The 115343-nt window shown below is 38.9% G+C and carries 94 protein-coding genes and 3 pseudogenes (2 of these 97 only partly in view); 80 read left to right on the forward strand and 17 right to left on the reverse strand.

The window, feature by feature from the left end; genetic code table 11:
- Nucleotides 1–1121, forward strand: the 3' portion of a protein-coding gene (locus ABOA58_RS10825) for an Ig-like domain-containing protein (protein WP_350302285.1). It extends 862 nt beyond the left edge of the window; the window shows 1121 of its 1983 coding nt (coding positions 863–1983); the start codon falls outside the window, past its left edge; its stop codon occupies nt 1119–1121.
- Nucleotides 1122–1474: 353 nt separating this feature from the next.
- Nucleotides 1475–2359 (forward strand): hypothetical protein, encoded by an 885-nt coding sequence (locus ABOA58_RS10830; RefSeq protein WP_350302286.1) that lies wholly within the window; start codon nt 1475–1477, stop codon nt 2357–2359.
- 101 nt (nt 2360–2460) lie between these two features.
- On the opposite strand, the gene ABOA58_RS10835 is transcribed toward ABOA58_RS10830, so the two are convergent.
- On the reverse strand, nt 2461–2664 hold the full coding sequence (locus ABOA58_RS10835) for a hypothetical protein (protein WP_350302287.1): 204 nt from the start codon (nt 2662–2664) through the stop codon (nt 2461–2463).
- Nucleotides 2665–3160: 496 nt separating this feature from the next.
- Between ABOA58_RS10835 and ABOA58_RS10840 the strand changes: the two genes are divergently transcribed.
- The 4 genes from ABOA58_RS10840 (at nt 3161) to ABOA58_RS10855 (ending at nt 7337) form a co-directional block, all read left to right on the forward strand.
- The gene (locus tag ABOA58_RS10840; RefSeq protein ID WP_350302288.1) at nt 3161–4606 is read left to right on the forward strand and encodes an alkaline phosphatase PhoX; all 1446 of its coding nucleotides are present in this window, start codon (nt 3161–3163) and stop codon (nt 4604–4606) included.
- Nucleotides 4607–4664: 58 nt separating this feature from the next.
- On the forward strand, nt 4665–4892 hold the full coding sequence (gene tatA / locus ABOA58_RS10845) for a twin-arginine translocase TatA/TatE family subunit (RefSeq protein ID WP_350302289.1): 228 nt from the start codon (nt 4665–4667) through the stop codon (nt 4890–4892).
- 47 nt (nt 4893–4939) lie between these two features.
- Nucleotides 4940–5953, forward strand: a complete 1014-nt coding sequence (locus tag ABOA58_RS10850) for a bifunctional metallophosphatase/5'-nucleotidase (RefSeq protein ID WP_350302290.1) — start codon at nt 4940–4942, stop codon at nt 5951–5953.
- 1156 nt (nt 5954–7109) lie between these two features.
- Nucleotides 7110–7337, forward strand: coding sequence for a hypothetical protein (locus ABOA58_RS10855; protein WP_350302291.1), 228 nt, complete (start codon nt 7110–7112; stop codon nt 7335–7337).
- 124 nt (nt 7338–7461) lie between these two features.
- Here ABOA58_RS10855 and ABOA58_RS10860 read toward each other — a convergent pair whose 3' ends face one another.
- Complete coding sequence (locus tag ABOA58_RS10860) at nt 7462–8220, reverse strand: GTP cyclohydrolase II (RefSeq protein ID WP_350302292.1); 759 nt, start codon at nt 8218–8220, stop codon at nt 7462–7464.
- A gap of 706 nt (nt 8221–8926) precedes the next feature.
- Between ABOA58_RS10860 and ABOA58_RS10865 the strand changes: the two genes are divergently transcribed.
- From ABOA58_RS10865 to ABOA58_RS10975, 23 genes are all read left to right on the forward strand, one after another.
- The gene (locus tag ABOA58_RS10865) at nt 8927–10996 is read left to right on the forward strand and encodes a bifunctional aldolase/short-chain dehydrogenase (protein ID WP_350302293.1); all 2070 of its coding nucleotides are present in this window, start codon (nt 8927–8929) and stop codon (nt 10994–10996) included.
- A 190-nt stretch (nt 10997–11186) separates the two neighbouring features.
- Nucleotides 11187–12440 carry an L-rhamnose isomerase gene (gene rhaA, locus ABOA58_RS10870; protein WP_350302294.1) on the forward strand — a complete coding sequence of 418 codons (1254 nt, stop codon included), beginning with the start codon at nt 11187–11189 and terminating at the stop codon, nt 12438–12440.
- 937 nt (nt 12441–13377) lie between these two features.
- The gene (locus ABOA58_RS10875; protein ID WP_350302295.1) at nt 13378–14415 is read left to right on the forward strand and encodes an autoinducer 2 ABC transporter substrate-binding protein; all 1038 of its coding nucleotides are present in this window, start codon (nt 13378–13380) and stop codon (nt 14413–14415) included.
- Nucleotides 14405–16276 carry a cache domain-containing sensor histidine kinase gene (locus tag ABOA58_RS10880; protein ID WP_350302296.1) on the forward strand — a complete coding sequence of 624 codons (1872 nt, stop codon included), beginning with the start codon at nt 14405–14407 and terminating at the stop codon, nt 16274–16276. The genes ABOA58_RS10875 and ABOA58_RS10880 overlap by 11 nt, the downstream gene beginning before the upstream one ends.
- Complete coding sequence (locus ABOA58_RS10885) at nt 16242–17855, forward strand: response regulator (RefSeq protein WP_350302297.1); 1614 nt, start codon at nt 16242–16244, stop codon at nt 17853–17855. Before ABOA58_RS10880 ends, ABOA58_RS10885 begins: the two co-directional genes overlap by 35 nt.
- A gap of 191 nt (nt 17856–18046) precedes the next feature.
- Entirely contained in the window at nt 18047–18736 is a 690-nt protein-coding gene (gene rpe, locus ABOA58_RS10890; RefSeq protein WP_137017953.1) for a ribulose-phosphate 3-epimerase, read from the forward strand.
- On the forward strand, nt 18733–19704 hold the full coding sequence (rbsK, locus tag ABOA58_RS10895) for a ribokinase (RefSeq protein WP_350302298.1): 972 nt from the start codon (nt 18733–18735) through the stop codon (nt 19702–19704). The genes rpe and rbsK overlap by 4 nt, the downstream gene beginning before the upstream one ends.
- A 23-nt stretch (nt 19705–19727) precedes the next feature.
- Entirely contained in the window at nt 19728–21275 is a 1548-nt protein-coding gene (locus ABOA58_RS10900; protein WP_350302299.1) for a sugar ABC transporter ATP-binding protein, read from the forward strand.
- Nucleotides 21272–22255 carry an ABC transporter permease gene (locus tag ABOA58_RS10905; protein WP_350302300.1) on the forward strand — a complete coding sequence of 328 codons (984 nt, stop codon included), beginning with the start codon at nt 21272–21274 and terminating at the stop codon, nt 22253–22255. The genes ABOA58_RS10900 and ABOA58_RS10905 overlap by 4 nt, the downstream gene beginning before the upstream one ends.
- A gap of 15 nt (nt 22256–22270) precedes the next feature.
- Nucleotides 22271–23245, forward strand: a complete 975-nt coding sequence (locus ABOA58_RS10910; RefSeq protein ID WP_137017949.1) for an ABC transporter permease — start codon at nt 22271–22273, stop codon at nt 23243–23245.
- Between the two features lie 68 nt (nt 23246–23313).
- Nucleotides 23314–24351 (forward strand): autoinducer 2 ABC transporter substrate-binding protein, encoded by a 1038-nt coding sequence (locus ABOA58_RS10915; RefSeq protein ID WP_048677830.1) that lies wholly within the window; start codon nt 23314–23316, stop codon nt 24349–24351.
- A 94-nt stretch (nt 24352–24445) separates the two neighbouring features.
- Entirely contained in the window at nt 24446–26113 is a 1668-nt protein-coding gene (locus tag ABOA58_RS10920; protein WP_350302301.1) for a ribulokinase, read from the forward strand.
- On the forward strand, nt 26110–27570 hold the full coding sequence (rhaB, locus tag ABOA58_RS10925) for a rhamnulokinase (RefSeq protein ID WP_350302302.1): 1461 nt from the start codon (nt 26110–26112) through the stop codon (nt 27568–27570). The genes ABOA58_RS10920 and rhaB overlap by 4 nt, the downstream gene beginning before the upstream one ends.
- A 15-nt stretch (nt 27571–27585) precedes the next feature.
- The gene (locus ABOA58_RS10930; RefSeq protein ID WP_350302303.1) at nt 27586–28881 is read left to right on the forward strand and encodes a class II aldolase/adducin family protein; all 1296 of its coding nucleotides are present in this window, start codon (nt 27586–27588) and stop codon (nt 28879–28881) included.
- Nucleotides 28882–29000: 119 nt separating this feature from the next.
- Nucleotides 29001–29762 (forward strand): DeoR/GlpR family DNA-binding transcription regulator, encoded by a 762-nt coding sequence (locus ABOA58_RS10935; protein ID WP_350302304.1) that lies wholly within the window; start codon nt 29001–29003, stop codon nt 29760–29762.
- Nucleotides 29763–30181: 419 nt separating this feature from the next.
- Nucleotides 30182–31081, forward strand: a complete 900-nt coding sequence (locus tag ABOA58_RS10940) for an ABC transporter ATP-binding protein (RefSeq protein ID WP_350302305.1) — start codon at nt 30182–30184, stop codon at nt 31079–31081.
- Complete coding sequence (locus ABOA58_RS10945; protein ID WP_350302306.1) at nt 31074–32324, forward strand: ABC transporter permease; 1251 nt, start codon at nt 31074–31076, stop codon at nt 32322–32324. The genes ABOA58_RS10940 and ABOA58_RS10945 overlap by 8 nt, the downstream gene beginning before the upstream one ends.
- Nucleotides 32325–32457: 133 nt before the next feature.
- Entirely contained in the window at nt 32458–32760 is a 303-nt protein-coding gene (locus ABOA58_RS10950; RefSeq protein WP_350302307.1) for a hypothetical protein, read from the forward strand.
- 477 nt (nt 32761–33237) lie between these two features.
- Nucleotides 33238–34773: a long-chain-fatty-acid--CoA ligase gene (locus ABOA58_RS10955; protein ID WP_350302308.1), complete on the forward strand. Its 1536-nt coding sequence runs from the start codon at nt 33238–33240 to the stop codon at nt 34771–34773.
- A gap of 12 nt (nt 34774–34785) precedes the next feature.
- Nucleotides 34786–35841, forward strand: a complete 1056-nt coding sequence (locus tag ABOA58_RS10960; RefSeq protein WP_350302309.1) for a TauD/TfdA family dioxygenase — start codon at nt 34786–34788, stop codon at nt 35839–35841.
- An 88-nt stretch (nt 35842–35929) separates the two neighbouring features.
- Nucleotides 35930–37222, forward strand: coding sequence for an MFS transporter (locus ABOA58_RS10965; RefSeq protein ID WP_350302310.1), 1293 nt, complete (start codon nt 35930–35932; stop codon nt 37220–37222).
- 172 nt (nt 37223–37394) lie between these two features.
- Nucleotides 37395–38393, forward strand: a complete 999-nt coding sequence (locus ABOA58_RS10970; RefSeq protein WP_350302311.1) for a TauD/TfdA family dioxygenase — start codon at nt 37395–37397, stop codon at nt 38391–38393.
- Nucleotides 38394–38528: 135 nt separating this feature from the next.
- Complete coding sequence (locus ABOA58_RS10975) at nt 38529–39476, forward strand: alpha/beta hydrolase (protein ID WP_350302312.1); 948 nt, start codon at nt 38529–38531, stop codon at nt 39474–39476.
- Nucleotides 39477–39581: 105 nt separating this feature from the next.
- On the opposite strand, the gene ABOA58_RS10980 is transcribed toward ABOA58_RS10975, so the two are convergent.
- On the reverse strand, nt 39582–40355 hold the full coding sequence (locus ABOA58_RS10980; RefSeq protein ID WP_350302313.1) for an SDR family NAD(P)-dependent oxidoreductase: 774 nt from the start codon (nt 40353–40355) through the stop codon (nt 39582–39584).
- A gap of 472 nt (nt 40356–40827) precedes the next feature.
- Here ABOA58_RS10980 and ABOA58_RS10985 point away from each other — a divergent pair, with 472 nt between their 5' ends.
- The 4 genes and pseudogenes from ABOA58_RS10985 to ABOA58_RS11000 form a co-directional block, all read left to right on the forward strand.
- Entirely contained in the window at nt 40828–41883 is a 1056-nt protein-coding gene (locus ABOA58_RS10985) for a TauD/TfdA family dioxygenase (RefSeq protein ID WP_350302314.1), read from the forward strand.
- Nucleotides 41884–41998: 115 nt separating this feature from the next.
- Nucleotides 41999–43282, forward strand: a complete 1284-nt coding sequence (locus tag ABOA58_RS10990; protein WP_350302315.1) for an MFS transporter — start codon at nt 41999–42001, stop codon at nt 43280–43282.
- A 37-nt stretch (nt 43283–43319) separates the two neighbouring features.
- A complete protein-coding gene (locus tag ABOA58_RS10995) occupies nt 43320–43475 on the forward strand; it encodes a hypothetical protein (protein WP_158226103.1) in 156 nt (51 codons plus the stop codon).
- A 537-nt stretch (nt 43476–44012) separates the two neighbouring features.
- Nucleotides 44013–44143: pseudogene (locus ABOA58_RS11000) on the forward strand (succinyl-CoA--3-ketoacid-CoA transferase); the annotation flags it as partial.
- 211 nt (nt 44144–44354) lie between these two features.
- Here ABOA58_RS11000 and ABOA58_RS11005 read toward each other — a convergent pair.
- Nucleotides 44355–45260: a LysR family transcriptional regulator gene (locus tag ABOA58_RS11005; RefSeq protein ID WP_318290926.1), complete on the reverse strand. Its 906-nt coding sequence runs from the start codon at nt 45258–45260 to the stop codon at nt 44355–44357.
- Between the two features lie 143 nt (nt 45261–45403).
- Between ABOA58_RS11005 and ABOA58_RS11010 the strand changes: the two genes are divergently transcribed.
- From ABOA58_RS11010 to ABOA58_RS11070, 13 genes and pseudogenes are all read left to right on the forward strand, one after another.
- Nucleotides 45404–46192, forward strand: coding sequence for an SDR family NAD(P)-dependent oxidoreductase (locus ABOA58_RS11010; protein WP_350302316.1), 789 nt, complete (start codon nt 45404–45406; stop codon nt 46190–46192).
- 188 nt (nt 46193–46380) lie between these two features.
- Nucleotides 46381–46857: a 2,4'-dihydroxyacetophenone dioxygenase family protein gene (locus ABOA58_RS11015; RefSeq protein WP_350302317.1), complete on the forward strand. Its 477-nt coding sequence runs from the start codon at nt 46381–46383 to the stop codon at nt 46855–46857.
- Between the two features lie 218 nt (nt 46858–47075).
- Nucleotides 47076–47858, forward strand: coding sequence for an SDR family NAD(P)-dependent oxidoreductase (locus ABOA58_RS11020; RefSeq protein ID WP_350302318.1), 783 nt, complete (start codon nt 47076–47078; stop codon nt 47856–47858).
- 140 nt (nt 47859–47998) lie between these two features.
- Nucleotides 47999–49141: an acyl-CoA dehydrogenase gene (locus tag ABOA58_RS11025; protein WP_350302319.1), complete on the forward strand. Its 1143-nt coding sequence runs from the start codon at nt 47999–48001 to the stop codon at nt 49139–49141.
- 67 nt (nt 49142–49208) lie between these two features.
- A complete protein-coding gene (locus ABOA58_RS11030; RefSeq protein ID WP_350302320.1) occupies nt 49209–49433 on the forward strand; it encodes an FAS1-like dehydratase domain-containing protein in 225 nt (74 codons plus the stop codon).
- 208 nt (nt 49434–49641) lie between these two features.
- A pseudogene (locus ABOA58_RS11035) lies at nt 49642–49884 on the forward strand (FAD-binding protein); the annotation flags it as partial.
- A 116-nt stretch (nt 49885–50000) separates the two neighbouring features.
- Entirely contained in the window at nt 50001–51356 is a 1356-nt protein-coding gene (gene accC, locus ABOA58_RS11040) for an acetyl-CoA carboxylase biotin carboxylase subunit (RefSeq protein WP_350302321.1), read from the forward strand.
- Between the two features lie 175 nt (nt 51357–51531).
- Nucleotides 51532–52017 (forward strand): acetyl-CoA carboxylase biotin carboxyl carrier protein, encoded by a 486-nt coding sequence (gene accB / locus ABOA58_RS11045; protein ID WP_350302322.1) that lies wholly within the window; start codon nt 51532–51534, stop codon nt 52015–52017.
- 38 nt (nt 52018–52055) lie between these two features.
- Nucleotides 52056–53606, forward strand: coding sequence for an acyl-CoA carboxylase subunit beta (locus ABOA58_RS11050; RefSeq protein ID WP_350302323.1), 1551 nt, complete (start codon nt 52056–52058; stop codon nt 53604–53606).
- Nucleotides 53607–53761: 155 nt separating this feature from the next.
- The gene (locus ABOA58_RS11055; RefSeq protein WP_350302324.1) at nt 53762–55843 is read left to right on the forward strand and encodes a methylmalonyl-CoA mutase family protein; all 2082 of its coding nucleotides are present in this window, start codon (nt 53762–53764) and stop codon (nt 55841–55843) included.
- Nucleotides 55840–58020: a methylmalonyl-CoA mutase gene (gene scpA, locus ABOA58_RS11060; RefSeq protein WP_350302325.1), complete on the forward strand. Its 2181-nt coding sequence runs from the start codon at nt 55840–55842 to the stop codon at nt 58018–58020. Before ABOA58_RS11055 ends, scpA begins: the two co-directional genes overlap by 4 nt.
- Nucleotides 58021–59054: pseudogene (gene meaB / locus ABOA58_RS11065) on the forward strand (methylmalonyl Co-A mutase-associated GTPase MeaB).
- Nucleotides 59055–59268: 214 nt separating this feature from the next.
- The gene (locus ABOA58_RS11070; RefSeq protein WP_350302326.1) at nt 59269–60453 is read left to right on the forward strand and encodes an acetyl-CoA C-acetyltransferase; all 1185 of its coding nucleotides are present in this window, start codon (nt 59269–59271) and stop codon (nt 60451–60453) included.
- Nucleotides 60454–60998: 545 nt separating this feature from the next.
- Here ABOA58_RS11070 and ABOA58_RS11075 read toward each other — a convergent pair.
- Both ABOA58_RS11075 and ABOA58_RS11080 read right to left on the reverse strand, forming a co-directional pair.
- Complete coding sequence (locus tag ABOA58_RS11075; protein ID WP_350302327.1) at nt 60999–61175, reverse strand: hypothetical protein; 177 nt, start codon at nt 61173–61175, stop codon at nt 60999–61001.
- A gap of 388 nt (nt 61176–61563) precedes the next feature.
- Nucleotides 61564–62604, reverse strand: coding sequence for a YeiH family protein (locus tag ABOA58_RS11080; RefSeq protein ID WP_434547776.1), 1041 nt, complete (start codon nt 62602–62604; stop codon nt 61564–61566).
- A gap of 119 nt (nt 62605–62723) precedes the next feature.
- On the opposite strand from ABOA58_RS11080, the gene ABOA58_RS11085 reads away from it, so the two are divergent.
- From ABOA58_RS11085 to ABOA58_RS11100, 4 genes are all read left to right on the forward strand, one after another.
- On the forward strand, nt 62724–63620 hold the full coding sequence (locus ABOA58_RS11085) for a LysR family transcriptional regulator (protein WP_350302328.1): 897 nt from the start codon (nt 62724–62726) through the stop codon (nt 63618–63620).
- Nucleotides 63621–64043: 423 nt separating this feature from the next.
- Nucleotides 64044–64382: a metal-sensitive transcriptional regulator gene (locus ABOA58_RS11090; RefSeq protein WP_350302847.1), complete on the forward strand. Its 339-nt coding sequence runs from the start codon at nt 64044–64046 to the stop codon at nt 64380–64382.
- Between the two features lie 16 nt (nt 64383–64398).
- Nucleotides 64399–64605: a copper chaperone CopZ gene (copZ, locus tag ABOA58_RS11095; protein WP_350302329.1), complete on the forward strand. Its 207-nt coding sequence runs from the start codon at nt 64399–64401 to the stop codon at nt 64603–64605.
- A 76-nt stretch (nt 64606–64681) separates the two neighbouring features.
- The gene (locus tag ABOA58_RS11100; RefSeq protein ID WP_350302330.1) at nt 64682–67096 is read left to right on the forward strand and encodes a heavy metal translocating P-type ATPase; all 2415 of its coding nucleotides are present in this window, start codon (nt 64682–64684) and stop codon (nt 67094–67096) included.
- Between the two features lie 185 nt (nt 67097–67281).
- Here ABOA58_RS11100 and ABOA58_RS11105 read toward each other — a convergent pair whose 3' ends face one another.
- Nucleotides 67282–67785, reverse strand: a complete 504-nt coding sequence (locus ABOA58_RS11105) for a DinB family protein (RefSeq protein WP_350302331.1) — start codon at nt 67783–67785, stop codon at nt 67282–67284.
- Between the two features lie 969 nt (nt 67786–68754).
- On the opposite strand from ABOA58_RS11105, the gene ABOA58_RS11110 reads away from it, so the two are divergent.
- Entirely contained in the window at nt 68755–69675 is a 921-nt protein-coding gene (locus ABOA58_RS11110; RefSeq protein ID WP_350302332.1) for a patatin-like phospholipase family protein, read from the forward strand.
- Between the two features lie 1098 nt (nt 69676–70773).
- On the opposite strand, the gene ABOA58_RS11115 is transcribed toward ABOA58_RS11110, so the two are convergent.
- On the reverse strand, nt 70774–70941 hold the full coding sequence (locus ABOA58_RS11115; protein WP_350302333.1) for an aspartyl-phosphate phosphatase Spo0E family protein: 168 nt from the start codon (nt 70939–70941) through the stop codon (nt 70774–70776).
- A gap of 476 nt (nt 70942–71417) precedes the next feature.
- Between ABOA58_RS11115 and ABOA58_RS11120 the strand changes: the two genes are divergently transcribed.
- The 12 genes from ABOA58_RS11120 to ABOA58_RS11175 all read left to right on the forward strand — a co-directional run bounded on the left by ABOA58_RS11120 (nt 71418) and on the right by ABOA58_RS11175 (nt 85177).
- Nucleotides 71418–73160 carry an alkaline phosphatase D family protein gene (locus ABOA58_RS11120; RefSeq protein WP_350302334.1) on the forward strand — a complete coding sequence of 581 codons (1743 nt, stop codon included), beginning with the start codon at nt 71418–71420 and terminating at the stop codon, nt 73158–73160.
- A gap of 69 nt (nt 73161–73229) precedes the next feature.
- Nucleotides 73230–73442 (forward strand): twin-arginine translocase TatA/TatE family subunit, encoded by a 213-nt coding sequence (locus ABOA58_RS11125; RefSeq protein WP_063233420.1) that lies wholly within the window; start codon nt 73230–73232, stop codon nt 73440–73442.
- Nucleotides 73443–73589: 147 nt separating this feature from the next.
- A complete protein-coding gene (tatC, locus tag ABOA58_RS11130; protein WP_434547789.1) occupies nt 73590–74291 on the forward strand; it encodes a twin-arginine translocase subunit TatC in 702 nt (233 codons plus the stop codon).
- Nucleotides 74292–74849: 558 nt separating this feature from the next.
- The gene (locus ABOA58_RS11135; RefSeq protein ID WP_350302336.1) at nt 74850–75482 is read left to right on the forward strand and encodes a YitT family protein; all 633 of its coding nucleotides are present in this window, start codon (nt 74850–74852) and stop codon (nt 75480–75482) included.
- Nucleotides 75483–75853: 371 nt separating this feature from the next.
- The gene (locus ABOA58_RS11140) at nt 75854–77266 is read left to right on the forward strand and encodes an amino acid permease (protein ID WP_350302337.1); all 1413 of its coding nucleotides are present in this window, start codon (nt 75854–75856) and stop codon (nt 77264–77266) included.
- Between the two features lie 151 nt (nt 77267–77417).
- On the forward strand, nt 77418–77867 hold the full coding sequence (locus ABOA58_RS11145; protein WP_350302338.1) for a hypothetical protein: 450 nt from the start codon (nt 77418–77420) through the stop codon (nt 77865–77867).
- Nucleotides 77868–77938: 71 nt separating this feature from the next.
- The gene (gene phnX / locus ABOA58_RS11150; RefSeq protein ID WP_350302339.1) at nt 77939–78769 is read left to right on the forward strand and encodes a phosphonoacetaldehyde hydrolase; all 831 of its coding nucleotides are present in this window, start codon (nt 77939–77941) and stop codon (nt 78767–78769) included.
- 173 nt (nt 78770–78942) lie between these two features.
- On the forward strand, nt 78943–80706 hold the full coding sequence (xsc, locus tag ABOA58_RS11155) for a sulfoacetaldehyde acetyltransferase (protein WP_101221794.1): 1764 nt from the start codon (nt 78943–78945) through the stop codon (nt 80704–80706).
- A 149-nt stretch (nt 80707–80855) separates the two neighbouring features.
- The gene (locus tag ABOA58_RS11160) at nt 80856–82208 is read left to right on the forward strand and encodes an aminotransferase (protein WP_350302848.1); all 1353 of its coding nucleotides are present in this window, start codon (nt 80856–80858) and stop codon (nt 82206–82208) included.
- Between the two features lie 150 nt (nt 82209–82358).
- Nucleotides 82359–83093, forward strand: coding sequence for a PIG-L family deacetylase (locus ABOA58_RS11165; protein ID WP_350302340.1), 735 nt, complete (start codon nt 82359–82361; stop codon nt 83091–83093).
- Between the two features lie 58 nt (nt 83094–83151).
- Complete coding sequence (locus ABOA58_RS11170; RefSeq protein ID WP_350302341.1) at nt 83152–84204, forward strand: YeiH family protein; 1053 nt, start codon at nt 83152–83154, stop codon at nt 84202–84204.
- Between the two features lie 265 nt (nt 84205–84469).
- Nucleotides 84470–85177 carry a GntR family transcriptional regulator gene (locus ABOA58_RS11175; RefSeq protein ID WP_350302342.1) on the forward strand — a complete coding sequence of 236 codons (708 nt, stop codon included), beginning with the start codon at nt 84470–84472 and terminating at the stop codon, nt 85175–85177.
- 161 nt (nt 85178–85338) lie between these two features.
- Here the strand turns inward: ABOA58_RS11175 and ABOA58_RS11180 are convergent, their stop codons facing one another.
- The gene (locus ABOA58_RS11180; protein WP_350302849.1) at nt 85339–85863 is read right to left on the reverse strand and encodes a divergent PAP2 family protein; all 525 of its coding nucleotides are present in this window, start codon (nt 85861–85863) and stop codon (nt 85339–85341) included.
- A gap of 312 nt (nt 85864–86175) precedes the next feature.
- Here ABOA58_RS11180 and ABOA58_RS11185 point away from each other — a divergent pair, with 312 nt between their 5' ends.
- Both ABOA58_RS11185 and ABOA58_RS11190 read left to right on the forward strand, forming a co-directional pair.
- The gene (locus ABOA58_RS11185; protein ID WP_413017123.1) at nt 86176–86547 is read left to right on the forward strand and encodes a hypothetical protein; all 372 of its coding nucleotides are present in this window, start codon (nt 86176–86178) and stop codon (nt 86545–86547) included.
- A gap of 29 nt (nt 86548–86576) precedes the next feature.
- Nucleotides 86577–87845, forward strand: coding sequence for an erythromycin esterase family protein (locus ABOA58_RS11190; protein ID WP_350302343.1), 1269 nt, complete (start codon nt 86577–86579; stop codon nt 87843–87845).
- 378 nt (nt 87846–88223) lie between these two features.
- On the opposite strand, the gene ABOA58_RS11195 is transcribed toward ABOA58_RS11190, so the two are convergent.
- Complete coding sequence (locus ABOA58_RS11195) at nt 88224–88661, reverse strand: GNAT family N-acetyltransferase (protein WP_350302344.1); 438 nt, start codon at nt 88659–88661, stop codon at nt 88224–88226.
- Nucleotides 88662–88784: 123 nt separating this feature from the next.
- Here ABOA58_RS11195 and ABOA58_RS11200 point away from each other — a divergent pair, with 123 nt between their 5' ends.
- Nucleotides 88785–89237, forward strand: coding sequence for a MarR family winged helix-turn-helix transcriptional regulator (locus tag ABOA58_RS11200; protein WP_350302345.1), 453 nt, complete (start codon nt 88785–88787; stop codon nt 89235–89237).
- A gap of 105 nt (nt 89238–89342) precedes the next feature.
- Here the strand turns inward: ABOA58_RS11200 and ABOA58_RS11205 are convergent, their stop codons facing one another.
- The 3 genes from ABOA58_RS11205 to ABOA58_RS11215 are packed head-to-tail and all read right to left on the reverse strand — an operon-like array spanning nt 89343 to nt 93399.
- Nucleotides 89343–91202, reverse strand: a complete 1860-nt coding sequence (locus tag ABOA58_RS11205) for an ABC transporter ATP-binding protein (protein WP_350302346.1) — start codon at nt 91200–91202, stop codon at nt 89343–89345.
- Nucleotides 91199–92923 carry an ABC transporter ATP-binding protein gene (locus tag ABOA58_RS11210; RefSeq protein WP_350302347.1) on the reverse strand — a complete coding sequence of 575 codons (1725 nt, stop codon included), beginning with the start codon at nt 92921–92923 and terminating at the stop codon, nt 91199–91201. Before ABOA58_RS11210 ends, ABOA58_RS11205 begins: the two co-directional genes overlap by 4 nt.
- Nucleotides 92920–93399 carry a MarR family winged helix-turn-helix transcriptional regulator gene (locus ABOA58_RS11215; RefSeq protein ID WP_350302348.1) on the reverse strand — a complete coding sequence of 160 codons (480 nt, stop codon included), beginning with the start codon at nt 93397–93399 and terminating at the stop codon, nt 92920–92922. Before ABOA58_RS11215 ends, ABOA58_RS11210 begins: the two co-directional genes overlap by 4 nt.
- Nucleotides 93400–93897: 498 nt before the next feature.
- Here ABOA58_RS11215 and ABOA58_RS11220 point away from each other — a divergent pair, with 498 nt between their 5' ends.
- The 10 genes from ABOA58_RS11220 to ABOA58_RS11265 all read left to right on the forward strand — a co-directional run bounded on the left by ABOA58_RS11220 (nt 93898) and on the right by ABOA58_RS11265 (nt 106331).
- The gene (locus ABOA58_RS11220; RefSeq protein ID WP_350302349.1) at nt 93898–94893 is read left to right on the forward strand and encodes a thiamine pyrophosphate-dependent dehydrogenase E1 component subunit alpha; all 996 of its coding nucleotides are present in this window, start codon (nt 93898–93900) and stop codon (nt 94891–94893) included.
- Between the two features lie 12 nt (nt 94894–94905).
- Nucleotides 94906–95889: an alpha-ketoacid dehydrogenase subunit beta gene (locus tag ABOA58_RS11225; protein WP_350302350.1), complete on the forward strand. Its 984-nt coding sequence runs from the start codon at nt 94906–94908 to the stop codon at nt 95887–95889.
- Nucleotides 95890–96169: 280 nt separating this feature from the next.
- Complete coding sequence (locus tag ABOA58_RS11230; RefSeq protein WP_434547777.1) at nt 96170–97540, forward strand: sigma-54 interaction domain-containing protein; 1371 nt, start codon at nt 96170–96172, stop codon at nt 97538–97540.
- A 441-nt stretch (nt 97541–97981) separates the two neighbouring features.
- On the forward strand, nt 97982–99532 hold the full coding sequence (locus ABOA58_RS11235; protein ID WP_350302352.1) for an acyl-CoA synthetase: 1551 nt from the start codon (nt 97982–97984) through the stop codon (nt 99530–99532).
- Nucleotides 99533–99718: 186 nt separating this feature from the next.
- Nucleotides 99719–100513, forward strand: a complete 795-nt coding sequence (locus ABOA58_RS11240; RefSeq protein WP_350302353.1) for an enoyl-CoA hydratase/isomerase family protein — start codon at nt 99719–99721, stop codon at nt 100511–100513.
- Between the two features lie 254 nt (nt 100514–100767).
- Complete coding sequence (locus ABOA58_RS11245; RefSeq protein ID WP_350302354.1) at nt 100768–102234, forward strand: GntP family permease; 1467 nt, start codon at nt 100768–100770, stop codon at nt 102232–102234.
- Between the two features lie 195 nt (nt 102235–102429).
- On the forward strand, nt 102430–102873 hold the full coding sequence (locus ABOA58_RS11250) for a MaoC/PaaZ C-terminal domain-containing protein (RefSeq protein WP_413017147.1): 444 nt from the start codon (nt 102430–102432) through the stop codon (nt 102871–102873).
- Between the two features lie 402 nt (nt 102874–103275).
- Nucleotides 103276–104199: a DMT family transporter gene (locus ABOA58_RS11255; RefSeq protein WP_350302355.1), complete on the forward strand. Its 924-nt coding sequence runs from the start codon at nt 103276–103278 to the stop codon at nt 104197–104199.
- Between the two features lie 443 nt (nt 104200–104642).
- Nucleotides 104643–105620 (forward strand): ring-cleaving dioxygenase, encoded by a 978-nt coding sequence (locus ABOA58_RS11260; RefSeq protein WP_252269646.1) that lies wholly within the window; start codon nt 104643–104645, stop codon nt 105618–105620.
- A gap of 111 nt (nt 105621–105731) precedes the next feature.
- Nucleotides 105732–106331, forward strand: a complete 600-nt coding sequence (locus ABOA58_RS11265) for a nitroreductase family protein (RefSeq protein ID WP_350302356.1) — start codon at nt 105732–105734, stop codon at nt 106329–106331.
- 99 nt (nt 106332–106430) lie between these two features.
- Here the strand turns inward: ABOA58_RS11265 and ABOA58_RS11270 are convergent, their stop codons facing one another.
- Nucleotides 106431–107774: a PLP-dependent aminotransferase family protein gene (locus tag ABOA58_RS11270; RefSeq protein WP_350302357.1), complete on the reverse strand. Its 1344-nt coding sequence runs from the start codon at nt 107772–107774 to the stop codon at nt 106431–106433.
- Nucleotides 107775–107890: 116 nt separating this feature from the next.
- Here ABOA58_RS11270 and ABOA58_RS11275 point away from each other — a divergent pair, with 116 nt between their 5' ends.
- The gene (locus ABOA58_RS11275) at nt 107891–108847 is read left to right on the forward strand and encodes a DMT family transporter (RefSeq protein ID WP_350302358.1); all 957 of its coding nucleotides are present in this window, start codon (nt 107891–107893) and stop codon (nt 108845–108847) included.
- Nucleotides 108848–109732 carry a DMT family transporter gene (locus ABOA58_RS11280; protein ID WP_350302359.1) on the forward strand — a complete coding sequence of 295 codons (885 nt, stop codon included), beginning with the start codon at nt 108848–108850 and terminating at the stop codon, nt 109730–109732.
- 247 nt (nt 109733–109979) lie between these two features.
- On the opposite strand, the gene ABOA58_RS11285 is transcribed toward ABOA58_RS11280, so the two are convergent.
- The 3 genes from ABOA58_RS11285 to ABOA58_RS11295 all read right to left on the reverse strand — a co-directional run bounded on the left by ABOA58_RS11285 (nt 109980) and on the right by ABOA58_RS11295 (nt 112734).
- Nucleotides 109980–110549 (reverse strand): MFS transporter, encoded by a 570-nt coding sequence (locus ABOA58_RS11285; RefSeq protein ID WP_350302360.1) that lies wholly within the window; start codon nt 110547–110549, stop codon nt 109980–109982.
- Nucleotides 110546–111976: an FAD-binding oxidoreductase gene (locus ABOA58_RS11290; protein WP_350302361.1), complete on the reverse strand. Its 1431-nt coding sequence runs from the start codon at nt 111974–111976 to the stop codon at nt 110546–110548. Before ABOA58_RS11290 ends, ABOA58_RS11285 begins: the two co-directional genes overlap by 4 nt.
- Nucleotides 111977–112128: 152 nt before the next feature.
- Entirely contained in the window at nt 112129–112734 is a 606-nt protein-coding gene (locus ABOA58_RS11295; RefSeq protein ID WP_137024496.1) for a TetR/AcrR family transcriptional regulator, read from the reverse strand.
- A gap of 354 nt (nt 112735–113088) precedes the next feature.
- Between ABOA58_RS11295 and ABOA58_RS11300 the strand changes: the two genes are divergently transcribed.
- Both ABOA58_RS11300 and ABOA58_RS11305 read left to right on the forward strand, forming a co-directional pair.
- The gene (locus ABOA58_RS11300) at nt 113089–114408 is read left to right on the forward strand and encodes an MFS transporter (protein ID WP_350302362.1); all 1320 of its coding nucleotides are present in this window, start codon (nt 113089–113091) and stop codon (nt 114406–114408) included.
- Between the two features lie 279 nt (nt 114409–114687).
- Nucleotides 114688–115343: the 5' end (the start) of a helix-turn-helix transcriptional regulator gene (locus ABOA58_RS11305; RefSeq protein ID WP_350302363.1), read on the forward strand. Its footprint extends 814 nt past the window's final position; the window shows 656 of its 1470 coding nt (coding positions 1–656); the start codon lies at nt 114688–114690; the stop codon falls past the right edge of the window.

Raw genomic sequence — 115343 nt, forward strand, 5'->3', positions numbered from 1 at the left:
ATGACAAAGGATTAGGAAGTGTAAATCAATTTGTCTGGTTCCCTGTTAAAACGACAGATGGAAAGTCAACTGGTTTCATTTCCTCTGCTTATATTAAAAAGCTAGATTCCTCTTGGACACCACCTGTAGATAACGCAGCTCCGCCAGTACCAAGTGTGAATGAAGTAACGGATAACTCGACGAATGTCACAGGAAAAGCCGAAGCAGGGTCAACCCTTACGGTTAAAGCAGGGACGAAAGGAATAGGAACAGCGAAAGCAAGTACCATAGGCACATATACGGTTTCCATTCCAAAACAAAAAGCCGGAACAAAAATAACCGTAACAGCAACAGACGATGCTGGAAATACAAGTGCGGCAAAAGAGATAACGGTTAAAGATGTTACAGCGCCGTCCAAACCAACTGTGAATGCCGTCTATGATAGTGCCACGGTTATTGCTGGTAAAGCTGAAACCAATGCAAAAGTATATGCGATGGTGGGAACCAAGAAAATCGGGGAAGCAACAGCGAAAAACAGTGCTTATTCCATGAAGATTGCTAAACAAAAAGCTGGTACATCGATTCTTATTTATGCGGTTGATGCAGCAGGAAATAAGAGCGCAAGTAAATCGGTTAAAGTAATCGATAAAACAGCTCCACCTGCCCCAAGTGTCAATACCGTTTATGATTCTTCGACTTCTATTACTGGTAAAGCTGAAACCAATGCAAAAGTATATGCTGTGGTGGGAACCAAGACAATTGGAGAAGCCACATCAAAAAGCGGTTCGTATACCATGAAGATTTCGAAGCAAAAAGCTGGCACTTCCATTGTTGTTTATGCGAAAGATGCTTCAGGAAATAAGAGCTCCAGCAGAGCCGTTAAGGTAATCGATAAAACAGCTCCACCTGTCCCAACTGTTAATAAAATAACGAGCAAGACCGTAACCGTTACTGGTAAGAGTGAAAAGGGTGCATCCATTTATATCTACAATGGAAGCAAGAAAATCGGACAAGGTGTAGTAGATAGCCGAGGAAATTATAAAGTGAAAATCAAGGCACAAAAGAAGGGTTCTACTATAAAGGTATACGCTCAAGATAAATCAGGTAACAAGAGTAAAAGTAAAACAACGAAGGTAAGCTAATATTAACCAAAGACAATATCAAAACCGGTAATACTTCTCCAAGTATTACCGTTTCTTTTTTTGTATATTCTATTAAACAATAATGTTGGTTCACTAGATTAATAGAACAGATTCAACGCTTAATACAAAAAGGAGCTGCTACTTATAATTCTAATCATTCATCTGTAAGGATATATAAATTAGAACGACGTCTGTTCCTACATTTGGTAAACGATTACTTTTTTGAAATCTGTACTTCCCACTTTTATTTACCTTTCCTGTTTTCATTTGTAAAAAACAACTATTGATTAAAATGTTGTTACAAGAGATAATAAACCGTGCTAAAAGCGATACCAACAGGGGGAAAATGATTAATGAAGTTTTTAAAAGTTTTAATAATAGGTTTATTGTCTGTCATTCTTTTATCGGCATGTTCTGATAGTTCAAACGGAGATGTCAAAAAGGTAGAAGAATCCAAGAAGGAACAAAAAGAATTCTCAACTTTAGAAGATTTTTCTAAAATAGATTTTGAGAATCCTGATAAAGATGCATGGGCTAAAATTTATATGCCTAAAAAAGATTTCAAGACCATTTTAAAACAGATGGCTGGTCCTGATGATGAAGGAACTATCACTTATAAAAGCATTGAATTAAAAGACTCTAAAACGATAGAAATGAAAGTGAACAATTCAGACGGCGGAAGCTTTGAGAACAGCATGCAAGCAGCTATTATGGATGCCTACATACGAGAACTATATAAACACTCTGAACTCTACGATGATAAAAAAGAACCAACTATCCGTACCGTTGATTTGAGTAACACAGTTATTGCGGAAAACAAGAAGCCTATTGAATTCGATGAAGATTCCGAACAAAAACCTGAAGAGCTTGGAACCTTTAAACTGGGCGAAAAGGTAAATGTAGAAGGTCATATCATAACATTAACAAATGCACATTATACAAAGGAAAGAAACGAATTCGAAGAAACACAGCCCAAAGAAGTATTGGGATTTGATATTGAATACCAAAATAGTACAAAAGAAGAACAAGTAGTTAGCGCGGGAGATTTTGAAGTGTATGACAGCAAAGGTGAAAAGATGGAGGTATATGCTCTCGATACATTAACCGAGAGTGTTCAAGCTGGAAAGCATGTTAACGGACCTGCTGCTTTCGGAGTAACCGGTAATGCACCTTATGAAATCTTCTACACAGATTATACTACGGGTAGCAAAGCAAAATGGATAATGGAAGTGAAATAATCGATTTCATGTTCATTTTTTGAAGCAGAAATTGTAGGCAAAAAGGTACTCACAACGATGGTGGGTACCTTTTTTTGTTATGCCTTTTATGTTTCAACCTTCTATATAAAAATATCAATGCATTGTTCTACAGTTGTTGCAGAGGCTAACTGTTTAGATTTTGTAGCCAATACATCTGCCGGTTCTGTATCGAGAATAACACCAAATAAGTTTTCTATTTCATCCAAGCTTTTTTCTAAACGGGTAGAGATGATTGAAATCGCTATTTCTTTGACAAGTCTGTGTTCTGCCATGTTAATACTCACTTGAATCACCCCTTCTAATAAACTTAAATACCTATATTCGCCTATCCAAGTGTTAATTCCTTTTAAGAAAAGAATATGTCGAAAAATAAGCGACATCATTGACTTAATAATTGGCTATGTTAAAGTTATTGATTGTTTTTGAATAGTCCAGTAGTCAATTTTGGTAATCGGGTTAACTAGTTTGTCATAGTGTATCTCTTATATTTACAAACCATTAATAAGCTTTAATATTCTGCATCGGTCTTTTTATGACAAAATCCTTAGTTGTTTCTCCATTTTTGACTCATACCATCAATTTCCACCCTTTACATGTTATATATGTCGTTATAACCTCCTTTGTTTTCGTATAAACCGTGACTTTTGGTTTATCTTTCATGTGAAGGAATAAAATCACATGGGTTTAACAGAGCGTTTAAAATGGTCTGTTAATTTTAAGGGTAGAGTTTGCTATAAGGAATATAGCATCCCTCAAAAAGATCTTTTGGAGGTAATGTTGATGAAATCTAGCAATAGCTGTTTAAACAGACGTAATTTCTTAAAAGTTGGCGGAATGAGTACTTTAGCATTGACACTTGGTTCAACCGGGGTATTTTCTCTTGCAGGGGCTACAAAAGGATTTGCAGCGGAATCCAGCAATCCAACAAGTGGATTTGGTGGCTATGGCCCACTAGTAAAGGATCCAAATGGAGTTCTTGATCTGCCAAGGGGATTTCATTACAAAATGCTTTCACGAACTGGTGATATCATGCCTAATGGTGACCTTGTCCCTTCTGCTCACGATGGAATGGCTGCCTATAAAGGAGAGAAGGGTACAACCATTCTTGTAAGAAACCATGAAAATGGGACAAATTCAGATTACCCTGTAAACGGAAAAAAACCTTGGAGTGCTGGTGCTGCCGGCGGCACAACCACATTAATCGTTGGACAAAATAACAATGTCATTGATCAGTATGTATCAAGTTCAGGTACAATCCGTAATTGTGCGGGTGGAGCTACGACTTGGGGCACTTGGTTAACAATGGAAGAAACTCGTGATATGGGACATGGCTTTGTATTTGAAGTAAATCCGCTTGATCCTGAAAACGAAATGTCAAGAACACCGATCCGTGATATGGGTTATTTCTCCCATGAAGCTGGGCATGTTGACCCTTCAACAGGAATTTGGTATTTAACCGAAGACGCAAGTCCAAGCTTCTTGTACCGTTTTACACCACATGACCGAAGTCAAAAGCTAGGTTCTCTGCAAAAGGGCGGTATCCTTGAAGCGGCAGCGATTGATGAATTGCCGGCTGCAGCTGCAAGTCAATTTAATACTAGACAAAAATTCGGGATCGTTTGGAAAAAATTAAATCCTGAAATCGCACAGCAGGATGCTAAGGATAAAGGCTGTATTCAGTTTAGCCGCTTAGAAGGGGCTTATTTTTCTGAAGGTACTTTATGGTTTGATGATACAAGTGCAGGTTCAGCACGACTTGGCCGTGTTTATCGCTACACGCCAGCGACAAACACCTTAGAACTATTCTATGAGTCTACTGATAAAAATGATTTAGAAGCACCGGATAATATTACAATCACTCCTTGGGGAGATCTTTGGATTGCCGAAGATGGAGGCGGTAATGATCGTATTGTCGGATTAACTCCTGAAGGAAATATTTATACTTTCGCTGAAAATATGATGAACGGTTCTGAATTTGCTGGCCCTACATTTTCTCCAGATGGAAATACTTTCTTTGTAAATATGCAAACACCAGGTATCACCTTTGCGATTTGGGGACCATTTGCACGCAGAAATTCTACCCGTAGACGAGCTATGAACCAGGCTATGCCGCCAGCAAGTCTTGCTCCTGTTGTTTCGGATAGACTTACTGCATTCGCAGAAGAACAAGGCATGTCTTTATTAGAAGCAGCAGCTTTAGAGCGTCATGGTATGCCAATTTTATAAGTAATGATCGCATTTTTTTGAGTACTAACAAACCATCATGGTATAGGAGGTGAGACCTTTGTTATCTAGTATCGGCATCCCTGGTCTAATTCTCATTCTAGTCATAGCGTTAATCATTTTTGGCCCTTCTAAATTACCGGAAATTGGAAGGGCTTTTGGAAACACTTTAAAAGAATTTAAAAAAGCGACTAATGATTTGATCAGCAATGAAAAAGAAGAAAAAACTAACTCTGAAGAAAAAAATAAACTAGTAGCTCTTGAGAAATCCGAAAAGACTGGGAACTAAATAACTTGTTTTACAATTTAATAGAGTAATTGCTTGGAGGAAATAGTATGAAAAAAATGGGGAAGATATTTTTGACGGGCTGCTTTTCGCTGGCGATGGCTGCCGCTTTTGTCGCAAAGCCTGTTACGGCAGATGCGGAGGAAAAGCTCAAGGAGGGAGAGAAGTTTAAACTCACCATTCTCCAAACGAATGACTTTCATGGTCATTTGGATGACATCGTCACGCTGGATGATGGAACCCTTCATCACAATTCTATTGCGAAATATGCCACCATCATTGAAAATGTGCGCAATGAAGAGGAGAATGTGCTTCTCGTCGATGGCGGGGATGTCTTCCTGCGCGGAGAGTTTCAAGCGGGTCAAGGAGAGTTGGAGACGTCCCTTTTGAAAGCTTTGGACTATGATGCGATGGCTCTCGGAAACAACGACTTCCGCGTTTACCCTGCCGGGGAGGGCACACCGGACAGCCGTTATGAACAGATAAAGGATTACCACCGCAACGTGAATTTCCCCATCCTTACTGGTAATGTCATTGACAGGGAAACAGGAAAGTACATACAGAATGTCAAACCTTGGAAGAATTTTACTTTCACTGGCGTTAAAGTCGGCATGATCGGCCTTACTTCGATGAAGCCGGAAATTCGCGGTTGGGATGATGTTGCAGACCTCGATTTCATCGAACCGGTTGAAGCGTTGAATGCGTTGCTTCCTGAAGTGAGTGAAAAGTCAGACGTTAACATTGTCCTTTCGCATGCCGGAAATCCCGAAGACCATAAGCTGGCTCAGGTTCCCGGAGTCTCAGCGGTAATCGGCGCAGATACACACAAGGTCATCGAAACTCCCGAATACGAATTCAACGGAGAGGTGATGGTGCCAATTACTCAAGCCGGCGGAGAACAAGAACATTATTTGGGCCGCCTGAATTTGACTTTCGAAGTCGTTAACGCCAAAATGACTTTGGTCGAATCCGATGGATTTCTCTACGACGTCACAAATGTTCCGGCAGACCCGGAGATACAAGCGATTATAGACGATTATCGTGCAGATTTGAAAGCGCAATAATCAAGTCTTCATAATGCTATGAGGTATGGAAAAGCGAGATTAATCGCTTTGTCGTTTCTTTCTTAATTATGAAGTAAGTATGCAAGGGGTTGTCAGAAAGTCGGTGAAAACTAACTGACTGGCGGCCTTTTATTTTTGCTCATTTCCCGCCCTACGGACAATCATCCAGCTTAGTGTAGATTTTGTCTGTGTCGTTTAGCTTAATTCCACTACTTGTTATAAAAGGATCGTTAGGAAACAATGCATTTCATATGCCATTGAGATTGCGAAGAATTTCACTAAAATTACCATGAAAATAAACTTCTGTAACTGATAAAATGACAATAATAAGACGCATCCTATTCCATAAATCAACCAATAAAAATATAATCAATAGGCTTTTATTCATCTATATAAGTTCCTAAATAAAAGCGGTGAAAAATAATTTATTCCTATTCGATTTGTGTAGACGGTGTAGCCTTTTTTATTTGCTGAAAATGGTTTGAAAGAGTACTAATGAGTTCATTCACCAAATTTCATTATATAGCTATAAATTGATTTTAAACAATTCTCGATATCCATAAACAACCAGGTGTTTTTTAACCGCTGATGGTCATTATAAATAAAGAAGAAGGGGCTACTGATTACGTATGATTCACATCATATAGTAAATGAGGTGTCGGTTAAAGACGTTTAACTTAACTACTGGTAGCTTCATTAAAAAATCGATTCGAGCAAGGAGATGGTTCTCTTGCACGTAAAAGCAGAAAACTCATTCAATAATTGTCATTTATGCTTTGAAAGTTGAGGAAACTTTTAAGATATAGGGGATGGTTGCTTTGGATGGTAAACTCTAGTCAGATACCAGTATTTACTCTAAAGTAGATGAGGTGTTTATCGCAGAGAATGTATGCTGATTCGAAATGAAGCAAACCCCTTTTTCAGGCAGGGTGCAACTTTCCGTTGCATCCTGTTTTTATGTATTTTCTTGTTATCACTTGCGTGAGCTATTTTATTTTATCCCCACTTTACTTGTATATTTTTTCATTTTACCGTAACCTGTGCTGTTATCACTAAAAGCACCCAATAAGGAAAAGCATATGGGTAACAAGATGATAAAAAAATAATACACTATTATCGGAGAAGACATAAATCAAACAAGAAGGATGGGATCCTGATGGTTGATGAAAATACACAAAAAAACAAACGGGAACAATGGAAAAAGCAAGTCATGAATAATCTGAAGAGGGAAGCTGTCAAAAATATCATAGCAGGAATGGGAGACCTAGCAAGATTAGATGCTAAAGTCAATAATACTTACACTGTATACATCAAGGATGGAAGAATGATAAAGCAAGCTACAAATGGGAAGTGTGTTGTCATTAATGGAAAAATCCAAGATTAACTGAAAAGGGTTAGTAAAAACCATTAAGGGTTCTTTTGGTAATTTAACTTCAGCTGCTCTTTCGGAAACACACTTATAAACCTATTCAGGGATATAACAAACCAATTTCATTTAAAAAAATCAGTCATTCATCTTTAATATCATTTAAATGACCGGAACGTACCACTTTAGTTTTTAAATATTTTTCATTAAACTCGGAAATATCTCCCCATAACGGAACTCTGCCTGCAACGTTGGCACCAGAGTTTTGAAGGGCTTCTAATTTTCTCGGATTGTTGGTGATAAGGGTGACTGGATTAGAGCGCAGTTTTTTTAACACCCGAATGGCGTCATCATAGTTACGTGCATCATCCACAAATCCAAGCTCCAAATTCGCTTCCACCGTATCCAATCCTTTTTCTTGTAGAACATAAGCCATGGCTTTACTAAATAATCCGATGCCTCTTCCTTCGTGATTCGCTAAATAAAATAAAGCTCCGGATCCTTGAGTTGCAATCATTTTCATAGCCTGCTTTAATTGAAAGCCACAATCACAGCGTTTGCTGCCAAATATATCCCCAGTATGACAAATACTATGCATCCGGATAAGGGCATCGGAGGAGTTTTGAAAATCCCCATACAGTAACACACTTGATTGCTGCATTTCCGCTAAGTTGGAAGAGGCTAAAGTTTCAATGATCTTTTCTATATTATAAGTGCCGTCACCACAAAAATGACCCGCCATATACTCACATCGTAACCAGCAATACCACTGGAATATAATTGTTTCGCCCTCTAAGTTTATGGGTAATTTGATTGGGCCGACTAAATAAATGGATGTTTCATCACTTTTAATAACGTTAATTTTTTCTTCTAATATCAATGCCACTTTTTCATTAATCATATAAACTTCCTCCCGAATCTTCTAATACTACGATAACGTTTACTAGTTCATCTCATATTGTACCCAATCCACTCTTTTGTGAATCTTTGATTTTAAATAGAAACAAAAGCTCCAAATGTACTAAAACTAAAGACAACAACAAAAGGTTAACTCCATCTTTGGTGTGAAAACCCATGTCCATTTCTTATTTGAACAGTAACTCATATAACCTCAATAAAGCCACAGCACCGATTTTTCAAATGGAATTCGATAAAAAAAAACACTGTATCTCTTAATTTCAGTAAAAAGGATTGAGAGACATTATTGCATCGATGGTATTTGGGTTAGAAAGAAGTTTGTCTGCAGCTGCCTGTTTACCCGGGAAAATGATGTCTTTCCGTAGGAAATGTCCTGCGAAGTCTTTGGGAAGTTTTGCATCTGTCTATTTCTAAGATGGAAGGGACATGGTGTTTACATTCATGGTCATTTGTTGTACTTACGTTTATTTTACAAACTTCATCTAAGGAAAATGGTGATTTTTTAGATGATATTACCTTGCAGAATGATTTGGATTGTTGAAAATGCGGATACATCCATTGTCTTTCACGCTCACCGATTTTCCTTGTTTTCATAAAATTGGTAACAATTAAAAAAACTTCTTCAAATGAAAACAAAAGTGTTATACAATAAAACAAACATAAATAAAGATAAACGGGGGTAAAACAAAATGGTTAATAATTTATGGAATGATAAAGAAGCGTCAAAAGTAACATCCGGAGTAGAAGAACTGGTTTATCGGTCTAATTTAATCGGTACAGATCGAGCCGTCTGCAACTGGGGAGGCGGCAATACATCCATGAAAACAATGGAAAAAGATTTTCGTGGCCGGGAAATTGAAGTCATGTGGGTTAAAGGAAGCGGTTCCGACCTTGCGACAATGAAAGCGGGCAATTTCACAGGTTTGAATCTAGCGGATATTCACCCTTTAATCGAGCGTGATGAAATGCCTGATGCAGATATGGTTGAATATTTGTCACACTGCATGATCGACAGTAAGCATCCACGTATGTCGATTGAAACTTTACTTCATGCCTTCCTTCCCTTTAAACATGTTGACCATACACATCCAGATGCAATTATTAGTCTTTGCTGTGCAGACAATGGAAAAGAAGTCGCCAATGAAATTTTCGGTGATCGTTTTGTCTGGGTACCATATGAGCGCCCTGGCTTCACTTTGTCTAAAATGATTGCAAAAGGTGTGAAAAATAACCCTCAGGCCGAGCTTGTTTTAATGGAAAAGCACGGATTGGTAACTTGGGGTGAAACATCGAAAGAAGCCTATGAAAAAACCATTTCGATTATAACGGAAGCAGAAGAGTTTATTAAAAGCCGCCAGCATGAAGAAGATGCATTTGGTGGACAGGCATTTGACTCTTTACCTGAAGCAGAGCGCAAAAAGGTACTTGCTTCGATTATGCCGGTTATCCGCGGTGCTGTGGGCGAGGAGAAAAAAATGCTTTTAACCTTTGACGATGCAGATGATGTCCTGCAATTTTTGAATAGCAAAAATGCGGCAGTCTTATCACAAGTCGGTGCCGCTTGCCCGGATCACCTTGTACATACAAAAATGAAGCCGCTATACATTAACTGGGATCCTCAAAATGAACGAACAGAATCCTTGGTGGAAAAAGTTAAAACGGGTATTCAACAATATAAGGAAGAATATAAGCAATACTTCGAGCGCAATAAAAACGAAGGAGATGTGATGTTTGAGGCGGCACCACGAGTTATTTTGATACCAGGTGTCGGAATGGTCAACACAGGCAGAAACGTAGCCATGGCAAACGTGAGCGGAGCACTTTACCATCGAGCGATTGCGGTTATGAAAGGGGCAACAGCACTTGGCGAGTTCGTATCTCTCAGTGAAAATGAGTCATATAACGTTGAATACTGGCCACTTGAGCTGTATAAATTGTCTCTTTCGCCGGCAGAAGCGGAGTTCTCACGCAAAGTAGCCTTCATTACAGGCGGTGCGGGCGGTATTGGCAGCGCAACAGCACGGCGTTTAGTTTCTGAAGGTGCCCATGTAGTTCTAGCTGATTTAAATATTGAAGGTGCTGAAAAAGTTGCGGATGAAATCAATAAAGAATACGGGGAAATACGTGCTGCAGCTTTTAAAATGGATGTTACCAGTGAAGAGCAGGTACAGATTGCCTTTGAGAAATCAGCTCTTACATTTGGGGGAATTGATATTATCGTCAACAATGCCGGCCTTGCCACATCCAGCCCGTTTGATGAAACAACCTTAAAAGAATGGAACCTAAACATGAATGTACTGGGGACGGGCTATTTCCTTGTAGCACGTGAAGCTTTTAAGCAAATGAAACAACAGGGAACAGGAGGAAATATGGTATTTGTCGGATCGAAAAACTCTGTTTACGCTGGAAAAAATGCTTCTGCTTACAGTTCAGTCAAAGCCCTTGAAACACATTTAGCACGTTGCATTGCAGTGGAAGGCGGGGATTTCGGAATCCGTGTTAATTCTGTTTTGCCAGACGCCGTATTACAGGGATCTTCCATTTGGGGATCGGGTTGGCGTCAAGAGCGTGCCGCTGCATACGGAATAGAGCCAGACCAGCTTGAAGATCATTACAAAAAACGTACGACATTGCTAGTAAATATATTCCCGGAAGACATTGCTGAGTCCATAGCGTTTTTCGCTTCATCAAAAGCAGACAAAACAACGGGTTGCATGGTCACTGTAGACGGCGGTGTACCTGGAGCTTTTAATCGCTGAATAGGTTTTGCCTGTTTTCTTGGATTTTGTTGCTTTAAGTGGAGGGTTTGTCAAAGGCGAAATCAATCTATCCAAAAATAATAGATTAAGTATGTACTGCCCATTGTGATAAGTGAAGAATATATGATTTGGAAAAGGTAGTAGGAATCATGGAGTGAACTATTCAATCCGTTAAAAAGGATGGGACGATATGACAATTAAAGAACAGTACGAAGCGGCGAAACAAGCGTATGCGAATTGGGGAATTGATGTGGATGCGGCACTCGAAACTCTGAAAAAAGTGCCTATTTCGATACATTGCTGGCAGGGTGATGATATTGGTGGATTTGAAGTGAACAAAAGTGAATTATCGGGCGGAATTGATGTGACGGGGAATTATCCAGGAAAAGCCACTACGCCGGAAGAGCTACGCATGGATCTTGAAAAAGCGTTATCGCTTATTCCGGGGAAACATCGCGTCAATTTGCATGCCATTTATGCGGAAACAAATGGAGAAGCAGTCGAACGCGATCAGCTTGAGCCAAAGCACTTCGAAAACTGGTTGAATTGGGCTAAAGAAAACGGTCTTGGTTTGGATTTTAACCCGACACTATTTTCCCATGAAAAAGCAGCAGACGGCTTGACACTTTCTCATCCAGATGAAGAAATACGTGAATTCTGGATAGATCATTGCATCGCCAGCCGAAAAATCGGAGAGTACTTTGGTCGTGAACTCGGCATGCCCTGCTTAACAAATATATGGATTCCAGACGGCTACAAAGATATTCCAAGCGACCGTTTGACACCGAGAAAGAGATTAAAAGAATCCCTTGATCGAATTTTTACGGCAGAAGTGGATGAAACATGTAATTGGGATGCAGTGGAAAGTAAAGTATTCGGTATCGGTTCCGAGTCTTATGTCGTAGGATCGCATGAATTCTACCTTGGCTACGCACTGAAAAATAACAAAATTTGCTTAGTGGATACAGGTCATTATCATCCGACTGAAACAGTATCGAACAAAATTTCTTCGATGCTATTATACAGTGATAAACTGGCACTTCATGTTTCGCGCCCGGTTCGATGGGACAGTGACCACGTCGTAATTTTAGACGATGAGCTTCGTGAAATTGCGCTTGAAATTGTTCGCAATGATGCATTAAACCAGGTGATCATTGGTCTTGATTTCTTTGATGCCAGCATTAACCGTGTTGCTGCCTGGACGATTGGTACGCGTAATATGATTAAAGCCCTCTTATATGCCTTACTTGTACCGAACGATCATTTGAAAGAACTGCAAGAAAAAGGGGATTTTACTGAGCGACTGGCATTAATGGAGGAATTTAAAACCTATCCATTTGGTGCAATTTGGGATTATTATTGTGAGAAAATGAATGTACCGGTAAAGGAAAGTTGGCTGACGCAAGTGAAAGAATATGAACGTGATGTTTTAGCAAAACGTTAAATTAAGGTTATCCTGAATCGGCAAACCGATGTGTGACTAATTCCGCTGAATTAATATGGGTCTATCGATTCGTCCCGAATGATTGGTCTGGAAATTCCGAAGTATAACGAAGAGATGGAGAAAAAGTAAAAAAGTTTTTGTTTTAAATTAGAAAATTAATATAGTTAAAAGGAAAACTTATTAGAAAGGTAATTCCTTTATAAAATATACCTATAACGATCTATGACACAGGTCTTTCTATGGGTATATTTTATTTTTTGATTGCACGTTAATGAATAGACATGAAAGCTAGTCAATTTGTACTCGAAATGTTAAATCAGGAATGAGAGTATCGTACACCATATTGATTTAATCTGTTGAAAATTAGACTGATGACTGAAGAAGAATCGTTAATGTAATGACGTAGACTGCTTTGTAATTTTCCAATACAACTAAAAATGAAACACTATGAGCAAGTGAAACTATATAAAAATATTATTTGAATTTTAAAAATGTTTGTAAAATTTGAATTGACAAACCTTTCAAAAACAGTAAAAATCAATAATAAAAAGAAAAAAATGATGGGGTTCAATTGTACAATAGAGGTATTTTTAATACATATAAAAGAGAATGAGAAAGGCCTTCACTCTTGATGCTAAAATACGATTTTTCCAGTTTCCATTGCGCTATTCGTGTAATTTAGTAGATGAACAAAACAGAGAAGGTCATGGCTGGACAATAAATTGTAGGGAAACCTGAAAGTATATAAAGGTTTCCTATTTTAGTAAAGAAAGTAAGGTTTTACTCCCGGAAAGATCTATCATTTATGAAACCGTTTTCTTAGAAAGAAGCAGCGGTAAATGTAACCGGATGATAAAAGCATTTCTTAAGTCATTCCTTCTTACAATTTCCATGATACGTGCTAATGTTTAGAATTTAAGAAAGAAGGTAGCTAATCATGTTAAGGATGCCCATCTCTTTTATTTTGTTTTTATTTATACTAAGCGGCTGTGATCATTCTTCAGAATACGAGATTATTTACAATGATGAAGAAAGTATCGACGTTACTACAAAACCTGTCGAGGATAAAAAAGATACATATACGATAGCTGTTATACCTAAAATTGACGGAATTCCTTATTTTAAAGCGGTAGAGGAGGGGGCGTTGGAGGCGGGAAAAGACTTAGGTGTGAAGGTCATATATACAGGCCCACCTACCCCCAGCTCTGAAAAGCAGGAAGAGATTATAACAAAATTAATTGAAAAAAAAGTGGACGTAATTGCGGTATCTGCAAATGATCCATATAAATTAGGTAGGGTGCTGCAAAAAGCAAAGCGTAAAGGAATCAAGGTGATCACCTGGGATTCTGATACTAATGCATCATACAGAAGCTTTTTTGTGAACATGATAGATCCTGAGATAATCGGCAGGCATGTAATGGATACTCTAGCTATTGAAATGGAAGAAAAAGGGGAGTTTGCGATTATGACGGGATCTCCTACCGCTGCCAATCTTAATACATGGATTGATTGGATTCAAATCCAACAAAAAGAATATTATCCAACTATGAAACTAGTTGAAGTGGAATATACAAACGAAGATATTCATAAAGCGTATAAGGTAACACAAAATTTATTTAAAAAATACCCGGACCTAAAAGGAATTATTGGTATTTCAACGGTTAACCCTCCTGCTGCGGCTCAGGCTGTGAAAGATGCAGGTAAAATCGGCAAGATTGCCGTAGTCGGTACATCGACTCCTAATTTAATGAATGAGTATTTACAGGAGGGTGCTGCCCAGACCATTACGTTATGGAGTCCACAAAAGTTGGGTTACTTGACTGTTAGCCTAGCAAAAAACTTATTGATTGATGAATTTCCTTATGATGGACAGAACATTAAGAACATAGGTAGGATTAAATTCAACGGTGATATCGTCATTATGGGAGAGCCCATCGATTTTACAAAGGGAAATGTGAACCAGTATGATTTTTAAAGGGAAAAAGCCGATCCAGATAAAAAACTTGCGTTTAACTACAAAACTAGTTACAACCTATACATTATTAACGGTTCTACCTATGGCCTTACTTGGGTTCATTGCATACTGGCAATACACAAAATCAATAGAAGAAGAAGTGGGCGAATATATTCCCCGTCTTGTCAAACAGGTTAATGGCAACATTGAAAATGACATTCAAAAACTAGAGACCTTACCTGATTTAATTTATAATTCCGGTGATGTCATGGCTATTTTAAGAGACAGTCAATCAAAAAAAAAATCGGTTTTGCTACACGATGAATATATCATGAAGAGTTATTTGACAAGGACCTATTTAAATAACAATTCATCTCATATTTTGGGGGCGTTTCTTATTTCCAAGAATCGTACATTTGCAAGTACAAGTCTCCATTATGACAGTTTTGGTTTTGAAGATGGTTCCTTGCCATATGCAGATGACCTAGGATTGCTAGGCGAGATGCAGTTGCTCCTTCCTAATCAGACTAATTTAACGTTTGAAGGGGATCCCTCCTATTTTATGCTAGTCAAACCAATTACTGATTTCGATAATAGAAAAAATTTAGGAACGCTCTATATAGCCATCGATGTAGCGTTTTTTGAACAATCACTTCAGGATTTGCAAAAGGAAGAGAATGTTACGATGTGGATCATGAATAAGCGGGGGAAGATAATTTATCATAAGGATCATTCAAAAATTGGTTCTGTGGAAAAAGGAATACATGATTACCCATTACTGAATGGTAGTTTTCGTACAGAAATCGATGGAAAACGGAATTTAATCAGTATAAGTGAATCAAATGAGCTGCCATGGGTGCTCGTTCACAGCATGCCAATCAAAAATATGACGGAAAAAACGGATGTTATCCGAAATGTGACAATTTTCGTTTTTATCCTGTTCACACTCATTACTACATTGATCTCTATCTTTTTTGCCTGGACCGTTACACGTCCACTAAACGAATTAGGAGATATCATGAAGCGAGTGGAAAAAGGTGATTTATTAGTAGATATACCCATACATTCCAAGGATGAAGTCGGGATGCTCGCGAACAGTTTTCGATCTATGCTTGCAGAGATAAGAGAGCTGATTCAAAAAAACTACCACATTGAACTGCGAAAAAAAACAGCTGAATTATACGCCCTTCAATCTCAAATAAATCCTCACTTTATGTATAATACGCTGGAAACCATAGGCATGGCTGTGGAAGAAGGAGATAGCGATGAAGTCGTGAAGATGGTGACATTGCTTGGTAGAATGATGCGCTTTTCAATCAGTAATAAAGAAAGCTTGGTTCCTATAAACAGTGAGGTTCAGCACATTGAAGATTATTTAAGCATCCAACAATTCCGTTTTGAAGATCGTTTGCATTTTATGATAGAAAAAGGAGCAGATGTGGTTAATTATTATATACCCAAGTTTGTTTTACAGCCAATCGTTGAAAATTCCATTAAATATGGATTGGAAAAAAGAAAGGAAATAGACATTCAAATACATATTTCTGATGAGGAAACTCAGACAGGTGAGGAAGATCTTTTGCTGATAGTCAGTGATGACGGACCAGGGATAACAGAAAGCAAATTAATTGAATTAAATGAAAAGTTACGTTTGGATCCAATGATGAAACGAGACTCTGGCTTTGGGATTATCAATGTAAATGCAAGAATTGGCATGATGTTCGGGGAACAATATAATCTTCAAATTAATAGCGAATACGGAAAGGGAACGAGTGTGATTATTCGACTTCCCAAAATAAATGCCCAACAAGTAAGCATGTATGTTCAAGGAGAGGAGAAGAACAGAGATGATACAAAGGGTCAGGACGGTCATTGTAGATGATGAACCAAGGATAAGAAGAGGCATAGAAAGACTAGTACAATCTTGTGGGGAAGAGTGGCATGTTGTAGGTGTTTACTCCGATGGCCAAGAGGCATACGATGCAATTATCAATCAAGTAGAAGAAGTTGATGTATTAATAACAGATGTACAAATGCCTGTCATGGACGGGTTAACGTTAATTCAACAGTTGAAAAAAACTAAACCAACGCTATTTCCATTCATTATAAGCGGGTATGATGATTTTCTTTATGTACAGACTGCCCTAAGGGAAGGCGCTGTCGATTATATATTGAAACCGATTGATCGAGAAAAGTTTAAACTGCAGTTGAAGACTGTGCAGGAAAAAGTAATTGAGGCGCGAAAGGAAAGGGAAAAGATAGGAGAAATAGAAGAAAGAGCCTTGATATTAACCCATGAAAAGCAGCTTCAATTGCTGATGGAAATAACGTTGAAAGATGCAATGGACTTATCATTACTTGAATGGACGCGGCAATTTCCAGAAGGAACCTATTCCCTGATCCATATTGGAATCGATCATACATTTGCCAAAACCCAAAGTTTTTCACCAGAAGATTGGGGGAGATGGAATGATGTAATAAAAAAACTTATAAAAGACTTACTAGATGATCATTCAACGCATTGGATGTGGAAAGATAGTCTACATGCCAGTTGGGTATTGATTAAGGATACTACCCCTTCAGCTTTGGAGCAATTGTGTATAACATTAAAAACAACTGTCCAACGGCAAACCCCTTTTACGGTTTCCATTGCCCTTGGGAATGAGTTTAATGACCTTACCCTTTTAGTAAATATTAAAGATGAATTACGATCTACCTTGCAATATCGAATGATACAAGGAGGCAATAAAATTTTCAGATCTGAAATGCTTAAACATGTATCATATAATAAAGTGATTGAAGTGCCGCCATCCATCTATAAATGGGCAGAAGAGACAGTGGAGGCGATGGAGCATGGGGAAGAAGCTGCCATTCGTTCTCTCATGCAATTTTTTAACGAATTGAAAGATGTCACGTCCCCTTTTGTAATACAAGAATCGGTTCGCTATTTGTCTATTAGAATTATTAATAAATGGATTAAAAGTGATGGTTTTAAAGAGCTTCCGCTTTTACTTGAGGAAGCATTTAGCATTGCCGAGGATTCTTCTCATTTTAATCATTTAAAAAAGGAGACGGAGCGCTGGGTCATGAATATGTTAAAAAAGCAAGCAGCATTTCAAAATGACCAAACAGATCCCATACGCCAGGCAAAAGAATGGATTCTAAATCATATAGGAGATAACATCACAATAAAAAAAATCGCCAATCATGTCCATTTAAATTCAACCTATTTTTGTGAGTATTTTAAAAATCAGACAGGTGAAACCGTGCTTGACTATGTAACCAATGAACGGTTAAAAGTCGCGAAGGAATTATTAAGTCATACAGATTTAAAGATTTACGATATTGCTTCAAAAGTAGGCTATCAAGATACCAAATATTTTAGTCGGCTGTTTAAGCAATGGACAGGACAACTGCCGTCTCAATATCGAGATACTCATGAGTTTTTTGTGAAAAAGTAGAAGCTTCCATTCCGGAGCTTTTTTTTATGTCTACATTGAAAATGTCCCGAAGAAAATCCCCCCTACCCGAATTTTATCACCTACCAGCTTATGCCAATTCCCTTTATAGTGAAAGTATCAACAAAGAAAGCGCTTCCTTTATAAAGAAAACGCTTTCTTAATAAAAGATGAAATGGAACGGGAGTGTTTATATGACCTTAATTGGACCCTCACTTATGTGTGCAGATATGGGGAATTTACAAGAATCAGTAATGAGATTAGACCGTGCAGGTGTTGATTTCTTTCATCTAGATATAATGGATGGATCGTTTGTTCCTAATTTTACGATGGGCCCGGATCTAATTAAAAGCATTAGGCAATTCTCGGATAAACCATTTGATGTTCACTTAATGGTTGAAAGACCGGAAGACCATTTAGATCTTTTCATTCAGTCGGGGGCAGATATGATTTCCATTCATGCAGAGGCAACTGCCCATTTACAGAGATCACTACAAAAGCTGAAGAATGATGGGATTAAGGCAGGGGTAGCCTTAAATCCATCAACCCCCATCACAGAGCTTGAACATGTATTGGATGTAGTCGATTATGTAACGGTGATGACGGTGAATCCTGGTTTTGCCGGGCAGTCCTTTGTACCGCTTATGTATAAGAAAATAAAAAAGATAAAAGAATTAATTCAATCGGAAGGCTACCAAATTGATATTCAGGTAGATGGAAACATTGGGTTCGAAACCATTCCGGGTGTATTGAAAAATGGAGCCGACATGTTGGTTTGCGGTACGTCCTGTTTATTTAAAAACGATGTATTACTGGAAGATGCCGTTGGCCAACTCCGGGCATTCTTAGAGCAAATGAAAATGAAAAACGAGGGTTGTGCATGAAAGGGATTGTAGTGGTAGGGAGTATTAATATGGATATTGTCGCAGTCACTAATCAGTATCCAGCCCATGGTGAAACAATCTTCGGAGAAAATATGAAGCTATTAAGTGGTGGAAAAGGCGCAAATCAAGCAACGACGTGCGCAAAACTCGGAAAACCAGTAAAGCTAATCGGTGCGGTTGGCGAGGACGCATTCGGGCATGAAATAGAACGTTCTCTTCTTCAAAATAACGTGAATATATCCTCCTTGAAACATGTTGCAGAACATCCAACTGGATGCGCAGTCATTACAGTAGATGCTACAGCAGAAAACACCATGCTTGTCATTAAAGGGGCCAATGAACATTTGACAAGAAGTGATATTGACATTTGTTTTTCTACCATCAGTGATGACTATGCTGTTTTACTTGTACAGATGGAAATTCCTGATGAGGCTGTTCTACAAGCCATGAAAAGGGCTAAAGAAAAAAATATGTTTATTATCTTGGACCCTGCTCCGGCAGAAGGGGTAACGACTGAAGCACTGACCTATGCTAATTTGATTACGCCGAATTGGCAGGAAACAAAAGTGTTGACTGGAATCGAAGTCAACTCGAAGGAAAGTGCATGCAAAGCGGGTGTTTTCTTTAAGAATCATTTTGGCGTGGAGAATAGCATTATTAAGTTGGGCCATAAAGGAGCATTGGTTTATCAAAATGGTGAAACAAACTTTATCGAGCCCATTGCTGTAAAAGCTGTTGATACAGTGGGGGCAGGAGACTCGTTCGCAGGCGCCCTTGCCTGTGCCATTGCAGATGGGGAGACGATCGAATCAGCAGCCGAGTTTGCTTCAATTGTAGCGGCGATGAAGGTAACGAAAATGGGGGCCCAAGATGGTGTGCCGAGGCTAGCAGAAGTGGAACATTTTTGTGAAACCAATAACATTAATTACTATGGAAAAAAACAAAAGTTGAATCAAATTTATGACTGATTAAGGTTGGAAAGGAGAGAAACATGTCTGATTTCTTATTGCAAATGACGAATGTCAGTAAAACCTTCCCAGGTGTAAAAGCACTGGATAGCGTTCAGCTTGAAGTGAAAAAAGGAGAAGTTCATGCGTTAATAGGTGAGAATGGTGCCGGGAAATCAACGCTCATTAAAATATTAGCTGGCATTTATCGACCGGACCCAGGCGCCAAGTTTTACTTTGAAGGAAAAGAAGCCGAAATTCAAAAACCGATTGATGCTACGCTAAAAGGTATTTCAATCATTTATCAGGATTTAAGTTTATTTTCAAACCTATCTGTAGCTGAAAATATCAATATTGGCCGGGATAGTGATAAAAAACCATGGAAAAAGATTAGATGGAAGGAGATGGAGGATACGGCAAAACGGGCACTTAAAGAACTGGAATTTGAGATTGATGTTCATACACCCGTTGAAAAATTAAGCATTGCTCAACAGCAGCTGATTGAAATCGCCAGAGCCCTCGCTTTTGATTCCAAGTTGATTGTAATGGACGAACCGACTTCATCCCTATCCGCAGGGGAAGTTGAAAAGCTTTATAAAGTTATACAAAAGTTAAAGGATCGCGGAATTTCCATAATCTTTGTCAGCCACAAGTTAAAAGAGTTATTTACTGTTTCCGATCGATTTACAATACTGCGCGATGGGAAATATGTAGGCACTTACGAAACTGAAGAACTTGATGAAGATAAATTAATCACACTAATGGTGGGACGTCAGATTTTATATAAAAAGAATATGGTAAAAGGAAAAACGGGAAAAACTCTTTTGGAACTGAATGGTTTATCAAAAGAAGGTAACTTTAAAGATATTTCCTTTGAATTGAAAGCTGGAGAAGTCCTTGGGATTACAGGACTTGTCGGATCAGGAAGAACAGAGCTTGCACAGGCGATATTCGGGGTCAACAGGCCTTACGATGGAAGTATGAAAATAAATGGGGTTTCTACTAAAATCAAGTCTTCTGAACATGCTGTAAAGCAAGGGATTGCATATATTCCAGAAAGCAGAAAAACGCAAGGACTCATCCTTCGCCAGTCCATAATCAACAATATTTCATTACCTGTTTTGAAACAATTGAGAAATAAATTCAAATTGATCAAACGAAAGGAAGAAGTTAAGCTGGCTGATCATTATATGAAAACGCTAGATGTTAGACCGGCTTTGCCTAAAAGGGCAGCTGGTGACCTGTCAGGCGGAAATCAACAGAAAGTCGTGATCGGCAAGTGGCTTTCTACTAAACCACAAATCCTAATTATTGACGAACCGACGAATGGGATTGATATTGGGGCTAAGTCAGAGATTCATAAGTTAATGAGGGAACTGGCTGCTGAAGGAATGGGCATTATTGTGATTTCTTCAGAGCTTCCAGAAGTACTTGCTGTCAGTGATCGAATTTTGGTCATGAGACACGGAAGAATAGCCGGAGAACTTGGTATAGAAGAAGCCACACAGGAAAATATCATGAATTATGCTCTGCTTGGTTCTCAATCTCCTTCCAAAAAAGGGCTTCCGCTAAAAGAGGAGGTACGTGCATGAACGCCATTTTGAAGTCGAAGGAAATCAGCATCGGAATGATTGTTTTGCTTTTATGTATTACATTGACATTCTTAAGCCCGTATTTTTTAACTGTAGACAATTTGCTGGATGTACTAAAAGGGAATGCTGTACTTGGAATTCTGGCGGTGGGTATGACACTTGTAATCATCACTGGCGGGATTGACGTATCGGTCGCCGCTGTTACAAGCGCTGTCTGTGTCATCGTTGGAAAAGTAATGATGCTCATGCCTGACCATCCCATCTCTATACTATTACTCTTTTTGATTGGGCCATTTCTTGGGGTTTGTTTAGGTGCACTGAATGGACTGCTTGTTGCAAAGGTTCAAATTCCAGCTATTGTCGTGACACTTGGAATGATGAGTATCATTAATGGGCTCGTGTTGTACATTACGAATGGTCAGTATTTGAACAGCAGCAGTTTTCCAACAGTATTCATCAAGTTTGCTAGTTTTGAGGTGTTCGGTATGTCTATCATCATTCTAATTTTTATCGCCGTAGCTCTGTTTACTTGGTATATTTTGAAATACACATTAATCGGTCGCGAAGTATTGGCGATTGGCGGTAATAAAGATTCAGCCATTCGGGTTGGGATAAATTTTGACAAAGTTCAAATATTTGTTTTCTCCTATATGGGGTTTCTTGCAGGAATAGCAGCCATTGCTCAAACAGCATATACAAAGGCTGTTGATCCTAATGGAATGCTTGGTCTGGAGCTGATGGTCATAGCAGCCGTTGTTTTGGGCGGTGCGAACATCATGGGGGGGCGCGGTACCATTTTGGGAACGGTTTTGGGCGTTCTTCTGCTAGGCATTGTACAAAATGGTCTTATCTTGGCAAAAATTGATACCTTCTGGCAAAAAGTATTCACTGGATTGATTATATTACTGGCTGTGTCATACGACCACATTCAATATAAGCGCTCAAAAGATAAGTTAGCAAAAATTGAAGTGGAAGCGTAAGAAAGAGGTGAAAAAATGAAACGGCTTTCAATATCAAAAGAAAATACTTTAGGGGTAATTACAGCAGGTTTGTTTGTGTTAATGAGTTTTTCAATACCTGGATTCTTTTCTTCAAATAATTTAACCAATATGATGTTCCAGCTCCCGGAGTTTGGTTTAATCGCTTTAGCAATGATGGTGGTGATTGTAACTGGAGGAATTGACCTATCGATTACGTATACAGCTGCCTTGTCTGGCGTGACAATCGCACTTATGGCAAGCAGCGGATACCCAATGTTAGGCGCAATCTTAATCGGTGTTTTAGTCGGGCTGAGCTGCGGATTGATTAACGGCGTACTCATCTCAAAAATCGGTGTTTCGCCAATACTGGTGACACTCGGAACGATGGTGCTTTTTGAAGGTTTGATCTTAAGCATTACGAAAGGAAATTCAATTTCAGGATTCAGTGAGGGTTATAGCTTAATTGGAAACGGTTACTATATGGGGATCGTTCCTCTTTCCATCATTATTTTTGTACTATTTGCAATATTAACAGCTATATTGCTGTCAAAAACCAAATGGGGCAGAAGTGTTTATATGGTGGGTAGCAATCCGATCGCCACATTATTTTCAGGGGTAAATAATAGCAAGGTATTAATGAGGGTTTACTTATATGCGGCACTTCTTGCCACAATTGCTTCTATTATTATGACATCCCGTTATAATACTGCAAAAGTGGATCTGGGATCTTCTTATTTATTACAAAGTGTAGCGGCTGCCGTGCTTGGCGGAACGGAAATTCAAGGTGGTTATGGCAAGGTTATCGGCACTGTTTACGCTGTGGTCATTTTCCAAATGTTATCAAGTGGATTGAACTTAATGGGTGTACCACGATCGATCGTAACTGTAATGATGGGGGTTATTTTAATCACGGTATTGGTCATAAACTTCGTGAAAACGAAATTAGACGAAAAAAGTCAAAAGAATTTACCTTCAAACTCTGTAGCGTAATTTACATGACCATGTAATCTCTGAAAATACTTTAGTAAAAAATTAGAAAAATTTCAAGGGGGATCATTATGAAGAAAATGACGGGGATATTGGCAACAGCTATTTTAGCTGGGGGACTATTAGCAGGCTGTGTATCACAAGAAGGAGCATCGGGGAACAGTGAAAAAGAAACAAGTGGCGGAGGTGGTAATGAGAAGTTGAAAATTGCCGTAGTTCCAAAATTAATGGGGATACCATATTTCAATGCTTCTGAAAAAGGAGCGATTCAAGCAGGTAAAGATCTTGGTGTGGAAACCATTTACACAGGACCTACGGAACCGGATGCTGCACAGCAAGTAAAAGTAATTGAAGACTTAATTAGTCAAGATGTGGATGTAATCGCAGTAGCACCAAATGACGCTGCATCACTCTCACCAGTCCTTCAAAAGGCGAAGGATGAAGGAATAATTGTAATGGATTGGGATACACCAGCTGATCAATCCCTTGTAGAATTATCCGTCCACCAAATAGACGATGAAGCATACGGTCGACATATCGCTAAATCCCTCGTAAAACAAATGGGTGTTGAAAAAGGGCAAATCGCTATATTAACTGGAGGGCTTTCAGCTGCAAACTTAAACACCTGGATAGATGCAGCAAAAAAAGAACTGGAAGAGAATTATCCAGGTATTGAATTAGTATCGGATAAAATCGCGACAGATGAAAAACAACAGGTGGCATACCAAAAAACACTGGATTTAATAAAATCAAATCCTGAATTAAAAGGAATCATGGCTTTTTCTACTCCGGCACCTCTTGGGGCAGCCCAAGCTGTTCAGGAAAAAGGACTGCAAGATGATATTACAGTTGTTGGAACTGCTCTACCGAAAGACTCTTCACCATATTTAAATGATGGATCTCTAGATGTAGCCATTCTTTGGGAGCCAGACAAACTAGGTTATTTAACCGTTGCCCTCGCCAAACGTCTAGCTGAAGGGGAGAAACCAGAAGATGGTTTGAAAGTTGAAAATGTAGGTGAAATTGACGTGTGGGAGGATGGAAAAACAATCATCATGGGACCACCGACAGATTTTACGAAAGACAATGCAGCTGATTTTAATTTTTAAGGTTAGATAGACCTAAAAGTCCCCTCTCAACTATCTAGAGGGGACTTTTTATTAAAAATCATTGAGTGACTTCATGTTAGGAGTTGTTAAAGGGATGAATGGGAGATATACAATCGGAATTGATTTTGGCACTGAATCAGGAAGAGTGCTGTTAGTAGATATAGCGAACGGAAATGAAGTGGCTACACATGTTACACCTTATCGTCATGGAGTAATGACTAATAGGCTTCCAGACGGACGTAAACTTGAAAAAGATTGGGCTCTCCAGCATCCAGGTGATTATTTGGACGTTTTATACACTTCTGTTCCTGAAGTGATCCGGTTAAGTGGAGTAGATGCGAATGATGTGATAGGCATTGGAATCGATTTTACCTCATGCACCATTTTGCCTATTGATAAGAAGGGAAATCCCCTTTGTTTTGATGAGAAATGGAAAAGGGACCCTCACAGTTGGGTCAAATTATGGAAGCATCATGCCGCACAAAAAGAAGCGGATGATATTACACGCATTGCACAGGAAACGAATCAACCATTCCTGAAACGATATGGCGGGAAAATTTCTTCTGAATGGATGTTCCCTAAGATATTACAAGTGATGCGTGAATCACCTGATATCTATGAAGAAACGGATCTATTTATGGAAGCCGGAGATTGGATTACCTTCCGTCTGACCAATGAGCTGGTACGCAGCAGTAATATGAGCGGTTATAAAGCATTTTGGGATAAAAAAGATGGATATCCGGACCCTGGTTTTTTAGCGGCTATTGATGAACGTCTTCTGGATATACTGGATACAAAAATGCGTGGTGAAGTGTTACCCATCGCTGGGCGGTCGGGTGGTTTAACAGAAGGGATGGCTAAGAAGATGGGGTTGAAAACTGGTACGGCTGTTTCTGTATCCATAATCGATGCCCACGCAGGTGTTCCAGCTGTAGGAGCTGTCCATCCAGGCCAATTTGTGATGACGATGGGAACCTCTACTTGCCACATGTTAATTTCTAAGAAAAAACAAACAGTAGAAGGTATTTGTGGAGTAGTGGAGGATGGAATAATCCCCGGATCATTCAGTTATGAAACGGGACAGGTGGCTGTTGGCGATTCGTTTGCATGGTATATTGAGCAAACTGTTCCGGAGTATGTAAAGAAAGAAGCTGAGCAAGAAGGTGTCAATCTACATGGCTTACTGGAAAAAAAGGCTTCCTGCTTAATGCCTGGTCAATCTGGGTTAGTGGCGTTAGATTGGTGGAATGGCAACCGAACAGTCCTTGTAGATGCGAACTTGTCAGGTGTGATTGCAGGGATTACTCTTTCTACGAAGCCCGAAGAAATATACCGTGCGCTTTTAGAATCAACAGCTTTTGGAACAAGGAAAATCCTTGAAACCTTTGAGAATGAAGGTATAGAGATAAACGATTTGTTTGCCTGTGGCGGATTGCCTCAAAAAAATAAACTATTAATGCAGATATATGCCGATATTTTAAATCGTGAAATTAAAATCGCGGATGGGGAACAAGTGGTTGCATTAGGAGCAGCCATATACGCTGCCACGGCTGCCGGCCGTATAAATGGTGGGTATGATTCCATAGAGGAGGCATCCTCTAAAATGGCAAAAGTAAAAGAAGATACTTTTATACCGGTTAAAGAAAATGTAAGTATTTATCAACAACTCTATGCTTATTATTTAGAAATGCATGACTTCTTTGGCCGTGATCATATTTCCATAATGCATGGTTTAAAGAAATTGAGGAGTGTGGACCAATGATACATATTGCGGTGGATATTGGTGCTTCAAGTGGCCGGCTGGTCTTAGGGAAAATGGAGAACGGGAAATTAGTAATTGAAGAAATTCATCGATTTGCGAATGGTTTCACCACCCAAAATGAAACATGTTTTTGGGATATTGATCATTTATTGAATGAAATCTTAAAGGGGTTAGAATCAGCAAAAAAACTTGGATACGACCACTGTACACTTGGAATTGATACGTGGGGAACGGATTACGTATTGTTGGATGATGATGGACACAGAGTGCAAGAAGTTATCTCTTATCGTGATAAGCGCACCGAAAATACAATCGAAAAGGTCACAAGAACACTACCTAAAGAAATTATTTATCAAAAAACGGGGATTCAATTCTTATCATTTAACACGTTATACCAATTGTACGAAGAAGATATAAAGAACCTGAAAGTCACTAGGAATGTCATGACTGTACCAGATTATTTAGGTTACTGCCTAACGGGGGAAAAGGTCACAGAAGTTACAAGTGCTTCTTCGATGCAATTATTGAATTTAAACACGAAGAAGTTTGATGAAGAGTTACTTAACCTGATTGCATTGTCAAAAGATCAATTCCCGCCTTTTGCTAATCCGGGAGAACGATTAGGGAAACTGATGAAAGAACGTTATTCTACTTTTGATCTTCCCGATACAGAAGTGATTATCGTTGCTTCACATGATACTGCTTCCGCCATAGTCGGTTCACCTGGTAATGGAGAGAAATGGGCCTATATTAGTAGCGGGACGTGGTCGTTGCTTGGGATTGAAAGCGATAAACCGATAGTGAATGAGTTAGCCCTTAAAAACAATTATACAAATGAATGGGGTGCATACGGAACCTTCCGCTTTCTGAAAAATATCATTGGCATGTGGGTTATTCAAGAAGTCAGAAGACATTTAAAGGAAGACTATAACTTCGAGAAGTTTGTACATGAGGCAGAGAAAATAAATGAGTGCAGGCAGTTCATCAACTTTAATGATAAACGATTTTTAAATCCAGAAAATATGATTCAAGAAATTCAGCAGTATTGTCGGGAGACGAATCAGGAGATTCCACATACAGTGGGCGAATTAGCGAACTGTATATTTACAAATATGTCTATAATTTATGCGATGTCCATTCGGCAAATAGAAGAGATAACCGGGAAAAAAATCGAGCAACTTCATATTGTCGGAGGAGGGGCGAAAAATGAATTCGTTAATCAACTTACGGCAGACCTTAGCGGGAAAACCATATACGCTGGACCAACAGAGGCTACGGCGATTGGGAATATACTAGTTCAAATGATTTCAGGCAATGAAATAAGCGATTTACAAACGGCACGTCAGTTAATACAACACTCGTTCCTTATAAAAAAATATGAGCCAAAAGAAAAAATTGAATCATCCCTGATTGAAAAATTCAAACAAGCAATTTCCATGAAAGAAGAATGTAAATAATAGGAGTGATAAAGTATGAATGAAAATCTGCATCCAGCCGAACAAATTGTTATGATCATGGAACGTGTCTATAAATATGGCATGACAACAATTTCAGGAGGAAACCTTTCTATTCTGGATGAAAATGGTGACCTTTGGATTACTCCATCGGGCATTGATAAAGGAGCATTAACCATGGATGATATCATGTGCGTCAAAAAGGACGGTACATTCATAGGGAAACATAAACCATCGGTAGAGCTTCCTTTTCATCAAGGAATTTATGAAGCAAGGCCCGATATAAAAGCTGTCGTACATGCACATCCCCCGGCATTGGTTTCCTTTAGCATGGCTCGTAAAGGACCAAACCCAAAGTTGCTTTTACATGCATATAAGAGTGTAGCAGATTCCCTTCAGGTTGCACCCTATGCGATTCCTGGAAGCGACAAATTAAAGGAAAATATTTCGGCTGAATTTGCAAAAGGAGGGGATGCGGTCATATTGGAGAATCATGGTATCGTGGTAGGGAAACCTACTATATTTGATGCCTTTATGTTGTTTGAAACCCTTGAAGATACTGCTTGTATGGAAATAAATGCAAGAAATATAGGGAAACCATTTGAACTGACCGAACAAAATTTACAAGAAATAGATTTATATAAAGCGGATAAATTAACACAGATAGAAATGAAGCACCATTCTGTCGAAGAGGTTTCTTGCCGTCAAGAAATGATCAGGTTATTGGAACGGTTATATGATCGTCAGCTTTTTACAAGTATCTCAGGCAGCTTTTCAACACGCCTTAAAGATGGATCTATTTTAATCACGCCTTCTCAACAGGACCGTAAATATATTAAGGAAGATGAATTGGTTCTGATTCATCAGGAGTTTAGTGAAGCTGGCAAGGAACCATGTGAGTTTTTTGAGCTTCATCAAAAAATATATGAGTTAAACCCGGAGCTTACATCCGTAATCATTGCCAACCCAAGATTTTTAATGGCCTATGCAGTGACAGATGTTAAATATAATACACATATAATTCCAGAGGCCTACATTGTTCTTCGGGATATAGATAAAGTGCCTTTTGGAATGGGAGAAGATCATAATAGAATGATTGCAGATAAACTAGCAGAGGATAATCCTGTCCTATTAATTGAAAATGGATATGCAGTTGTCTCAGGAAAAAGTTTACTGAGTGTATTTGATAGGCTAGAAGTAGCTGAATATAGTGCAAAAGCATTGGTGTACGCTAAAAGTATTGGCGAAGTTATCGATATTAGTGATGAAGATATTGAAGAAATTATTGAAGGTTTTAAGCTAATTGCCAAATAACGATATCAATGAAAAAAGGCAGTTCCTAAGCTCTCTATTTATATAGAGGGCTTTATATATGTTACAATACAAAAACAAACAAAAGTAAACAAAGATTATATAGATAGGAGAAAGTTGGTATGCTTGTAGCTCAAAGACACCAAAAAATTGTCGAACTCGTAAATGAACGTTCGAGTATTCGTGTTACAGAATTAAGTGAAATCTTTTCAGTAACAGAGGAAACGATCCGACGTGATCTCGAAAAGCTTGAGAAAGAAACAAAACTAAAACGCAGCCACGGCGGTGCCGTTAGCCTGCAAGAAGATGATTCGGAAATCCATTTTTCCGAAAGAGTGATAACAAATGTCAACGAAAAAAAAGTGATAGCATATGAAGCGGCAAAGCGGATAGTGGAAGGTGACAGGATTATTTTAGATGCAAGTACAACTGCCTGGTATATGTCAAAAGCCTTACCAAACATACCGCTAACGGTTATTACCAATTCCACCAAAGTGGTTATGGAATTGAGTAAAAAAGAAAAAATAGAGGTTATTTCAACCGGGGGAAGATTGCTGTCAAAGTCTTTATCATTTGTTGGTCCGATAGCAGAGAAATCATTAACGATGTATCATGTCAACAAAACGTTTTTGTCTTGCAAGGGGATTCACTTAGAGGAAGGACTCAGTGATTCTAATGAAGGGCAGGCTTTATTAAAAAAGAAAATGATCGAAAGGTCGGATGCAGTGATCCTGATGGTGGATTCCTCAAAGTTTGGAAAAAAGGCGTTTTCATTAATCGTTCCGCCTAGTGAAGTGGATGAGGTCATTACGGATAGAGAAATAGATGAAGTATCAAGAAAATTGCTTGAAAAAAGAAATGTAAAAGTAACGATTGTAAATTAAGATAGACTCATTAGCGACAGTTGGGAAATGTGTCCTTTAAAGCGAGCAATCTATAACTTATAGAGGTTGGGTATCTTTACGGTACCCAATCTATTTTTTTATTGCCTCGTTTTCAAAAAAAGGGCTTTCAGTTTAGTAACATGCTCGTGTTAGGGAAAGGCAGGAGACGTACGGGGTTGTGAAAACGTTGACTGTGTTATTACCAATAGGAAGGGAAAGGGGGTTTTGTCTTAAGTTTCGCAGAAAAAATACTATTAGGGTAAAGGGCAAACGAAAGGGCAAACGTGAAACGTTAATTTTTTCTGGAAATTTGCATATAATCGAAGAAGAAAAAGAGTTAGTTGTTTCTTGATGATAGTTGAAATTGGAAAACCTTTCCGTTAACATATAATAAGAATCATATAATAGGAGGTTGTGCATTGTCTTTACAAATCAAAGAAGTTACGAAAAAATTCGGGGATTTCACAGCTGTAAACCAGCTTGATTTAACTATCCCCGAAAAAGAAATGTTCGGCTTTTTAGGCGGGAATGGAGCGGGGAAAACGACCACGTTCCGAATGATACTTGGCCTGCTTGACCCCACTGAAGGGGAAGTGATCTGGGATGGCAAGAAAATCGATTATACGACCAGTTCAATGATTGGCTATCTTCCTGAGGAACGCGGACTATATCCAAAACTGAAGGTGCGCGATCAAATTGTGTATTTGGCTAGATTAAGAGGGATGAACAAACGGGATGCTTTGAAAGAGTTGGAGTATTGGCTGGACCGCTTTATGGTGCCCGAGTATATCGATAAGCGAGTTGAAGAGCTTTCAAAGGGAAATCAACAAAAAATCCAGCTGATCGCTTCCATGATCCATAAACCTGAATTACTTATCCTTGACGAACCATTCAGCGGACTGGATCCAGTGAATGTGGAAATCCTGAAGAAAGCTGTCATTGACTTAAGGGACAGCGGCACGACGATCGTTTTCTCGAGCCATCGCATGGAGCATGTCGAGGAGATGTGCGAGCATCTTTGCATCATGCATAAAGGTTCCCCTGTTGTGGCTGGAAAGTTAAAAGAAATCAAGCGTTCTTTTGGTAAAAAGAATGTCTCAATTAAAGCTGATTTTGATCTATCTTTTTTGGATAATTATTCAGGTGTAACAAAAGTCAAGAACACGATGGAAGGGAAAATTCTTCAAGTCACTGGTGAAGACGTGGCTGAGAGCATGCTACGTGATCTTGTTCCAAGAGGTTTCGTCCGGAAATTCGAATTGGAAGAACCATCGCTGACGGATATTTTCATTGAAAAAGTAGGTGCCGTCTATGAATAAATTTTGGATTGTCCTTTCCCATACATATCTATCAAAATTAAAGACGAAATCCTTTATCATTTCTACAATCATTATGATGGCCCTGATTCTCGTCCTTTCGAATCTTTCGAATCTTATTGATAAATTCGACAGTGATGAACAGGAAAAGGTTGCCGTCATCGATCAGACTGAAGGCAGCTTATTTGATCCTTATAAAAAAGGGGTAGCAGGTGTGAACGATGACCTATCGATAATATCCGCCCAGGATGAAAAGGAAGCGGAGGAAATGGTCAGTGCGGAAAAAATCGTTGGGTATTTGATAATCGAAAATGATGAAACTCTCGGCTTCAAGGGAACGTATAAAGCGAATCAAATTTCAGATTCTGCGGTAAGTAATGATTTGCTTTTAGCGCTAACCCAATTGAAGGGTCAAATAACCGCGAAGGAATTGAATTTGACAGAGCAGCAAATCGCTCAATTGAATACGCCGCCAGCATTTGATACGATTGCGCTTCAGAAAAATGCTAAAACGGAAGAGGATCTCAATCAAGCACGAGGTCTCGTGTATGTTCTCTTATTCGTGATTTACTTCGGTGTCTTGATGTATGCAACGATGATTGCAATGGAAGTGGCTACTGAGAAAACATCACGAGTCATGGAAATCCTGATTTCAAGTGTCCCGCCAGTCACACAGATGTTTGCCAAAATAATGGGTGTTGCATTGCTTAGTCTTACTCAAATGATTTTATTTTTTGGGGTGGGCTATTTCTCGATTAAACAAAACTTGACGGGTATGGATGAAGGATTCTTTTCATTTTTCGGTTTCGGCAGCACCGATATCTCAACGATCATTTATGCAATCATCTTCGCTTTGCTTGGGTATTTTCTGTACGCGACTCTTGCGGCATGCCTTGGGTCCGTTGTCAGCAAAATTGAAGATGTCCAGCAAATGATATCACCGATGACCATGTTAGTTGTCATCGCCTTCATGATTGCGATGTTTGGACTGGGAAATCCGTCAGCCAGTTATATTACGATCACATCATTCATTCCATTTTTCACGCCGATGATCATGTTCTTGCGTGTAGGGATGCTTGAAGTTCCATTCTGGGAAATCGCCATCAGCATTGCAGTCTTGATCTTAACGATAGTTTTACTTGGAATAATCGGAGCAAAAATCTATCGGGGTGGAGTCTTGATGTATGGAAGCTCAAAATCACTGAAAAGCATCAAGAATGCCTTGCAATTATCCAAGAAAAATTAACATGAAACCTGGATCCTTCATTTGGAGGTATTCAGGTTTTTTTAAGATAATAATATAGGAACGAAAAGTAGCATAGATATAAGGGAACATAAATATATTCCATTTATGCAACCACGATTAGGAGTGAATTATTATGAGCAATCTGGTAACGTGGACGATAGCTTCAGAAGCGTTTCTCTTGCTATCCTTCATCATTATTATTTTATCAACCAAGAATCCGAAAAGAAATGTTCTCTGGGTGATCCTGTTCATCATCGGAGCTGCACCGCTTTTATATTTAGCGATAGATCATGTGAAAAACGATTATATGGATGCAAATATCGGATTGGGCCTTGCCTTTATGTTTACCTGGATATATAGCGCAGTAGCGTTTATCGTTGCCATCATTCTTTTAGTGAAAAAGAAAAGGAATAATAATATCTCAAAAGAACTGTGATAATCACATTTGGAATCTTAATTAAGTGAAAATTAAAAAACTGAGGATACATGACCTATACCCCGAATAACGGACACACATAAAAAAGTCCCTTATCCGGTTTTTTTTTATGTTTCAATAGGTGTTATGAGAAATGAGTCTCGTTTTCGATGGGGACTAAAGAAAATGGCCCCGGTACAAAACTCGGACCACCTATTAGCCGCATAGGCGCCTTGTTATACTGTCCGAAAAAGTGGCATAGTTCATTTTAATGAGGCAGTGTCTTTTTTTAGAAGTAGATGGAGAGATCATCTAAGTAGCCCTTCTGTAATCCTGAAGTTCCTTTTTAATATTATTAATACTTACATACAAATTAAAATATTTAATTTTATTTAATTATAATTTATGAGTATACTTAAAATGTAATAATAGTTTAAATATTCAAAATAGTTGGCGATTCAAAGCCTTCTATGTGAGAAAAGGGGTGGAATTCATTTAATGAGTTATAACTTAAACGAAAATCTAAAACGAAGCGCCAGTAATTTCCCAGAAAGTATCGCTTATATCTATGGAGATAAAAGTGTTACTTATCAAGAACTAAATCAGAAGGTGGATCAATTGGCTGCTGGTCTCTATGTACAAGGAATCAGGAAGGGAGATGGAGTGGCTCTTATATTAGGAAATAGCCCTGAATTTCTCATTGCGTACTACGGTATTTTACGGCTTGGTGCATTTGTTGTTCCGATCAATCCTTTTTATACCCAAGGGGAAATCAAATACTTATTAGACAATTGTCAAGCCAAAGCGGTCATTACTCATGTATCTGTAGAACCGAAGTTATCTGAAGTAAAAAAGCAATTGGAAAATTTGAAGCTTGTGGTTTATACCGAAGCCGAGAATCAGGAATCGACATGGGAGCGTCTCATGGAAACAAGCACAAGCTTTAATGCTTGTGGAAGCCCTTACATTAATGATGAAGATCTTGCAGTCATTCTATACACATCAGGAACAACCGGGAAACCAAAGGGTGCAATGTTAACGCATCGGAACTTGGTTTCAAATGCGGACTCCATTTCAAAATTATTAGAATTCGATGAAAAAGATCGTGTAGTAGCTGTTCTGCCAATGTTCCATGTATTCTGTATGACAGTTTGTCTGAATGCGCCAATTGCTTGTGGGGCAACAGTCCTTATCCAGCCTAAATTCAGCCCTCATGACGTGGTCAGCATCATTCGAGAAAAAAAGGCAACCGTGTTTGCTGGAGTACCTACGATGTACAGTTTTATCTATCAATTGCCTGAAGCGAATGCGGAGGATTGCCAATCTATCCGCATGTGTATCTCTGGAGGTGCCTCGATTTCGGCAGAGCTGCTGCATAAATTTGAAAACAAGTTTAATGTTTCTATCTTGGAAGGGTATGGGCTTTCGGAAACTTCTCCTCTCGTCGCTATTAATCCTTTAAAAGGAACTCGCAAGCCAGGTTCTATCGGTTTGAATATTCCAGCTGTCCAAAGCAAAGTTGTAGGTGAGTTCGGAAAAGAATTGCCGAGAGGAGAGGTCGGAGAATTAGTTGTTCAAGGGCCAAATGTAATGAAGGGATATTTGGGGATGCCGGAAACTACTTCAGCTGCTTTTAATGACGGGTGGTTTTACACTGGTGATCTCGCAACAATGGATGAAGAAGGATACATCTACATTGTTGACCGCAAGAAAGACATTATTATTGTTGGAGGCTACAATGTATATCCTCGTGAAGTGGAGGAAGTCCTGTATCAACATCCAGCTGTAGTAGAGGCTGCCGTAATCGGAGTTCCAGATGGGGAATACGGTGAAAGTGTTAAAGCTTTTGTCGTAGTTAAGGATGAGCATATCACCATGAATGACATTATTCAATTCTGTCAGGATAGGCTGGTGAAGTACAAACTTCCTAAACGAGTAGAATTTTTTAAAGAACTGCCTAAGAATTCAACAGGGAAGATTTTGCGCAGAGAGTTAAGAGAATTGACTGAAGTAAGAAAAGAACCTATTTATTAAAGGGGGATAATTATGTCAACCATTTTAAAGGAAAAAGTAAAAGGGCAAGTAGCGTGGAAAGGCACTGAGCTGGCAAAAGATGATTCATGGGTTTATTATTTGTCTGAAAAAACGATTGCCTCTCTTGAGAACGCTTTGGTTCATGTTAAACAAAAGGGATTAAAAGCACCTGATTTTAGCAAAGAGGATTTTCCGATTCCTGATTTATATGAAGAAATCGTTTACTTTGTTGAAGAGCTGGAGAATGGGAGAGGGTTCCTATTAATTCGTGGATTACCTATTGAAAGGTATACAGATGAAGATGTAAGCATCATTTACTGGGGTCTCGGACTTCACTTGGGCATTCCGGTATCGCAAAACGCAAATGGTGACCTCTTAGGGCACGTCAAAGATCAAGGTTTTAGCTTAGAAAATTCTAATGTACGTGGTTACCAAACGAAACTGCATCTTCCATTTCATGCAGATGGATCTGATGTTGTTGGATTATTAAGCCTGCGAAAAGGGAAATCTGGAGGGCACAGCAGTATCATAAGTTCGATGACTGTTTACAATGAAATTTTGGAGAAGAACCCGGAATATCTAGGAGTTCTCTGTCGTCCATTTTTCTTTGATCGCCGTGGAGAGGAAGCTCCGGGAGAACCTCCAGTATTTAAATCATCAATCTTTAATTATTTTGATGGTAAACTGAGCTGTAGATATGTCCGTTTATTTATCGAATCAGCACAAGCAAAAACTGGCATCCAATTGTCGAAAGTGGAAATTGAAGCATTAGACTTACTGGATTCCCTCCTTCATGATGAGAATTTGCATTATAACATGATGTTGGAGCCGGGGGATATGCAGTTCGTCAATAATTATACGATTCTGCACTCACGTACTCAATACGAAGACTATGAGGAGCCGGAACGCAAACGTCATCTTTTAAGATTGTGGCTCACAATGCCAAATGGTCGGGAAATTTCCCCTGAATTCGCGATGTTTATTGATGAGAATACTGGTAAACCAGGTCGCGGCGGCGTACCGCAACGTAAAACAACATCTGGCGGTATTGTAGAAACCCTGAAGTGATTTTTATAAAACGTTAAGAACGAGTCGGAACACCTTTTAAGAACTCAGAAAAAGGTGTTCCTTATATAGTAAAACGTGGGGGATTCACATGACAAGCACTCCAAAGTATTCTTGGATTATCTTATTATTTCTTGTTCTTAGCGGGATGATCAACCAAGTGGATAAAATAATTATTGGCTTGGTTTCAGTTCCTTTAATGAAAGAGTTACATTTAAGTCCAACGCAATGGGGAGTCGTAGGGAGTTCTTTCTTTTGGTTCTTTACCTTCTCATCTATTATTCTTGGCGGCATGGCAGATTCAAAAAACACAAAAAAAATGTTAACTTGGATGTCCTTGATTTGGTTGATAGTTCAATTTGTTACCCCTTTCGTTAGCGGTTTGTCCATGCTTTTGTTAACCAGAATGATTTTGGGAGCTGGTGAAGGTCCTGCCCCCGCTCTATCCACGGCAATCATGGGAAAATGGTTCCCGAAACATAGGCACGGCATCGGCTTTGGTGCGGTTCTATTAGGAACGACCGGAGGATCTGCGATCGCTTCACCATTATTAATCTCCTTGATTGATCATTATGGATGGAGATCTGCATTTATAGCGATGGGTATTCTGGGACTGATTGTGCTGGTTTTATGGATGATTTTCGGTAAAGAAAGTCCTGAAGAAATCGGCTTTCCGTCGATACAGCATAAGGAGCAGCAATCATCTAGACTCTCTAAAGTTTCTTGGAGTCAGTTTCTTCCGCATCTGATATCTAAAAATTTTATTCTGATCGTTCTGTGCGGGGGGTGTGCCTATTGGTTATTGTCCGTACAAGCGGTATGGCTTCCAGCCTATTTCACCAAAATTCAACATTTTAATGGTCAAACATTAAAATTAGCCGTGTCTTTACCTTTTCTTTTTGCAGCCTTTTTCCAATTAGGATTTGCCATTCTATCAGATCGGCTCTATCGTAAGACCGGAGATATTCGTAAAGCACGAATAAATCTTGCCGGTATAACGATGATGTTATCCGCTTTATGCTTATACCTAGCAAATGCCGCGAATTCCACGGCGATGTCCATATTGTTCTTCACCCTTGCTCCTGGTTTTGCGTATGTCATTCTTTCACTCGCACCCGCAATATTGATGGAGTTTTTTTCTCCTCAAAATATTGGAAAGGCACAAGGGACGTTCATTGCACTTGCGAGTATTACAAGTATTATTGCTCCACTCGTATTTGGCTATTTTATTCAAAATGCGGAGACTGAAGCTATCGGATATGGATACGCATTTCAAGCCTCTTCTTTAGGGATGCTCATAATCGGATTATTGTTTTGGATCTGTGTACGTCCCGCAAAAGAAAGCCACACAATAAATGAAACAGATGAGCATGTGAGCATTTAAGTGATATAAAACGTAGATTGAAAAGATTCTTAGTAAGATTATATTAGTTTAACTTAATTATAAGTTACAAATGATAGTCATTTAATGAATAATTAATAAGTGTACCATAAACTTTAAATTCAAAATATTCGGTCGATTACAGCGGTATAACAAATATAAAGGAGGAATATGTATGTCAGTTATTTTAAAGGAAAAAATTCAAGGGCGTTCAGCGTGGAAAGGTATCGAACTTGCAAAAGATGATTCATGGATTTATTATTTGTCAGAGAAAACCCTTGCAGCTCTAGACAAGGCTGTATTACATGTTCAACAAAAAGGGTTAAAGGCTCCCAATTTTAACAAGGAGGATTTCCCTATTCCTGATCTCACTGATGAAATTGCTTATTTTGTTGATGAGCTGGAGAATGGGAGAGGATTTCTATTGATTCGTGGATTACCAATGGATCAATATACCGACGATGAAGCTAGTATCATTTACTGGGGTCTTGGACTCCACTTGGGCCTACCGATCATTCAAGAAAAAAAGGGTGACCTCTTGGGGCATATCAAAAATATGGGTAAAGACTTTAATGATAATACAACAGTAAGAGGTTACCAAACGAATGTACGTCTTGACTATCACACAGATCTCGCTGATGTTGTCGGATTACTATGTCTTCGTAAAGCGAAATCTGGTGGTTTAAGCAGTATCGCTAGTGCGATGTCTATCTATAATGAAATTCTGGATAATCACCCAGAGTATCTTGAAATTCTCTATCGTCCATTCGCCCATGATCTTCGTGGGGAAGAGGCACCAGGTCAATCTCCCGTAGTTCCATCACCGGTCTTTAGCTATTACGATGGTAAATTAAGCTGTAGATATATACGTCAGTATGTCGAATCAGCACAAACGAAAACAGGTATCTCTTTGTCGAAAGAGGAAATCGAAGCATTTAATTATATAGATTCCCTTACTGCTGATAAAAACTTTCATATTGATATGATGATGGAACCGGGTGATATGCAATTCGTTAATAATTATACTGTTTTTCATTCACGTACACTATTTGTAGATTATGAAGAAGAAGACCGCAAACGTCATTTATTAAGATTGTGGCTCATGATGCCAAATGGCCGAAAAATTGCTCCTGGTTTCGAGTTTTATATAGGAGGAGCACCTGTAATTAGATAAAAACCGGTGGTAATAGTAATCACCAATATTTCTTGTATGGTGATTTTATTCAACGAAAATAATGAATAAAATCACCATTTTATGTTTCTTTAACTGGTTAATTTTTTAAAAAAACTGAAGTGAGGATGATGTTTTTTGGCAAATTTAGATCCGCAAGCAGAAAAATATTTACAAGCATTTAATCAGCTGCCATCTATTCATACGATGGATCATAAGTCAGTGAGAGAGATGCTTTCTAAAGCACCGCGTTCTGCCGTAAAACTGGAACCGCTTTCGAAAGTTGAGGAATTCAAGATTCCGGTAAGCCAGGATGAAACAATCAAATGCAGGGTATATATACCGGAAGGGCAAGGTCCTTTCCCTCTATTTATTTACTACCATGGTGGAGGATGGGTTCTAGGAGACATTGAAACATCGGATGCTAGCTGCCGAATGATAGCGAATCGAACGGAAAGTATCGTTGTATCCGTAAACTATCGTCTTTCTCCAGAGTATAAGTTTCCGACTCCAGTAGAAGACGCCTATTCCGCATTGCAATGGGTTTTTGAAAATGGGCCTTCATTTAACGGAGAAGTTTCTCGATTGGTAGTTGGAGGGGATAGCGTAGGTGGAAATCTAGCTACTGTAATTACGATGATGGCTAGAAACAAAAAAGGTCCAAACATCACTGCACAGGTCTTAATCTATCCTGCGACAAATCTTGAGTTCAATACGGAATCCCATCGAACCTTTGCAAAAGGATTTGGTCTTGATCGCGAACAGTTGATTTGGTTCCGTGATCATTATTTAAGGAATAGTGAGGACAGATGTAATGAGTATGCTTCCCCCTTGGTAGCTCAAGATTTGAGTGGTCTCCCGCCAGCAATGGTTATTACAGCGGAAAATGATGTGCTTCGGGATGAAGGAATGGCCTATGCTGAACGTCTGAAAGATTTTGGTGTTCAAGTTGAATATGGATGTGAACCAGGGATGGTCCACGGATTTTTTGTACAAATGGATATTTTCTCAAAGAACATAGAATTGACTGTTTCTAGGATCGAGAAGTTCTTGAGTTCCTTAAAATATACAATTGGGATAGATTGAAAGAAAATGTTTTAAATGAAGCGAGCCTCAGAATTTAGTGAGGCTCGCTTAAAATAACCTATTTAATTTTACAAACGAAACAATATCAATAGTAACCCTAGGCATTTAGTAATAAACGGTATTTCCAATTCCACCGGTTACCGAAATGACATCGCCAGTTATCGATGCCGCCAAAGGTGAAGCTAGGAAGGTAACGACATAAGCAATTTCCTCTGGTGTAATCATGCGGCCGAGGGCATTCATTGATGCTGCCTGGCGTATAGCTTCCTCATTAGTGACACGGCCTCTAAACGTTTCAGTATCGACAATCCCTGGATAAACAGCATTGACAGTAATTTCGTGCTTTCCTAATTCTAATGATGCGGATTTTGTCATATGGACAACAGACGCATTACGAGGTCCGGAACTAAAATAATTGCCGCCTATTCTAGCTGCCAGACCACTTATATTGATAATACGTCCCCAATTATTTTGAATCATATAAGGAGCAACAGCCCGGATACAACGAAAATAGCCCAAATACTTTTCTTCAAAATCTTTCAGGATAAGTTCATCTTTAATGCTATTAAATTCCTCTGGTTCATGGCCTCCAACACGGGCCCCACTGTTGATTAAAATATCAATGCTCCCCATTACTGCTGCTGTTTTTTCAACTAAATTAAGGATAGAGTCAGGATCATTAGTATCTGCCACGATTGGATAAATACTTCTGTTGGTTTCTTTTGCCAATTCGTCTGCTGCATTCTTTAGTGAAGATTCGTTTCTTGAACAAATCGTACAATCAACACCTTCCAAAGCCAACTGACGGGCAATAGCTTTGCCAATCCCCCTGCTTCCTCCAACGATAAGTGCTTTTTTTCCAGATAATTTTAAGTCCATAGTTCAACCTCCTGTTTCGAATTAACTTGTATTACCTCTGCTTGAAAGTTATTTGTTAGAATATTTAATCATTTCTATCTTTGATTCTACCTATAAATGATAATTATATAAAATTAAAAATTTTTAATTACACTTAAGTTATATTAATGTGTTGAACGATTGTCATTTACAAAGGTGTATTATTTTCCATTTATTAGTAAAGATGATTTGCAGATTAAAAATTTTAATTTTATTTAACTGAAAATTATGAATATAATTAACGGTATAACATTTATAACAGTCAGAAGTTATTTAAAGCGCTTCAACGGAAATGAAGGGGGGGACAAGGAACATCATTAATTAAACAATAATTGTTTGTATAAGGGTGTGAAAGATAGAGGCAGTCGCTTTTAAAGTAGGAAAACAGCCCAAACTTTTTCATTAAGTACTTTAGTTAAAATTGATTGCCATAGAAAACGAAGGAGGGTTCTCGTTGCCGTCTATTTTAAAGAAAAAAATTCAAGGACCAGTAGCTTGGAAAGGTATTGAGATAGCAAAAGATGATTCATGGATTTATTATTTGTCAGAGAAAACGATTGCAAATCTTGAAAGCGCTTTATTTTATGTAAAACAAAAAGGGTTAAAGGCACCTGATTTTAACAAGGAGGACTTTCCAATTCCGGATCTTTCTGACGAAATAGCTTATTTTATAAACGAGCTGGAAAATGGGAGAGGTTTTCTATTAATTCGTGGCTTACCAATTGAAAAGTATACAGATGAAGAAGCAAGCATCATATACTGGGGTATCGGAGTCCACCTGGGCATCCCGGTAACGCAAAACGCAAAAGGTGATCTATTAGGGCATGTTGTTGACCAAGGTCTCGACATTAATGATTCAAATGTACGTGGTTACCAAACGAATGCTCATCTTCCCTTTCACCCAGATGGTTCTGACGTAGTCGGATTATTAAGCCTTCGAAAAGCTAAATCTGGAGGTTACAGTAGTATCGTAAGTTCCATCGCCGTTTACAATGAAATTCTGGATAGGTACCCAGAGTATCTTGGAATTCTTTATCTTCCATATTTTTTTGATCGTCGTGGTGAGGAAACACCAGGTGAATCTCCTGTTTATTCATCACCAGTCTTTAGTTATTACGAAGGTAAATTAAGCTGCAGATATAACCGCGGGTATGTCGAATCGGCACAAGCGAAAACAGGGAGATATTTGTCAAAAGTTGAAACTGAAGCATATGACTTAATAGATTCCCTCTTATATGATGAAAACATGCATATTGATATGATGATGGAACCGGGTGATATGCAATTTGTTAATAATTATTCTGTTCTTCATTCACGTACTGTATACGAAGACTATGAAGAACCTGAACGCAAACGTCATTTATTAAGATTATGGCTCACGATGCCAAATGGGCGAGAAATTGCGCCAGACTTCGCGATGTTCATTGATGAGAAAACAGGTAAAGCGGGTCGCGGCGGTATTCCGGTACATGAAAAAACAGTTGGAGGTATTGTAGATAAGATGAGGTAATGGAATTAATAAATATAAAGAGTTTAGACAAGGTTTAACACGGAAGATTTACCTTTAAAAACTTTTAAAACACCAATTGATTCATGTTAACGGGATAGAAGGGGAGATTATTAATTTGAAAACACCTAAATATTCTTGGATCATATTATTAATTCTTGTAGCTTCAGGTATGATCAACCAGGTTGATAAGATCATCATTGGTTTGGTTTCTGTTCCTCTAATGAAAGAGTTACATTTAAGTCCTTCACAATGGGGAATTGTCGGGAGTTCGTTTTTTTGGTTCTTTACCTTTTCATCTTTCATTCTAGGGGGAATGGCCGATTCAAGAAATACGAAAAAAATGTTTACTTGGATCTCGTTTATCTGGTTGATTGTTCAATTTACCACTCCTTTTGTTTCCAGTCTGTCTCTGCTAGTTTTGACAAGAATGGTCTTGGGAGCAGGAGAAGGTCCTGCAGTTGCTATATCAACTTCAATAATAGGTAAATGGTTCCCTAAACATAGACATGGTATAGGCTTTGGTGCTGTTCTCTTTGGAGCAACAATCGGGCCCGCGATTGCTTCGCCATTATTAATCTCCTTGATCAATGGATATGGATGGAGATCTGCTTTTATAGCCATGGGAATTGTTGGACTAATGGTGCTAGTTTTATGGTTGATTCTTGGAAAAGAAAGCCCAAAAGAAATCGGTTCGTATACTTTTGATCAAGAAGATAAGCACTCAATAATTTCTTCTAATGTTTCTTGGCGTCAGTTTCTTCCGTATCTATTATCTAAAAATTTTATTTTTATCGTTTTGTGTGCAGGCTGTGCCTATTGGTTATTGTCCGTTCAAGCTGTATGGTTTCCTGCATATTTTACCGAAATTAAACGTTTTGATGGAAAAATGTTAAAACTTGCAGTGTCTTTACCTTTTCTTTTTGCTGCCCTTTGCCAAATTGTATTTGCCTTGTTATCGGATTGGCTTTATCGCAAAACAGGAGATATTCGTAAAGCACGAATAAATGTTGCAGGGATTACGATGGTGCTATCCGCTATTTGTTTATTTCTTGCAAATGCCTTTAATTCTAGTTCTATTTCCATTCTATTCTTCATCCTTGCTCCGGGTTTTGCGATTGTTATTCTTTCACTCGCACCCGCCATATTAATGGAATTATTTTCTCCCAAAAACATTGGAAAGGCTCAAGGGACCTATGTGGCTCTATCAAGTTCAACAAGCATTATTGCTCCTCTCATATTCGGGTATTTTATCCAGTATGCAGGAACAGAGGCAATTGGATATGGTTATGGCTTCCAAGTAACTTCTTTGGTCATGTTCGTAATCGGATTATTGTTTTGGGCCATTGTCCGTCCTGTGAACCAAAATCAGATAAAACCTGAGGAACAAGTTATTGTATAAAAATCATTAATAGGTGAATCAAGGAGGGAAATAAACTATGTGTAAAAATGAAAAGGCCGTTTCTGAGATGGACTGTTGTGTATTGTGTCGTGAAGAATTAGCTATTATGGAGCGAAATCGCAGCAAGTGCTGGAGTTGTCAGGATAAGATAACCGAGACTTACGCTGATGATCATATTGAAGTTGAGGATTAAATAATTCAGTAGTTTCGTAACAGGATTTGAACTATACCCCGGATAACGGACACACATAAAAAAGTGTCCCTTATCCGGGTTTTCTTTGTTCAATAGGTTTAAAGAGTATGGAAGGAGGATTTCCATGAGAAAGAATATATATACTCTGAATTTCGGATTAAAGAACTTAAAAAGAATCCAACTATCATAAGTGCTTCAGAGCGGCCTATCTCCTAAAATCATGAATTTAAAACAAAAGCTGTTAAGGAATAGAATAAGGGGAAATCCCCCTCTCAAATTTTCTTGGAACATGGATTTAATTTCGAAATAATTGGTAAGGAACAACCTAAGCGTTGTCTACATCGCTGGTATGATACCTTTGAAAGGGTTTGGTGAGGAAGGCTTTTCTTACGGAACACAGTGGAAAAGGAAGTATAAGACGCCCTTCTTCCAAGCCACTGTTTGTAGAGGGTCAACTTAAGAATGCCGAAGCGTGAATCAAATTCCTTGAAGCAGAAAATGAGTTTCTAAAAAACTGGAAGAGTTAGAAAGGCGGGCAGTAACAATTGTGGGGTGGATGATTGGGAATGGGGTCACTGCTTACCAATAAAAAGATTAAGAAAATAGTAGGTGAGAACAAGTTCTTTGAAAAGCAATTTTTAAGTGGAGAATTGGAAGTAGAGCTTGTTGATTTTACTGAGGGAATGTTTCTTGCTGAAACTCAAGAAGGTGTTTCACTTGATGAAGTGATGGAAAAGACAAGTGGTGAAGGGGATCGCCAAAAGGCTTCTATTAAAAGGTAAAGAGATAACACTGCTAATGTCTGTTAGGGTAGAGATAGATTTTAAAGAAGAGAAGCTTTTCGCCACCTTGAGACGAAGAGCCTTCTCTTTTTTTCTTTTAATTCTTAATGATTTCTGATTTTAAATAATGAATATATTTGTTGGCAAAACTGGACAAATGTTTATTCTCTGAACGAACTAATCCTAAAGAAATATTTACAGTCGGGTGATACACCAAATCAATTGGAACGATATCGCCATTAATGATAAGGGGATAGTTTTTCATTACGAAATCAGGAGCAAATGTAATTGCCAAATTTTCATTGACTGCTTGGAGAACTCCATCCATATTATTTGAAGTAAATAAGATTTTCAAGGGCTTATATTTATGAAAGAATTCTTGTACAAAATACTGCATAAATTCACCCTTATATGTCACGAGAGTTTGATCAAGTATATCATGCGGAGTTATAGTACCAAGGATGGCTAAGGGAGAATGCTTAGAAACATATACTTTCTGCTTCCCTTCGATTAATGCTTCAAAAGCTATTCCTTCCATGTTTATGTTCAAATCACTTGAATACGTAATCAGTCCAATGTCAGTCTTGTGCTGTCGAACATCTCCAATTACAGCAGATCCACTTTTATCGGAAACCTCCAAATTTACGTGCGGATAATCATGTCTAAACGATGCTATCGCTTTTACCAGGAACGTCATCAATCCAGGTAATGACGAAATTTTTAGTTCCCCCACTTCCGTGGAATTCAATAAGTTAGCAGTCTCTTTTATTTCCTCAAGTTTTTTTTGTACTTCATAGGCGAGTTTCAAAATGATTCTTCCTTCATCGGTTGGGACAGCGCCGTGTCCCCGTGACCGCTTAAGAACTTTAATCCCCAACTCCTTTTCCAAGTTGGTTATGGACTGGCTGATGTTGGATTGGGTCACATGTAGATTCTGTGCTGCGATAGACAGAGAACTATATTTTGCGACTTCTACGATATATAGTAATTGTTCAATATTCATGACTGTTCTCCTTTTTAATATTAGTAATACTTACTTACCACATTAAAATCTTTAATTTTATTTAATTATAATTTATTAGTATAATCAATATCAATAATATTTTAAAATCTTTGAATATTCAAAAAAACAGGAGGGGAACTAGAATGTCATTAAACCAATTGTTTGATTTAAATGGTAAGACAGCAATCGTTACCGGAGGCGGCAGCGGGTTAGGTCGTGTAATGGCACTGGCGTTGGCAGAAGCCGGAGCAAACGTTGTTGTATGTTCACGGCGTTTAGAAGTTTGCGAAGCAGTTGTAAAAGAAATCGAGGCGTTAGGAAGACAGGCACTTGTTCTATCATTGGATGTCACAGATCGGGAATCAGTCGTTCAAGGTGTAGAAAAAGCGGTAACTCATTTTGGAAAAATCGAAATTTTAGTCAACAGCAGCGGAACAGTTTTTGAGTCACCTGCTACGGATATGCCTTTAGAACAATGGCAAGCTATGCTGGATACAAATTTGACAGGAACATTCTTGATGTGTCAGGCAGTTGGAAAACATATGATTAACAACGAATACGGTAAAATCATTAATATTTCTTCTAGTATCGGCTTTAAAGGTGTTGACCCGGAAGCTGTGGATTCTGTCGGATATACAACCAGTAAGGGTGCAGTCATGACTTTAACGAAGGATCTAGCAGTTAAGTGGGGCCGGCATGGAGTGTATGTAAATTCAATTGCTCCTGGAGTTTTCACTACAGGAATGAATAACCCAGAAATACCGGGAACACTTGTACACAAAGCAGGCCCTTTCATCGCTTCACAAGTTCCAGTTAGAAGATTAGGCAGTGACAATGATTTGGTAGGTGCACTCCTTTACTTTGCTTCAGCAGCATCTGATTATTGTACTGGACATATATTGACTCTTGATGGTGGACTTGGGGCTAAGTAAATTTTATCCAAATAAGGTGGTTGCGTAAATTAATCATACTTAATTGCAATTAAAAAATATCGATTTTACTTAATTGATAATTAAGAATATACTGAAAATAACAAATTTGAAACTATTTAATTTGCTTGTTGATGAAAGAAAAACAATAAGCGAATTTAATAAATATTTATTGAAAGAGGGGATTTTAAGTGAGTAATTTAAAAGATGTAAAAGAAGTAGAAGTATTTCATGCAGGTAATGTTAGTGTAGATGAATTGCCTTGGATTCCATATTTTGGAGATGCGAAATTTAAATTGCTTAAAGCCAACCCTGTGACAGGACAGACGGTTACGTTGTTATGTGTTCCTGCGAAAATGCAGCTTCCGGCCCATTTCCATCCTGGAACAGTCATTGTTTATACCGTCCAAGGGACTTGGAGATATCTCGAGGAGCCTTGGATCTCCAAACCTGGTGACATGGTTTATGAGCCTGCAGGCTCCAAACATACGCCGATAGCTGTAGGGGATGAAGATGTTATCACCTTCAATATTGTAGAAGGAACATTGGACTATTTGGGTGAAGAAGGAGAAATTGTTGCCAGAGACAATTGGGAAACATTCCTGAGAAAATACTATGAACATTGTGCGGCTGAAGGAATTGAACCAATTGATGTGACTAAATTTTAGTTAGATTTATAAAAAAAGAGAAGCCCGGCGTCCAATGACGAAGAGGCTTCTCTTTTTTCTGGGCTATCTCTTTTGATATTAATAATAATAATTTATATATTAAAATTTTTAATTTTATTTAATTAAAACTTATAAGTATAATCGTTAATATGATAATATTTTAAAAATTTTTAATATTCTCATTTAATAAAAAATAACGTTAGGAGGAATAATGATAAATGACAGCAGAGACGGTTTTGATTACTGGTGCTACAAAAGGGATTGGATATGAATTCACAAAAGTTTTTGCAGAGCAATGTTACAACTTGGTATTAGTTGCCAGAGATTCGGTGTTGTTGGGCCAACAAGCCGAGAGTTTAAAAAAGGAATATGGCGTGCAAGTAAATACTTTTGCCGGCGATTTGAGCAGTTATACAACGGTAGAGGGCTTGCATCGATACTTGAAAAGCGAAGGAATCGACATTGATATTTTGATTAATAATGCTGGAGCTGGCGGATTAGGGTTGATGACGGAATTGGATATTCAAAAAGAAATGGAATACCTGCAGCTCAACATGATCTCTCTCACGTATTTGACAAGACTTATTGCGGATGACATGGTGAAACGAAAGCAAGGTAAAATTTTAAACGTGGCTTCAACAGCAGCCTTTCAGCCAACCCCACGGATGTCGATGTATGGGGCCAGCAAATCTTACGTCTTATTCTTTACGGAAGCAATTGCGGAAGAACTTAAAGGAACCGGAGTTCAAGCTTCTGTATTATGTCCCCCTTCAACCAAAACGCCGCTTACGCAAGGGTTAGCTTCAACAAGAACAAAAATTTTCATTAAGAACTTAATAGAACCTCAAGTTGTTGCCAAGTGCGGATATGAAGGGTTAATGAAGGATAAAACTGTGATCATTCCAGGCTTTAAAAATAAACTCATGGCTAAATCTGTGGGATTGCTGCCAAGGAAATGGGTAACCATCTATTCCCGAAAGCTTATCGAACAAAAAGTGTAAAAAGCATTAAAGTCCTATACTTGACAAGGTTTGGAGCTTTTAAAAGTAGTATCTTTATAGATTTACGATGACAAATGGCTTACATAGTTTTTCTGAAGAAATCATGTTTGGAATAATGAAATCAAAAAAGGGGATTAATAATGAATTTTTTATTATCTAAGGAACATCAGATGATGCAAAAAATGGTGCGAGAGTTTGCTCTAAACGAATGTGAACCTACTGCTGCTCAACGTGATGAAGAGGAATATTTTGATATCAAGATTTGGCACAAGCTGGCGGAACTTGGTTTATGCGGCATACCTTGGCCAGAAGAGTACGGAGGTGCAGGTGCCGATTACTTGAGTTATGTGATCACGGTAGAGGAATTGTCTCGGGTGGACGCTTCAATTGGGACCGCACTTTCCGCACATACATCGTTAGCCGGATGGCCGGTTTACAAGTTTGGAACGGAACATCAAAAGCAAAAATATTTACGGGCAATGGCGGAAGGAAAAAACATGGGTGCGTATTGCTTGACGGAATCTGGATCCGGATCTGATGCCAGTGGAATGAGAACAACAGCCGTTCTAGACGGAGATGAATGGCTCTTAAACGGATCGAAGATTTTTATCACCAACGGAGGCTATGCCGACACTTATATCGTTTTCGCACAGACCAACTCGACACTAAAGCATAAAGGCATATCTGCGTTTATTGTGGAAAAGGGCTTCCCAGGTTTCTCGGTAGGAAAGAAGGAAAAAAAGCTAGGCATTCGCTCTTCCGCCACGACAGAGGTCATTTTTGAGGACTGCCGCGTTCCAAAGGACAATCTTTTAGGCCAAGTGGGTGAAGGGTTCCAGATTGCCATGATGACTCTCGACGGCGGTAGGAACGGAATCGCATCCCAAGCTGTTGGAATCGCTCAAGGGGCATTTGATAAAGCTGTCGCATTTGCAAAGGATCGCGTCCAATTTGGCAAAACGATTAGCTCACTTCAAGCTATTCAATTCAAATTAGCCGATATGGCCACAAAAATTGAAGCTGCCCGTTTATTGACATATCAGGCAGCTTGGCGTGAGGATCAAGGAGTTCCTTACGGACTTCACTCTGCCATGTCCAAACTATTTGCTGGAGACACTGCCATGGAAGTAGCGGTGGAGGCTGTTCAAGTATTCGGCGGATATGGATACACAAGGGAATACCCGGTAGAACGATATATGAGAGATGCTAAAATCACCCAAATCTATGAAGGGACGCAAGAGATTCAGCGTCTTGTTATTGCCGGAAATCTGCTTAAAGCATAGAAAAAACTCAAAATTAACGAAAACAGGAATGGTAATCAATTAAAAACCGGCGAATGGGCTTGCAAACGTGAAAGATATACTTGTGCACGAGTTAGAGCCATACAGCGTGACAGTGGGAAAAGGAAAAATAAAAGAATTGATGATTGCAATAGGAGATGATAACCCATTTTTCTACAGCCTGGGGTCAGCTAAGGATGCCGGTTATGATGGTACTCCTGTTCCGCTCACTTTCTTGCAAATCATTGATTACCATGGCAGTTATGGCTTTCAAGAGAAAATGGAGGTTTGTTGACAAAGTGGTAGAGAAAAAGGGCTGATAACGTAGTTGTGGGTAAAGTACAGGTATAAAACAGTGAAGGTGACATAAAAGTCTCTGGAATTTTTGAAGCGGTTTTGCCATGAAGCGATTTGTAAATCCAACCTTATAGCTCGTTGCCGACCCGAATTGATGGAACACAACCGCTTGAGGAATTGGCGGATGTGCAGGTGCTGAATATTGAGATTATTCACTTCAAATCGGTCAGACTGGAAAAGTCGTAAACCTTGATTTGTCCATTGCTTGTGGAATTTCAGGTGCCACTCAGCATTTAGCCGGGGTATCTGACTCTAAAGTTCTCGCTGAGATTAACAAAGATCCCGAAGCCTATATTTTTCAAGTAGCGGACTGCGGTAATGTGGGGGATTTGTTTGAGTTGATTCCGCTTATAACGAGGGAAATTAGAAAAGTATTAGTAAATCCTTAAACAGATCTGGAATAGAACATGTATTACTCCTGATTAATAAGTGCATCTCTTCTCAATAAAAAATCTGCTATCAATGGAATAATTGATAGACAACACTTTTGGAAAGGAAACTGGATATGTTTAAAAAGGTTCTTATTGCTAATCGAGGAGAAATTGCTGTCCGTGTCATTAGGGCGTGTAAGGAAATGGGGATATCAACAGTCGCTGTATATTCTGAAGCAGACCGTGAAGCTCTGCATGTACGTCTAGCAGATGAAGCTTATTGCATTGGACCACATCTATCATCCAAGAGCTACTTGAATATGACAAATTTGTTAATGGTTGCTCAAGTATCACATGCAGATGCTATCCATCCTGGCTATGGATTTTTAGCAGAAAGTGCGGAGTTTGCTAATATATGTATTGAAAACGATATCATTTTTATTGGTCCATCACCTGAGGCAATCAGTAAGATGGGGGCGAAAGCGGTAGCGAGGGAAACGATGGAAGCCGCTGGCGTACCAATTGTTCCAGGTACGGATGGGATTATTGAAGACATTGAGGAAGCTGAGTTTATAGCAAGAAGTATCGGGTATCCCGTTATTGTTAAAGCCACTGCTGGTGGTGGTGGAAAAGGGATGCGGGTTGCTGAATGCGAGGAAGAGTTAAAAAAAGCAATTTCAATGGCGCAGCAAGAAGCAGCTACAGCTTTTGGTAATGCAGGTGTTTATTTAGAAAAGTACATTGAAGAGCCTCGACATATTGAAATCCAAATTATGGGTGATTCCTTTGGTAATGTCGTGCACTTAGGGGAACGTGATTGCTCAATCCAGAGACGCCATCAAAAGCTAATTGAAGAAGCGCCATCCCCTGCACTTGATGAAGAACTAAGGACGAAAATGGGTGAGGCGGCATTAAAAGCCGCGAAGGCCGTACAATATTCAGGTGCAGGGACGATTGAATTTTTACTAGATAAACATAAAAACTTTTACTTTATGGAAATGAATACCCGTATTCAAGTTGAACACCCAGTTACAGAACTTATAACAGGAGTAGACCTAATCAAAGAACAATTACTAGTTGCCTCAGGTCATAGGCTATCTGTCAAACAAGAAGATATTCATATCAATGGTTGGGCCATCGAATGCCGGATTAATGCAGAAAATCCTGATAAAAACTTTATGCCATCCCCTGGGAAAATTCGATTATACCTACCTCCAGGTGGATTTGGAATCCGAGTCGATAGCGCAGTTTATCCAGAATATACGATCTCACCATTTTATGATTCGATGATTGCCAAATTAATCGTACATGGAAAGAATCGGGAAGAAGCAATTGCAAGGATGAAGCGAGCCTTAAGCGAGTTCGTCATTGAAGGAATTGATACAACAATCGCTTTCCACCTTCGCTTATTAGAACATCGGGATTTTAAAGCTGGTAATTTTAACACGAAATTTTTAGAGATGAATGATTTAACGGCTTCCACTAAGTAACTAGTAGTGATTTGAAGTATTCAGTAGCACTAGCTTATTTAGTAAAGAGAAGAGGTAATGGTGAAAAAACAATTTTTGGGAATTGTTGATGAGATTGACCGGATAATCGGGACTGAGAAATCTGAAATGAGTAAGAAAAAATAACAGAAAATAAATTATAGAAGGAGTTTTTATTATGTTTAAAATGAATGACATTAAAGAATTAATTCGGGCAGTGGACCGTTCTTCAATTGGAGAATTAACGATTAAAGGTGAAAATGAGCAGCAAATATCGATTAGTAAACAAATGAATGTCGGACAAGTAGCGCTTATCGATGAAACACAAGTCCCAGCGACTATTCCTGTCGCACCTGTGAAAGTGGAAGCCGCCCCCATTCAAAAACAGGAAGGAATACAAACATCATCGACTGAGGAAACATCGGTTCATAAAATTACTTCCCCAATGGTGGGAACATTTTATGCGGCTCCATCACCTGATTCTGATGTCTATGTAAGAGTGGGAGATCAAATAAAGGAAGACACAGTGCTATGTATTGTGGAAGCCATGAAGCTTATGAATGAGCTGGAAGCGGAAGTTAGTGGTGAAATTGTTGAAATCTTTGTGGAAAGCGGTCAGGTTGTTGAATATGGTCAGCCCTTGTTCCTCGTAAAAACAGCATAAGCAATAAACTTTAAACATGATAGGAGAGGACTCACGGCATGGATATGTTCGATAAAATCGAGATCATGGAAGAGCGTCGGGAAAAAGTGAAGCTGGGGGGCGGTTATACACGGATTGATGCCCAGCATGAACGCGGGAAGCTTACTGCTAGAGAGCGTATCGAAATATTAGTGGATGAAGGAACATTTGTTGAAATAAACCCATTCATAGAAAATCGCGGCCTTGAATATGGATCAAGTGAGGCTCCTGGAGAAGGGGTTGTTACAGGATACGGTAAGGTTGGTGGGTGCCTCATTTTCCTTTTTGCTCAAGATTTTACTGTTTTCGGCGGAGCCCTTGGCGAAATGCATGCGACGAAGATTACCAAAATCATGGACTTAGCAGCGGAGAATGGAGCACCTATAGTCGGGTTAAATGACTCAGGTGGAGCACGAATTCAAGAAGGTGTTTTATCACTAGACGGATATGGACACATTTTCTATCGAAACTCCATTTATTCAGGCGTAATCCCACAAATATCCGTGATTATGGGACCCTGTGCCGGGGGGGCTGTTTATTCTCCTGCGATTACAGATTTCGTTTTCATGGTAGAAAAAACAAGTCAAATGTTTATTACAGGTCCAAAGGTAATTGAGTCGGTAACGGGAGCAAAAATTAATAGTGAAGATCTAGGTGGCGCGTCCGTTCATTCCACAATTAGTGGAAATGCCCATTTTACTGGACCAACAGAAGAAGATGTATTAAACCAAGTCAGGAGATTAATTGGTTACTTGCCATCAAACTATGAAGAAAAGCCACCTTACAAAGAGCCAGTAAATAATATTCCTTTAGATGAAAGAATCGATGAACTACTTGATGTTGTCCCGATTGATGGAACGAAGGTTTATGACGTTCGTAAGGTGATTCATTTAATTGTCGATGATCAAAATTTCATGGAAGTTCAGCCGAAATTCGCTAAAAACATTGTCGTTGGCTTTGGCCGTATAAACGGCGATACAGTCGGTATTATCGCAAATAATCCGAAGATGATGGCTGGTGGCCTTGATATTGATTCATCTGACAAATGTGCTCGCTTTATCCGATTCTGTGATTGCTTTAAGATTCCGTTAATTACATTTGAAGACGTGAGTGGGTTTATCCCAGGAATTCAACAAGAGCATGGCGGGATAATCCGGCATGGAGCGAAAATTTTATATGCCTATTCGGAAGCTATGGTTCCCAAAATTACCGTGATTCTTCGAAAAGCATATGGTGGGGCTTACGTTGCCTTAAACAGTAAAGCAATCGGGGCAGACTTAGTATTTGCTTGGCCTAATGCAGAAATTGCGGTTATGGGACCAGCTGGAGCGGCCAATATCATTTTTGCAAAAGAGATTAGTGAAAGTATAGATCCGGAGGCCTTTAGGCAAGAAAAAATCAATGAATATCGCGAACGGTTTGCCAATCCTTACGTCGCATCAGCTAATGGCATTGTTGATGATGTAATTGACCCGAGGGATACGAGAAAAAGTATCGCTAGTGCATTGGAAATGCTAAAAAACAAGAAGAAAGCACTACCTAAGAAAAGGCATGGAAATATCCCTTTATAAATCTTTTCTATAGGTTATGAACTACCTATATTAATAGAAGAAAAACGTGTAAAGACGACAAATGAAAAAACCGCCTACCGTTAAATGGTTTAGAAGGGAGAGAGCGATAGCATGGTGATTGATGCTTACCGCAACTTAAAATGGATAAAAAAATAGTGGACCAATTTTCAGAATTTGAGATCCCAAGTTATGAACAGTGGCGTGACCTAGCAGAAAAATCTTTAAAAGGAGCTTCTTTTGAAAAAAGACTCATTACAGAAACATATGAAGGAATTTTACTTCAGCCGATGTATCGAAAGGAGGATGCCGCCAATCTTCCTTTCCTGCAGTCTTTGCCAGATATGGCTCCTTTTACTCGCGGCACTAAAACGCTTATAAATGGATGGGAAATCAATCAGGAAATCAATGTTGGAATACCTACTTCTTTTAATAAAGTAGCACGGCATGACCTTAGCAAGGGGCAAACCTCATTAAATATAGTCCTTGATACACCAACGAAACGTGGGATAAATCCGAGTGAAGCTACTTCAGAAGTAGGGAAAGCAGGACTATCGATTTCAGGGGTAACCGATATAGCCGATGCACTAAAAGATATTGACTTTGGAAATGTTCCTATTCACGTAGGTGCTGGGGCAAATTCATTGCCAATCCTTGCTTTGATTATCGCTCATCTAGAACAGTCCGGACGACAAGTGGAGGAATTACATGGGTGTATAGGAATGGATCCAGTCGCGGAACTGGTAGCAAATGGAACATTGGCTTACGAGTTGAAAGATTGTTATACATTGATGGCCGACATAACAAAATGGGCAAATGAGAATACCCCCCATTTACAAACAGTTATAATTCATGGAAATGTCTATCATGACGGTGGAAGCAGTGCGGTTGAAGAATTAGCTTTTTCATTATCAACAGGTGTCGAATATTTACAAGCACTAACTTCCCAAGGAATTGATATAAATAAAGCCGCCAGCAGTATCCGTTTTTCGTTCTCAATCGGTTCCGCTTATTTTATGGAAATTGCCAAACTTCGGGCCGCAAGAACTCTTTGGGCCAGAATTGTAGAAACGTTTGGTGGGAATGAAGAAGCCCAGAAGATGACGATGCATGCAAGAACATCTGCATGGACAAAAACTGTTTTTGATCCCTATGTGAATATGCTGCGTGCTACAACAGAAGCATTTTCTGCAGCAGTCGGTGGAGCTGACAGCATTCATGTTAGTTGCTTTGATGAAGCGATTCAAAAGTCCACCGCTTTTTCACGACGAATTGCACGGAATGCCTCCATTATTTTAAAAGAAGAAGCTCATATTGCGAGGACAATCGATCCAGCCGGTGGCTCTTGGTACGTAGAAGTACTGACAAATGAGGTTGCCAAAAAGGCATGGGCACTTTTCCAGGAAACAGAGAGAAAAGGTGGGATTATACAGACATTAATAAAAGAATTCCCACAAAATGTGGTTCAACAAACAGCTTCAAAGCGAGTGAGGAACATCGCTCACCGAAAAGATATTTTCGTTGGAACCAATTTGTATGTGAATTTGGCAGAAAAAGAGGTAGATTGGATAGCGTTAAATGAAACGCTTCTAATTAATGATCATATTAAAAAAGTAGTAGGCCGAGCACATATATCGGTAGGAAGTTTATCCGTAAGCTCAAATAAAACAGAGACCGCAATCCAAGCAGCAAAACAAGGTGCATCATTAGGTGAAATAGCCAAAGCAACAGGTAGGAAGTCAGAAGCTGCGGTTTGTGTTAAAGCAATCAAGCCAACCAGAGGTGCACTTCAGTTTGAAGAACTTCGTCAATCCATTGATGAAATGGCAGAGAAAACTGGAAATCGACCAATTGTATTTCTAGCAAACTTAGGACCTATTTCAGATCATAAAGTGCGAGCAGATTTTGCTACAGGATTTTTTGAAGTAGGGGGTTTCGAAGTTATTCAAAACAATGGATTTGGTTCTATAAAAGAGGCAGCCGAGGCAATCGTTGCATCCATGGCAGATTATGTCATCATTTGTGGAAAAGATGAAGACTATCAACAAGCTGCCATTCCACTTGCAATGTCTATTAAAAAAACGGATGCACAAATAACCGTATTATTAGCAGGAAAGCCTAGCGAAGTAGATGAAGTCAGATTTAAAGAGGCTGGAATAACTGAATTTGTTCATGTTGGCTCCAATTGCTATGACATATTAAGTCAACTTCTACAGGAGAAAGGAGTTCCGGTTTCATGACAAAACCAGATTTTACCCAAGTAGCATATACAGATGAAATAGAAGGAGAATTTAGCGAGTGGAGTAAACATGCCGAGAACCTTTCTGGAACGCATTTTGATAATTTAGCTTTTCCGACTTATGAAAAAATTGATGTAAAACCTCTTTACACAAATATGGACACAATAGGAATGAATCATTTGGATTATGTGGCGGGGATTGCACCATTCTTTCGAGGTCCCTACCTAGCTATGTATAAATCACAACCTTGGACGGTTCGTCAATATGCTGGCTTTTCTACGGCGGAAGAAAGTAATGCGTTTTACCGCAGAAACTTAGCTGCAGGACAAAAAGGGCTTTCGATCGCCTTTGATTTAGCTACACATCGTGGGTATGATTCGGATCATCCTAGAGTCGTTGGCGATGTGGGAAAAGCCGGCGTTGCCGTTGATTCCATACTAGACATGAAGATTTTGTTTGATGGAATCCCATTAGACCAAATGTCTGTTTCAATGACGATGAACGGAGCTGTCCTGCCAATCATGGCTTTTTACATCGTGGCAGCTGAAGAACAAGGAGTTCCCCAAGAGAAGCTTTCTGGAACAATACAAAATGATATATTAAAAGAATATATGGTTCGAAATACGTACATTTATCCTCCAGAACCGTCAATGAAAATTATAGCAGATATCTTTGAATACACATCCAAGCATATGCCGAAATTTAATTCCATTAGCATCTCCGGTTATCATATGCAAGAAGCAGGGGCTACGGCCGATATAGAGTTGGGCTATACCCTTGCAGATGGATTAGAGTATGTCAAAACGGGTTTAAAAGCAGGGATTGATATTGATCGATTTGCTCCACGTCTTTCCTTCTTCTGGGCAATCGGAATGAATTACTATATGGAAGTGGCTAAAATGCGCGCAGCTCGTTTAATTTGGGCGAAGCTAATGAAAAGGTTTTACCCGAAAAATGAGAAGTCGTTAGCACTTCGAACCCATTCGCAAACATCTGGATGGAGCTTAACAGAGCAAGACCCATTCAATAATGTTTCACGTACATGTATTGAAGCCATGGCTGCAGCTCTTGGTCATACACAATCACTACATACGAACGCACTTGATGAGGCGATTGCCTTACCGACCGATTTTTCTGCCCGAATAGCTCGAAATACCCAACTATACCTTCAGGATGAAACGGGGATAACTAACGTATTGGACCCATGGGGCGGCTCCTATTACGTGGAGTCACTTACAGCTGACTTACTTGAAAAAGCCTGGGAACATATTGAAGAAATCGAAGCACTTGGCGGAATGGCAAAAGCCATTGAAACAGGCCTGCCAAAGATGAGAATCGAAGAAGCGGCTGCTAGAAGACAAGCGCATATTGATTCTGGTAAAGAATCGATCATTGGAGTGAATAAATACCGTTTAGAAAAAGAGGACCCTCTTGAGATTTTAGATATTGATAATACAGCTGTCCGTGAAGCACAAGTTCGCCGCTTAGAGCAGCTCCGGGCAGAAAGAGATAAAGCAAAGGTGGAAGCAGCACTTCAAGCGTTTACAAAAGCGGCTGAAACTGGAGAAGGAAACCTCTTAGAACTAGCGGTAAATGCAGCTCGCGCTAGAGCGAGCCTAGGAGAAATTTCGAATGCATACGAACAAGTAGTAGGGAGACATTCAGCAGTTATTCGTTCGATTAGCGGAGTGTACAGTGCAGAGTTTGGGGAAGAGGAACAAGTGAAAATTGTCCGTGAAATGTCCGATCAATTTGAAGAGAACGAAGGCCGGCGCCCTCGAATTATGATTGCCAAGATGGGCCAGGACGGACATGACCGTGGAGCTAAAGTGATTTCGACTGCATTTGCAGACCTTGGATTTGATGTTGATATTGGCCCCTTATTCCAAACCCCAAAGGAAGCAGCCTTACAGGCCGTGGAAAATGATGTACATGTTCTAGGGATGAGCTCTCTTGCTGCTGGTCATAAAACATTACTTCCCCAAATCGTGGAAGAGCTGAAGCGTTTAGGCCGTGAAGATATTGCCGTCGTGATTGGCGGTGTTATTCCTGCTCAAGATTACAGTTACTTAATAGAAAAAGGAGCAGCTGCAATATTTGGACCAGGAACGGTTATCCCGATTGCCGCACAACAGGTTATTGAAGAATTAAATCGTCGTCTCGGATTGGTCACTTAAATGACAGAAGAAGAAAGCATTCAATCCAAGCAACTCTTATCGCAAAGACGAAGACACCTTACGGTTGATTATTATGTGCAGGGTGTGATGAATGGAAATCGTTCAATTATTGCTCAAGCGATCACCTTAATTGAAAGCAATTTACCCAAACACTTGGAAATGGCACAAAAAGTGCTGAAAGAACTGATGCCATATACAGGAAAATCAATTCGAATCGGCTTTACAGGCGTTCCTGGGGCTGGTAAGAGCACGTTAGTTGAATCCTTTGGTATGATGCTCTGTGAGCAAAATCACCGTGTAGCGGTATTAGCCATTGACCCAACTAGCAGTGTAACTAGAGGAAGTATTCTAGGTGACAAAACACGAATGGAACATCTTTCTCGCCACCCACATGCATATGTTCGACCATCACCGTCAAGTGGGACGTTAGGAGGGGTCACTAGAAAAAGCCGTGAAACCCTTCTTATTTGTGAGGCAGCAGGGTATGACGTAATAATCGTCGAAACCGTCGGAGTCGGCCAAAGTGAAATAACCGTCCGGTCCATGGTGGTTTTTTCCTAGTTATTATGCTGACTGGTGCAGGGGATGAGCTACAAGGAATGAAAAAAGGGGTGATGGAATTAGCTGATGCTATTTTCATTAATAAAGCGGATGGCGAAAACAAACAAGCTGCCATGAATGCAAAGGTGGAATACAATCGCCTCCTTCATTTCTTACAGCCAATTACCAAGGGTTGGGAAACCAAAGCATTTACTGTGTCTGCCTTAACAGGGGAAGGCGTATCTCACATTTGGAAGGTCATTCAGAAATATAAACAAGTTACCAGTAGGAATGGATTCTTTGGAAAAAGAAGAAAAGAACAAATGATTGACTGGGTTCATTCTATGATAGAGGACCAATTAAAGGCGAGATTTTATGGTAATCCATCAATGAAAAAAAACATGACTAAAATGGAAGGATTGCTTTTTAACGGCCATACTTCTCCCACACTCGCAGTCCAACAATTATTCAACATTTATGATGAAAATGGATAGGAAAAAGAAGGAATGCGTACGCAATCAATTGTACTCTTGCAACATTTATTTTGACGTTTAAATTTAATTAACGGAACATTTAAAATATACAATATACCGTTGATTAATATCATGTCCCAATAACGGTATAAAGTCAGAAGGTAAAATAAAATGGAAAAGATGTTTTTCGTCCATCAAATCGAATCAAACAACCTTCAATAAAGGAGAATGAATTATGAGTCATGTTTATATTTTAGGTGGAGCCAGGACGCCATTCGGGAGTTTTGGAGGGGTATTAAAGGATGTTTCTGCCATCGATCTTGGAGTTATCGCAAGTAAAGGAGCCATTGAAAAAAGTAATATTTCAGTTGATGAGGTTGAGCATGTTTTTGCAGGGAATGTGATACATACTTCGAAAAATGCCTCCTATCTATCCAGGCATATTGCTTTGAAAGCTGGGGTTCCAATCGAGAGCCCCGCTTTAACTCTCAATCGTTTATGCGGTTCTGGATTGCAAGCGGTCGTTTCGGCAGCTCAGTCGATTATTTTAAAGGATGCTGATGTCGCCCTAGCCCTGGGCACCGAAAATATGAGCCAATCTCCTCACGTATTACGAGATGTCCGCTTTGGTACGGGTTTACAGGCTCCACAAATGGACGACATGCTTTGGGCGACTTTGAGCGATGAATATATAGGGTGTGGGATGGGAGTAACAGCGGAAACTCTAGCTGAAAAATATGAACTAACCCGAGACGATCAAGATAGTTTGGCTGTCCAATCACACCAAAAATCAGCAAAGGCCCAACTGACGGGACGATTTCAACAAGAGATTTCCCCTGTCACGATATTCACCAATAAAGGAAAGGAAATAACCATTTTAGAAGATGAACATATTCGCCATAATGCTTCAATTGAAGCATTAGCGAAACTGAAACCAGCCTTTAAAAAGGATGGGACCGTAACGGCAGGTAATGCCAGTGGTATTAATGATGGGGCAGCTGCCTTAATACTTGGAAGTGAATCCTTCCTACAAAACAATCACAATGTGAAACCACTGGCAAGAATCATATCCTGGGGGATTGCGGGGGTAGACCCAAATATTATGGGCATTGGACCAGTTCCTGCTAGTCAATTAGCTTTACGGAAAGTAGGCCTCAATATTGAAGATATCGATTTGTTCGAAATCAATGAAGCATTCTCTGCCCAGTATCTTGCAGTAGAGAGAGAGCTTGGATTGAAACGGGAAATAGTAAACGTCAATGGTGGAGCAATCGCATTAGGTCATCCAGTTGGGGCCAGTGGAGCTAGAATTATATATTCATTGGCCCAAGAGTTAAGGAATCGAGGAAAGAGGTTTGGACTAGCCTCCCTCTGTATTGGAGGAGGACAAGGAATCTCAGTAATCATTGAGGCTCTATGAACATGTGAATAAAATAAAACGAGGTGATGGTTATGAATAGTTTACAGCTACAATTCCAGAAATAAATTATTTGGAGCAGCCTCATAATTCATAGATGAAAGGATAATGAGATTCTATGTTTCTAACAGGTCATATTTGCACCAGGATCTAATGGTAGGCCTACAAGCTTAAAGGACCATCTCAGATGGTCCTTTAAGCTTTAATAATCAAAGTTGATGATTTAGATCACATTATCCTTACAAATAGATCTAGGCTATTAGTTGGATTCCGCATTTATTACTTTTGATTAAACTGCACAGAGGTTAACAATAATAAAAAATGTATGCCAGCAAGATTGTGAGTTTTTATAGGTCTTTTGTCAAACAAGTATGGATAAGCTTCTTTAAGATCATATAATTGATTTTTTTTGGAAGAGTTCGACATAAGATAACGACTCGTCCTGAGTAGCCTTACTTATATCTATATACTTAGATATGTCATCTATAGTAAGTTGATAAAACTTGCCTTACTAATAATGGGTTTTAATTTAGTGATTTTTTTTTGAATTAAAACAGATACCCATTTAAACCTGTGCCGAAAAGATCGAATTCAGGATCTTTTGACTGAGTTATTGGAGGGGCGTCGGATCGCTCATTAGGAGAGTTGATAGCAGCTCCACCTTCAAAAGACTCTACAGAGGTTTCGTCATTCTCTTTATTCAATGGGTTTTCAATCATACTCATAATCATCTCCTTTTTTATCAGATTAACGAAATTATTAATTCCCTAAATATTTTAATTTTATGCTAAAAAATATGACGACTTGAATGCGGTGAAATGACCTGTTAAGACCTTGTATGCAACAAACAAGGAGTTACTCCCACTATCGAAGGTATACTTCAAGAAATCATGGTAAATTTAAATTCGAAAAATAGTGAAATAGCATTTGAATTTGAGTTATTTGGGCGAAACCCTACAGATATTATTCAAAATTTCAACAAGGAAAATTACGATATTGCTATGATCCATGCATCTATAATGAGTTAAATAAAGAAATAAATATTCGGTTTGAACATATTCTGACGGACATATATGTATTGCAGTGTGTAAAAATTCACACTTTTATTCTTTGTTAAAGACTAATATACGATAACGATGATAAAAGAACTGATGTAATAATAATGGCAATAAGTGGACGTATTGCTTTTGTACGTAATTCTTTCAAGCAAATATTTAATCCTAATCCAGTCATTGACATGGTTAACATAAATGATGTGAAGTCTGAAATATAAGACATCACTTTTTGTGATACCAATACCTTATTACCAATGATATAGCTTCCCACGAAACTCATAACGATAAAGCCAATTAAAAACCATGGAAACTCGAATCTTGCCTCCCCTTCTATTTTTCCTTTCTTTTTCATCCAAAGCATGAGGATAAAGCAAACCGGAATTAATAGGAATACTCGTGTAAGTTTGGCAAGTAATGCGTGAGCAAGAGCATCCTGTCCTGCCGGGGCAGCAGCTAATGCAACATGGCCTATCTCGTGCAGGCTGATTCCAACCCAATTTCCGTAGTTCATAGGACCAATTGATAAAAAAGGATATATTAACGTATAGATTATTGAAAACACTGTACCGACTAATGCGATGATGCCTACTCCCATAGCCGTATCTTCATCTTTTGCTTTTATAATTGGCGATACGGCCGCGATGGCAGCCGCACCACAAATGCCTGTGCCGACACTTAATAATAAAGAAAGATTAAAATCTGCCTTCAGCCATTTTGCAATGATCATTAGAACAGCAATTGAAAAAATGATCGTTATTGTCCCTCTTAGCAATAGGGGGAAACCCTGATGAAATATCACAATCATGTTAAGCTTTAAACCATAAAGTATGATGGCAAATCTCAATAGTATTTTTGATGAAAATTGAATACCAGTACGTAATTTTTGTGGATATCCAAAAACCTGTCTGTAAATCACAGCTAGTAAAATGGCACACGCAAGAGGACCGATATGATTTAGACCTGGCAACGCTGCCAAAATAAAACCTAACACCGCTATGATCAATGTAAAACCAATTCCAGAAATCAAAGAAACATTTAGCTTTTTTGCCGCTTTTTTTTGCTTATTTGGACTGGGAGTTATTAACGCTTTTTGTTCCAATCTTTTTCAACCCCTTAGTTGGATTATTTATAATTTATCGTAACTAATGTTTTGCGATAAGGAAAATAAATGATTATTATAGTTATAATAAGTAAATACGATAGTGAGAAGGGGAACATATGGATCAACTATTATCTGTATTTATATCTGTAGCTGATAAAAGAAACTTTTCCAGAGCAGCGGAAGAGCTTCATTTGACTCAGCCTGCAGTCAGCCAGCAAATTCAACAGTTGGAAAAACATGTAGGGGCAAAATTACTTCTGCGAACAAACAAATCTGTCCAGCTAACTAAAGCAGGAGAAATAGTCTATTTACATGCTAAAGAAATAACAGGTTTATATAACCGAATGTCAATGTTAGTGAATGAATTAAATAACGAGCCAACAGGACCATTAAAAATTGGTGCCAGCTATACCTTTGGAGAGTATGTATTACCACATATACTTGCAAGAATGAAAAACCTATTTCCTAATATCCTCCCTTCGGTACAGATTGGCAACACAAGGGATATAGCCAAGGCAATCACAAGTCATGAGATTGATGTAGGAATTGTAGAGGGGGAAATTTCGCTTCGAAATATATATATAAAATCGGTTTCCACCGACAAAATGTATATCGTGGCAGGGGGGAAATATCCAATTTATTTCAATAAGGAAGTTACACGGAGACAGGTGGAACAAGAGAATTGGATTGTCCGAGAAGAAGGTTCTGGTACAAGAGAGGCAACAGAAACATTATTTCAATCTTTACAAATACGTCCTTCCAAGCTAATGGAGTTCGGCAGCACACAACTTATAAAAGAAGCAGTTGAAGCCGGGCTTGGCATTAGTTACTTATCTGAACTTACTGTAAAAAAAGAAAGAATGCTTGGTACCATTCAAGTATTAAATGTAAAAGGGACACCGATAAAAAGAAATTTTTCAGTTATAACAGAATCTGAGGAATTGCATACGAAATCTATGAACTTATTTATTGAATTAATAGAAAAATATCTAAAGAACCAATTATTGCAATAGATCTATTTGATATATTAACAAAAATATAAAAACCCCGGATAAGGGACACACATAAAAAAGTGTCCCTTATCCGGGGTTTTTTATGTTTCAATAAGTGTAATGAGAATGGACGGAGGGTTTCTATGAATAAGAATATATATACTGAATTTTTTCTTTAAGTTTGTCTTCAGTCTGGCTGAGGGTACATTAGTATCGCAGTGTTTTGTGTTACTTGGGTACATACTGACTAATCGTATTCTTAGCAAAAAGGATCTTGGCGGTATAGGTTCAGGATAGTCCAACTACAAAATGTGCTTTTCTTAGCTTAAGAATAGAAAACGATAAAAAACGGATAGTAATAAATAATGCACATAAACCTTTCTCTTTACATAGGGTAGGAGGGTATGGTATATTATTTTTAAGGAGGGATGGTTAATGGATGAAATGATGAGTGGGCAAGAAACGATGAATGAAGAAGATTGCTGTACGACCTCTTCCCACGGCCGAAAGAGTCATCACTCAGAAGCAGTAAAAAAGAATTTAACGACCCGGTTAAATCGAATTGAGGGTCAAATTCGCGGTATAAAGGGTCTTATTGAAAAAGATACGTACTGTGATGATGTGATCACCCAAATAGCAGCTACACAAAGCGCGATGAATAGTGTGGCCAAGATATTACTGGAAGGGCATCTAAGGAATTGTGTGGTTGAACGCCTGAATGAAGGGGATACAGAGGTTATAGATGAAGTGCTTGTAACGATACAAAAATTAATGAAAAAATAAAGGAGTAGTGGTTGAAATGGAAAATGTAACATTGAATGTAAGTGGAATGTCTTGTGGTCATTGTGTGAATGCAGTTGAAGGGAATGTAGGGAAACTTGCAGGAGTTGAAAGCGTAAAAGTGCATTTGGATGCAGGAAAAGTGGATGTAGCGTTTGATAAGGGAAAAGTATCACTTGAGAAAATAAAAGAAACGATCGATGATCAAGGCTATGATGTCGAGTAAGTTATGAGAGTGCTGTTAAGCACTTCTTTTTTACAAAGAATTATACCCCATAGTGGTATAGGAAGGCGGGGATGATGTGAGCAGCCAAATAAAAGAAACAAGTATGCAGATCACAGGTATGACTTGCGCTGCCTGTGCTAACCGAATTGAAAAAGGGTTAAACAAAATGGAAGGCGTTGAGGAAGCCACCGTTAATTTGGCTCTTGAGAAATCGGTCATTAAATATGATTCGGAAAAAGTAAGCAACAAGGACTTTGAAAAGAAAATTCAAGATCTTGGTTATGATGTAGTAAAAGAGAAAAAGGAATTTACGATTACTGGCATGACCTGTGCGGCTTGTGCTAACCGAATTGAAAAAGGGTTAAATAAGCTGGATGGAGTAAGCATGGCCAATGTGAATTTTGCGCTCGAAAATGCGACCGTCGAATATGATCCATCCGAAGCCTCACCAGCTGACATCATTCAACGGGTGGAGAAGCTGGGGTATGGGGCGGTCATCAAGGAAGATAATATGGATTCCATGGATTTCCGTCAAAAAGAAATTCAAAAACAAAAGAATACATTCATCTTTTCGGTCATATTATCTTTTCCATTGTTATGGGCGATGGTAAGCCATTTTAGTTTTACTTCGTTTATCTATATGCCTGATTTCCTCATGAATCCTTGGGTGCAAATGGCATTCGCGACCCCCGTGCAATTTCTGATTGGAAGGCAGTTTTATGTTGGGGCTTATAAAGCCTTGAAAAATAAAAGTGCCAATATGGATGTATTAGTTGCAATGGGAACATCCGCTGCCTATTTTTACAGTGTTTATCAGGCGATCATTTCAATGGGGTCCCATCACAATGCGGCACAGCTTTATTTCGAAACTAGTTCGATTCTTATCACCCTCATTCTTTTAGGAAAGCTGTTTGAAGCAAAAGCAAAAGGACGTTCTTCCGAGGCCATCAAAAAATTGATGGGGCTTCAGGCCAAAACGGCATTGGTTTTAAGGAATGGGGAAGAACGGGAAATACCACTTGAAGATGTCATCGTAGGAGATACGATTTTGGTGAAGCCCGGTGAAAAGATACCTGTCGATGGAGAAGTAGTCGAAGGGAACTCTGCCGTCGATGAATCCATGTTAACGGGTGAGAGCATTCCTGTGGATAAAACAAACGGGGATACTGTAATCGGTTCAACATTGAATAAGAATGGGTTTCTCAAAATGAAAGCGACAAAGATCGGAAGGGATACAGCTCTTTCCCAAATCATCAAGGTGGTTGAAGATGCTCAAGGTTCCAAAGCTCCGATTCAACGTCTTGCTGACCAAATTTCCGGTGTTTTCGTTCCAATTGTTGTCGGGATTGCCCTTTTAACTTTTCTGGTTTGGATGATATGGGTTAGCCCTGGAGAATTCACCCCGGCTTTTGAAGCGATGATTGCAGTGCTAGTCATAGCCTGCCCATGTGCTTTAGGTCTGGCCACTCCTACATCGATCATGGCAGGATCAGGTCGGGCCGCCGAATTCGGTATACTATTTAAAGGCGGGGAACACTTGGAAACCACTCACCATATAGATACGGTCATTTTGGATAAAACGGGAACAGTAACGAATGGTACCCCAGTGTTGACCGATGTCCTCATCGAAAACGGTATGGAGGAAGAACGGTTTTTATCTCTAATCGGTGCAGCTGAAAAACAATCTGAACACCCTCTTGCGCAATCCATCGTTCAAGGAATTCAAGCAAGACAGATATCACTTGCTATGGTTGAGGAATTTGAAGCGATTCCTGGTTATGGGGTAAGAGCTGTAGTGGATCAAAAAGTGTTATTCGTCGGAACGCGTAAATTGATGAAGCAAAATAACGTCGATATTACTAAGGCACTAACAGCGATGGAAGAACTTGAAGAGCAAGGGAAGACCGCGATGCTCGCTAGCATTGAAGGGGAATATGCAGGACTCATTGCCGTTGCGGATACGATAAAAAATACCTCGCTTACGGCGATTAAAAGGTTAAAAGCAATGGATATCCAGGTCATCATGATAACCGGGGATAATCAAAGAACAGCAAATGCCATCGGCAAACAAGTCGCCATAGATCATGTGATTGCAGAAGTCCTTCCTGAAGGAAAAGCGGAAGAAGTGAAAAAACTGCAGGCCGCCGGAAAAAGAGTGGCAATGGTCGGAGATGGGATAAATGATGCTCCCGCACTGGCACTAGCCGATATAGGAATGGCTATAGGAACCGGGACGGACGTAGCCATGGAAGCTGCCGATATCACTTTGATCCGGGGGGATTTGAACAGTATTGCAGATTCCATCCTCATGAGCAGGAAAACGATGAGAAATATCAAACAAAATCTATTTTGGGCTTTTGCCTATAATGTAATCGGAATACCAATTGCGGCAATCGGACTGCTTGCACCGTGGTTAGCGGGTGCTGCAATGGCCTTCAGTTCTGTATCAGTCGTATTGAATGCACTTCGCCTTCAACGGGTAAAGCTCTAAAATTGATGTAAGGTATAATGAAGGCTTTGCTACTGACTGAAGGTAACCATATAACGAACGTTTGGATTTTCATATAATAAAAGCCGATGATTCCTTGGTAAGAGGATCATCGGCTTTCATCTGGAATGAGCGGTGCTTTAGAATCTATACAGAGATCATGTTCGGTCGAGCTTGCCATGCCGAGTTTATTTTAAACAGTAAAATACATAATCTGTAGGTGCGCCACGCTCGCCTTGTTGATGGAGCATCGCTGACACATTACCGCGATGATAGGTCCCATGATTCACTACATGATGGATAAGGTCGGCAAGTACAAACTCACAAACCCCCATTTTGGGATGTTCAGTTACAATCGTCCGTTCAAGATCAGGCTGTGAAGCAAGAAAATTGTCATAATCCTTTGCAAGTTCATCATAGCAAGATTCAAGTTCATTTATTGAGACTCCGTCCACTTCTTTCCGCCGCTGTTCAACTTTCTTAAAAGTTTCTGGAATTGTGCTTCCTTTCATTATCTCCAACCAGGTAATATCTGTTGTGTAAAGGTGAACAAGGACTTCCTTGATGGATGGAAAGACACTTTTTATCGTGTCACCATAGACTCCGTCCGGTAATTTTTTTATATTATGGAACACTTGCTGATTAGCCCAAACGTGGTAATCATACATTTTCTTGGCACGGTTACTTTCCATTTTTTCACTCCTTCAATTGTTACATATCCTTTTCGACATAATTTAAAAAATACCTCTATAAAAAATAACGGTCATCCTGTAAAGAAAATTACTTTTTTGATAAGTGAATAAATTGGTTTTTCACCAAAAAAGAACTGCTGAACGTTCCTCTTAGTTCCCAATACTAATCTTAGTTTCCTTATTCTTTTTGAATAATTAATCCAATAATTTTCTATTGAGATAACTTAAAGTTTAGTAGAGCCTAAATAAAAGAAGAAGTGGGGTAGATACTTTACTATTTTGGAAGAAAGATAAATAATTAAATTCTGTTAGTTTACATAAATGACCTTACCCACTTTGAGGCATTAGTTCAACAATATAAACATTATTTTGATTCGATAAAGTTTTTTAGAAGGTATCTGATAATTTGTCCATGCAATTGCCTCGTTTTATACATACCATGATAAAAGATGCCATCCTACTACAGTTATTATGTTTGATTACCATCACTTTTGCGTTCACCCATGTTAAGGGGGTCTATCCACTTTTAATATAATAGTAGAGCCATAGTAGATGAAGGGTTTCTCAAATAGGGAATCAACAGACATGTAGTTTTGATAAAGGTTTTAAAAAATAAAAAAGGAAAAATGGATGGATATGCAACCAATTGTCAATCAGGGATGGAAAGCATAAACAGAGATTAGAAGTGCGGTTAATCATGCGAACAACCTGAAAAGCTGGCAAGGTCAAAGAACATGATATTACAGAAGTTGTGTTAGAGATTGAAAAACACAACCATGAGAATCTAGATCCTGTTAGCGAACTAATTTGTTAGAAAAATAGAACCGTCATTAATTCCAATCATCGATGTCAAGCGGTTTTATTCTTCAACTGACGGGGCTGATTTTTGGATTTTAAGAGTGTGAAAATTCGCTTTATTTGAAAGTGTTGTTAATAATTATAATAACTCTTATCGAGGGGTGGAAAAAAATGAAAGCAGATGCCGTTTTTGAAGGTGGGGGGGTCAGGGGAATTGCTTTTATTGGAGCGATTCAAGCAATGGAAGAGGAAAATGTAGAATGGGAAAGACTCGCTGGGACATCAGCAGGAGCAGTAATCGCAGCTCTTTTGGCTAGTGGCTATAAAAGCCATGAAATTAGAGAACGGTATAGTGAAATCAACTACTCAAAGATGCGAGGCAGGACAATTCTAAATCGAATTCCCGTTTTTGGCTCCTTTTTGGAACTTATGGTTCACCTTGGGATTTATAAAAACGACTATTTGGAAACGTGGGTGGATTCTCTTCTTTCAGAAAAAGGGATTAGGACATTCGCGGATCTTCCACATGGAAAGTTGAAGATAATTGCGTCTGATGTTTCGAATGGTCAGATGCTTATTTTGCCAGATGATTTGGAACGCTATGGGATGTCTCCTGCTGATTTAAAAGTTTCAACTGCCGTAATGATGAGTGCCTCTCTACCATTTTTCTTCCGTCCGGTTATTTGGAAATCAAAAGACCGGAAAAAATCCTACATTTTAGATGGTGGTTTACTTAGTAACTTTCCAATATGGATTTTCGATACAGACAATCCTCGCTTTCCAACATTCGGATTCCATTTTGTGAAAGATGAAGTTAATATAGATCCGGTAATACCAACGCCAATCCACCTTTTCAAAAATATATTTAAAACGATGCTTCAAGCCCATGATTTACGACATATGAACGAAGAAACGATTGAACGCACGATTCAAATTCCTACTGGCGGCATCAACGCAACGGACTTTGAACTGAATGAGGATGAAATCGACTTTCTCTATAAATCAGGCTATACTTCTGCAAAAGAATTTTTGTCTGAGTGGGATTTTGAACAATATAAGCACAAACGGATGCAAAGAGTAAAAAATAAGTAGGAGAAACATACGCTATCGTTTCAAAAGGGTAAAGAGGGGGACAAGGAGCTGTTACAACGGCTCTTTTTCTTATTGAACTAACAATCAATAGTTTAATATTATTCTTTTATTTCCGTTTATTCATTTAAAAAATTCTAAAATAATATCACATGTTAATTTTTTATGATTTCGTATTTCCACTTATTTCTTTTAAGCTCAAGACAACTATGCCTCGATCCTAAAAGGAGAAGAGATAGGTGTAACCTAATGTCACTGTGAGGAACGGATGATGAGCCAGTCTCTCATTCCTCTTTTAAAAATGCTGTTAAAAAATATAGTAGTAGTAAATGTGTAAAGAGATGGAATCTTCACAATAAATGAAAACAGTATTCCGGGTGCTTATCAGTAAGTAGTGGAAACTCCATTAACCATCCCAGCTTCCATTAAGATTTAATACCAATAGAAAAGTGAATTCAGCAACGCTAAGCGAACAATTAATGTCCCACTTATCTGGTAAGCTACTCATCAAACACGATTTGATATGGCCATGCTTGCGGCGAAGAACCTCGTTGCAGCGGTTACCGAAAGGGAGGTAAGCAACGTTGTCCCTGAATTGATAGGACTTCAGTCACGAAAATAGTAAAAATTATTAAAATAGAGGAAATATTAGGTTGGCCATGACAAATTAAAAGAATCGTTGATATTTAAAACTCAACCATTTGAGATAGATAGTTTTTATTAAATGCAGGTCATAAAAGAAAAATTCAATAAAAAAGGCATCCATTCAATTTGGATGCCTTTTTAATGGGGAGAAAGTATGTGTTCAAAATGACTCTAAACAATTTGTTCTACGGCACAATTCCAACCAACAAAATAAGACGTAGAAGACTTGACTAGGAAGTATTATGTTCGATAAACCATTTCAAAAAGGAGGAGTGATTATGTTTACAATTATAAAAGAATAGTCCAAGAGTCCAAGAATAGAATACGAGGTGATTTAAAAAGGGAAATGTGCTGCATGAACTACAGTGTGAGTAATAAAAAAAATTCCGAAAAATTTCTTGCAGCTATCATGATTGAATGAAGTTAGAAAGTGAAAGTCACGCTTCATTCTTGTTGTTAAACATATTCTAAGCCATTCGGTTCTTTTTGTGCCCCGAGTAAATTCAACAGTTTATCTAGTTCCTGGCTTTTATGTAATGTTTTTGGGGCGGTAAATCCATATATCAATCCAGTGGTTATTAGTTCTTTCCTCAATAATTCAATTTTTTCATATAATGCTTCCATACTCTCCAATCCAGAATCCCTCAAGTACTTTCATTTTTTGTTATGAAACTATTATTACATAAATTAGGATGTATTTAAACCAAAAGTGAGTATTTACTTATAAAATATTATTCAACCATTCGAACAAGTAGGGAATTTTGAGTTCCCGGAGAATGTAACAGGAATCATAAATGATGATTGGATGTCCATAAGTTTATTAAATTTTTTTATTGTAAAAAAGCCCATGGAAGTTATTTGTAACGATTAAATAAATGATTCATTAAGAGAACTAGGCTGAAAGACTGTCGTTATATGTAAAAGTTTGTAGGTCTATGTAAATGTATGAGTCAATCAAAACTCTTTTTGCGTTCAATGGGTACCATAAGTCCTGCCTGAAAATTCCTAATTGGAAATTTATTGATTTACACATCTTCATACACCTTTAAAAATGGCCTTCTATACTTGAACCAGATTCAAATAATAGGAGGGAAAGATCAATGAATAATGAAAGAGCAATGGATGATTTAATTAAGAATTGGAGCGAATTAGGTAAGAATATGGACCGCCGAAACTTTATCCAGGGAGCAAGTAAGCTTGCCGGACTTTCATTAGGTCTTGCCCTTGCCCAATCAATGGGCGGGATTGAAGTGAATGCTGCCCCGAAATTCAGTGATTATCCATTTACTCTCGGTGTAGCTTCAGGTGATCCGCTCTCGGACAGTGTAGTTTTATGGACAAGGTTGGCACCTGACCCGTTGAATGGCGGAGGAATGCCAAAAGAAGCTATTTCCGTTAAATGGGAAGTGGCAAAGGATGAGAATTTCCGAAAGATTGTCCAGCAAGGCAAGGAAATAGCCAGGCCGGAACTTGGCCACTCCGTTCATGTGGAAGTAAGCGGGTTAAAACCCGATAAGGTCTATTTTTACCGTTTTAAAAGCGGAGGGGAAGTAAGTCAGACTGGGAAAACGAAAACTCTTCCGCCAGTAGGTTCAAGTGTTTCGAGCTTGTCATTCGCGTTTGTTTCATGCCAGCAATTTGAGCATGGCTATTATACGGCCTATAAACATTTGGCAAAAGAAGATCTGGATATTGTCTTCCACCTTGGCGATTATATATATGAATATGGACCAAATGAATATGTTTCTTCGTCAGGTAATGTCCGTGTACATAGTGGTCCGGAGATCATCACGCTTGAGGATTATCGAAATAGATACGCACAATACCGCTCTGATACCCATTTAAAAGCGGCACATGCAGCTTTCCCATGGGTCGTGACTTGGGATGACCATGAAGTTGAAAACAATTATGCAAATGTCATCCCGGAAAAAGGACAATCGGTAGAAGCATTCATCAAGAGAAGGGCCGCCGCCTATCAGGCTTATTATGAGCATATGCCCCTTCGTAAATCATCTTTGCCTAAGGGAGCGGATATGCGGTTATACCGAAATTTCACATATGGAGACCTGGCCTCTTTCTTTGTATTGGATTCCCGTCAATATCGGGATGATCAGGCAAACGGAGATGGAAGTTCACCGCAAACGCCTGAGTCACTTGATCCGAAACGGACATTGTTAGGTCCAGAGCAAGAACAGTGGCTAACTGACAATCTATCAAAATCAAAAACGAAGTGGAACGTTCTGCCTCAGCAGATTTTCTTTTCACAACGGAATTATGGAACACCAACCGCTCCCAAATTCAGCATGGATTCCTGGGATGGTTACCCGGCTGCACGCGATCGTTTAATTGATGTAATCAAAAGAAACAACCTGGAAAATCTGGTCGTGTTGACTGGTGATGTACATGCAAGCTGGGCAGCCAATTTAAAGGCGGATTTCGATGATCCAAATTCAAAGATTTTCGGTGTGGAGTTTGTCGGCACTTCCATCACATCTGGTGGAAATGGAGCGGATAAGCGTGCGGATACGGATAAAATACTAAGTCAGAATCCACATATAAAGTTCTTTAATGATTACCGGGGATATGTCCGATGCAAAGTAACACCAGAACAATGGAAGGCTGACTATCGTGTAGTCCCATTCGTGACAGAACCAGGTGCGGATATATCGACAAGAGCATCCTTTGTTTTTGATAAGGATCAAACAGGGCTGCGAAAGGTTGCATCAGCAGCGGTTATGGAAGGTGTGCAAAAAACTAACGAAGTCGAGGAAGATCGGACACGTGCCCATAATCGCGCACATGAAAAACAAAGAATGAAAAGTCAGGGGAAAGTGACTAATTGATAGGGAACCATTATGATGCTTGACAAGGATATAGCGAAAAAAATGAGAAGATCAAAGGAGTGAATAAGAATGCTTTCAAATATAGGAATACCCGGTTTGGTGATCGTACTCGTGATTGCACTGATTATTTTTGGACCGTCCAAACTGCCGGAAATAGGCCGTGCATTTGGCCGGACATTGTCCGAATTCAAAAGTGCAACCAAAGGATTGGTGAATGATTCAGAAAAAGAGGATGAGAACGAGAATAAAGCTGCGTTAAGAGCTGTTAAAAAAGAGGGATGAAGTAAATGAGATATAGCGGGCGGAAAGACTCGCCTGCTTCTTTTCATGAGAAGAGTTCGAGGGAAAGTGCCATTAGCAATAGTGCTAGAAAATGTCTAAAAAGGAGGAGTGAAAGTGGAGAGTAAGGATTTACACGTTATTGAGCATATGGAGGAACTCCGAAGCAGAATCATTAAAACACTGATAGGTTTTGTGGCTTTTTTCATAGTGAGTTTCATATTCGTACAGGATATTTATGAACTGCTCATTAAGGATTTGGAAGGAAAGCTCGCCGTGCTCGGTCCGAGTGAGATCCTGTGGGTATATATGATAATCGCTGGGGTTTGCGCAATAGCTGCAACGATTCCGCTAGCAGCCTATCAGTTATGGCGCTTTGTGGCTCCAGCTTTGAAACCGGAAGAGAGAAGAGTTACATTTCGGTTCATACCTGGGCTGTTCATTTTATTCATCACAGGTATCTCATTTGGATATTTTGTGTTGTTTCCAATAGTGCTGGGTTTCCTCACTTCCCTATCGGCCGGGCAGTTCGAGATGATGTTCACTGCGGAAAAGTATTTTCGGTTCATGATTAATTTGATCTTACCTTTCGGGATTTTATTCGAGATGCCGCTTGTGGTCATGTTCCTGACCAGATTAGGCATCATCAATCCAGCAGTGTTGAAAAAGTCTCGTAAGATTTCTTATTTCGTCCTGGTCATAATCTCGATCCTGATTACGCCTCCAGATTTAATTTCGGACATTTTGGTTATCGTCCCTTTGCTTGTGCTTTATGAAGTGAGTGTACAGCTGTCCAATATGGTTTATCGAAAAAGGCTTATGAAAGATGAGTCAGCATTACCTGTAACATGAAAATGATAATCACAACCTATTGAATGAAACATTTCTTAGTTTAATGGAACACTTAAAAGTTGAGGGGCATATCCCTCAACTTTTTTATTGCGGAAAAATATTTGATAGAAATAATCGGGGAATTTTCTTTTGCATTTGCCTCCTTACATTAATGCTTTTCTTATCTATTTAATCAGGTTTTTGGGGTGTCATTTCGAAATGTGTCCATTGAAGCTAGTATTATAAGATGCCTTCTCGATGTACTAATTTAGTTCATTCAGAAAAATTTGTACAGAAAATCTGCAATGTCTAAATGATTTTGTGGTAAACAAGAAAATCTTCAACTTTTAAGGGGGAGGTTTTATTTTATTAGAAGGAGAGAGGATTCTGGTTAGCGAATTATTCTAATCACTTGAACAAAAATATGCATCCTTCGTAAAATAATTCAAAAATATCGAAAGGGAAAAGGGTCGAATAAATTCGGTGAAAGAGGTGAATGTGTATCATATGGTTCAAGTGTAAATATATATTTAGGGGGGAAAGCATTATCAAAAAATCATTAGGGATGGTGAGAATTTTATGAAGGATTTGATGAAAATTATTGCAGGAAACATTTCCATGACCTTTGCCTATGCTTATTTAATCGTTCCCAATGAAATTATCAATGGCGGGGTAACTAGCTCGGCATTATTATTGAATGCATTATCAGGATATAACATTGCCATGCTAGCCAATTTCGTTACAGGATTACTGTTAATCATTTGTTTAGTTTTTCTAGGGAAAGAGTACTTTTTTAAGTCGATCGTAAGTTCCCTTAGCTATATGGTTTTTTTTAATTTTTTTTATTCATTGAACATTGATATTGATGTAAATATTGTTTTAGTGATTATCATTTCGTCGATTTTAATAGCGATAGGATATTATTTATGTATAACAGCAAATGCTTCCACAGTTGGCTTTGACGTGATTGCCTTAATTTTGCATCATAAAAATGAAAAAATTGATATTGCAGCGACGATCAGGATTATTAATCTTATTGTACTCATACTGGGCCTTCTTGTTTACGGATTTACTTCGATTGTTAAGGGAATAGCGTTTACATTGTTTTTTTCATATCTTCTCAAGAAAATGCTGGATAGAAAGCAGAAGGCCGTAAAGTCAGCAGTGGAAAGTGTGTTGGATGAAACCTCCAAGGTTAAAGAAGTAAAATGAAAAAATTGCCGACTAACAGTAGATCGTTTGTTGTATTTAAAAATTTTCATTTTGTTATCTAAATATTCTGATTTTTAAATTGACTTTAAAAAAATCAGAGTGTATTATACACATAGAAAGTGGTACTAACATCATGACGTAGTGATGTTATATCCGCTTCGAATTTCAAAATAGCACTAAGGAAGGAGGAATAGTGATATAGAATCTTAATTTCATAGTCATCTCCTGTGTTGTTTTTAAAATGCCATGTTTCCAAGTTCCCACTATCTTTGTGAAAGTGTAAAGGACAGGCAGCTGAAAAGCCTTGTTTTTACATTCAAGTAGCGATTATGTTAGTTGATTCCCCAAAATATTGAAAGTTGGTGGAGGGTATGAAACATCAACAGGAAGAACTGAAACCAGGTCTGAAACAAAGACATTTAACGATGATATCTTTGAGTGGTGTCATAGGCGCTGGTTTATTTGTAGGAAGCGGTATCATAATTGGTCAAACAGGCCCCGGAGCGATATTATCATATGTTTTGGCAGGCTTGATCGTTGTTTTAGTCATGAGGATGCTTGGGGAAATGGCCACAGTTAATCCCAATACTGGATCTTTTGCCGTTTATGCGAGAGAGGGGATAGGTGAATGGGCCGGTTTTACAACAGGTTGGTTATATTGGTTCTTTTGGGTTATCGTAATTGCTTTGGAAGCAACAGCTGGTGCAGCAATCATACACAGCTGGCTTCCTTCCGTTCCCGTCTGGGTCATAAGTCTATCATTGATCATCCTATTGAAAATGACGAATATTTTTTCCGTAAAATCGTTTGGTGAGTTCGAATACTGGTTTTCAATCATTAAAATAATCAGTATCATACTATTTTTGTGCCTGGGTGTGGCAGTGATATTAGGGTTTATTCCAACGATAAAACCACCCGGCGCTTCCAATCTTTTGAATTTTGGCGGTTTTATTCCGAATGGGCTAAGTTCTGTGCTCGTTGGCGTCGCCATTGTTTTTCATGCATTTGTTGGAGTGGAGATTCCAGCGATTGCCGCGGGTGAGACCAGTGATCCGGTAAAATCAGTTAGAAGTGCATTGAATAGTGTCGTTTGGCGAATCCTGATTTTCTATATTGGGTCCATTGCCATACTAGTGACGCTATTACCCTGGAATTCGGCTTCTTTGCTGAAAAGTCCATTTGTTGCCGTCCTTGAATTGCTGGGGATCCCTTCTGCTGCCCTGATCATGAATATAGTGATTCTCATTGCATTGCTATCCTGTTTGAATTCGGGATTATATACGAGTTCACGCATGTTATTTTCACTTGCACAAAAGGGCGACGCTCCAAAGGTATTTTCAAAAGTGAGCAAGAACGGCGTTCCTATATTTGCTGTATTCGGCTCTACTATATTTGCCTTTATCAGCACCATTTTCAGTTATGTTTCACCTGATAAAATCTTTTTCTTTTTAGTGAATTCCTCAGGTGGAGTCGGAATTCTTGTTTATCTGGCCATTGCGGTTTCCCATCTCCGATTAAGGAAGAGAATGGAGAAAGAAAATCCTGGAATTTTCAAGATCAAGATGTGGCTATTCCCGTATTTGACTTATGCAACCATAATTTCCATGATTTCCGTGTTAATATTAATGGCCTTTATCGATTCGCAGCGTCCACAGTTTATCTTTACCATGCTATTTAGCTTGATCGTTATCTGTTCATTCTTTTTCATTCGAAGAAAAAAAGCGAAGTATATGGAGAATGAATTAAATATTGTTTCTGGTTCCCCTAATTCTGAAAAGTTATAGCTTTGGCGGAAATGCTTCGTTTACTTCTAAGGAACTCCTCAGACAGAATTCATCAATCACTAATCAGCTATAATATGATTCCCATAGAAAAAGAAAGTTGTGCCATTAAGTGCTTGGTGCCATCTGTCTTTTAAATCATGAAGGAGGAATTATGTTGAATGGTTTCCGTGTAATAACTTATGGGGCTGTCCTTGGAGCCATATTGCTGTCAGGCTGCAACAATTCAGCTGAACCGGACGTGGCTCAACAAGAAAATAGTCCAGTCATGAATGAAAATCCGGATTCAAATACGGGTGAAACCCAGGTTATTAAAAAAGGTGTCGGCGATGTGATACGATCCATAAAAGGATTGGATTCAGAAATAAGTATGGATGCGAATTCAGAGAAAATTCAAGAATTGGGAAAAGAGATCAGTTCTAATTGGGATTCGATAGAAACGCAAGTGGAAGATGAATACCCAAATTGGTATGAACGGATTGAGAAAAACCTTTACCCATTAATTGGAGAGTCAGGGAATCCGGATAAGGACCTTGAAAAGATTAAACGACTCTCAGAAGCTACTAAAAAAGATCTTCAGTTATTTTTGGAAGAAGTTAATTGAATTCTCTCTATACCCGGGTTTATCATGTTTGGTGATTTTTGAGGAGGTAAGGATAAGGAGGGGAGCATAGGTTGGAAAATGCAAAAGAATGCAAAGAGGTTCAGGCAGTCATATTCGATTGGGCAGGAACGATGGTGGATTATGGTTGTTTTGCGCCGGTCCAAGCATTTGGAGAGACTTTCAGGATAAGGGGGATAGATATTACCATTAGGGAAGCAAGGGAACCTATGGGTTTATTGAAAATGGATCATATAATGGAACTCCTGAAAATGAAACGAATCTCCAATTTATGGAGTGCTAAATTCGGGAAAGAACCGGACGAAAGAGATCTTAAATCATTATATAAGGACTTTGAGGCTTTGCTTTTTAAGGTTCTCAAGGAGAACGCCAAGCCAATACCAGGCGTGATTGACTTAGTCAGCCGATTAAGGCAGCAAGGAATAAAAATCGGTTCGACAACAGGGTATACTCGTGAAATGATTGATGTTGTTAAGGAAGAGGCGGAAAAATGGGGCTATCAACCAGATTCCATCGTTGCGTCTAACGAAGTGCCGACAGGAAGGCCTGCCCCTTGGATGTGCTTTAAGACGGCGATGAATCTCCAAGTGTATCCACTCAGCAAAATCGTTAAAGTCGGCGATACGATCAGTGACATCAAAGAAGGCATTTCTGCGGGAATGTGGACTGTTGCCGTATTGAAGGGCGGCAGTGAAATCGGCCTTTCAGAAGCAGAGATCAACGCAATGGACCCATATGATCTGCAAAAACGGATGAAGCATGCAGAAAATCGTTTTTGGAATGCAGGTGCCGATTTCGTAATTGATGAAATAGGTGATTTATTGGAGATCATCGATAGGATCAACTACAGATTGACAGAAAAAAAGGATATATTTATTGGTTAAAAAAGATTCAAATACAGTAGTTAGTGCCTATGATGGTCAGATACTTTAAATAAATTCAAAATTTTCAATTTATTTATTGACTGTCACACACAATGGTAGTATTATACATCTTATAACTGGTACGGACGTCGCAACGTCATTATCAGAAATAATATAATTAAGGAGAATGTGCTATGGTCGAAACAAAAATGTTAAGAGGTACGAAAGTTAAAATGACACCAAGTGAAGCCATCGTTGAGACATTGGTGGCCGAGGGAGTTAAACATATCTCGGGAATTCTGGGATCTGCTTTCATGGATATGCTTGATTTATTGCCAACTGCAGGCATTCGTTTCATTGGTGTCCGCCATGAACAAAGTGCAGCACATATGGAAGATGCCTATTGTCGTGTCTCCGGGGTTGCAGGAGTTGTCATCGGGCAAAACGGACCTGGAATGACGAATATGGTCACCTCTGTTGCAGCGGCCAATCAAGCTCATACTCCTATGGTGGTCATATCACCTTCAGCTGGTACACCAACGGTTGGATGGGATGGTTTTCAAGAATGTGATCAGGTTTCCATCTTCAAGGCCATCACGAAAGAAACGGTTAGAGTGACACACCCTGGCCGGGTCGCTGATTGCCTCAGGACAGCATTTCGGATTGCCTATGCCGAGAGGGGGCCGGTTTTATTCGATATTCCCCGTGATTACTTCTATGGTGAAGTGGAAGATCAAATACTTCAACCACATCAATATCGCGTAGATGAACGGGGCTGCGGATCATCTGCATCATTGGATAGAGCAGCTGAAATTTTAGCTGAAGCTGAGTATCCTGTCATCATTTCCGGCAGGGGAACGGTTGATTCGGATGGCATTGAAGAAATTAAGAATATTGCAGAATATTTAACAGCACCGGTAGCTGTCTCCTATATGCATAATGATGCCTTTCCTGCTGATCATCCATTATCAGTCGGCCCAATCGGTTACATGGGTTCAAAGGCTGCCATGAATACACTTAAGAAAGCGGACGTCATATTGGCGGTCGGTACTAGATTATCGGTATTTGGAACGCTACCATGCTATGACATTGATTATTTCCCTAAAGATGCGCAAATCATCCAAATAGATATTAACCCGAGGCAAATAGCGAGGACGCACCCTGTGGAAGTTGGGATCATAGGAGATGCCCGTGAAGCTAGCCATGAAATCTTAAAACGGTTGAAGGCTAGTAAACCTAACCTGAAACAAGAAAAAAAGCGGATGGTCGAAGTAACGAATGAAAAACAAAAATGGGAAGAAGAATTGGTGAGACTTGCGATGATTGATGGAACGCCAATCAATCCGCGTCGAGCCCTTTTGGAATTGACTAAAGTGTTGCCTGAAAATGCCATCGTTACTACAGATATCGGTAATGTATCGTCAACTGCAAACGCTTACTTAAAGTTCAACCAGAGCCGCAGGCATATCGCTGCGCTTACATTCGGGAACACGGGATTTGCTTACCCATCCGCACTTGGTGCAAAGTTAGCTGAGCCGAATACGCCTGTTTTAGCCATTGTTGGAGATGGCGCGTGGGGCATGAGCTTACATGAAGTGAGTACGGCTGTTGAAGAAAATATACCGGTCATAGCATGTGTCTTCAATAATAATGCATGGTGTGCAGAGAAAAAGAATCAGGTCGATTTTTATAATAACCGTTTTGTAGGGGCGGATATCCAAAATCCTGATTTCGCAGAAGTTGCCCGATCAATGGGTGCTGTTGGTATTAGAGTCGAAAAAGCTGACGAGTTAGGGGCTGTCATTGAAGAAGCAATAAAATCAAATAAACCGACTGTCATTGATATACAAGTCGATGGAACGCAATTGGCTCCGCCATTCAGAAAAGATGCATTAAAAATGCCTACTAGATTATTAGAAAAATATTCTCATTTAGATCATAAAAACTGGGATAAATAATGGTGTGAAAATAGAATGATATGACAGGTGCAATGACTTGAATTTTGGGTCATTGCGCCATCACCCATTCGCTCTTTAAAGGTCTGTAACAACATGGGAACTTAACTTAATTGCATTCGATGAATAATAAGGGGGTTTCAAAAGTGAAGATGGAAACTGAAACGAAAGACCTTGTTCAAATGGATAAAGACCATTTATGGCATGCGATGCATCGCTATAATGAAAAGGATGCTCCCATGATGGCTACAGAAGGATCCGGCTCATGGTTCACAGATGCTAAAGGGGATAAATATTTAGATGGGGTTTCCGGTTTATGGTGCTTGAACCTGGGTCATGGAAGAAAAGAGATTGCCCAGGCAGCGTATGAACAAATGGTTAATTTATCCTACTTCCCTTTAACGTTAAGCCATAAGCCGGCAATCGAATTATCTGCAAAAATAAGTGAGCATTTAAAGGGCTCCTATACAACGTTTTTTACGAACAGCGGCTCTGAGGCGAATGAGACAGCTTTTAAAATAGCCAGGCAATATCATTCCCAAAATGGCAATCAGGGTAAATACAAATTCATCTCTAGGTACAGAGCTTATCATGGCAATACTTTTGGCGCGCTAAGCGCGACCGCACAGGCAAACCGGAGAGTGAAATATGATCCGGCGGTTCCAGGTTTCCTGCATGTGCCACCGCCGTATAGTTATCGAAGCCCGTTTGGGGAAAACGTTGAAAACTCCGATTTGCTTGCAGCTGAATATATCGATCAGGTCATTAATTTTGAAGGAGCTGAAACGGTAGCTGGTGTTATTCTTGAACCATTCATCTCTGGTGGCGGGGTCCTTATTCCTTCGGAAGAATACTTAACGAGGGTTTCGGAAATATGTAAGAAGCATGATGTTCTTTTAATTGTGGATGAAGTGGTTTCAGGTTTTGGAAGAACCGGAAAAATGTTTGGGTTCATGCACTCCGATGGCGTTCAACCGGATATTGTAACAATGGCAAAGGGTTTGACCAGCGGTTATCTTCCACTTGGAGCAACGGCAGTGAATTCGAGGATTTATGAGAAATTCAAAGAGAACGGAAATTTAAATCATTTCAGGCATGTGTCAACATATGGAGGCCACCCTGCATCTTGCGCAGTTGCCCTTAAGAACATTGAAATCTTGGAAAATGAAAAAATCGTTCAGCGAGTATCTGAACTTAGTGAGTCGACACTAAGTGAGCTATTTAAATTGACAGCCCTTGATAAAGTAGGGGAAGTTCGGGGAGTAGGGTTTTTATACGGCATTGAATTAGTGGAAGATAAAAAGGCAAAAACACCAGTTTCCGATGAGTTCATGGGTAAAATAATCGGGGCTTGCAAGGAAAAGGGTCTTATCATCGGCCGTAATGGTGATACAGTCCCTGGATATGGTAATGTACTGATCATTGCGCCGCCTTTATCTTCGACCGTTGAAGATTTACGCTTTGTCATAGAAACCGTAAAATCCGTTTTATATGAATTATGCTAACCAAAAAGATGATTAACTTTAGGGTGCTATATTTATAGACGAAAAATGAAGATGGGCATGATATGTCTAGCCGCTTTGACATCCATGTCCATTTTTTCATATTGGGTCAAACAGTGTGGGAAAACTGGAGAATCCGGAGTAGGAGGAAATATGCAATCACAACAAAGATTATTGGTGGTTCTGGCACATCCCGATGATGAGTCATTCCTGTGTGGCGGAACCATTGCTAAAATGTCTGAGCAAGGTGTTCATATAACCTTACTATGCGCGACAAAAGGCGAAATGGGCAGGCGCATGGGAAATCCCATTCTTACAACAAGGGAGGCATTGCCTGGACTAAGGGTAAAGGAGTTAAAAAACGCTTGTGAAGAATTGGGGATCAGCGACCTGCGATTTTTAAACGTAAGGGATAAAACGATAGAATTTGAGAGCTTCGATTTATTGGCGGAGAGAATCGTAAAGGTGATTCGTGAAGTTCAGCCGGAGGCCCTAATAACATTCCATGAGAAATATGGGGGGCATCCAGACCATTGTGCGATTGGCCGAGCTGCCGGATTTGCTTTTCTAAAATCCGGTGATCCCGATTTTTATCCAGATCCAGTATTTCCAGCTTTTAAGGTTCATAATCTGTACTTTGTCCTTTGGCATGCTTTTTATGATGCATGGTTAAAGGAAAACGGGCAGAGCAGTATCACGGAAGTGGATATAGCAGGAACTTTACAGAAAAAGATTCGTGCCTTAAGGTCCCATCGCTCCCAGACACTAGCAGTTCCTGAATTGTGGGGGAATCAAAATCCAAGCTTGCCTTTTTTAAAGGAATCCGAGTATTTTATCAAAGGGAATTCACCTACTAATATAGAAGAAACTGTTTTTTTAAACGATTGAAAGGATGGGATGATACGTAATTTGGGCGTTAGATTATCTGGAAAGGGGGAAGGAATGTATGGAATTAGAAAAATATGAGCCACTGGAAGAAACACCTCAGGCGCAGCAAAAACCGCTTCAAAATAAGGTGACTTTGTGGCTGAGCGGTATCGCTTTCACCTTTTTTATTGCCCTCTTAGGCTTGGGGCTGTCCAAGATTTCAGGATTCAATCGAATCGGACCTCTTGCATGCTCGATCATCATTGCCGTGATTTATCGTCAAATTGCGGGATATCCAGAAAAGTTCCGGATGGGAATTGAATTTTCCGCAAAAAAACTTTTGCGTTTTGCCATTATTTTATACGGGTTGAAATTAAATATTGATGTGATTTTCAATCAAGGACTGCCATTGTTGGTACGTGACATAGGGACAGTAACATTTGCCATAGTCGTGATGGTCCTGATTGCTAAGTGGTTTAAGGCAGATGCTTCCATTTCCCTTCTTCTTGCTGTAGGAACCGGGATATGCGGAGCGGCAGCCATTGCGGCCATATCTCCAATCGTGAAAGCGAAGGAAGAGGATACAGCCATAGGCGTTGGGATAATCGCTTTAATGGGAACACTTTTCTCGATTATATATACACTTTTACGTCCGATCCTTCCGCTGTCTGCTTTGGATTATGGAATCTGGTCTGGGATCAGCCTTCATGAAATCGCCCATGTTGCATTGGCAGGAGCACCGGCTGGTGAAGATGCGCTAGCGATTGCACTTCTCGCAAAATTAGGCCGTGTCTTTTTACTTATCCCATTATGTTTCATTTTTATGTATTGGATGAAAAAACGCACATCCGGGAAAATGGGCCATGATGCCAAAATTGAATTTCCATGGTTCCTCGTTGGTTTTATAATCATGAGTCTAATAGGAAGTTATGTGTTTGGAACTTATATTACGGTGTCACCCCTTGTAATGGATGGCATTTCGAAAACGACTACATTTATATTGACAATGGCCATGATCGGTCTTGGACTGAATGTAAGCCTGCAGGCACTGCGGACAAAAGCCATGCGTCCTCTTTTAGCCATGACCATTACCTCTTTGCTGCTTTCCATCATCTCGTACTTTATCGTTTAATATAAAAGCTTCCATTGTTGTCCCTGTTAGATAGGCCTAAAATGTGATGAATAATGCATATGGATAAGCCCTGAATATATTAATCCATTCAGGTTTTTTTTTATCCGAAGAAAACGTTTTTGGAAATGAAGGGTGGAAATTTGATAAAATCCTAATTTAAGGAAAAAAATAAGTGTTGACATGTTTGAATATTATAACTATTTGGTTTACAATATAAGAACTGATACGAACATTACGATGTCTTTTTCTGTTTGGAGGAAATTTTATGGAGTTAGACTTTAAAAATCCAATCCCTTTACATGCTCAATTGAAAAGCATATTGGAAAATCAGATTTTGGAAGGTTATTATAAAGACAAAATCCCTAGTGAAAGGGAACTCATGGATATGTATTCTGTCAGCAGGAGTACTGTACGGGAAGCCGTATCCATCCTGGTTCGTGAGGGAATATTGGAAAAGAGGCATGGAAAGGGAACGTTCGTTTCCCTTAAACCTGTACAAGAATGGCTAAAGATGATAAGTTTCACTGAAACCACTAAAAGCATGGGAATTAAATTACTAGATCATGGCCGAGTAATGACACCTGAAAATATTGCTGATGCAAATGGGTTCGAAGATGAATCTTACCATATTAAAAGGCTGCGGTTACAGGGAGATGTCCCCATAGCCATTGAATTGCATTATTATTCTTTGGACCTAGGAAAAAAATTGACAAAATTTGATTTAAGTACAACCGTATTGTATGATGCACTCGAAGGTGATCTAAACATTGACTTTTGTGAGGCGGAACAAATCATAACCTGCGGCTTTCCAACAAAAGAAGATGCAGAACATTTAGGTATAGACGAAACGATGTGCTTGCTGATTACAGAACGAATGATTTTTGATTCTGATGGTAATTTAGTAGAGTATTACAAAGGATTATTCCGATCTGATATGTACTCATTCGCTATGAAAATGTCCCGGAAGAATTGATTTTGCACATAAAAATGACCTATGCCTTTCTATGAGAGTTGAGAGGCCTAGGTCATTTTCAATCCTACCAGTATATACAATGATACGACTTTTAATGGAGAGTTTGTCTATATTTATAACATAGACATGTTTTAATATAATCTATTGTTATATACGTCACTTCAAGATCTGGAATATTCTGGCTTGTTCAACGTTTTCAGCCGTTTGGTTTTGGAAGGCTTGCCATCCTCCAATTTAGCCGAGATAAGCCCAAGTACCACTCCAAGCAACGCACCTGCTCCCACTTCCACAGGCTGATGTCCGAGCAGTTCATTCAGTTCCTTCTCACGCTCCACAAACTCAAAGCTAGGAAACTCTCCCGAAAATTTCGCCATATTATCTTCAAGGTCATTCACAAGCTTAGCGATTTCGCCTGTATGGCGCCGAATCCCCTGAGCATCATACATCACAATCACGCCAAACACTGTCGCAAGCGCTGTTTCAGTATGCATCCAGCCTTTATTCGCTGCCACATAGGATGCCAGTGCGGCCACCCCCGCAGAGTGCGAACTAGGCATGCCACCCGTTGTGAAAGCCTGCTTTAAGTCCCACTTTCCCGTCAGCTTATAATGCGTTAAAATTTTCAGCCCTTGCGCAATGCCGATTCCCGACAGCGCCGTTAAAATTCCCCGATTCATCTTTTCCATGAGCAACTCCTCCACTCCGCTCCAGACCAGTCCAACCCAATCCAGGATTTTATCTTCACTCTTTTGATACCCCAATAATAATTTTTATATGCAGCAGTTCCATGATTATCGGCATTTAATAACAGCCTGCTTAATGCAACATAATGATACTTTTTGCTGTGTCGTGTTCAGTGCAAGCTTAATTTCCGATCTAGGTGTTCTGGCATGCTTTTTTCGGTGAAGGTCACCATTTTATAATAATATTTATAGGATGGGTCACTTAAGGAAAATATATAACGGAAGATTATTAACAGGTGTTAAGGTGGCAATGGGATGAACAAGATCAAGGATATGAATCCGGAAGAGTTAAAAAAGATCATGAAGGTAACCGAGCGAATGTCTTTTACAAAAAACTTCAGGTCTGCTACTGCTGAAGAATGGTTTGTTTTCATTCCCGGCTTTAATGATCCAGTTACTGGAGGAGCTGCTGGGAAGGCTATCGTTCACTACAATCTATATGGAAACAAAGATATGTTCATTAACACGACGGTCATTCTGGATGACCCTGTTTTATTTGAGATGGAAAACTTTCAGCTGGTTTACTCTATTTGTGATGAACTTATAAATCGTCTAGTGGGATACGCTGATACTTTACTGTCCGTACACGCAGGTTCAAATTCTTACAATGCTGAGTATAAACGATAATGTTCGTAAGAGAACAAGGAGGAAAAACAGTGCATCATAATCTGGTTCAGTCAATAATCGAACAATCAGTCATGCTTACAAGTGAAGCAGATTGGGATAAGCTCGTTCAACAAGTCAATAATTCCAAATTTGTTTTACTGGGTGAGGCATCACATGGGACATCCGAGTTTTACACGGCCCGAGTTGAAATAACAAAAAAGCTGATTCAAGAAAAAGGGTTCACCTTTGTAGCCGTTGAAGGCGATTGGCCCGCATGCCAGGCAATCAATAGGTATGTAAAAGGCTATGACCTAGTGACTAAATCCGCAAAGGATGTGCTAAAAAGTTTTGACCGCTGGCCGACATGGATGTGGGCAAACGAGGAAATGATCGACCTGATTGAATGGATGAAAGAATACAATGAGTCCGGACAAAATCAAACGAAAGTTGGATTTTATGGGATAGATATCTATAGTCTTTGGGAATCCATGGATGAAGTCATCCATTACTTAAAACAAATTGATTCACCTGACCTCGAGGCTGCCAGACAGGCATTCACATGTTTTGAGCCATTCAATCGGAATAATGAGGAGTACGCAGTTTCCGCAGGCATTTTTTCAGAAGACTGTATAGAGGAGGTTGCCAAATTACTGACGACTATTCAACGAAAAAAAGAAAAATATCCTCATCATGAAGAATTGAATTTGAACCTTCAAGTGAATGCACTGGTAGCGTATAATGCAGAAAATTATTACAGGACGATGGTGGTTCATGATGATAAATCATGGAATATTCGTGATATGCATATGGTGGATGCACTAAATGAAATTATGGATTTTTACGGTTCTGATGGCAAGGCGATTTTATGGGAACATAATACTCATGTTGGCGATGCCAGCGCTACAGATATGAGAGATTCCGGGATGATTAACGTCGGCCAGGTCATTCGTGAACAAAACCCAACTGAAGATGTATTTATCACTGGTTTCGGAACCTATAGCGGAACTGTTATTGCAGCAGATGAATGGGGCATGGATTTTGAAATAAAAACAGTACCCCCGGCTATGAATGGAAGTTGGGAGGAGGCTATGCACCTTTCAGGCGCGTATGATAAGTTGCTCATTTTCACCGATGAAAATCGTCAGCTATTCCAAGATAAAATTGGACATCGGGCTATCGGGGTTGTATACCGACCGGAATACGAACAATACGGAAACTATGTACCTTCCGTAATGTCAGATAGATATGATGCTTTTGTTTACATTGATGAAACTCAGGCCCTTCACCCGCTTGTTCATGAAAAAGCACCCGTTCTGTAATAAAAAGACGAAGCCGTTTATGTTATAAACGGCTTCGTCTTTTTGTTCGTGCTTATTCTTAACGCTGCCTTTCATTTTAAGCCTTATGAAAAGCTAATGATTTAATATTTGAATGTAGAGGGATTGAAAATGGAATATGAAAAGTTGATTGGAGTGGGTGTAAGAGACTCCTGCGGGAAAAGCGTGTCAAAGGGGAGACCCAGCAGGCGCAAAGGCGCCGAGGAGGCTCCCGGACCGCCCCGGAAAGCGAGTGCCCTACGTTCCATCAACGTTCGAGGTTTTACAAACAATCATAAAACTAGACAAACTTGATTTTCATTGAGTTGGTCTACAATCAAATAAGGTTAATGTTTGTTATACTCACATTTAGCACACTTTTCATTCATTAATTCTTTTTATCATTAAAAGATGTGGACCGCCATCTTCCATAAAGACATCGGATGAAGTCTGGTAGCCGAGTTTTTTATAAAAACCCTCTGCCTGTGTTTGCCCATGTAATTTCACCTGGGATATTTCCTTTTTCTTTGCGATTTCTTCCAACGTTTTAATTATTATTTTTCCAAGACCAAATTTACGGTAAGGCTCTAAGATGCAAATTCTCTCCAATTTCCCTAAACCATCAACAACTCTTAACCTTCCAGTTCCGACTGGTTTTTCATTATAATAGACTAATATGTGTTCAGATAAAGCATGAAGTGTATCGTATTCATCAAATTCAATTTCTAAAGGGAAGCCTTGTTCCTCGACAAATACTTCTTTTCTGATATGAAATGCTATTTTTAAATCATTTTCAGTAGTAATTCTTTTTGAATCCATTGTTCTTCATCCCTTTTCTAGATTTATTCAGTAAGACAAGTCATAATATATGTATAACTTTTTTATAGTATATACGAAATTAATTTTGTTGTAAATACAACAAAAAAGTCAGGGGCTTTTTGAATGAAGGAAATACTCCGTGAAATTGGAATGATAGCAAGGGCATTGGACTCTATAAGTAATATCGAATTTAAAGAATTTGACCTAACAAAAGGGCAGTATTTGTATCTTGTTCGAATATGTGAAAATCCAGGAATCATTCAGGAAAAGTTAGCAGAAATGATAAAGGTTGACCGGACGACAGCAGCTCGGGCCATTAAAAAACTTGAAATTCAAGGTTTTATTGAAAAGAAAAATGATGAGGAAAACAAAAAAATAAAAAAGCTATATGCAACCGATAAAGGTGAAAAGGTCTATCCTTTTTTGAAAAAAGAAGGAGAGTATACTGACAAGGTTGCGTTATCTGGATTTTCTATGGAAGAAACGGAAACGATGTTTCATCTTCTTCAAAGGGTCAGAAAAAATATTGAGGTAGATTGGGAATTTGTGAAAAAGGGAAATAAAAGGGAGTATTGATACATATATTTTATAAGTTATTACAGATTCATGAATGTAATGGTATTGGATAAGAATTTTATAAAGAGAGGCTCGATTCCGATTGGAAATTGAGCCTCTTTCTTATTATCCAGCTACATTTTCAGTGAACTGACTATTGTACAGCTCTGCATAGAAACCATTCTCCCTTAAAAGGTCTGAATGCGTTCCCTTCTCTATCACTTTTCCTTGATCCATAACAAGAATCAAATCTGCATCCTTAATTGTTGAGAGACGATGGGCAATGACAAAGCTGGTTCGTCCTTCCATCAGTCGGTTCATGGCCTTTTGGATAAAGACTTCTGTCCGAGTGTCCACACTAGACGTCGCTTCATCCAATATCATGATTGGTGGATCTGCTAGAACTGCTCGGGCGATTGTCAAAAGCTGCTTTTGGCCTTGTGAGATGTTCGAAGCTTCTTCGTTTAAGATGGTCTCATAACCATCTGGCAGTGTCCGAATGAAATGGTCGGCATGTGCCGTTCGAGCAGCTGCAAAAATTTCTTCATCAGTTGCTCCATTTTTGCCATAAGCGATATTTTCTTTAATAGTACCATTAAAGAGCCAGGTATCTTGAAGTACCATACCAAAATTCTTTCGAAGATCATTCCGTGACATATTCCGTGTATCAAGACCATCAATATTAATCTTTCCGCCATTGAGTTCATAAAATCTCATCAAGAGATTTATCATAGTTGTTTTTCCAGCACCAGTCGGTCCAACAATTGCGACCGTCTGTCCAGGCAAGACATCGATGTTCATATCTTCAATTAGCATTTCTTCCCCATATCCAAAGTCCACATGTTCAAAAGAGACAGCACCATTTGCCCTTTTTATATTAGCTGTTGTTTGTTCTTTCATTTCCTCTTCTTCATCAAGTAGTTCAAAAACACGCTCAGCGGCTGCAACCGTTGACTGAATAATGTTAGCGATGTTAGCCGTTTGTGTGATTGGCTGGGTGAACTGCTTTGAATATGTGATGAATGCTTGAATATCACCAATTGAAATCGAACGTTGCGTTACCAATATTCCGCCGACAACGCTGATGAGGACATAGCTTAAATTTCCGATAAAGAACATTATGGGCATGATGATACCCGATATAAACTGGGCTTTGCTTCCCGCTTTATACAATTCTTCATTAACCGCAGTAAACTGGGCACTCGCCTTTTTTTCATGTCCGAATGCTTTAACGACCTGATGGCCGGTATACATCTCTTCAATGTGTCCATTTAATTGTCCGAGCTTACGCTGTTGATCTGCAAAATATTTTTGGGATCTTTTTAAAATAGGCCGGATTGCAAATATTGACAAAGGTAAGCTGACTATCGAGATTAATGTCAATAACGGGCTTATCGAAAGCATCATGATGATAATCCCCAAAATCGTTACGATTGATGTGATGAACTGCGTTAAGCTTTGCTGAAGGGTGCTCCCGATTGTATCAATATCATTTGTCATTCGGCTAAGTGTTTCTCCGTTTGGACGTCCTTCAAAATATTTGAGTGGAAGTTTCTCGAGCTTTTCGTTCACATCTTGTCGAAGATCATATACCGTATCTTGAGCAACACTTGACATAATGTATTGTTGTACATAGTTGAAAAGGCTGCTTAAAGCATAAAGTCCGGCAAGGAGTAGAAGGATCTGGCCAATTTTATCAAAGTTAATAGCTGCTCCTGGTATACCCTGGAGTTTCCCGTATGCTCCTTCGAATAATTCTGTAATTGCATTTCCCATGATTTTCGGTCCAACAATCATAAAAATCGTACTCATGATTGCAGCGAAGAACACGGAAATCAATTTGTTGCGCCGAGGTTTTAAATAGGTCAAGAGACGTTTTAGTGTTCCTTTAAAATCTTTTGCTTTTTGACCCATCATCATCATGTTACCGCCACCAGGGCCATGCCCAACCTGACCGCCGCCTTGAGGTTTTTTTTGATTACTCATGCAATTTCCTCCTCTGTGAGCTGTGATAAGGCGATTTCACGGTAAATGTCGTTTGTACTAAGCAACTCTTGGTGTGATCCCATACCTACAATTTTGCCTTCGTCTAATACAATGATTCGGTCTGCGTCCACGACTGTACTGACACGCTGTGCAACGAGTAGTACCGTCGAATTTTTCGTTTCATCCTTCAGGGCTGCACGAAGGTTGGCATCCGTCTTGAAGTCAAGTGCAGAAAAACTATCGTCGAATATATAAATATCGGGTTTCCGAATGAGTGCCCGTGCAATCGAAAGCCGTTGTTTTTGCCCTCCCGATAGGTTTGAACCGCCTTGTTCGATTTCTGCCTCATAGCCGTCTTTCATGTTGCTGATAAAATCTTCCGCTTGCGCGATCCGAGCCGCATGCTCAACTTCATCTTGTGTGGCTGTTTGTTTTCCAAAGCGAATGTTTTCAGCGATAGTACCTGTAAAGAGGACGGCCTTTTGTGGTACAAAGCCAATCTTTGAACGAACTTCATCTTGTGATGAATTACGAATATCAACACCATTGACGCGAATCGTTCCACTTGAAATATCATAGAAGCGAGGTATCAAATTGACGAGCGTCGTTTTCCCTGAACCTGTTCCACCGATTATTGCGGTGATTTCACCAGGACTTGCAGAAAAACTAATATCCGATAATGCATGTTCTTCTGCTCCTGGGTAACTGAACGTCACATGTTCAAATTCAAGTGTACCGTGCTCACGATCTGCCTTTTCTGTCCCCTTATCCAGGAATGAAGGTTTCATGTCAAGGACTTCGTTTATCCTTGTTGCCGACACGGCTGCTCGTGGAACCATAACGAACATCATGGATGCCATAACGAGAGCGAACATAATTTGCATAACATATTGGATAAATGCCATTAAATCCCCGATCTGCATACCGCCATTATCAATACGAACTCCACCAAACCAAATGATACCAACAACCGTCAAGTTCATGACAAGCATCATTACAGGCATCATGAAGGCCATGATTTTATTGACTCTGATTGACACATCCGTCAATTCTTTATTCGCTTTCTTAAGACGTTCTTTCTCTTGTGTTTCACGATTGAAGGCACGAATGACGCGAATACCAGTTAAATTTTCTCGCAATACAAGGTTCAACCGGTCTAATCGTTTTTGCACCGTTTGAAAGAGAGGCACACCTTTATATAGAATAAGCAAGATCGACCCAATCAATAAAGGCATTGTGACAACAATGACAAGGGATAATTTTGCATCCATGGATACAGCCATGATTACTCCGCCGATTAACATGATGGGTGCACTGATAACCATACGAAGCATCATGATAACCACTTGCTGGACTTGTGTTATATCATTGGTCGTCCTTGTAATCAATGATGCCGTACCGACTTCATCAAATTCTTGTAACGAAAATTTTTCAACATGATTAAAGACTCTCAGGCGGAGATCGCGTCCCATCCCCATTGCCGCTTTGGACGAATAGTAGCTTGCGATTATGGATGCACAAGCGCCAAGTGCGGAAACCAACAGCATCAAACCACCGATTTTCCAAATATAAGGAGTGTCTCCTTGAACGACGCCTTTGTCAATAATATCGGCCATTAGTGTAGGCAGAAAGAGATCGGACATGGACTGAATAAAAACCAGACCGATAACTGCTGAAATAATCCACTTATAAACGGATAAATTTTTCAGTATTTTTATCATTTTGTACACTCTCCCTGTTCGGTTGCTTGTGCTTCTAAAAAGTTTGTAATTTGAAGATGTGTTTCTAGCAACTCTTCAAACTGTTCTTCTGAAAGCATTTCAATGGCTGTTTGAAAGACTTGGTGAATGCTTCCTTCGTGAAAATGAATCGTTTTTAATAAATCCTTCCCCTGATTTGTGATTGACAACTGAATCTCACGCCGATTGCCCTCCACATGCTCACGATGGAGCATGCCTGCGCGAACGAGACCATCGACCGCTTGGCTCAAGGTGCTTTTTGGAAGAAATGTTTTCTCCCCGACATTTTTTTGAGTGGTCTCTTTGTAAAGGGTAATGGTCATCAAAATGGAATATTGAGGAACTGTTAATCCATTTTCTGCGGCAGTCTTTTGAACGAACCGCATAATATTTTTCTGCACGTTCCAAAATGAACGCAATAGTTGTACGGAACGCATTAATTGTTTTTCATTCTCCACTCAACTTCACCATTCTTTCTGTTTTGAACTGTTCCATTACGAACATTTAATTTTATGAATCATTTTAATTTACAGCTATATATCCGCTTAGTCAACAAAAAAATAACTTCAACACCCCAGTGTTTAGTCTTTGGTGCATGTATGGAAATGAGTTTTCAAGTCAGGCAAGGCTTTCGCATGAAAACAACCCATACAAAGTGAAATTAACTTGAAAATGGGAGATGAAAAGTGGTAGGATAATATTGCATTGAGTTAGTACCAGGTAATAATACTAGATGATAACGCATGGGTTTTAAATGGCAAGCATGCATACATAAAAGAGCTTTTTCTTCCTTAGATACAAAAGAGGATTTAAGTTTGCGAGAAAAACAAACATCTAATAAGAAAGGTTAGTAATTTGTGATACAGATACCCATTTTTAAATTTGGGTGCCAGCATGAGCAAAATATTCTGGTTTTAACAGGGAAAAGGTTTAATTATTAGGAGGGATGATGACATATGGTTGAAAACCGCCATCTACAGGCAGGTCTTAGTGATGAGCAGGTGCTTGAGATGTATAGAATTATGTTGTTGGCAAGACGAATTGATGAACGGATGTGGCTGTTGAACAGATCTGGAAAAATTCCATTTGTCGTTTCTTGTCAAGGGCAAGAAGCAGCACAAGTGGGTGCAGCATTTGCATTGAACCGTGAAAAGGATTATGTACTTCCTTATTATCGGGATCTCGGAGTGGTGCTCGCGTTTGGGATGACCGCCAGGGATTTAATGTTATCCAGTTTTGCCAAAGCAGAAGATCCTAATTCAGGCGGGCGTCAAATGCCTGGGCATTTTGGGCAAAAAAAGAATCGCATCGTGACGGGATCTTCGCCAGTTACCACTCAAGTGCCACATGCAGTGGGGATTGCACTCGCTGCGAAAATGGAAGGAAATGATATTGTTTCATTCGTTACATTCGGAGAGGGTTCATCAAACCAAGGTGATTTCCATGAAGGAGCGAATTTTGCAGGTGTACATAAACTTCCGGTCATCTTGATGTGCGAAAATAATCAGTATGCCATTTCCGTCCCGATTGAAAAGCAATTGGCTTGCAAGAAAGTGTCCGACAGGGCCATTGGTTATGGCATGCCAGGGGTGACGGTTGATGGAAATGATCCGATCGAAGTATACCGGGTGGTAAAAGAAGCTGCTGAGAGAGGAAGGCGCGGTGAAGGCCCAAGCTTAATCGAAACGGTTTCTTACAGGCTTACACCACACTCAAGCGATGATGATGATAGTCAATACAGGTCGCCTGATGAAGTATCGGAGGCAAAAAAAATAGATTCGATCATTACTTTTGGCGCCTATTTAAAAGCGGCAGGAATAATGGATGAGCTCATGGAGAAACAAATGAACGAGGAAATAATGGAAGTTGTGAACGAAGCGACGGATTATGCGGAAAGTGCTCCATTTGCAAATGAAGACACGCTCACAAAATACGTTTACGCAGAAAGGTAAGGAGGAAAAAAGATGGCAGTGATATCTTACATAGATGCCGTGATAATGGCGATGCGGGAAGAAATGGAACGTGATTCCCGAGTATTTGTCTTAGGTGAGGACGTAGGGGTAAAAGGCGGCGTTTTTAAAGCGACTTCAGGGTTATACGAACAATTCGGGGAGCAGCGTGTTATTGATACACCGCTTGCTGAATCCGCAATCGCAGGAGTTGGCATCGGCGCGGCCATGTATGGAATGAGGCCGATTGCGGAAATGCAATTCGCTGATTTTATCATGCCTGCAATCAACCAAATCATTTCGGAAGCTGCAAAAATCCGTTATCGCTCCAATAATGACTGGCACTGCCCTATCGTCATCAGAGCTCCATACGGTGGGGGCGTACATGGGGCGTTATACCATTCACAATCCGTTGAAGCCATTTTTGCCAATCAACCGGGACTTAAAATTGTCATGCCCTCTACACCCTATGACGTGAAAGGGTTATTGAAAGCAGCCATTCGCGATGATGACCCGGTCCTCTTCTTTGAACATAAACGAGCCTATCGCCTAATTAAAGAAGAAGTGCCGAATGATGATTATGTTTTACCCATTGGTAAAGCGGATGTAAAACGTGAAGGCGAGGACGTTACAGTGATTACTTACGGACTTTGTGTTCATTTTGCGCTTCAGGCAGCTGAAAAGCTGGCCAGTGATGGCATATCTGTTCATATACTTGATTTACGAACCGTTTATCCATTAGATCAAGAAGCCATTATGGAAGCTGCATCTAAAACCGGAAAAGTCCTATTGATTACTGAAGATAATAAGGAAGGGAGCATCATAAGTGAAGTATCGGCGATCATTGCAGAAAACTGCCTCTTCGATCTCGATGCCCCAATCATGAGACTCGCGGGTCCGGATGTTCCAGCAATGCCATATTCACCATCATTAGAGAAATCATTCATGGTGAATCCAGAAAAAGTGGAAAAGGCACTGCGTGACCTGGCTGCCTATTAGATGATCGGCATGGAGGAACAAACCTTGGGCATCCGTTTAAATTGTTGTTTATATTGGGAATGATCTTAAAAATGAACGTAAGTCTAGCAACTATAAAAAAGGTTGCCAGGCTTTTTTTTTGCGCTGAATAAATCATCTATAGTGAAAAAAAAATCCGTTGGATTACGTTAGGGAGAGCATTTAAAACTCAGTGATTTTTGGGGAATTTTCACTTCGTAAATATATATTGAATAAAATGCGTGGTATTATATGGTAAAGCATTCTAGGTAAAGGAGAACTAATGATGAATACTGGACAATTATCCAATAATAAACTATTAGATATGGTGTTTGAAAGTACATATTATGGAATTGTAATTGTCGATAGTCACGCAAAAATTCAATATATTAGCAATAAATATTGTGAATTTTTAAATGTTGAACGCAGTACAGTGATTGGTGAACATGTGACGAATATAATTGAAAATACAAGGCTACACCTAGTAGTGCAAATAGGTAAATCGGAAATCGCTGATATACATTTTCTTCGTGGTGATTTTGTTATCGCTAATCGCATTCCTATAATCGAGAATAAGGAAATAATTGGTGCGATTGGGACAATAATGTTTCGTGATCTTGATGACTGGAACAAAATGAATAGCCACATTAAGGAGATACTGACAAAACATAATTTTTACAAAAATGAAAGAGAAGTTACAAATGGAGTAAAGTATTCCTTACACAATTTAATTGGAAATTCACAAGAAATACAACAGTTAAAAGAACATGTGAAAAGGGTTGCTAGAGGTGATATCTCTGTACTAATTAGAGGAGAAAGCGGTACAGGCAAGGAAATAATAGCACATAGCATTCATCAGTTAAGTGGGAGAAGTGACAAACCACTTGTGAAAATAAATTGTACTTCAATTCCGGAACACTTGTTAGAATCTGAACTTTTCGGTTATGAAGAAGGTGCCTTTACAGGGGCAAACAAGGGAGGGAAAATAGGAAAGTTCCAATTTGCTGATGGTGGGACTGTTTTCCTTGACGAAATTGGTGATATGCCTCAGCATATGCAAGTCAAGTTATTAAGGGTTCTTCAGGAAAAGGAATTTGAGCCTGTAGGTTCGCTTTATCCAAAAAAACTAAATGTTCGAGTGATTGCTGCAACAAATCGCCCTTTAGAAAAATTGGTGGAAGAAAAGCTATTTCGTGAAGACCTATTTTATAGAATTAATGCTGTCCAATTATTTGTTCCTCCTTTAAGAGATAGAATTGAAGATATCCCTGTACTTGTTGATTATTTTTTAAAAAAAGTCACAGCTCGAATAGGAAAACGAGTAACTTCTGTACATCCTGAGGTGCTTTCAGTAATAGAGCAATATAACTGGCCAGGGAATATCAGAGAACTAGAGAATGTGATTGATGCAGGTGTTCACCTATCAAATGACGAAGTAATCGGAAAAGATGCTTTACCTGATTATCTAAAACGTCATAACGTTAAAATGAAAGAAGAAAGTTTAAAGGATATTGTGGAGGAAACAGAAAAGAAGGCAATCGAAAGAGCGTTAGGAAGGTTTAAGTTTGATAAAAAACGGGTTGCGGAAACTCTTGGAATAGGGAATTCTACCCTTTACGATAAAATAAAAAAATATCGGATTTCTGACCAATAAATATTAATCCGGGATTTCAGAATTCATTCCGAAATCCCGGATTAATATTTTAATTTCCATATTAGTGTAGATAAAGTTCACATTAAAGGAGAAAAAGACTATAGAACAGCTCTAATTTGTATTTAAATTATGAAAATTAATGAATAAAGAATCAACTGATCTAAATTCAGTTGATTTTTTTTAATTCTTTTCTGAAAAATCAGAAAATAATTAATTGAATATTCCACGATAATTAGAAAAAGTAAGTCAGTATAGGGGGTTTACGTGTTGGAATGAATCTTGCATTCAAATTTGAAGAAAGGAGGAAAGGAATCGATAAAGACGAGTGGTCATTTTAATGGCATTTAAGAGGCCCTTGTGTAGTAAGAATTACTTTGAACAAATTTGCGCTTCGAGATCTGTAATTTGAATCTGCTTACACATTGAAAAGGAGGAATTTCATTGGATGTCGGTTTTATAACAAGAAAAATGGCAAATGATTTAAATAATATAAATCCTAGAAAAATAGCAATAAAAGAAGAAGTAGGAAAGTCAATGACTTACATGGATCTCCACCATATATCAAATGCGTATGCAAACAAGCTTTACGAATTAGGAGTTCGTAAAGGGGATCGTGTCGGTATTTTACTTTACAACTGTCTCGAATATTTTAGTCTATATTTTGCCATTGCGAAAATCGGCGCAATTGCCGTTCGACTTAATTTTAGGCTATCAAGTGCTGAGCTTGAGTATGCATTAAATGATTCACAGACAAAAATATTGTGCTTCCATTCGAACTTAGCCAATCAGCTGGAATCAGTTTGTAATCATGTTCCTGTTGAGCGTTATTTTTGTCTTCCTCATAGAAATGGCTCAATCCCAGGTTGGTCTGAGTCATGGAGTGTTTTAGAAAGTGGTTCGGTAGATGAGGTCAAAGTCGATAACATCAAATTAAACGATCCGGTCATGCTGATGTACACATCAGGCACAACGGGAAGACCTAAAGGTGCGATTTGGACTCATGATACAACTTTCTGGTTTTCTACGATACAAGCGCTGAAATGGAAATTTACAGGGAGAGAAGTTGCGATGACGACAGGACCACTATACCATGTTGGAGCGATGGAAGATATCGCACTTCCTATTCTCATGATGGGTGGAAGCGTAATAATTACAAAAAGCCAAGAATTCGAGATTGGAAGAATTCTTTCCGTTATTGAACAGGAAAATGTGACCGATGCTTTTTTATTCCCTTTTATGATTTATGAAATGCTAAATTTGCCTGAAATTAAAGATTATCAGCTAACTTCTTTAAAAACCATTTATACAGGTGGTGATCCGCTAATGCCATGGGCATTAGAACAATTAAAAAAGAGGTTTCCTCAAATTGGAGTTGTTCAAGTTTACGGGTTAACTGAAGGACAACCAATTGCGGCTTCGCTTGAACCACAGGATGCTTTTACAAAAGGCCATACCGTTGGAAAGCCGATGCCACTTACAGAAATTAATATTATTGATGAGGATGGAACGCCCTTGCCTGTTGGTGAAATTGGTGAAATCGCTATTAAAAGTCCAGCGGTTTCTGAGGGGTATTGGAGGAAACCTGATGCCACAATGGAAACATTTGTGAATGGTTGGTGTAAAACAGGAGACATGGGAAAATTCGATCATGATGGGTATCTATCAATTGCAGGCAGAAAAAAAGATATGATTCGAAGCGGTGGTGAAAACATATACTCAGCGGAAATTGAAGATGTCTTATATCGCCATGAGGAAGTGAAGGAAGTTTCTATAATTGGTATTCCTGATCCGAAATACATTGAGGCTGTATGTGCTGTTATTGTCAAAAAAGAAGGGGCCAAACTTACGGAAGAAGATGTTGTTAATTACTGTAAGGAACATCTTGCTAGCTACAAAAAACCTAGAAAGGTTACATTTGTTGATGAAATTCCACGTACCCCATCCGGTAAGGTTCAAAAGTTTATTCTTCGAAAACAGTTTAGTGGTAAGTAATAAATAAGGAATTTCCCAAAGGTTAAAAAGTTACAAGTTTATAAATACATTATTTCAATTTTTTAAAATGCACATAACCACTATGGATTCTATAAAGATATCTGGGTTTACCTACTGATGCACGTTTTCAACAATGCAAGAATATTTGGAACCCACAAGTACACTTAAGGTTGAGGAGGAAAGCCGATGAATAATAAAAATCAAGTTGTTTCATGGTCAAAACAGGGTAATATTGCAATGATTATTATTGATAATCCACCTGTTAATGTATTAAGCGCAGATGTTATAGAACAATTGAATCTTGTGGTGGATGAAATTGAAAGCGATTACAAGGTTAAGGTCATTATCCTTACAGGTGAGGGCGAAAGAGCTTTTGTTGCTGGAGGAGATATTAAAGAATTTCCAGGATGGATAGGAAAAGGAGTCGAAGAAGGAAAGGGGAAATCACTTTGGCTTCAGGAACCACTTAATAAAATTGAACGTCTATCACGTCCAACCATTGCTGCAATCAACGGATTAGCATTAGGTGGAGGATGTGAACTTGCCTTAAGTTGTGACATTCGAATTGCGGAGGAACAAATTAGGATTGGACTTCCTGAAATTAAATTGGGATTGTTTCCAGGGGCAGGGGGAACTCAAAGACTTCCTAGACTGATAGGTAAGGCAAAAGCAAAAGAATTGATCTTTACTGGTGAGCCACTGAATGCAGAAGAGGCCAAACAAATAGGCCTTGTTAATCATGTCGTGCCAAAGGGCGAATCCATAAATAAAGCAATCGAAATCGCAAAATGTATTTGCAATTATTCTTTACAATCATTAACTTTTGCAAAGCATTCTATTGATTATGGTTATGAACAAACACTTGAAGATGGACTCATGGTTGAAGCTGAAAATTTTGGTCATGTTTTTCAGACGAAGGATGTTAAGGAAGGCGTTGAAGCCTTTATTAATAAAAGAGAGCCGAACTTCGTTGATCAGTAATCCTGCATGACAAAACCAGAGTCAAGTCCAATTTTTGAAAAAAGAAGATTTTGCAGTTACTAATTTTTGTTAATAAACTAAATAGATAAAGTTATTTTAAAAAACAATAAATCTATTCGGGAAATTAATTAATGTTCTTTACTTTATGTTCACTAGAAAAGTGGACTATGATGCGCAAGAAGTCTTGGGGCAATGCATTCAAACCAGCAACAAATGATAACACATTATATTTTGAGAAAAAGGGGGAATTCAATATGGATGTAATGATAATTATTATTTCACTAGGATTACTTATGTTTCTAGCATATAGAGGATTTTCTGTTATTCTTTTTGCACCATTGTGCGCTTTGTTTGCTGTATTTTTAACGGATCCTGGACATGTTTTACCTTTCTTCTCTAATATATTTATGGTTAAGTTGGTTGAGTTTGTTAAATTATATTTCCCGGTTTTTCTACTAGGTGCTATTTTTGGGAAATTGGTTGAAATAAGCGGTGTTGCAAAGAGCATAGCTAAAATTATTGTCCGTTTTATCGGGGCTAAACAAGCCATTCTAGCCATTGTGATAATGGGCGCAATCCTGACATATAGCGGAGTTAGTTTGTTTGTTGCAGTGTTTGCCATCTATCCATTTGCTGCTCAGCTGTTTCGCGAAGCTAATATTCCAAAGCGTTTAATTCCTGCGACAATTGCAGTTAGTGCTTTTACCTTTTCAATGGATTCACTTCCAGGGTCTCCCCAAATTCAGAATGTCATTCCAACGGGATTCTTTAAAACTGACATCTATGCTGCACCGACATTGGGGATTATTGGGGCGATATTTATCATTTCCTTGAGCCTTTTATATTTAAATCATTGTCGACATAAGGCAGCTAGAAATGGTGAAGGGTATTTTGGAATTGGGGATAAAGCTATTGATAAGGAAGCTGCTGAAGCAGAAATGGCAGCTAGTTCTGCTTTATCGGTGGAAACGACTAATAAGTTGGGAATGGATTCTGAAAAAGCTATAAGTAGAAAAGACTGGCTTGCTTTTATTCCGTTGGTGTTAGTTGGAGTAATGAATAAGTTTTTTACTGAGTCGTTTCCTCTTTGGTATGCCAAAGGATTTGATTTTGCTGCAATTGGGTTAAAAGATTATGGAAATGTTGATATGTCTAAAGTTATTGGTGTTTGGTCTGTAGAGATGGCTCTTATTCTCGGAATAATAGCAACCGTCTTATTAAACTTAAAAGCTGTCAAATTAAAATTCAATTCGAGTATTAATATAGGGATTAGTGGGGCATTGCTTGCAACCATGAATACGGCAACCGAATATGGTTTTGGGGGTGTGATTGCAGCTTTACCCGGCTTTACTGTGATACAAGACTATCTTACTGGTATGTTTTCGAATCCTTTAATTAATGGGGCGATCATGACAAATGTTTTGTGCGGCATTACTGGTTCTGGATCTGGTGGGATGAGCATTACGTTGAGCCTAATGGCGGATACGTATATACAAACAGCTGCTCATTTTGACATTCCGTTGGAAGTTTTACATCGTGTCATTGCTATGTCAGCAGGTGGATTTGATACTTTGCCACATAATGGAGCAATAATAACTCTTCTGGCTGTTACGGGACTCACTCATCGCCAGGCATATAAAGACATTTTTGTTATTACCATTATAAAGACACTTGCTGTATTCTTTGTAATTGGTATATTCAGCTTGTTTGCCATCGTTTAAATATTTGCCGGTGAGCATTGGAAAATAAGTTTCGATTTCTAGCTTTAAACGCTATTTACATCAAATAGTACGTCTTCAAAACATTTTTTATAGTTGTTGATTTTAAAAACTATCACTAAATTATATATTCTATAGTATTTAGTATCTGAATTTTCCGCCTGCTAATTTAACCCCAAGTAGAAGGAGATTGGAATAATGTTTAATAAATATTTCCATCAATATGAAATCGGAGAAACATGGGTGTCGAAAGGACGTACTATAACCGAAGCAGATCTAGTAATGTTTTCTGCATTTAGCGGTGACTGGTTTCCTCTCCATACTGATAAGGAGTATGCAGCAAATACACAATTTAAGCAAAGGATAGCCCACGGAATGCTTATACTATCGGCTGCAACCGGCTTATTTCAATTTGAACCAGGAATCGTCGTTGCATTTTATGGTTTGGAGAAAGTACGATTTACAAGCCCTACTTTTATTGGGGACACGATACATGTAGAATTAAAAGTGATTGATCTTTTTGAAAAGGGCTATCAAGGTGTTGTAACAGTCATCCAAGAAATAAAAAAACAAAATGGAGAAACTGTAGCCATCGCCAATATGAAAATAATGGTCAATTCTGATGCCGATGTAAAAATATAATAATCACTTGATTTATTAGGCGACAAACGTAAATATTTGAGCAGATAAAACGTACTTATTACTAATATCAATATCAAATTAGCTTATGGGTATAAGAGAAAATTCTAAGTAAAAGGTATTATCCCAAACTATAGCACAGAAATTTAAACGGGCGGTAGGCTGAAGAAACGAAATAACAAGCTGCGTTTTTTACTTCATTTTTAGATGAAGGCAAGCCTGCACACTGGCTTGCCTTCTTTTATGAACTCAAGCCTCTTTAGTTTTTTAAGACATCTTTATCTTTTATAGGGTGTTGTTTCGATTTTGGTTGAAAAAAATTTCAAGTTCATCTTATATAGCAAGATTTTATATGAAATCCCTAACAATGTTTGTCATAATAGGAAAGTAGGAAGGGGGAACATCATGCTTCGATTATACGGGGCTTTAATCGGCCTTAGTTTGATATGGGGTTTATCGTTTGTTTTTATGAAGTGGCTGCTACCGCCTGCGGGCATTTGGGGGATTGTATTTCTCCGCTGTTTGGCGGGTGCTGTTGTTCTGCTTCCCATTTTATGGTGGAAGCGCAGGGAAATCAATTGGAAATTGCCGTGGAAAGCACTGGTCGTTGTCGGAATCTTCAATTGCGGATTAGCATGGGGATTAATACCTTTAAGTGAAACAGAGATTAACAGCAGCACGGCATCGATTCTAAATGCAACCACTCCGATCTGGACGGGGATCATCGGATTTATCATTTTTTCATACGTTCTAACCGCCCGACAATGGATGGGCATTCTAATTGGTTTCTTCGGAATTCTAGTATTGATGGATTTTCAAATCGGTCAGCTTTTCGGAAAGGAATTCATCGGGATTGGGACAATGCTGCTAGCATCCATCTGTTATGGTTTTGCCGGTCATTTTACGAAAAGATTTCTTTCCAGTACCAGCATATTGGTCATTACGACGTTTACGCTGCTCACGGGTGCCGTTATCGGTTTGATCGGGATGCTAATAACAGAGCCGATTAAGCCAGTGATGTTGATGCAACCGCTGACGATTTTCGCCATAATCGGTCTTGGGTGCTTTGGCTCTGGGGTCGGCCAGCTGATCTATTTCTACATCAATAAAAATGGCAGCCCTGAGTTAGCCGCATCTGTTACATATCTTATTCCTGCAACCGCTATGGTTTGGGGCTATGTCTTGCTTGGAGAAGAAATTAGTCCAAATGTAATTATTGGCCTGCTGATTATTTTCGCAGGAGTTTATCTATCTTCTAAGAAGTCAAAAGAAAATGATGGCACAAACTCTTCATCCGGAAAACAAAAGGAATTGCATCACGTAAAATAAGAAACCAAACGAAATAGCCCTCACGTAAAGATTTTGTTTTATCCTGGGGGCTTTCGTATTGAAACACCTTAATAGTTTTACTTAATTCTGATTTATTTTTGCCAAAGAAGTGATTGATTGTCTTTGCCGCTATTTATAGCTATAGACATTAACCCATATACAGAATGGTATTTACTTTAGGAAAATTGACATTGTGTTTTTTTGCCTGAAATTATTTTGATTTTGAGATATATTAATTTGAGATAATGTTGTTGACAGTGGATGGCATTCGTGATAAATTATCTTTAAGTTAAGATATATTAATTCGAGATAAAAAGAAAAGCATGTAAAACCTTATCAAACCCCTTTAATGAATAGCCACTCTTATTGAAGGAAAAATATAGGGGATTAATGAAAAAGCTGAACATCCAAAAAATGAATCGTTATAATGGGAGGAATAATTTATGAATGGATTAAAAGGTATACACCACGTAACGGCCATAACAAGTAGTGCAGAAAAGAATTATGAATTTTTCACAAATATATTAGGCATGCGTTTAGTCAAGAAAACAGTTAACCAAGATGATATCCAAACCTATCACCTGTTTTTTGCCGACGATGTTGGCGGTGCGGGTACTGACATGACATTCTTCGATTTTCCTGGTATTCCTAAAGGAGAGCATGGGACTAATGAGATTTCCAAAACATCCTTCCGTGTACCGACTGATGCGGCATTGGAGTATTGGGTTAAACGCTTTGACCGTTTAGAGGTAAAAAATACAGGAATCCAAGAACAGTTTGGCAAAAAGATCATTTCTTTTGTGGATTTTGATGATCAGCAATATCAATTGATTTCAGATGAAAATAATGAAGGGGTTGCAGCTGGAATCCCTTGGCAAAAAGGGCCTATTCCTCTGGAATACGCTATTACAGGATTAGGACCAATTTTCATTCGGATCGCCAATTTCGATTACTTTAAAGAAATGATGGAAAAAGTCCTATTATTCAAAGAAATAGACAAGGAAGGATCATTTCACCTATTTGAGGTAGGGGAAGGTGGGAATGGTGCTCAAGTTATCGTCGAGCATAATTCGATCCTCCCTCAGGCACGGCAGGGTTTTGGGACTGTTCACCATACAGCCTTCCGTGTTGAAGACCGTTCCGTTCTGGAAGAATGGATCAAACGAATGGAAAGCTTCCAATTTCATACGTCCGGTTATGTTGATCGTCACTTCTTTGAGTCGCTTTACGTAAGAGTGGCGCCGCAAATTTTATTCGAGTTTGCCACGGATGGTCCTGGATTTATGGGGGATGAGCCGTATGAAACGCTTGGGGAAAAATTATCTTTACCACCGTTCTTAGAATCAAAGAGGGAGCAAATCGAAAAGTTGGTCCGTCCCATTGATACAGTAAGAAGCACCAAAGAATTCATTAAAGAATAATTGACAATCTTTAGCGAATGATATGTTGGTTTATGCCCATACTAAAACAGGTAGAAAATAAAAAATGGAATAATCATTTGAAATAGAAAAAATGCTCTGGAGGAATGACTTATGACAAAAGATTTTTACACGGCCATTAAAGAGAGACGTTCATATTATGGGATCAATAAAGAGGTCGGAGTATCCGATGAGAAAATTAAAGAAATAGTTGAATTTGCGGTAAAACACACGCCATCGGCTTTTAATTCCCAATCTTCCCGCCTTGTTGTTTTAACAGGATCGGCCCATGATAAATTATGGGATATTACGACGCAGGCTTTAAGGAAAGCGGTTGGTGAGGGAGATTTCTCTGGCACTCAACAAAAAATGGATTCCTTCAAAGCTGGATATGGGTCAATATTATTCTTTGAAGATGAATCTGTTGTGAAATCACTTCAAGAACAATTTGCAACGTATGCCGATAATTTCCCTATCTGGTCACAACAAACATCAGGCATGCATCAATTAGTTGTTTGGACAGCACTTGAAGCAGAAGGATTGGGAGCAACTTTACAGCATTATAATCCTCTAATTGATGATGAAGTGAAAAAAGAATGGGATGTTCCAAGTAATTGGAAATTAATTGCACAAATGCCATTTGGAAATCCAACAGCTCAACCGGGTGATAAAGAATTCAAACCACTTGAGGATCGTATAAAATTTTATAAATAAAGTGGACTGATAAGAGCAACCTTGTAAAGAGCCAATTCTAATTGGCTCTTTTTTGTTTATTGCCCTGTGTGGAAAGTGACTATACCTTATGTAAAAGCTTTATAAGTAATAGTTCTGCTTGTTATTCAATTCTTTAAAAATGAGAGCTATTCCTTGGTCAAGTTTTTGTATATTTGTATTGGACACGTTTAATTTTAATATTTTGTCCTGGTGAAAGCCATCTATATAATTTTGACCCATCGTCTCTACCAGTACTTGTTGATTCTGTAAGTTATTGATGAGGTGAGTACTATTTAAACGACGAGGCAGTACGATATGTGCGTTCATACATATGGATGCTGGGCGAAAAAAGCCTAGGGTAGAGTGCTTTTCTAGAGCATCATATAGCAAGTTTGCACGCTCTAAATAGGAGAGACGCACCTTGTTTCTATGGCGTTCAAACATACCGCTTTTTATGTAGATTTCCAAGGCTGCTTGTGAAATCATGGAACTATCAATATCAGCTGTTCTTTTATATAGTTGGAAGCTGTCCGCTAATGGTTTAGGCAATACGGCAACACCTATGCGTAATCCTGGAAACATTATTTTAGAGAAGCTTTTTAAATAAATGACCATGTTATGGGTATCCCCGGAAAAAATAGGGTCTGCCTTCATATTTTCTTCGAAATCTGCTAAATAATCATCTTCTACAATATAGACACCATACTTTACTGCAAGTTTTAGTATCTCCTCTCTTTCCATTTTAGAGTAAGAAGTCCCTAACGGATTATGAAAACGAGGCATCGTATAAAAGAATTTAATTTTCTGATCACTAAATATCCGTTCTAATTCCCCTAAATCAATACCTTCTGCTGTTCGTTGGATTCCTAGCACGGAAATCTTGTACGCTTTCAATTGCTCCACAAATAGATGATAACTAGGCTGCTCAACAAGAATATCGGTACGTTCATTTGGAAAGGGGATGAACGTTAATAAGGAAAGTGCTTGCTGCACGCCAGAAGTGATGAAAATCTGTTCTTCTTTTGCGAAAACCTGATACTGCTCTAATTGTTTTTGTATCACTTTAATTAAAGAGGGCAGTCCTTTTGGAGTGCCATAGATAAACAATTCTTGCTGATAGGTATCGATGGCTTTGTTGATGCAATGTTGAAAGTCATTATACGGAAATTGATGCCAAGCGGGAGCGGAGGTAACAAAGTCGATGTCCGCTGTTGGTTCGCTTTTACCATCAAATTCTTTTTGGACGACATAATATCCACTTTTAGGAACCGCGTAGATTAAATGCCTCTTTTCCAATTCTTGCAGTGCTTTCAAGACTGTACTTTTACTACATTGATGTTGATCGCTTAATTGACGAATAGATGGGAGTTTAAAGCCCGCTTTGAGCCGTCCATTCTGGATGAGAGATTCAAATTCATTAAACAAGGCTATGTATTTTAGCATGAATACCTCCTAAAACTGTACCGTTACAGATGCTTCTTATTTGTATTGTATCGTAGTGGAACTTTTAATACGATACTAACAACCGGCCGGGTGTTGAAAAGGAGGAGTTACTAAATATGCCAGAAAATAAAAAAGCCTATTTTGCGGCGATACTATATGCCATTATTATTGGATTTTCATTTATCTTTACAAAAATATCATTAATGGAAGCTAGTCCGTTAGATACATTGGCACATCGATTTACGATGGCTTTTTTGATCGCCATAATTTTTAAGCTATATAGGAGGACATCAGTGAAAATAAGTGCAAAGGATACTTTGAAAATTCTTCCGTTGGTGTTCCTTTATCCAATTTTATTCTTTACATTTCAAGTGTTTGGCCTCTTGTATACCTCATCTTCAGAAGCGGGTATTATCCAAGCGACCATACCAATTTTTACGTTATTATCAGCTTCATTATTTTTGAAAGAATACGCTGGTAGAGGTCAGAAATTTTTTCTTTATTTATCTGTGATGGGGGTTATCTTTATCTTTGTCATGAATGACTTGCAAATTGCGGCTCACAGTTTGAAAGGAACGATCCTGATCTTATTATCCTCGATTGCTGCCGCTCTCTATAATGTGGTGGCGAGGAAGGTAACAAAGCAATATTCACTATTTACGTTAACTTATGTGATGACGTTCTTTGGTTTTGTGGCTTTTAATAGTATGGCCATCATCAACCATGTAATTAACCAATCTTTTAGTAGCTTTTTATTACCCTTCACAAGTAGTGCATTTCTCCTTTCAATCTTATATCTTGGTGCATTATCGTCACTGCTTACTGCTTTTTTATCAAACTATGCATTATCCATATTACCAGCATCTAAAATGAGCGTTTTTAGTAATTTAGCGACATTGATTACGATCATGGCAGGGGTGATTTTCTTACATGAATCCATTCATTATTATCACGTTATAGGTGCAATGATTATTCTTGCTGGGGTAATCGGCACGAACTATTTTGGTGGAAATCGGTCAAAACATATCCGTAAGAATGTTGCCGATCCATTGCTGAAAAGGGAGGTAAAGTGAATGAATAAATATTTGTTGCTACTCTTGATTAGTGGTATATGGGGATCTCAATTCTTCTTTATTGCATTAGTCATAGAAAATGTTGGGGTTATTACATTGTCAGCCATCAAAGCATGTATCGGCGGTATCTGTTTACTCTTCTTTGGTTTTTTTTTATCAAAAGAAGAGCGAAGAGTACCCAGGAGTTATTATAAATGGTATATAATCATTGCTTTTTTCGAGGTTGTACTGCCATTCGTGTTTATTGCACAAGGCCAGAAATCGGTGCCTAGCAGTATCGCAGCGGTGCTGATTGGAATGGTTCCCGTCTTTACCATCCTCTTTTTACTAGCATTTTTCAAAAGAAAAAGCACAAGGCCGGAGATTACAAGTATCCTATTCGGATTTGCAGGCATCGTCGTCCTTTCCTGGCCAACACAAGGAATCCAAGACCTTTCTAACAGTATTCAGGGGAACATCCTATTGATATTGGCTGCCATGAGTTTTGGATTATCATTGATTTTCATGGAGAAATTAAACGAGGGATCTTCCGTTATTCATATGAGAAATGTATTACTGATTGCCAGTGCATTGCTCATACCCATGTCCCTTTTGTTTGAGCAATCTTTCGAATTGGATTTAGCACGATCTCAATCAATCTACTTAGCGATTTTAGGCATTTTCCATGCAGGTGTTGTTTATGCCTTATTTAATAGGCTGATTCGGCAAGAAGGCGCATTATTTACTTCATATAGTAATTATATAGTGCCTGTCATCGGAATGATTTTAGGCTTTTTATTTTTACATGAAGCGTTGTCTATTCATCAGTTGATTGGAATGGGAATAGTTATGATGTCATTAGTTTTTTTAGACGGAAAAATAATAACCAAGTTGATAAGAAAGTAGTATTTTTATATGTGCTCTGGTCCGTTATCTTTAATTGTACTAATAAACGCAGTAATTTCAGAACTCGTATATTTAACGAAACCAAATTGAGAAAAGGGGAGCAGGTTTATTATATCTTTGTAAGATCTTTTTTGTTTTTGATCCGTAAATGATTTATATAGTAGAAGAAGCATCTGCTGAGGTTAATGCAGATGCTTCTTCTACTAAAAGGGGTAACGATTTATTGGCGCTAACCAGTAATAAATGCTTATATTTTTATTTTTTCTGCATTAGATAGTGAAGTATTTTTCTCAATCTTCATTATAATAAATCCACTCCAGGCAAACATTAAGGAGGCAATGTAAAAGATGCTGCCGATTGTTAAAAAGTCGACTAAATATCCGGTTGCAATCACCGCAGCCGCAGCACCGATGGATGTCCAAACATGGTAGTTTCCAATTTCCTCTCCCGCTGTTTTCTTCGTAACATATCTTGCCAGTACCGTTTTTTCAGTGTTTTTTTGCACTGCCCCAAGTACCCCCATAATGATTTGCAGGAGATAGACATGCCAAATTTCATATGCGAGGGGAAAGGCAAGAAGGATAAGTGCCATCCCCCATGAATAGATAAGGAGAAATGCTTTGTCACCGGCTTTGTCAGTGAATTTTCCGATTAAAGGATAACTAAGTGCTGCAGTCAATGAAAATATTCCATATGCCCACCCGAATTGCGAATAACTTGTACCTACATTTTTGATTAGCAAAATATAAAAAGGGAAAATCATGCTGGCAGCCATTCCAACAGTGCCTTGGTAAAAAACAAAACGTTTATAATTCATGGATGATACTCCTCATAGAAAAGATTCATGAAGCGATTATCAGGATCATATTTCTTTTTTAATCGAAAGAATTCCTCAGTACGCGGATACGCTTCAAATAATTGTGTCTGGGTTGGATACCCATAATAGGGCAAATAGTAGCTGCCGTTATGGTCAAGCGTCACATCAATCATATTACGGATGACCCTTCCCGTATTTTCCTTACTATCGTTATCTGTCCCTTGATTGATGAGCATTACAAGAGCGAACATATCATCCTTGGCATAGGACATGAGTGATTCATCATTATGTTCCACATAACGAATTGTAATATTTAATAAATTAAAATCTTTCTCATCAGATAAGGTATTTCTTAAATCATCGATATAATCAGCAAATTGATCAATCGGAATGAAGTATTCTTGGAGCACTTCAGTTTTGGTGGGGTTGTTGTAATCCATAAAGGCTGAGTCCGACCGCATCACATTATTCCTCGAAACCAAGTTGCCATCAATATTGGCCGTATAGGTTTTTTGAGTTTCCCAAAACCTTTTTTTACCCCAGTCATTAAAACGTGATAGGCCAAGAAAGAATTTAGGCACGGCAATGATCGTTTCCCGTTTGAGAGTATTGTAGTCAGATAGTTGTGTTTGGTCATTAGCCTTATAATAGTCCGTTACATACATTTCATCCAAATAGGAGCCAGGAGCAACAGATATTCTTGCAAGATGCATTTTAACATCATCGTTTTGGAGAACTTCTCTTTTAAAGTACGACGTATATTCATCATAATGGAGTGATTTAGTTTTAATTTTATAAAGTTCGTCATCGGTAAGGTGGAGTGTTACATCGAGTATTACGCCAAACAAACCATACCCGCCAATAACCGAAGAGAAGAGCTCAGAATTTTCTTCGCGGCTCACTGTTAGGATTTGTCCTTTTGCGTTAAGCAATCTAAAAGATTCCACGGTTTCTATCAAGGCATGATGACGGATATCGCGGCCATGGACATTAACGCTCAAAGACCCGCCGATGGTAAAAATGTTTTGAGATTGACTGACCTTCAGCGCAAGTCCATATGGGTTGATATATTCCTGGAGAGCAGCCCAGGTTGCTCCGCTTTGGACCGTGATGCGTTTTTCTTTAACATCAAAATCAAGTATTTTATCATAGTGCTTCATATCGAGCAGGACCCCATTTGGATATAATGTCTGTCCTCCTTGGCTATGCTGCATTCCGGCAATTGAAATGGGATCATCGTTTTTTTCGGCATCCAAAACGACCTTTTTGATTTCTTCTTCACTATCTTCCGCCTTAATCGTTTTCATTTTAACCGGCATCAGCCGGCTGATATCTTTGGCAATAGGGTGGTCAAGCTTGAAATTAAAAGCCTGCAGCGATAATCCAAATAATAGTGCATATAGGATGATAAATAAAAATCGTTTCATGATATCTGGCTTTCGACTCCTCATTTAATATGACTGACACTCAATAGAAAATAATGAAAAAGTTAATGGAGTTACCCTGACCATTCAGTGAGATTGGGGTTAATATTGAATTAATGTCAGATTCTTTGAAAATGAATCTTTTGATTTATGTATTAGTTCTTAGTTTTCAGCCCGTTAATGATTGTTTTGGTTAGCGGTATGGATAGTGATTCCAAGCTTTGTTCAGAGTTGTTTAATCCCCAATGATAGATGATTCCCATTAGGCTTTGGGTGATAAGTTGTGAAATTTCGTTAACTGATTGGTCAGTGCCAATGTCGTTTTGTTCTTTCGCCTCTTCAATTAATGAACGAATAATTAGGAAGAGTGAACGATTTGAATTTAAAAAGTAAGTATGTTCTTTCGAATCTAAAGCAGAACTGTAAATCACTTTCATTAAATCTTTGCCCATTTCTTCTTCCAGAAAACGCATCAATTTGCGTATGAAAATAAATAATTTCTCGGTAGCGTCCATATCGACTGGGAACGAACGGAAGACTTCACGATAGTAATCATCGACCTCTATGAATCTCACTAAAAAAATATCAGATTTCGCTGAAAAGTGTTGGTAAAATGACCCTTTTGATGTGCCGCTTTTTTTCACGATTTCGTCAACGGTAACTTTATCATAACCTTTTTCGCTAAATAGCTTTAAAGATATTTTTAATATTTTTTCACGAGTCTTTTCTCCCCTAAGCTGTTTCTTTCTAGGCTCGATCATAAAAAACCTCCAAATGATAATTGACAGAATATTCCTATATAGTTTAATATCAGACTACAGTCTAGTTAAATGATTGGTGGTCTATTTAATCTAACGTAGATCATCAATAATCACAACGCTTTCTTAATCGCATTTAGCATTTTTAGAAAGCGTTTACAAAGTTTTGAGATCAAGTATGGGGGAGGTTATTTCAGTTTAAATTAGGAGGTTTTTCAAGTAGATGAATTAGGAGGGGGTATCAGGATAAACTTAAAGACCTAGGAATGAACCATAGTATCGGGAAGCAGGAAAAGTGGTGTGCGTTAAAAGGATTATTTTTTGGGAAATAGTAGCAAGAAAAGGGAGGGAATTATCATGAATCATTCCAGTGGTGAGATAGAGAAAAGAACGATCAGTAAAACGATGAAACGGATTCTTCCATTTATCTTGCTCCTTTATATCATTGCTTACTTGGACAGGGTCAATTTAGGCTATGCTGCTTTACAAATGAATGCAGAGTTAGCCTTATCCGCTGAAGTTTTTGGATTGCTTTCCGGCATTTTTTTTATAGGCTATTTCTTCTTTGAAGTTCCCAGCAACATGATCATGCATAAAGTGGGAGCTCGGATATGGATTGCCCGCATAATGATTTCGTGGGGACTCGTGGTAATATTAACAGGTTTTGCGCAAACAACGATGCATTTATATATTCTCCGTTTTTTATTAGGTGTTGCCGAAGCTGGGTTTTTTCCTGGTATAATTTTGTATTTAACTTATTGGTTCAGGGCCCGCGAGAGAGGACGGGCAACAGCGGTCCTGCTTTTAGCCTTACCGATTGGCGGATTGATTGGTGCGCCTGTGTCGACGTGGATTCTTGACAATATTTCCTGGTTCGGTATGGCCGGCTGGAGGTGGATGTTCATCCTTGAAGGCATTCCGGCCATTATTATCGGTGTTGTTGTTGTTTTCTATTTAACTAATAGACCGACTAACGCTAAATGGTTATCTAAGGAAGAAAGTGATTGGTTAGAAGGGGAATTGAGTGCGGAAAGAAAAGTTAGCTCGAAAATAAATAAAGTCACAAAGCTTGCTATGCTGAAAGATGCGAAAATTTGGAAGCTGGCCCTATTTTATTTCGCGGGGTACACATCTATCTATGGATTGTCATTCTGGATGCCAACCATCATTAAATCTTTATCGGAAAATGCAACAACCAATTTAGAAATAGGCTGGTTAGCGATGATTCCATCGTTAGTCGGCATACCTGCCGTTATATTTGTGGGCTGGAATTCAGATCGGACCAATGCACATAAATCACATTTGCTCGTTTGCCTCATGATAGCAGTTGTCGGATTTATCGGGTGCGGCTTTTCAGATAGTGTTTTTATGATGGTGCTTATGTTAACGATTACATCTTTCGGTTTATACGGGTTCAGTGGATGTTTCTTTGCCTATATGACATTTTTCTTCACTGAGTCCACTGCACCAGTTGGAATAGCCATCGTCAATTCAATTGCGGCTTTAGGAGGTTTTGTAGGACCGATGATTCTCGGAACTGTTGCATTTACTCAAGGTATGTTTATTTTATCTGGATTACTTGTAATAGGAGTCATCACCCTATTATCATTAAAATTGACAGATGCTTCAGCGGAAAACGTCGTAAAAGAAGTTGAAGTAAATATTAATCGATTATAAAGGTTCTAAATGTATTGAAGATTAAAAGAAAAGAAACATCATTGGAAATCACAAAGTTCCTATGATGTTTCTTTTTGTAATTTCATATGGCTACTTCCCGAGCAGATAAAAATAACGGCTGAGCATGTCAAAAATTTAACCTTAATCGCAGGTTCTGCCCAATAAGACTTGTTTGTAGTTTTCGGCGGGATTAGAATGGAGATGAGATACAAGTCTTTTCAATTGCTGACTTCATATTTATTTTCATTACAGGAATATCAGCAGAAATGAGGTGATGATGTGGAAATTCATTTGGTGGCAAAAGATGAGATTGAGGCTCAAGGAATTCGTTGGATAGTCGAGTCCCACCTAACGGGAGTTAGACTGATCTTATGGAAAACGATTGAAGAATTTGAAAAGGGCATCCGCAATCAGCAACCGGAATTCGTTATTTTGGATATGGATATTTGGACGGATGAAAGTGAGGCGATGGGTGTTTCGTTAAAGCGAAGGGGAATTCGATGGTTAGGGATTTCATCTGAGCGAATTTTTCAGACGGCTTATCGAGCCTTACGTTTCCGTGCTGAAGATGTATTATTCCGTCCTTTTTCTTCGGCGGATTTGGTAAAACATATCCAACAATTGCGTTTTCAATTGAGAAATGGTCCAAATCTTCTCTCATCAAACACCATGGATGATGGGAATGCTCTGGATATTGGGTATCCTGATTTCTTCTTGACGGACCGGAGGCATGAAAGTCGAATAACCATGGTCGCTTTTTTGACACCTGATAACAAGACCCTTCCATTAGTTTATGATGAACTGCAACGATATTCTTTTACTGGGAAGAATCAAATCTTCGCTTTATCGGATTTTATTTTATGTGTCCAGGAAACAAAGGAAGTTGAAGTTTATAAGGAAGAGTACCAAGCGTTTCTTGCCCACTGGAAAGAAAG

The organism is Peribacillus frigoritolerans, from assembly GCF_040250305.1.
Taxonomy (GTDB): domain Bacteria; phylum Bacillota; class Bacilli; order Bacillales; family DSM-1321; genus Peribacillus.

Excerpts from the sequence above, each read along its gene's own strand:
- ABOA58_RS10830 (WP_350302286.1), top strand. The coding sequence starts at position 1,475 with ATGAAGTTTTTAAAAGTTTTAATAATAGGTTTATTGTCTGTCATTCTT.
- ABOA58_RS10840 (WP_350302288.1), top strand. The coding sequence starts at position 3,161 with ATGAAATCTAGCAATAGCTGTTTAAACAGACGTAATTTCTTAAAAGTT.
- ABOA58_RS10850 (WP_350302290.1), top strand. The coding sequence starts at position 4,940 with ATGAAAAAAATGGGGAAGATATTTTTGACGGGCTGCTTTTCGCTGGCG.
- ABOA58_RS10855 (WP_350302291.1), top strand. The coding sequence starts at position 7,110 with ATGGTTGATGAAAATACACAAAAAAACAAACGGGAACAATGGAAAAAG.
- ABOA58_RS10860 (WP_350302292.1), bottom strand. The coding sequence starts at position 8,220 with ATGATTAATGAAAAAGTGGCATTGATATTAGAAGAAAAAATTAACGTT.
- ABOA58_RS10865 (WP_350302293.1), top strand. The coding sequence starts at position 8,927 with ATGGTTAATAATTTATGGAATGATAAAGAAGCGTCAAAAGTAACATCC.
- rhaA (WP_350302294.1), top strand. The coding sequence starts at position 11,187 with ATGACAATTAAAGAACAGTACGAAGCGGCGAAACAAGCGTATGCGAAT.
- ABOA58_RS10875 (WP_350302295.1), top strand. The coding sequence starts at position 13,378 with ATGTTAAGGATGCCCATCTCTTTTATTTTGTTTTTATTTATACTAAGC.
- ABOA58_RS10880 (WP_350302296.1), top strand. The coding sequence starts at position 14,405 with ATGATTTTTAAAGGGAAAAAGCCGATCCAGATAAAAAACTTGCGTTTA.
- ABOA58_RS10885 (WP_350302297.1), top strand. The coding sequence starts at position 16,242 with ATGATACAAAGGGTCAGGACGGTCATTGTAGATGATGAACCAAGGATA.
- rpe (WP_137017953.1), top strand. The coding sequence starts at position 18,047 with ATGACCTTAATTGGACCCTCACTTATGTGTGCAGATATGGGGAATTTA.
- rbsK (WP_350302298.1), top strand. The coding sequence starts at position 18,733 with ATGAAAGGGATTGTAGTGGTAGGGAGTATTAATATGGATATTGTCGCA.
- ABOA58_RS10900 (WP_350302299.1), top strand. The coding sequence starts at position 19,728 with ATGTCTGATTTCTTATTGCAAATGACGAATGTCAGTAAAACCTTCCCA.
- ABOA58_RS10905 (WP_350302300.1), top strand. The coding sequence starts at position 21,272 with ATGAACGCCATTTTGAAGTCGAAGGAAATCAGCATCGGAATGATTGTT.
- ABOA58_RS10910 (WP_137017949.1), top strand. The coding sequence starts at position 22,271 with ATGAAACGGCTTTCAATATCAAAAGAAAATACTTTAGGGGTAATTACA.
- ABOA58_RS10915 (WP_048677830.1), top strand. The coding sequence starts at position 23,314 with ATGAAGAAAATGACGGGGATATTGGCAACAGCTATTTTAGCTGGGGGA.
- ABOA58_RS10920 (WP_350302301.1), top strand. The coding sequence starts at position 24,446 with ATGAATGGGAGATATACAATCGGAATTGATTTTGGCACTGAATCAGGA.
- rhaB (WP_350302302.1), top strand. The coding sequence starts at position 26,110 with ATGATACATATTGCGGTGGATATTGGTGCTTCAAGTGGCCGGCTGGTC.
- ABOA58_RS10930 (WP_350302303.1), top strand. The coding sequence starts at position 27,586 with ATGAATGAAAATCTGCATCCAGCCGAACAAATTGTTATGATCATGGAA.
- ABOA58_RS10935 (WP_350302304.1), top strand. The coding sequence starts at position 29,001 with ATGCTTGTAGCTCAAAGACACCAAAAAATTGTCGAACTCGTAAATGAA.
- ABOA58_RS10945 (WP_350302306.1), top strand. The coding sequence starts at position 31,074 with ATGAATAAATTTTGGATTGTCCTTTCCCATACATATCTATCAAAATTA.
- ABOA58_RS10950 (WP_350302307.1), top strand. The coding sequence starts at position 32,458 with ATGAGCAATCTGGTAACGTGGACGATAGCTTCAGAAGCGTTTCTCTTG.
- ABOA58_RS10955 (WP_350302308.1), top strand. The coding sequence starts at position 33,238 with ATGAGTTATAACTTAAACGAAAATCTAAAACGAAGCGCCAGTAATTTC.
- ABOA58_RS10960 (WP_350302309.1), top strand. The coding sequence starts at position 34,786 with ATGTCAACCATTTTAAAGGAAAAAGTAAAAGGGCAAGTAGCGTGGAAA.
- ABOA58_RS10965 (WP_350302310.1), top strand. The coding sequence starts at position 35,930 with ATGACAAGCACTCCAAAGTATTCTTGGATTATCTTATTATTTCTTGTT.
- ABOA58_RS10970 (WP_350302311.1), top strand. The coding sequence starts at position 37,395 with ATGTCAGTTATTTTAAAGGAAAAAATTCAAGGGCGTTCAGCGTGGAAA.
- ABOA58_RS10980 (WP_350302313.1), bottom strand. The coding sequence starts at position 40,355 with ATGGACTTAAAATTATCTGGAAAAAAAGCACTTATCGTTGGAGGAAGC.
- ABOA58_RS10995 (WP_158226103.1), top strand. The coding sequence starts at position 43,320 with ATGTGTAAAAATGAAAAGGCCGTTTCTGAGATGGACTGTTGTGTATTG.
- ABOA58_RS11005 (WP_318290926.1), bottom strand. The coding sequence starts at position 45,260 with ATGAATATTGAACAATTACTATATATCGTAGAAGTCGCAAAATATAGT.
- ABOA58_RS11010 (WP_350302316.1), top strand. The coding sequence starts at position 45,404 with ATGTCATTAAACCAATTGTTTGATTTAAATGGTAAGACAGCAATCGTT.
- ABOA58_RS11020 (WP_350302318.1), top strand. The coding sequence starts at position 47,076 with ATGACAGCAGAGACGGTTTTGATTACTGGTGCTACAAAAGGGATTGGA.
- ABOA58_RS11025 (WP_350302319.1), top strand. The coding sequence starts at position 47,999 with ATGAATTTTTTATTATCTAAGGAACATCAGATGATGCAAAAAATGGTG.
- accC (WP_350302321.1), top strand. The coding sequence starts at position 50,001 with ATGTTTAAAAAGGTTCTTATTGCTAATCGAGGAGAAATTGCTGTCCGT.
- accB (WP_350302322.1), top strand. The coding sequence starts at position 51,532 with ATGTTTAAAATGAATGACATTAAAGAATTAATTCGGGCAGTGGACCGT.
- ABOA58_RS11050 (WP_350302323.1), top strand. The coding sequence starts at position 52,056 with ATGGATATGTTCGATAAAATCGAGATCATGGAAGAGCGTCGGGAAAAA.
- scpA (WP_350302325.1), top strand. The coding sequence starts at position 55,840 with ATGACAAAACCAGATTTTACCCAAGTAGCATATACAGATGAAATAGAA.
- ABOA58_RS11070 (WP_350302326.1), top strand. The coding sequence starts at position 59,269 with ATGAGTCATGTTTATATTTTAGGTGGAGCCAGGACGCCATTCGGGAGT.
- ABOA58_RS11075 (WP_350302327.1), bottom strand. The coding sequence starts at position 61,175 with ATGAGTATGATTGAAAACCCATTGAATAAAGAGAATGACGAAACCTCT.
- ABOA58_RS11085 (WP_350302328.1), top strand. The coding sequence starts at position 62,724 with ATGGATCAACTATTATCTGTATTTATATCTGTAGCTGATAAAAGAAAC.
- ABOA58_RS11090 (WP_350302847.1), top strand. The coding sequence starts at position 64,044 with ATGATGAGTGGGCAAGAAACGATGAATGAAGAAGATTGCTGTACGACC.
- copZ (WP_350302329.1), top strand. The coding sequence starts at position 64,399 with ATGGAAAATGTAACATTGAATGTAAGTGGAATGTCTTGTGGTCATTGT.
- ABOA58_RS11105 (WP_350302331.1), bottom strand. The coding sequence starts at position 67,785 with ATGGAAAGTAACCGTGCCAAGAAAATGTATGATTACCACGTTTGGGCT.
- ABOA58_RS11110 (WP_350302332.1), top strand. The coding sequence starts at position 68,755 with ATGAAAGCAGATGCCGTTTTTGAAGGTGGGGGGGTCAGGGGAATTGCT.
- ABOA58_RS11115 (WP_350302333.1), bottom strand. The coding sequence starts at position 70,941 with ATGGAAGCATTATATGAAAAAATTGAATTATTGAGGAAAGAACTAATA.
- ABOA58_RS11120 (WP_350302334.1), top strand. The coding sequence starts at position 71,418 with ATGAATAATGAAAGAGCAATGGATGATTTAATTAAGAATTGGAGCGAA.
- ABOA58_RS11125 (WP_063233420.1), top strand. The coding sequence starts at position 73,230 with ATGCTTTCAAATATAGGAATACCCGGTTTGGTGATCGTACTCGTGATT.
- tatC (WP_434547789.1), top strand. The coding sequence starts at position 73,590 with ATGGAGGAACTCCGAAGCAGAATCATTAAAACACTGATAGGTTTTGTG.
- ABOA58_RS11135 (WP_350302336.1), top strand. The coding sequence starts at position 74,850 with ATGAAGGATTTGATGAAAATTATTGCAGGAAACATTTCCATGACCTTT.
- ABOA58_RS11140 (WP_350302337.1), top strand. The coding sequence starts at position 75,854 with ATGAAACATCAACAGGAAGAACTGAAACCAGGTCTGAAACAAAGACAT.
- ABOA58_RS11145 (WP_350302338.1), top strand. The coding sequence starts at position 77,418 with ATGTTGAATGGTTTCCGTGTAATAACTTATGGGGCTGTCCTTGGAGCC.
- xsc (WP_101221794.1), top strand. The coding sequence starts at position 78,943 with ATGGTCGAAACAAAAATGTTAAGAGGTACGAAAGTTAAAATGACACCA.
- ABOA58_RS11160 (WP_350302848.1), top strand. The coding sequence starts at position 80,856 with ATGGAAACTGAAACGAAAGACCTTGTTCAAATGGATAAAGACCATTTA.
- ABOA58_RS11165 (WP_350302340.1), top strand. The coding sequence starts at position 82,359 with ATGCAATCACAACAAAGATTATTGGTGGTTCTGGCACATCCCGATGAT.
- ABOA58_RS11170 (WP_350302341.1), top strand. The coding sequence starts at position 83,152 with ATGGAATTAGAAAAATATGAGCCACTGGAAGAAACACCTCAGGCGCAG.
- ABOA58_RS11175 (WP_350302342.1), top strand. The coding sequence starts at position 84,470 with ATGGAGTTAGACTTTAAAAATCCAATCCCTTTACATGCTCAATTGAAA.
- ABOA58_RS11180 (WP_350302849.1), bottom strand. The coding sequence starts at position 85,863 with ATGGAAAAGATGAATCGGGGAATTTTAACGGCGCTGTCGGGAATCGGC.
- ABOA58_RS11185 (WP_413017123.1), top strand. The coding sequence starts at position 86,176 with ATGAACAAGATCAAGGATATGAATCCGGAAGAGTTAAAAAAGATCATG.
- ABOA58_RS11195 (WP_350302344.1), bottom strand. The coding sequence starts at position 88,661 with ATGGATTCAAAAAGAATTACTACTGAAAATGATTTAAAAATAGCATTT.
- ABOA58_RS11200 (WP_350302345.1), top strand. The coding sequence starts at position 88,785 with ATGAAGGAAATACTCCGTGAAATTGGAATGATAGCAAGGGCATTGGAC.
- ABOA58_RS11205 (WP_350302346.1), bottom strand. The coding sequence starts at position 91,202 with ATGAGTAATCAAAAAAAACCTCAAGGCGGCGGTCAGGTTGGGCATGGC.
- ABOA58_RS11210 (WP_350302347.1), bottom strand. The coding sequence starts at position 92,923 with ATGATAAAAATACTGAAAAATTTATCCGTTTATAAGTGGATTATTTCA.
- ABOA58_RS11220 (WP_350302349.1), top strand. The coding sequence starts at position 93,898 with ATGGTTGAAAACCGCCATCTACAGGCAGGTCTTAGTGATGAGCAGGTG.
- ABOA58_RS11225 (WP_350302350.1), top strand. The coding sequence starts at position 94,906 with ATGGCAGTGATATCTTACATAGATGCCGTGATAATGGCGATGCGGGAA.
- ABOA58_RS11230 (WP_434547777.1), top strand. The coding sequence starts at position 96,170 with ATGATGAATACTGGACAATTATCCAATAATAAACTATTAGATATGGTG.
- ABOA58_RS11240 (WP_350302353.1), top strand. The coding sequence starts at position 99,719 with ATGAATAATAAAAATCAAGTTGTTTCATGGTCAAAACAGGGTAATATT.
- ABOA58_RS11245 (WP_350302354.1), top strand. The coding sequence starts at position 100,768 with ATGGATGTAATGATAATTATTATTTCACTAGGATTACTTATGTTTCTA.
- ABOA58_RS11250 (WP_413017147.1), top strand. The coding sequence starts at position 102,430 with ATGTTTAATAAATATTTCCATCAATATGAAATCGGAGAAACATGGGTG.
- ABOA58_RS11255 (WP_350302355.1), top strand. The coding sequence starts at position 103,276 with ATGCTTCGATTATACGGGGCTTTAATCGGCCTTAGTTTGATATGGGGT.
- ABOA58_RS11260 (WP_252269646.1), top strand. The coding sequence starts at position 104,643 with ATGAATGGATTAAAAGGTATACACCACGTAACGGCCATAACAAGTAGT.
- ABOA58_RS11265 (WP_350302356.1), top strand. The coding sequence starts at position 105,732 with ATGACAAAAGATTTTTACACGGCCATTAAAGAGAGACGTTCATATTAT.
- ABOA58_RS11270 (WP_350302357.1), bottom strand. The coding sequence starts at position 107,774 with ATGCTAAAATACATAGCCTTGTTTAATGAATTTGAATCTCTCATCCAG.
- ABOA58_RS11275 (WP_350302358.1), top strand. The coding sequence starts at position 107,891 with ATGCCAGAAAATAAAAAAGCCTATTTTGCGGCGATACTATATGCCATT.
- ABOA58_RS11280 (WP_350302359.1), top strand. The coding sequence starts at position 108,848 with ATGAATAAATATTTGTTGCTACTCTTGATTAGTGGTATATGGGGATCT.
- ABOA58_RS11285 (WP_350302360.1), bottom strand. The coding sequence starts at position 110,549 with ATGAATTATAAACGTTTTGTTTTTTACCAAGGCACTGTTGGAATGGCT.
- ABOA58_RS11290 (WP_350302361.1), bottom strand. The coding sequence starts at position 111,976 with ATGAAACGATTTTTATTTATCATCCTATATGCACTATTATTTGGATTA.
- ABOA58_RS11295 (WP_137024496.1), bottom strand. The coding sequence starts at position 112,734 with ATGATCGAGCCTAGAAAGAAACAGCTTAGGGGAGAAAAGACTCGTGAA.
- ABOA58_RS11300 (WP_350302362.1), top strand. The coding sequence starts at position 113,089 with ATGAATCATTCCAGTGGTGAGATAGAGAAAAGAACGATCAGTAAAACG.